General features: G+C 62.3%; 79 protein-coding genes and 4 pseudogenes (1 of these 83 only partly in view). 32 read left to right on the plus strand and 51 right to left on the minus strand.

The window, feature by feature from the left end:
- The 6 genes in view from kdsB to PSOLE_RS07295 are tightly spaced (at most 56 nt apart) and all read right to left on the minus strand, a layout consistent with a single transcriptional unit that may run on beyond the window.
- Positions 1–84, minus strand: partial view of a 3-deoxy-manno-octulosonate cytidylyltransferase gene (gene kdsB / locus PSOLE_RS07270; protein WP_003461969.1) — the start only. 681 nt of this gene lie to the left of the window's left edge; the window shows 84 of its 765 coding nt (coding positions 1–84); its start codon is at positions 82–84; its stop codon lies off the left edge, out of view.
- Positions 85–270, minus strand: a complete 186-nt coding sequence (locus tag PSOLE_RS07275) for a Trm112 family protein (protein WP_003461970.1) — start codon at positions 268–270, stop codon at positions 85–87.
- 22 nt (positions 271–292) lie between these two features.
- Complete coding sequence (lpxK, locus tag PSOLE_RS07280) at positions 293–1,294, minus strand: tetraacyldisaccharide 4'-kinase (protein WP_003461971.1); 1,002 nt, start codon at positions 1,292–1,294, stop codon at positions 293–295.
- Between the two features lies 1 nt (position 1,295).
- The gene (locus PSOLE_RS07285) at positions 1,296–1,724 is read right to left on the minus strand and encodes an ExbD/TolR family protein (protein ID WP_003461976.1); all 429 of its coding nucleotides are present in this window, start codon (positions 1,722–1,724) and stop codon (positions 1,296–1,298) included.
- Entirely contained in the window at positions 1,721–2,353 is a 633-nt protein-coding gene (locus tag PSOLE_RS07290) for a MotA/TolQ/ExbB proton channel family protein (protein ID WP_039964821.1), read from the minus strand. Before PSOLE_RS07290 ends, PSOLE_RS07285 begins: the two co-directional genes overlap by 4 nt.
- 56 nt (positions 2,354–2,409) lie before the next feature.
- Positions 2,410–4,635 (minus strand): DNA internalization-related competence protein ComEC/Rec2, encoded by a 2,226-nt coding sequence (locus PSOLE_RS07295; RefSeq protein WP_074855950.1) that lies wholly within the window; start codon positions 4,633–4,635, stop codon positions 2,410–2,412.
- A 126-nt stretch (positions 4,636–4,761) separates the two neighbouring features.
- Here PSOLE_RS07295 and PSOLE_RS07300 point away from each other — a divergent pair, with 126 nt between their 5' ends.
- The gene (locus PSOLE_RS07300; RefSeq protein WP_074855948.1) at positions 4,762–5,289 is read left to right on the plus strand and encodes a DUF2062 domain-containing protein; all 528 of its coding nucleotides are present in this window, start codon (positions 4,762–4,764) and stop codon (positions 5,287–5,289) included.
- A gap of 37 nt (positions 5,290–5,326) precedes the next feature.
- Here PSOLE_RS07300 and PSOLE_RS07305 read toward each other — a convergent pair whose 3' ends face one another.
- From PSOLE_RS07305 to PSOLE_RS07315, 3 genes are read right to left on the minus strand one after another with little or no spacing between them, the layout of a single operon-like run.
- Positions 5,327–6,571 carry a lipoprotein-releasing ABC transporter permease subunit gene (locus tag PSOLE_RS07305; RefSeq protein WP_074855946.1) on the minus strand — a complete coding sequence of 415 codons (1,245 nt, stop codon included), beginning with the start codon at positions 6,569–6,571 and terminating at the stop codon, positions 5,327–5,329.
- Positions 6,571–7,272, minus strand: a complete 702-nt coding sequence (gene lolD / locus PSOLE_RS07310; RefSeq protein ID WP_074855944.1) for a lipoprotein-releasing ABC transporter ATP-binding protein LolD — start codon at positions 7,270–7,272, stop codon at positions 6,571–6,573. Before lolD ends, PSOLE_RS07305 begins: the two co-directional genes overlap by 1 nt.
- A gap of 4 nt (positions 7,273–7,276) precedes the next feature.
- Positions 7,277–8,524: a lipoprotein-releasing ABC transporter permease subunit gene (locus PSOLE_RS07315; protein WP_003461982.1), complete on the minus strand. Its 1,248-nt coding sequence runs from the start codon at positions 8,522–8,524 to the stop codon at positions 7,277–7,279.
- Between the two features lie 292 nt (positions 8,525–8,816).
- Here PSOLE_RS07315 and PSOLE_RS07320 point away from each other — a divergent pair, with 292 nt between their 5' ends.
- From PSOLE_RS07320 to PSOLE_RS24610, 9 genes are all read left to right on the plus strand, one after another.
- Complete coding sequence (locus PSOLE_RS07320) at positions 8,817–9,383, plus strand: PilZ domain-containing protein (RefSeq protein ID WP_003461983.1); 567 nt, start codon at positions 8,817–8,819, stop codon at positions 9,381–9,383.
- Positions 9,384–9,402: 19 nt separating this feature from the next.
- Entirely contained in the window at positions 9,403–9,705 is a 303-nt protein-coding gene (locus tag PSOLE_RS07325; RefSeq protein WP_074855942.1) for a phosphodiesterase, read from the plus strand.
- Between the two features lie 2 nt (positions 9,706–9,707).
- Positions 9,708–10,427 (plus strand): glycerophosphodiester phosphodiesterase, encoded by a 720-nt coding sequence (locus tag PSOLE_RS07330; RefSeq protein ID WP_003461985.1) that lies wholly within the window; start codon positions 9,708–9,710, stop codon positions 10,425–10,427.
- Positions 10,428–10,808: 381 nt separating this feature from the next.
- Positions 10,809–11,126: a DUF883 family protein gene (locus PSOLE_RS07335; protein ID WP_003461988.1), complete on the plus strand. Its 318-nt coding sequence runs from the start codon at positions 10,809–10,811 to the stop codon at positions 11,124–11,126.
- A gap of 8 nt (positions 11,127–11,134) precedes the next feature.
- Positions 11,135–11,494 carry a phage holin family protein gene (locus PSOLE_RS07340; RefSeq protein WP_021489776.1) on the plus strand — a complete coding sequence of 120 codons (360 nt, stop codon included), beginning with the start codon at positions 11,135–11,137 and terminating at the stop codon, positions 11,492–11,494.
- Entirely contained in the window at positions 11,491–11,790 is a 300-nt protein-coding gene (locus tag PSOLE_RS07345; RefSeq protein WP_074855940.1) for a hypothetical protein, read from the plus strand. Before PSOLE_RS07340 ends, PSOLE_RS07345 begins: the two co-directional genes overlap by 4 nt.
- Before the next feature lie 101 nt (positions 11,791–11,891).
- Positions 11,892–13,055, plus strand: coding sequence for an EAL domain-containing protein (locus PSOLE_RS07350; RefSeq protein WP_074855938.1), 1,164 nt, complete (start codon positions 11,892–11,894; stop codon positions 13,053–13,055).
- Between the two features lie 155 nt (positions 13,056–13,210).
- On the plus strand, positions 13,211–13,657 hold the full coding sequence (locus PSOLE_RS24605) for a c-type cytochrome domain-containing protein (RefSeq protein ID WP_003461995.1): 447 nt from the start codon (positions 13,211–13,213) through the stop codon (positions 13,655–13,657).
- Positions 13,658–13,927: 270 nt separating this feature from the next.
- Positions 13,928–14,110, plus strand: a complete 183-nt coding sequence (locus PSOLE_RS24610; protein ID WP_241198158.1) for a hypothetical protein — start codon at positions 13,928–13,930, stop codon at positions 14,108–14,110.
- Here the strand turns inward: PSOLE_RS24610 and PSOLE_RS07360 are convergent.
- Positions 14,096–14,758: pseudogene (locus tag PSOLE_RS07360) on the minus strand (SCO family protein). The gene PSOLE_RS24610 and the pseudogene PSOLE_RS07360 overlap by 15 nt on opposite strands.
- Before the next feature lie 18 nt (positions 14,759–14,776).
- On the minus strand, positions 14,777–14,998 hold the full coding sequence (locus tag PSOLE_RS07365; RefSeq protein ID WP_255312120.1) for a multicopper oxidase domain-containing protein: 222 nt from the start codon (positions 14,996–14,998) through the stop codon (positions 14,777–14,779).
- A gap of 565 nt (positions 14,999–15,563) precedes the next feature.
- Here PSOLE_RS07365 and PSOLE_RS07370 point away from each other — a divergent pair.
- The 3 genes and pseudogenes from PSOLE_RS07370 (at position 15,564) to PSOLE_RS07380 (ending at position 20,993) form a co-directional block, all read left to right on the plus strand.
- Positions 15,564–16,895, plus strand: a complete 1,332-nt coding sequence (locus PSOLE_RS07370; protein ID WP_074855936.1) for a deoxyguanosinetriphosphate triphosphohydrolase — start codon at positions 15,564–15,566, stop codon at positions 16,893–16,895.
- A gap of 12 nt (positions 16,896–16,907) precedes the next feature.
- On the plus strand, positions 16,908–17,972 hold the full coding sequence (locus tag PSOLE_RS07375) for an FUSC family protein (protein ID WP_055985186.1): 1,065 nt from the start codon (positions 16,908–16,910) through the stop codon (positions 17,970–17,972).
- 70 nt (positions 17,973–18,042) lie between these two features.
- Positions 18,043–20,993: pseudogene (locus tag PSOLE_RS07380) on the plus strand (HD domain-containing phosphohydrolase).
- 136 nt (positions 20,994–21,129) lie between these two features.
- On the opposite strand, the gene PSOLE_RS07385 reads toward PSOLE_RS07380, so the two are convergent.
- The gene (locus tag PSOLE_RS07385; RefSeq protein WP_003462002.1) at positions 21,130–21,471 is read right to left on the minus strand and encodes a YggL family protein; all 342 of its coding nucleotides are present in this window, start codon (positions 21,469–21,471) and stop codon (positions 21,130–21,132) included.
- A 248-nt stretch (positions 21,472–21,719) separates the two neighbouring features.
- Between PSOLE_RS07385 and dacB the strand changes: the two genes are divergently transcribed.
- The gene (dacB, locus tag PSOLE_RS07390) at positions 21,720–23,156 is read left to right on the plus strand and encodes a D-alanyl-D-alanine carboxypeptidase/D-alanyl-D-alanine endopeptidase (protein WP_003462004.1); all 1,437 of its coding nucleotides are present in this window, start codon (positions 21,720–21,722) and stop codon (positions 23,154–23,156) included.
- Positions 23,157–23,231: 75 nt separating this feature from the next.
- Here the strand turns inward: dacB and rlmKL are convergent, their stop codons facing one another.
- The gene (gene rlmKL / locus PSOLE_RS07395) at positions 23,232–25,412 is read right to left on the minus strand and encodes a bifunctional 23S rRNA (guanine(2069)-N(7))-methyltransferase RlmK/23S rRNA (guanine(2445)-N(2))-methyltransferase RlmL (RefSeq protein WP_074855933.1); all 2,181 of its coding nucleotides are present in this window, start codon (positions 25,410–25,412) and stop codon (positions 23,232–23,234) included.
- A 418-nt stretch (positions 25,413–25,830) separates the two neighbouring features.
- Here rlmKL and rmf point away from each other — a divergent pair, with 418 nt between their 5' ends.
- Positions 25,831–26,046, plus strand: coding sequence for a ribosome modulation factor (gene rmf, locus PSOLE_RS07400; protein ID WP_003244273.1), 216 nt, complete (start codon positions 25,831–25,833; stop codon positions 26,044–26,046).
- A 93-nt stretch (positions 26,047–26,139) separates the two neighbouring features.
- Here the strand turns inward: rmf and PSOLE_RS07405 are convergent, their stop codons facing one another.
- The gene (locus tag PSOLE_RS07405; protein ID WP_074855931.1) at positions 26,140–27,162 is read right to left on the minus strand and encodes a quinone-dependent dihydroorotate dehydrogenase; all 1,023 of its coding nucleotides are present in this window, start codon (positions 27,160–27,162) and stop codon (positions 26,140–26,142) included.
- 86 nt (positions 27,163–27,248) lie between these two features.
- On the minus strand, positions 27,249–27,470 hold the full coding sequence (locus PSOLE_RS07410) for a DUF2835 domain-containing protein (RefSeq protein ID WP_003462010.1): 222 nt from the start codon (positions 27,468–27,470) through the stop codon (positions 27,249–27,251).
- 144 nt (positions 27,471–27,614) lie between these two features.
- Here PSOLE_RS07410 and PSOLE_RS07415 point away from each other — a divergent pair, with 144 nt between their 5' ends.
- Positions 27,615–28,496 carry a DUF6685 family protein gene (locus tag PSOLE_RS07415; protein WP_074855930.1) on the plus strand — a complete coding sequence of 294 codons (882 nt, stop codon included), beginning with the start codon at positions 27,615–27,617 and terminating at the stop codon, positions 28,494–28,496.
- A gap of 13 nt (positions 28,497–28,509) precedes the next feature.
- Here PSOLE_RS07415 and recX read toward each other — a convergent pair whose 3' ends face one another.
- From recX to PSOLE_RS07430, 3 genes are all read right to left on the minus strand, one after another.
- Complete coding sequence (gene recX, locus PSOLE_RS07420) at positions 28,510–28,971, minus strand: recombination regulator RecX (protein WP_074855928.1); 462 nt, start codon at positions 28,969–28,971, stop codon at positions 28,510–28,512.
- Positions 28,972–28,982: 11 nt separating this feature from the next.
- The gene (gene recA, locus PSOLE_RS07425; RefSeq protein ID WP_074855925.1) at positions 28,983–30,026 is read right to left on the minus strand and encodes a recombinase RecA; all 1,044 of its coding nucleotides are present in this window, start codon (positions 30,024–30,026) and stop codon (positions 28,983–28,985) included.
- A gap of 87 nt (positions 30,027–30,113) precedes the next feature.
- Positions 30,114–30,614, minus strand: coding sequence for a CinA family protein (locus PSOLE_RS07430; protein WP_074855923.1), 501 nt, complete (start codon positions 30,612–30,614; stop codon positions 30,114–30,116).
- A 264-nt stretch (positions 30,615–30,878) separates the two neighbouring features.
- Between PSOLE_RS07430 and mutS the strand changes: the two genes are divergently transcribed.
- The 3 genes and pseudogenes from mutS to PSOLE_RS07450 all read left to right on the plus strand — a co-directional run.
- Positions 30,879–33,446, plus strand: a complete 2,568-nt coding sequence (gene mutS, locus PSOLE_RS07435; RefSeq protein WP_074855921.1) for a DNA mismatch repair protein MutS — start codon at positions 30,879–30,881, stop codon at positions 33,444–33,446.
- A 137-nt stretch (positions 33,447–33,583) separates the two neighbouring features.
- Positions 33,584–33,907 (plus strand): ferredoxin FdxA, encoded by a 324-nt coding sequence (gene fdxA / locus PSOLE_RS07440; protein WP_003462027.1) that lies wholly within the window; start codon positions 33,584–33,586, stop codon positions 33,905–33,907.
- A gap of 836 nt (positions 33,908–34,743) precedes the next feature.
- Positions 34,744–34,959: pseudogene (locus PSOLE_RS07450) on the plus strand (transposase domain-containing protein); the annotation flags it as partial.
- 40 nt (positions 34,960–34,999) lie between these two features.
- Here PSOLE_RS07450 and PSOLE_RS07455 read toward each other — a convergent pair.
- The 13 genes and pseudogenes from PSOLE_RS07455 to PSOLE_RS07515 all read right to left on the minus strand — a co-directional run.
- Positions 35,000–35,203 (minus strand): annotated as a pseudogene (locus tag PSOLE_RS07455) (IS66 family transposase); the annotation flags it as partial.
- Positions 35,204–35,222: 19 nt separating this feature from the next.
- Positions 35,223–35,582 carry an IS66 family insertion sequence element accessory protein TnpB gene (gene tnpB / locus PSOLE_RS07460; RefSeq protein WP_003460146.1) on the minus strand — a complete coding sequence of 120 codons (360 nt, stop codon included), beginning with the start codon at positions 35,580–35,582 and terminating at the stop codon, positions 35,223–35,225.
- 51 nt (positions 35,583–35,633) lie between these two features.
- Positions 35,634–35,804: a hypothetical protein gene (locus PSOLE_RS07465; protein WP_174575448.1), complete on the minus strand. Its 171-nt coding sequence runs from the start codon at positions 35,802–35,804 to the stop codon at positions 35,634–35,636.
- Between the two features lie 213 nt (positions 35,805–36,017).
- The gene (gene sthA, locus PSOLE_RS07470) at positions 36,018–37,412 is read right to left on the minus strand and encodes a Si-specific NAD(P)(+) transhydrogenase (protein WP_003462032.1); all 1,395 of its coding nucleotides are present in this window, start codon (positions 37,410–37,412) and stop codon (positions 36,018–36,020) included.
- Between the two features lie 96 nt (positions 37,413–37,508).
- Positions 37,509–37,739 carry a (Na+)-NQR maturation NqrM gene (gene nqrM / locus PSOLE_RS07475; protein ID WP_003462033.1) on the minus strand — a complete coding sequence of 77 codons (231 nt, stop codon included), beginning with the start codon at positions 37,737–37,739 and terminating at the stop codon, positions 37,509–37,511.
- Positions 37,736–38,761, minus strand: a complete 1,026-nt coding sequence (locus PSOLE_RS07480; RefSeq protein ID WP_003462034.1) for an FAD:protein FMN transferase — start codon at positions 38,759–38,761, stop codon at positions 37,736–37,738. The genes nqrM and PSOLE_RS07480 overlap by 4 nt, the downstream gene beginning before the upstream one ends.
- 3 nt (positions 38,762–38,764) lie before the next feature.
- Positions 38,765–39,988 carry an NADH:ubiquinone reductase (Na(+)-transporting) subunit F gene (gene nqrF / locus PSOLE_RS07485; RefSeq protein WP_074855919.1) on the minus strand — a complete coding sequence of 408 codons (1,224 nt, stop codon included), beginning with the start codon at positions 39,986–39,988 and terminating at the stop codon, positions 38,765–38,767.
- Positions 39,989–40,003: 15 nt separating this feature from the next.
- On the minus strand, positions 40,004–40,612 hold the full coding sequence (nqrE, locus tag PSOLE_RS07490; protein WP_003462036.1) for an NADH:ubiquinone reductase (Na(+)-transporting) subunit E: 609 nt from the start codon (positions 40,610–40,612) through the stop codon (positions 40,004–40,006).
- Positions 40,612–41,286, minus strand: a complete 675-nt coding sequence (locus PSOLE_RS07495) for an NADH:ubiquinone reductase (Na(+)-transporting) subunit D (protein WP_172480667.1) — start codon at positions 41,284–41,286, stop codon at positions 40,612–40,614. The genes nqrE and PSOLE_RS07495 overlap by 1 nt, the downstream gene beginning before the upstream one ends.
- Positions 41,283–42,071 (minus strand): Na(+)-translocating NADH-quinone reductase subunit C, encoded by a 789-nt coding sequence (locus PSOLE_RS07500; RefSeq protein ID WP_003462038.1) that lies wholly within the window; start codon positions 42,069–42,071, stop codon positions 41,283–41,285. The genes PSOLE_RS07495 and PSOLE_RS07500 overlap by 4 nt, the downstream gene beginning before the upstream one ends.
- Positions 42,064–43,275, minus strand: a complete 1,212-nt coding sequence (locus PSOLE_RS07505) for an NADH:ubiquinone reductase (Na(+)-transporting) subunit B (protein WP_003462039.1) — start codon at positions 43,273–43,275, stop codon at positions 42,064–42,066. The genes PSOLE_RS07500 and PSOLE_RS07505 overlap by 8 nt, the downstream gene beginning before the upstream one ends.
- Positions 43,276–43,278: 3 nt before the next feature.
- On the minus strand, positions 43,279–44,616 hold the full coding sequence (locus PSOLE_RS07510; RefSeq protein WP_074855916.1) for a Na(+)-translocating NADH-quinone reductase subunit A: 1,338 nt from the start codon (positions 44,614–44,616) through the stop codon (positions 43,279–43,281).
- A 304-nt stretch (positions 44,617–44,920) separates the two neighbouring features.
- Complete coding sequence (locus PSOLE_RS07515; protein WP_003462043.1) at positions 44,921–46,387, minus strand: glyceraldehyde-3-phosphate dehydrogenase; 1,467 nt, start codon at positions 46,385–46,387, stop codon at positions 44,921–44,923.
- 131 nt (positions 46,388–46,518) lie between these two features.
- Here PSOLE_RS07515 and mfd point away from each other — a divergent pair, with 131 nt between their 5' ends.
- Together mfd and PSOLE_RS07525 are read left to right on the plus strand one after the other, a co-directional pair.
- Positions 46,519–49,956 (plus strand): transcription-repair coupling factor, encoded by a 3,438-nt coding sequence (mfd, locus tag PSOLE_RS07520; RefSeq protein ID WP_074855914.1) that lies wholly within the window; start codon positions 46,519–46,521, stop codon positions 49,954–49,956.
- Positions 49,957–49,967: 11 nt separating this feature from the next.
- Entirely contained in the window at positions 49,968–50,489 is a 522-nt protein-coding gene (locus tag PSOLE_RS07525) for a peptidoglycan binding protein CsiV (RefSeq protein WP_074855913.1), read from the plus strand.
- Positions 50,490–50,570: 81 nt separating this feature from the next.
- On the opposite strand, the gene PSOLE_RS07530 is transcribed toward PSOLE_RS07525, so the two are convergent.
- Genes PSOLE_RS07530 through PSOLE_RS07545 form a run of 4 tightly spaced genes read right to left on the minus strand, consistent with a single transcriptional unit; the run spans position 50,571 to position 53,614 of the window.
- Positions 50,571–51,308, minus strand: coding sequence for an S-methyl-5'-thioinosine phosphorylase (locus PSOLE_RS07530; RefSeq protein ID WP_074855911.1), 738 nt, complete (start codon positions 51,306–51,308; stop codon positions 50,571–50,573).
- Between the two features lie 10 nt (positions 51,309–51,318).
- Positions 51,319–52,317 (minus strand): beta-N-acetylhexosaminidase, encoded by a 999-nt coding sequence (gene nagZ / locus PSOLE_RS07535; protein WP_074855910.1) that lies wholly within the window; start codon positions 52,315–52,317, stop codon positions 51,319–51,321.
- Between the two features lie 12 nt (positions 52,318–52,329).
- A complete protein-coding gene (locus tag PSOLE_RS07540) occupies positions 52,330–52,857 on the minus strand; it encodes a L,D-transpeptidase (RefSeq protein WP_074855907.1) in 528 nt (175 codons plus the stop codon).
- 49 nt (positions 52,858–52,906) lie between these two features.
- On the minus strand, positions 52,907–53,614 hold the full coding sequence (locus PSOLE_RS07545; protein WP_074855905.1) for a TetR/AcrR family transcriptional regulator: 708 nt from the start codon (positions 53,612–53,614) through the stop codon (positions 52,907–52,909).
- Positions 53,615–53,842: 228 nt separating this feature from the next.
- Between PSOLE_RS07545 and lexA the strand changes: the two genes are divergently transcribed.
- Positions 53,843–54,457 (plus strand): transcriptional repressor LexA, encoded by a 615-nt coding sequence (gene lexA / locus PSOLE_RS07550; RefSeq protein WP_074855904.1) that lies wholly within the window; start codon positions 53,843–53,845, stop codon positions 54,455–54,457.
- A gap of 9 nt (positions 54,458–54,466) precedes the next feature.
- Entirely contained in the window at positions 54,467–54,940 is a 474-nt protein-coding gene (gene sulA, locus PSOLE_RS07555) for an SOS-induced cell division inhibitor SulA (RefSeq protein ID WP_074855903.1), read from the plus strand.
- 73 nt (positions 54,941–55,013) lie between these two features.
- On the opposite strand, the gene PSOLE_RS07560 is transcribed toward sulA, so the two are convergent.
- From PSOLE_RS07560 to fadB, 6 genes are all read right to left on the minus strand, one after another.
- A complete protein-coding gene (locus PSOLE_RS07560) occupies positions 55,014–55,250 on the minus strand; it encodes a hypothetical protein (RefSeq protein WP_074855901.1) in 237 nt (78 codons plus the stop codon).
- A gap of 80 nt (positions 55,251–55,330) precedes the next feature.
- A complete protein-coding gene (locus PSOLE_RS07565; protein WP_074855899.1) occupies positions 55,331–55,849 on the minus strand; it encodes a DUF6586 family protein in 519 nt (172 codons plus the stop codon).
- A 128-nt stretch (positions 55,850–55,977) separates the two neighbouring features.
- A complete protein-coding gene (gene topA / locus PSOLE_RS07570; RefSeq protein WP_074855898.1) occupies positions 55,978–58,584 on the minus strand; it encodes a type I DNA topoisomerase in 2,607 nt (868 codons plus the stop codon).
- 242 nt (positions 58,585–58,826) lie between these two features.
- Positions 58,827–59,069: a DUF1653 domain-containing protein gene (locus PSOLE_RS07580; RefSeq protein ID WP_074855894.1), complete on the minus strand. Its 243-nt coding sequence runs from the start codon at positions 59,067–59,069 to the stop codon at positions 58,827–58,829.
- Positions 59,070–59,142: 73 nt separating this feature from the next.
- Positions 59,143–60,318, minus strand: a complete 1,176-nt coding sequence (fadA, locus tag PSOLE_RS07585) for an acetyl-CoA C-acyltransferase FadA (protein WP_074855892.1) — start codon at positions 60,316–60,318, stop codon at positions 59,143–59,145.
- A gap of 30 nt (positions 60,319–60,348) precedes the next feature.
- Positions 60,349–62,496 (minus strand): fatty acid oxidation complex subunit alpha FadB, encoded by a 2,148-nt coding sequence (fadB, locus tag PSOLE_RS07590; RefSeq protein WP_074855890.1) that lies wholly within the window; start codon positions 62,494–62,496, stop codon positions 60,349–60,351.
- A gap of 469 nt (positions 62,497–62,965) precedes the next feature.
- On the opposite strand from fadB, the gene PSOLE_RS07595 reads away from it, so the two are divergent.
- Both PSOLE_RS07595 and PSOLE_RS07600 read left to right on the plus strand, forming a co-directional pair.
- The gene (locus tag PSOLE_RS07595; protein ID WP_074855886.1) at positions 62,966–63,787 is read left to right on the plus strand and encodes a hypothetical protein; all 822 of its coding nucleotides are present in this window, start codon (positions 62,966–62,968) and stop codon (positions 63,785–63,787) included.
- 149 nt (positions 63,788–63,936) lie between these two features.
- Entirely contained in the window at positions 63,937–64,386 is a 450-nt protein-coding gene (locus PSOLE_RS07600) for a universal stress protein (RefSeq protein ID WP_074855884.1), read from the plus strand.
- A 280-nt stretch (positions 64,387–64,666) separates the two neighbouring features.
- Here PSOLE_RS07600 and PSOLE_RS07605 read toward each other — a convergent pair whose 3' ends face one another.
- Positions 64,667–65,353, minus strand: a complete 687-nt coding sequence (locus PSOLE_RS07605; protein WP_003462081.1) for a DUF6901 family protein — start codon at positions 65,351–65,353, stop codon at positions 64,667–64,669.
- A gap of 18 nt (positions 65,354–65,371) precedes the next feature.
- Entirely contained in the window at positions 65,372–67,297 is a 1,926-nt protein-coding gene (locus PSOLE_RS07610; protein ID WP_074855973.1) for an ATP-binding cassette domain-containing protein, read from the minus strand.
- 225 nt (positions 67,298–67,522) lie between these two features.
- Between PSOLE_RS07610 and PSOLE_RS07615 the strand changes: the two genes are divergently transcribed.
- The gene (locus PSOLE_RS07615) at positions 67,523–69,451 is read left to right on the plus strand and encodes a transglycosylase SLT domain-containing protein (RefSeq protein WP_074855882.1); all 1,929 of its coding nucleotides are present in this window, start codon (positions 67,523–67,525) and stop codon (positions 69,449–69,451) included.
- A 241-nt stretch (positions 69,452–69,692) separates the two neighbouring features.
- Here the strand turns inward: PSOLE_RS07615 and PSOLE_RS07620 are convergent, their stop codons facing one another.
- The 3 genes from PSOLE_RS07620 to yegS form a co-directional block, all read right to left on the minus strand.
- A complete protein-coding gene (locus PSOLE_RS07620; protein ID WP_074855880.1) occupies positions 69,693–70,499 on the minus strand; it encodes an MOSC domain-containing protein in 807 nt (268 codons plus the stop codon).
- A 128-nt stretch (positions 70,500–70,627) separates the two neighbouring features.
- Positions 70,628–71,560, minus strand: coding sequence for a chemotaxis protein CheV (locus tag PSOLE_RS07625; RefSeq protein ID WP_003462085.1), 933 nt, complete (start codon positions 71,558–71,560; stop codon positions 70,628–70,630).
- Positions 71,561–71,652: 92 nt separating this feature from the next.
- A complete protein-coding gene (gene yegS / locus PSOLE_RS07630; RefSeq protein WP_003462086.1) occupies positions 71,653–72,570 on the minus strand; it encodes a lipid kinase YegS in 918 nt (305 codons plus the stop codon).
- A 177-nt stretch (positions 72,571–72,747) separates the two neighbouring features.
- Between yegS and PSOLE_RS07635 the strand changes: the two genes are divergently transcribed.
- Positions 72,748–73,446 (plus strand): pirin family protein, encoded by a 699-nt coding sequence (locus tag PSOLE_RS07635; protein ID WP_074855877.1) that lies wholly within the window; start codon positions 72,748–72,750, stop codon positions 73,444–73,446.
- A gap of 241 nt (positions 73,447–73,687) precedes the next feature.
- Here PSOLE_RS07635 and PSOLE_RS07640 read toward each other — a convergent pair whose 3' ends face one another.
- The 3 genes from PSOLE_RS07640 to PSOLE_RS07650 are packed head-to-tail and all read right to left on the minus strand — an operon-like array spanning position 73,688 to position 78,573.
- A complete protein-coding gene (locus tag PSOLE_RS07640; RefSeq protein WP_371821500.1) occupies positions 73,688–75,283 on the minus strand; it encodes an FGGY-family carbohydrate kinase in 1,596 nt (531 codons plus the stop codon).
- A complete protein-coding gene (locus PSOLE_RS07645; protein ID WP_244597202.1) occupies positions 75,284–76,975 on the minus strand; it encodes a glycerol-3-phosphate dehydrogenase/oxidase in 1,692 nt (563 codons plus the stop codon). It lies immediately after the preceding gene.
- 2 nt (positions 76,976–76,977) lie between these two features.
- On the minus strand, positions 76,978–78,573 hold the full coding sequence (locus PSOLE_RS07650) for an FAD-binding oxidoreductase (RefSeq protein WP_003462090.1): 1,596 nt from the start codon (positions 78,571–78,573) through the stop codon (positions 76,978–76,980).
- 125 nt (positions 78,574–78,698) lie between these two features.
- Between PSOLE_RS07650 and gliR the strand changes: the two genes are divergently transcribed.
- The gene (gliR, locus tag PSOLE_RS07655) at positions 78,699–79,733 is read left to right on the plus strand and encodes an AraC family transcriptional regulator GliR (protein WP_074855873.1); all 1,035 of its coding nucleotides are present in this window, start codon (positions 78,699–78,701) and stop codon (positions 79,731–79,733) included.
- Between the two features lie 141 nt (positions 79,734–79,874).
- Here gliR and PSOLE_RS24100 read toward each other — a convergent pair whose 3' ends face one another.
- Positions 79,875–80,012: a hypothetical protein gene (locus PSOLE_RS24100; RefSeq protein WP_003462092.1), complete on the minus strand. Its 138-nt coding sequence runs from the start codon at positions 80,010–80,012 to the stop codon at positions 79,875–79,877.
- A gap of 424 nt (positions 80,013–80,436) precedes the next feature.
- Between PSOLE_RS24100 and PSOLE_RS07665 the strand changes: the two genes are divergently transcribed.
- Positions 80,437–80,769 carry a hypothetical protein gene (locus PSOLE_RS07665; RefSeq protein ID WP_244597203.1) on the plus strand — a complete coding sequence of 111 codons (333 nt, stop codon included), beginning with the start codon at positions 80,437–80,439 and terminating at the stop codon, positions 80,767–80,769.
- A 56-nt stretch (positions 80,770–80,825) separates the two neighbouring features.
- On the opposite strand, the gene PSOLE_RS07670 is transcribed toward PSOLE_RS07665, so the two are convergent.
- Positions 80,826–82,634 (minus strand): sensor domain-containing diguanylate cyclase, encoded by a 1,809-nt coding sequence (locus PSOLE_RS07670; RefSeq protein WP_241198080.1) that lies wholly within the window; start codon positions 82,632–82,634, stop codon positions 80,826–80,828.
- Between the two features lie 358 nt (positions 82,635–82,992).
- Between PSOLE_RS07670 and PSOLE_RS07675 the strand changes: the two genes are divergently transcribed.
- The 3 genes from PSOLE_RS07675 to PSOLE_RS07685 all read left to right on the plus strand — a co-directional run bounded on the left by PSOLE_RS07675 (position 82,993) and on the right by PSOLE_RS07685 (position 87,675).
- On the plus strand, positions 82,993–83,835 hold the full coding sequence (locus PSOLE_RS07675; protein WP_074855869.1) for an EamA family transporter: 843 nt from the start codon (positions 82,993–82,995) through the stop codon (positions 83,833–83,835).
- 501 nt (positions 83,836–84,336) lie between these two features.
- Positions 84,337–86,820 carry a glycerol-3-phosphate 1-O-acyltransferase PlsB gene (gene plsB, locus PSOLE_RS07680; RefSeq protein WP_074855866.1) on the plus strand — a complete coding sequence of 828 codons (2,484 nt, stop codon included), beginning with the start codon at positions 84,337–84,339 and terminating at the stop codon, positions 86,818–86,820.
- Positions 86,821–86,961: 141 nt separating this feature from the next.
- Complete coding sequence (locus PSOLE_RS07685; RefSeq protein ID WP_074855864.1) at positions 86,962–87,675, plus strand: trypsin-like peptidase domain-containing protein; 714 nt, start codon at positions 86,962–86,964, stop codon at positions 87,673–87,675.
- The last annotated feature ends 730 nt before the right edge of the window (positions 87,676–88,405 follow it).

Consider the following 88,405-nt stretch of genomic DNA (forward strand, 5'->3'; position numbering starts at 1 on the left):
GCCGGCGATGTCCTGCAGCGGCTTGCCGGGCAGGCGGGTGGAGGCGTAACGAGCAGGAATGACGACGGTGAAGGCTGCGCTCATTTACTTGTCCAGACGCTCATCGGGGGTCAGGGTGCGCGCTTCGCTTTCCAGCATCACCGGAATGCCGTCGCGGATCGGGTAGGCCACGCCAGCGCCCTTGCTGATCAGTTCAGTCTTGTCTTTGGAAAGCTGCAGCGGGCCCTTGCAGATCGGGCAGGCGAGAATGTCGAGCAGTTTAAGGTCCATGGTGGAATCCTTGCTGGGGTCATCAGGACCCCGGTATGAGGCGGGCCAGCTCTCCATCCAGCCAGTCGACGAACGCCGGCGTGGGCGCGGCGTCGACGGCCAGGTACCACCAGTCGGCGGCGGCGAAGGCCCGGCATTTCACCGCATCCTTCTCCGTCATCAGCAGCGGCAGCGACGGCTCGAAGCTGAGCAGCGTGGCATCGTACTGGGCATGGTCGGCGAAGGGATGCGGAACCGGCTGCCAGTTTAGCGCTTCGAGGGTATTGAAGAAACGTTGCGGATTACCGATACCGGCCACCGCATGCACCGCCTGACCGGGCGGGAAGTGCTCGAGGCCGACACGCTCACCACTGGCAACGTTGACCAGCGCGGTTGGCTGCAGGCGAAAGGCGTAGCCCTCGGCACTATCGGCTTCGGCGCCGTTGAACAACACGGCATCCACCTCGGCCAGACGCTCGACTGGCTCGCGCAATGGCCCGGCGGGCAGGCAACGCCCATTGCCCAGACCACGGGCGGCGTCGATCAGTACCAGCTCCAGATCACGCGCCAACCGGTAGTGCTGCAGGCCATCGTCGCAGAGGATCAGGTCAACCGATTCTTCGGCCAGCAGCGCACGTACGGCGCGGCTGCGATCCGGGTCGATCATCAAGGGCACGCCTGTACGCTGGACGATCAGCAGCGGCTCGTCGCCGGCCTGTGCGGCCGATTGATCGGCACGCACCCGCCACGGCAGGCTCGACGGCGTGGCACCATAGCCACGGCTGACCACGCCGACCTTGAGGCCACGGGCGCGGCAATGTTCGATGAGAAAGAGGATCAGCGGCGTCTTGCCGGTACCGCCGACGGTGATGTTGCCCACCACCAGCACCGGCACTGGGGCGCGATAGATATCACCCTCACCGGCCAGGAAACGCGTGCGCTTGCTCTGCACCACGCGACGGTACAGCCACTCCAGCGGCCGCAGCAGCGTCAGCGCCGGGTGACCGCGGTACCAGGCCTCGAGCAAGCGATCAGCAGCGCTCACTTCAGGGGGCTTCCTGTGCTTCCACCGTGGTGATGCGCAGGTGCGAGAAGCCCAGCTTGCCGGCAGCGTCCATGGCGGTGATCACCGCCTGGTGCGGGGTCTTGCCGTCGGCGCTGATGATTAGCGGCAGGCTGTTGTCGCCGTCGGACTCCTTCTGCAAGGCAGCCATGAGACTGCTCAGGTTGCTTTCCAGCAGTGCCTTGCCATTGAGCGAAAACGCGCCGTCGGCAGCGATCAACACTTCCAACTGTTTCAGCTCGGTCTGCTCGGGCGGCGTGCCGCTGGCGGCCTCCGGTAGGTCGACCTTGAGCTGGGTCTCGCGGGTGAAGGTAGTGGTGACCACGAAGAACAGCAACAGGATGAACACCACGTCGATCAACGAGGCCAGGTTGATCTCGACGTTCTCCCGCGGTTTACGCCGGAATTTCACGCCTTGCCCTCGCCCAGGTCGACATCGCGATCACCCTGCACCATCTCCACCAACTTGATCGCTTCCTGCTCCATGCCCACCACCAACTCGTCGACGCGGCGCTGCAGGTAGCGGTGGAAAAACAGCGCTGGGATCGCCACCATCAGGCCGGCTGCCGTGGTGATCAGCGCCTTGGCGATACCGCTGGCGAGCATGGAAGCGTTAGCCATGCCCGAGCCCATGAAGGAGCTGAAGATTTCGATCATGCCCAGCACGGTGCCAAGCAGGCCCAGCAGCGGCGCGATGCCGGCAATGGTGCCGAGCGCATTGAGATAACGCTCCAGCTCGTGGATGACGCGCGCGGCAGCCTCCTCGATGCACTCCTTCATGATTTCGCGACCATGCTTGGAGTTGGCCAGGCCGGCAGCGAGTATCTGCCCCAGCGGCGAATGCTCGCGCAGCTCCTTGAGCTTCTGGTTGTTGAGTTTCTTGTCCTTGATCCAGCGCCACACCTGAGCCAGCAAATTGGCCGGGGTGACGCGGGCGGGCCGCAGGGTCCACAGGCGCTCGGCAACGATACCGGCAGCAGCGATGGAACAGAGAATGATCGGCAGCATCATCCAGCCGCCAGCTTTGACCAGTTCCCACACGGTAGAGAATCCCCCTCGAAAAAGTGGCGCCACTCTAGCATAGGGCGCCGCCGTTCTCATTTTTCCCGCCAGAAACGTGGCTCGCTTCGCAACCCTCGCGCCGTACCATGTTGCCCCAGGCGAATATGCAGGGCACCGTGCAACGCCGTGTCATGCACCTCGACACCCGCAGCGCGATAGCGTGCAAGCACCTGCGGGTGAGGATGGCCGAAGGCGTTGTGGCGACTGCGGGTGATCAGCACATGCTGCGCTGCGACGGCATCGATGAACGCCTGGCTGGATGACGTGCGGCTGCCGTGGTGGGGAGCCAGTAGCCACTGCGAGGCCAGGGGCAAGTCAGCCTGCATCAGCGCCCGCTCGGCCTGTACGTCGATATCGCCGGTCAACAGCAGGCGTTCGCCCGCCGCCTCTATCTGTAGCACACAAGACAACTGGTTACCGGAGCCGGCCCGTTGCCACTGCCACAGCCTGAAGGTCACCTCGTTCCATTGCCAGCTCTGCCCTGACGCGCACGCTTCGGCGCCGAGGGCATCGGCCAGCCTTTGCGGCTCACCGCTGACAACCCTCGATACCGGCATCCCGGCCTTGATCGCGGCCGCACCACCGGCATGATCGTTATCGGCATGGCTGAGCAGCAGCAGATCGAGACGTCGCACGTTCAGCGCGCGCAACGAAGGCAGGACAATACGCTCACCGGTATCGAAATCGCCAAAACGCGGCCCGGCATCGTAAAGCAGAGCGTGCTCCCGGGTGCGCACCAGCACGGCCAGCCCCTGCCCTACATCCAGCACCCAGATGTCGGCACGCCCGTCGTCCAACTGTGGCGCCGGCAGAAACAATGCCGGCAATAGCAGCACGATGCCGGGCCAGCGCAAGGGCACACCAGCCGGCAGCAGAAGCAGCAACGCGCCAGCCGCAGCCAATAGCCAGGCCCACAGCGGCAGGTTGCTGGGCAGCCAGGCCGGTAGCCAGGCTGCCATGGCGCCGAGCAGTTCGAACAACAGGTGCAATGCACCACCGGCCAGCCACAACACCCCTTCACCCAGCCACGGGACAGGCAACAGCAAAGTCCCCAACAACGCCAGAGGCACGACCAGCATGCCCACCCAGGGCACGGCAATCAGATTGGCCAGTGGCCCGCTACTGCTCACCGGCAGACCGAGGATCAGCATCATCGGCAACAGGCCGATGGCCATGGTCCACTGTGCGCGCGTCAGGCCACGCCACCACCCCCAGAGACCGAGACGACCAGCGAATACCAGCACCAGAATCGCCACTGCCGAAAACGACAACCAGAACCCCGGCTGCAAGGAAGCCAGTGGTTCCAGCAGCAGCACCACGATCAAGGCCAGCAGCAGCGGCCACCAGGCGCCCAGATGGCGAAAACGCATACGCCATAGCAGCACCAGCGCGACCATCACACAGGCTCGGCGCACCGGCACTTCGAAACCAGCCAGAAAACCGTAGAGCAAGGCTCCACTCAGGGCCAAGGCACAAGCACAGGGCAGCCAGGGCAGGCGCCTGGGCCAGGCACCTAGCTTCGCCAGCAGTGCCACCAGGCCATAGAGAAACCCGGCCAGCAGCGCAATGTGCTGCCCCGAGATAACCATCAGATGTACCGTTCCAGTGTGCTGAAGCAGGCGCCAGTCTGTTGTGCTCAGACCCGAACCATCTCCCAGAACCAGCGCCGCAATGGCGCCCTGCCGCTGAAAGGCCGGCACGACCAGCAGTTGCTGACGCAGGCTGTCACGCCAACTGCCCAACCCTGTCGCGAATGACAGGCGCTCACCTGACTTGATCGTACCCGTAGCGCCGATACGCTGCGCCAACAGCCAGGCCTCGTAGTCGAAACGCTGCGGATTGACCGATCCGTGTGGGCGCTTCAGGTTGACCGCCACCCGCCAGCGCTCGCCGCCCTGCACCGGCGGCCCGCCATACCAGGCCAGGCGTAACCTTTGCGGCAGCTCGGCACGTCGGGAGTGCGCGTCTTCGAACTGGAAGCGCACCACGCCATCGGACACCTCCGGCAGACCGACCACGCGGCCCTCCAGCCATAGGGTACGACCATCGAGTTGCGGATCGAGGCGGTCATCCAGTGCCGATTGCGCCGAACTGCACGCCCAGGCCAGACCGAGCAGAAAGAAGCCCAGCGGATAAAGGCGCGATAGCAACAGTGCCAGACCGGCACAGGCTGCAATCAATAGCAGCCAGCCTGGCGGCAAAGCCGGCAAAAAACGCAGCGTGAGCAAGCCCAGGGCCAGCGCCAACATCCCTGTTCGCATCCATCCTCCCTGCTCATCGAGCTACGGCGGGCGCGTCCGACGCTCACCTCCGGTCACAATATGGAAACGCCGCTCATGCGCAAAGCATGCATAATACCGGCGCTTTTACCAGCTCAGAGACTCTTCATGCCGCGTCGCTTATTCAAACGCTACATGCCCGACCCCGACAGCATCAAGGGTAACAAGTCCCTGCGTTTTCTCGGCAAGCTGATTCACGATCCCAATCTGTGGCATCTCAATCGTCACTCGGTAGCGCGAGGCATGGCCATCGGACTGTTCTGGGCGATGATTCCCATGCCCATGCAGATGCTGGCCGCCGCTGCCGTGGCCATTCCACTGCGCGCCAACCTGCCGATTTCCATCGGTCTGGTCTGGCTGACCAATCCCATCACCATGCCACCGATTTTCTACTGCACCTACAAACTGGGCGCGTGGATCATGCAGACACCGCCGGTGCGCATGCCGGAGACGCTGAGCCTGGAATGGATCACGGCCGAGGTAGCGGTGCTGTGGAAGCCGCTGTACCTGGGTTCCTTCGTCGCGGGGGTCATCCTCGCGATACTGGGCTACGTGCTGAGCATGCTCTACTGGCGCTGGTGGGTACAGCGTAGCTGGCGCAAGCGTCAGGAAAAGCGCCGCCTGGAGCGCCACTGAAAAGAAAAAGCCGTCAAAGTCGACGGCTTTTTCGTTCTTACTCGTAGCGTAGCGCCTCGGCCGGCTGCACTTGCGCCGCCCGCCATGAGGGGTAGAGCGTGGCGAGGAAACTCAGGATCAATGCCGCCGAACAGATAAGCGCCACGTCCAGCCACTGCAGATCAGACGGCAGGCTGCTGATGAAATACACATCGGAGCTCATCACCTGTTGACCGGCGAACGACTCCAGCCAGGCCACGAGTGCGCTGACGTTGAGCGCTGCCAACACACCCAGCGCCGTGCCGATCAACGTACCGACCAGACCGATCACCGAACCCTGCACCATGAAAATCGCCATGATCTGCCGGGGTGTGGCGCCCAGGGTACGCAGAATGGCGATGTCGCCGCCCTTGTCGGCGACCACCATGATCAGCGTGGCGATGATGTTGAACGCCGCCACAGCGACGATCAGCAGCAGCAGCAGACCGATCATGGTCTTTTCCATCTTCATTGCGCTGAACAGGCTGCCCTGGGTGTGGGTCCAGTCATCGGCGCGGTAACCGGCACCCAGTTCGGCGACCAGCGCTTTGGATACCTGCGGCGCCTGGTAGAGGTCTTTCAGCGCCAGGCGAATGCCCGGCACCGTGCCTTCCGGGAGTCGCTGCATGGCAGCGGCGTCGACGACGTTGATCAGGGCCAGCGAGCTGTCCAGCTCGGCACCGACCTTGAACACCGCAGCCACGTTCAAACGCTGCATGCGCGGGGTGACGCCACCAGGCGCGCTGCTCAGTTCGGGAATGATCAGGGTCAGCTTGTCGCCCACCTGCAGGCCGAAGCGGCGCGCGGTGATATCACCGATCACCACGCCGAACTCACCCGGCTGCAGATTGTTCAGGCTGCCCTGACGGATGTGCTCGGGCAGGATCGATACCTTGCCCTCCTCCACTGGGTCGATGCCGTGGATCTGGATCGGCTGCATCAGCCCGCGATGCGAGAGCATGCCCTCCAGCTCGGCATAAGGCGCCGCGGCCTGTACCTGCGGATTGGCCATGGCCTTGTCCGCCAGGGCGCGCCAGTCGGCGACCGGCTCGGCGCCGTAGAGCATGGCGTGCGGCACCATGCCGAGAATGCGCGAGCTCATTTCCTTCTGGAAGCCGTTCATTACCGACAGCACCACGATCATCGCCAGCACACCAAGCGCCAGGCCGATCATCGAAGTCAGCGAAATGAAGGAGATGAAATGGTTGCGGCGCTTGGCCCGTGTGTAGCGAGCGCCGATAAAGATACTCAGCGGACGAAACATCAGAGGGTCACCAGCTTGCCGTCCTGCAGGCTGAGCACGCGATCCATCTGGCGGGCCAGCTGCATGTCGTGGGTCACCACCAGGAACGCGGTGTTGGAGTCGCGGCTGAGTTCGCGCATCAGCTCCTGAATGCCTTCAGCGGTGTGCTGGTCGAGGTTACCGGTGGGCTCATCGAGCAGCACCAGCCCTGGGCGGTTGACCAGGGCACGGGCAATGGCCACGCGCTGACGCTCACCACCGGACAGTTCGGACGGTTTGTGATTGAGACGATGCCCAAGCCCGACTCGCTCGAGCAGCTTGGTGGCACGGTCACGCGCTTCGCTGATCGACGTCTTGCCGATCAGCAGCGGCATGCAGGCATTTTCCAGCGCGGTAAATTCGGCCAGCAGGTGGTGAAACTGGTAGACAAAGCCCAGCGCGCGGTTGCGCAGCAGACCTCGAGCGGTCTCGCTCAGCGCCGAGAGTTGCTCGCCGGCCAGCCAGACGCTGCCCTCGCTGGGCGTATCCAGGCCGCCGAGCATGTTCAGCAGGGTGCTCTTGCCGGAACCGGAGCTGCCGACGATGGCCACACGTTCACCGGGCAAGAGCTCCAGTTCCAGACCATCGAGCACCACCACCGACTCGGGGCCCTCGTCGTAACGCTTGCTCAGGTTGCGACAGCTGAGCACGGCATTGTGCTGTTTCATGGCGTTCTGGTTCATGGACTCACTCATAGCGCAGGGCCTCGGCCGGCTGGGTACGCGCAGCGCGCCAGGCTGGATACAGGGTGGCGAAGAAGCTCAGCAGCAACGCCGCGGTACAGACCATCACCACGTCGGCGCTCTGCAGTTGCGAGGGCAGGTAATCGATGAAGTAGACATCGGCATTGAGAAACTTGATGCCCAGCAGACGTTCGATGCCGGCGATCAGGCTGCTGACGTTGAGCGCTGCGAGAATCCCCAGCACGGCGCCGATCAAGGTGCCGACCACACCGATCACCGTGCCCTGTACCATGAAGATGGCCATGATCTGCCGCGGCGTGGCGCCGAGGGTGCGCAGGATGGCGATGTCGCCCTTCTTGTCGGTCACCACCATCACCAGGGTGGAAATGATATTGAACGCGGCCACCGCGACGATCAGCAGCAGGAGCAGACCGATCATGGTCTTCTCCATGCGAATGGCCTGGTAAAGGTTGCCGTGGGTACGGGTCCAGTCGCGGGCATAGAAATCGCCGTCGAGAGTCTGGGCGATCTCCCAGGCACTGCGCGGTGCCTGGAACAGATCATCGAACTTCAGGCGCAAGCCCTGCACCTGATCCGGCTTCCAGCGCTGCAGGCGCGCCAGGTCACTGATGTTGGCCAGAGCCAGTGCACCGTCGATCTCGCCGGCGCCGACGTGGAAGATGCCGGTCACGGTAAAGCGCTTCAGACGCGGGAACATGCCGGCGGGTGTTACCGTGACTTCAGGCGCGACGAAGGTGACCTTGTCACCCAGCTTCAGGCCCAGCTTGGCCGCCGCCTTGTCGCCGATGACCATGGCGAAATCGCCAGGCTGCAGGCTGTCGAGACTGCCCTGCTGGAAGAAACCGTCGATGATCGACACCTTGCGTTCCTGCTCAGGATCGATGGCATTGATCAGCACCTTCTGCACCTTGCCGTCGTGTGTCAGCAGGCCCTGCATCTGAGTGAAGGGTGCCAGCGCCTCGACGCGCGGATGGCGCTCGACCTGTCGCGCCAATGCCGGCCAGTCGCTGACCGGGGTCGGCGATTCGACCGTGGCGTGAGGAATCATCCCCAGCACCCGAGTGCGCATTTCATGGTCGAAACCATTCATCACCGACAGCACCAGGATCATTACCATCACCCCGAGGGTGAGGCCGAGCATGGACGTCAGGGAAATGAAGGAGACGAAGTGGTTGCGACGCTTGGCCCGCGTGTAGCGCGTACCGATGAATACGAACAGAGGTCTGAACATGTCGGAGAGATTCGGGAAAAGAAAAAACGTCCTTGTGGCAGGGCCAGGTCAGCAGCCTTACACTCAGAAGCAACTCAAAGCCTGCTGCGTATCGGGCATGCTGCGTTAAAGACACTTGGAAAGTCGCTTATGACCAGCGCGCTTCAGTGTGGCCCCGAAGGGGCGAGCGAAGCGAGCAATGCTCGTTTACCATTCGTAACCGAGGCTTGTTCGACGACACTTGCCTGGCACGCATCCAGTTCGCGAGACTTTCAACAGGGTCTTCGACCACCACCGCTTTCATGGGTTCGCCATGTCGACTAACGATGTAGATGATCGCCGCGAATACTATCGTATCGACGATACGATCGCACTGGAATTCAGCCTGCTGTCGGGGGCCGAGGCCCATGCCAGCGACGCGCTCCACGATCCATCGCCGCTGTTCAACCTGCTCAGCGACCTGCACCTGATGGACTTCGAATCCCAGCATCTGCTGCGCCATATCACTGAGCGCGACCGTACCCTGGCCAACTACCTGAAGGTGATCAACAAACGCATCGACCTGCTCGGCCAGGCTGTGGCGCAAAGCCTGCTACGGGACATCGGTGCACCGCGCCAGGTATCGCTGTCCGAAGGCGGTATCAGCTTCAATAACGCCCAGCCCGTGGCGCCGGGCAGCCATCTGGCGATCAAGATGGTGCTTATGCCACAAGCACTCGGCCTCCTGCTGCGTGGTCAGGTGGTGCACTGCAGCCAACGCGCGGACGGCCAATTCGAGATCGGCACCGAGTTCGAAGCGTTGACCGACGCACAGCGCCAGTTACTGGCTCGGCATATCCTGCAGAAGCAGGCTCTGGAGCGTCGCCAAGCCCGCGAATGACACTCGCCAAGGAACCGCCATGTATCGTCTCGCACTGCTCCTCACCCTACTCGCCCCTACTGCTCTGTTGGCCGACACCCTGACCATTCCCCTGGGCAGCCAGGGTGCCGATCTCGACGCCAGCAACCTGCCGCATAGAGGCCAGTCCAAGCGTGCGGTACTGGAGCGTTTCGGCCTGCCCGATGAAGAGCACAAGCCCGTCGGCCAGCCGCCGATCACACGCTGGGACTACCGCGATTTCAGCGTCTATTTCGAATACGATCACGTGATCAACAGCGTGCGCCATCACCAGCCACGTCACCTCGACACCGCCAAGGAGTAACAGTGACTCTCATCTACGGCCATCGCGGCGCCAAGGGCGAAGCCCCGGAAAATACCCTGGCCAGTTTCCAGCGCTGCCTGGAACACGGCGTCGACCGCTGCGAGCTGGATCTGCATCTGTCGCGCGACGGCGAACTGATGGTGATCCACGACCCGACGCTCAAGCGCACCACCGGTCTGCGCGGCAAGGTGGTCGAACACGACGCCGCCGAGCTGATCAAATACGATGCACGCAAGGGCGGCCCAGGCTGGGTGCGCCCCTGCCCCATTCCGCGCTTGGAAGAATTGTTCCAGCAGTGCAAGTTCGAGCATTGGCAGCTGGAGGTGAAAAGCGCCTCGAAAGTGCGCGCCGCGCGCACCGTGCTGGCCATCTCGGAGCTGGTCGAGCGCTTCGGCCTGCGTGAGCAGATCACCATCACCTCCAGCTCGCGGGAGGTACTCAAGGCCGCGCGCGAACTGACCCCGCAGTTGCAGCTCGGTCTGGTTGCCGAGTACGCCTGGCTCGACCCACTGAAAGTAGCGGCGCATTACGACTGCCACCTGCTGGCGCTGAACTGGACGCTGTGCACCCCGGAGCGCCTGCTCAAGGCGCAGAAGCAAGGACTGCACGTGTCGGTATGGACGGTCAACGAGCCGGCGCTGATGCGCCGCCTGGCCGACTTCGGTGTCGACAGCATCATCACCGACTTCCCCGGCATCGCGGTGCAGACGCTGCGCGGCTGAGCCTTAGCGCCCTCCCCCCCGGCCCCTCTCCCGCAAGCGGGAGAGGCGAGCAAGCCAGAACAGCCCGGGCTACGAACACAATGCAGCCAGCACATGCAGCGCGCCCTCGAAAAGTGCCGTTTGGCGGCCCCAAAATGGCGCCACCAAAGATCGACTGATCGATGCTTATTTCTTGTTAATCAAATGGCTATGCGCGAAATTGACCATCCTGAGCCGCATCGAGAAGGCCCCATCACAGGGCATTTCGCGACCTTCGCGCACCAGCAAAATGCAATCGCTATACCAAACACCAAACCGGTCACTTCACGACTATTCTTGCGGAACCCTCACGCTGCATAGCACTCGTAAACAGTACATACCCAACGCAGAGGACTGCTCACCATGCCACGCAAAGCCGCTACTCCAAGCACCAAGGACGCCCTGCTGGATGAATTCCAGGCTCTGGTCAGCGACACCGAGAAGCTCCTGCAACATTCCGCCAGCCTGGCTGGTGAACAGGCCGAAGCGCTGCGCGATGACATTCGCAGCAGTCTTGACCGTGCCCGTGACACCTTGCACAAAGCCGAGTCCGGCCTGCGCGAACAGGGCAAGATCGCCGTCGACGCCACCGAGGATTACGTGCACAAACACCCGTGGCAGGCGCTCGGCCTGTCGGCCGCTATCGGCCTGGTGCTCGGCCTGCTGATCAGCCGCCGTTGACAGCGCCCATGTCCAACGGCCCCTCGCCACGGCGCCTGGGAGCAGCCCTGCTGGGCCTGCTCCAGGGCCACGTGGCGCTGCTGGCCCATGAACTCGAAGACCAACGCGACCAGGCACTGCGTGCGCTGCTCCTTGGCGGTCTGTGCCTGGCCTTCGCCCTGCTCCTGCTGATAGGTCTGTCCGCTCTGCTGCTGATCGTCTACTGGGATACGCACCGCCTGGCAGTCGCCACCGGCCTGTGCCTGTTCTACGGCTTCGGTCTGCTCGGCTGCGGCGCCTGGCTGCTGACCAGTCTGCGCAACGCCGAGCCGCCGTTCAGCGCCAGCCTTGAAGAACTGCAACGTGACCGCGAGCAACTGCTGCCATGACGCCGACCCTGCCTCCAGGCGCCTCGCGCCGTGAACTTCGTAAAGCCGTGCTGCGCATGCGCCTGGAAATGCATCGCCAGGAACTGCGGCATGAAATCCTGCAGATCACTCATCCACTGCAACAGGTACGCGAGTACGGGCAGCGGCTGCGCCAGGGCAATGCACCCTTTTTGCTCACTGGCGGCGCATTGACACTGGCCGGACTGCTCGGCGGTAAACGCGGTTGGCGTCGCTGGTTGCGCCTGGCATTGATCATTGCGCCACTACTTCGGCGTCGGCAAAGCGGCATCGACTGAAACGCTGATTGATCTAGACCTGGGCTGGCCGCGATCTTGCTAGGTTGAGCCACTCTGCCACCATCTGGTGGCTCAACCGCTGAGCGCTAAGGAAATCCCAGGTGATCGACGGACTGCCTTTTGCCGTCTTCCAACCCTTTATCGACACCGCCACCGGCCGAATCGCAGGCGTCGAGGCCTTGGCGCGACTACGCGATGCCGAGGGCCAGGTGCGCTCGGCCGGGCCGCTGTTCGCCGACCCGAAAACACCGCCAGCAGCCCTGCGCCGCCTCGACCGCCAGGTACGCGAGGATGCCCTGCAGCGCTTCCACCAGGCTCCGGCGGACTGGTTCCTGAGCCTGAACATTTCACCACGCTGGATCAGCCGCCTGCGCCCGGCACAGCCACTGCCCAGCCTGATTCAACTGCAGCGTAGCGGTATCGACCCTGCGCGCATCGTCTTCGAGATCACCGAGCTGGGCGGTGCCAGCCAGCGCTTACCCGACGTGGTGGCGCGCTACCGCGACGCTGGCGCGCGCATCGCTATCGACGATTTCGGCGCTGGCTATTCGCAGCTCGACCGCGTGCTGGCACTGCAACCGGACATCCTCAAGCTGGACATGCGCCTGTTCAAGGAAGCCGCTCGCGGCGGCCCTAGCGGCGAAGTGGTCAAGGCGCTGGCCCAGATGGCCGAAAAGACCGGTTGCTGGATCATCGCCGAAGGGGTGGAAACCGAAGCCGAGTTGAACTTCGCCCTGGAGTGCGGCGCCCGTTACATCCAGGGGTTCCTGTTCGCCAGGCCGGAGGAGGAACTGTTCGCCAGCGACGCCTTCGTCGGCCGTTTCGCGCGCCTGCGTGACAGCTATGTACAGCAGAAACTCGCCGAGCGCGCGCGCCTGGTCAGCCTGCGCCAGCAACTGGCCGAATTGATGTCCGAACTCCGCTTCTGGGCCGAAAGCGGCGCCCCGGCAACGAGCCTTGAGGCGCCGGACAACTATCCCTGGCTGTTGCGCATCTATCAGTGCGACCGCCACGGCACCCAGCTCACACCCAACCTGCAGTGGCGCCAGAACATCTGGCAGGCCGATGAACGCTACCTTGGGCATAACTGGTCATGGCGCCCCTACTTCTATCAACTGCTGGCCGAAGGCTGGGAAGAGCGGCGCCTGACGCTCTCCACCACCTACCGCGACGCCACCACCAACCAGTACTGCCTGACCGCCGGGCAGTTCATCGACAATGGTCGTCGCCTACTGCTGGTGGACATCGACGCCGCCGGTTTCTGAGTACGCAGCTAGGCTTAGCAACAGGCTATCGGACTTCTCTCGGCACAGTCGAACAAGGCGCGCCTCGAGCCAGACGCACCTCGGATACATCCGTGCCCACAGAAGCCTCGCGCCGAACGGCTGAATGATCTGCCCCAGTCTTCGAGGCTGCGCTTATGCTCTGGCTAGCCCTGCGCCTGCTCACCCTACTGCTGCTCAGCGCCAGTGTGCTGGCCGCCGCATCCCCGACCTACCACGACGACATCGCTCCGCTACTGGCCAACCGCTGCCTGGTTTGCCACAGCGGCGCGCAGGCCCCGCTGGGCCTGCGCCTGGACAGCCTGGAAAATCTGTTGCGCGGCAGCCAGCGCGGGCCGGTGGTCCACGCTGGCGATGCTGCCGGCAGCGAGCTGCTGCGCCGCCTGACGGGCAGCAGCCAACCGCGCATGCCGCTGAGCGGCCCGCCATTTCTCGAAGCCGCCGAGATCGCCATGGTCGAACGCTGGATAAACGCCGACCTGCCAGCAGGCAACGAAAGCATGACCCGGCCTGCCGCCGCCGTCCCAAGCCTCGACGAGGTGGTCGACTACCGACACGTCGAAGCTATCCTGCTGCGCCGCTGAGCTACCTGCCATTCCGCCAGCGGCTTGATGGGCGCGGTTCCCGAGGGTTATCTACTGTCATCCTACGCAGCGACCGCTGGCCAGCGGCGAGCGCGCCCGCGTGGTGCCCGGCAACCCTGTAGCCAGCGAGCTGGTGCGGCGTATTCGCGGCCAGGCGCGACCGCGCATGCCGTACGACGGCCCTGCCCTATCTCACCGATGCGGAAATCGATCTGATCGTGGCCTGGATCGAACAAGGCGCACGCTGCCGGGCAGCCAGCAACCGTGCCGGTGGACGCCCGAGTACGTCTGCATGGCCGCCTGGATGATGCCGGCAGGCTGGACGGTCTGGCGCTACTGATCGACGCGCGCACGCGCCTGGACGATGCGCCGCACCCCGGCGCCTACGTGCAGGTACGCGGCCGCCTCGATGCCGGCGGCCGTGTGCAAGTAGAACGTCTACGCCTGCGCTAACTGCTCGGCAGGTGCGTCACTCGGGCGATAGGCGGTGTGCACCACCTTGCTGTCGACATGATTGATGGTGGGCAGTATCTGCGCGGCATCAGTCAGCGACGGCGCCATGGTCCAGCGGTCCAGTGCGTCGTTGCCGATGCGCAGCATGCCGGTATGACTCAGATCGTTGAGGTCCACCACCGGGTCGACGTCATAGAAACCCAGGGCGCGGCGCAGTTGTTCGATATCGGCGCGCGCGCCGGTGAGAAACTGCCAGCCGGGACCGATATGATGACGCTCGACGTACTCGCGCAAACGCTCGGGACTGTCCAGCTCCGGCTGCAGCGTCAGCGAATACAGGTGCACATCGCGCCCGGCGCGCTCGCCGAGCATCTCCTGCACCAGACGCAGGTTGGCGGTGGTAGCCGGACAACTGTTGCTGCACTGGGCCTACATCATATTGATCGCCACCACCTTGCCACGCACCAGGTCGTCGTAGAAGCGCACTTCACGCCCCTCGTGGGTCAGCAGCGGGACATTGGGAAAGCGTGTACCGCCCACCCCGGCCAGCGGCGCAGCCGGTTGCTGCACGCTGCTGCCCGAGCGCCAGGCGGCCCAGCCGAACACAGCGACGCCCAGCTCTGCCAGTACCTTTCTTCGCGTATTCATGGCAAACCTCCGGCTGGCTCAGACGATGTCAAAACGCAGCATCATGGCGTGGTCTTCGTGGATCAGGTTGTGGCAGTGCATCACGTACTTGCCCTTGTAGTCGCGAAAACGTATCAGCACGCGAAGGACAGTACGATCAGTGATATTGAATACGTCCTTGCGTCCCTTCTCATGCGCAGCAATCGCCACATTCCTGCCATCGGTGGTCTTGCTCAGCAGACAGCCCTCCTCGAAATGGATATGGACGGGGTGATCCTAGCCGTCATCCACGCTGTACAGCTCCCATGCGTTAACCCGCACACGGACGATATACGCACGTCGTCTGAAAAACGGTCGACTCGACTGAGGCCTCCAGACCGAGACTACTACCAACGACCAGACAGCCCATAGGGCCAGCACGCCAGAGCGAGTCGACTCGGCTCCAGCAAGGTCGGTGCACGGGAAATAGGTAGATGAACAATGAAGGCGTGGCAGCTGCGCCTCGCTGATACGGGGTGCATGGTCCGGCACAATGGCAAGCTGTCCATGACGTTCACCCCAGCAACCTCTACTGCCGGTATGCGAAGCCCTCTCCTTCACCACACTCCGTCAAATAACAAGCAACCACAGGTGTCACTTAAACTCGCCAATCGCAAACAGTCAAATACATGTCACTTTCTTACAAACAAGTCCAATATAATCGTTAAGCATATGCAGAAAAGACAATTTATTGACTACCCATTAATCATCATCCTTGCCTCGGGTTGCGCTGCGTTGCGCGAACGCCGAAGCTAGGAGGCCTGGATCAACTTGGCGAGGATAGGCCTTGGATTGGCACACCCTGCTCACCCGCGAACGTCTCGGTAAACCTGCACCCAGCTCTGCAGAACTGGGACGCAGTCCTTTCCACAAGGACCATGACCGCATCATCTTCTCCGGTGCCTTCCGCCGCCTGGGACGCAAGACCCAGGTGCACCCGGTGTCGAGCAACGACCACATCCACACCCGCCTGACCCACTCCCTGGAAGTCAGCTGCGTCGGCCGTTCGCTGGCCATGCGCGTCGGCGAGATGTTGCGTGACGACCTACCCCACTGGTGCACGCCAAGCGACCTGGGCATGGTGGTGCAGTCCGCCTGCCTGGCCCACGACATAGGCAACCCGCCGTTCGGCCACTCCGGCGAAGACGCCATTCGCCACTGGTTTCAGCAGGCCGCCGGACGCGGCTGGCTGGATGCGATGAGCGATGCCGAACGCGCCGATTTTCTCAATTTCGAAGGTAACGCCCAGGGTTTTCGCGTGCTCACCCAGCTGGAGTACCACCAGTTCGACGGCGGTACACGGCTGACCTACGCCACCCTCGGCACCTACCTCAAGTACCCCTGGACGGCCCGCCATGCGGACGCACAGGGCTACAAGAAACACAAGTTCGGCTGCTACCAGAGCGAGCTGCCGCTACTCGAACAGATCGCCGCCAAGCTTGAACTGCCGCAACTGGAAACGCAGCGCTGGGCGCGTCACCCGCTGGTCTACCTGATGGAAGCGGCGGACGACATCTGCTACGGCCTGATCGACCTGGAAGACGGCGTGGAGATGGAACTGCTCGACTACACCGAAGTGGAGGCATTGCTGCTCGACCTGGTGGGCGATGATCTGCCGGAAACCTATCGCCAGCTCGGCCCCAAGGACTCACGCCGACGCAAGCTGGCGATCCTGCGCGGCAAGGCCATCGAACACCTGACCAACGCCGCGGCCGGCGCCTTCGTCGAGCAACAGCACGCCCTGCTGGGTGGTGGCCTGCAGGGCGATCTGGTCGAGCACATGCACGGCGCGGCCAAGCACTGCGTGCAGAGCGCGAAGTCACTGGCACGCGAGAAGATCTTCCACGACAAGCGCAAGACGCTGCATGAAATCGGCGCCTACACCACGCTGGAAATTCTCCTCAACGCCTTCTGCGGTGCAGCACTGGAGCTGCACAGTGGGCGTGCGCTCTCGTTCAAGCACCGGCGCATCCTCGACCTGCTCAGCTACTACGCGCCTGAACCCGGCTGGCCCCTGTATCGCTCGTTCATGCGGGTGATCGATTTCATCGCCGGCATGACGGACAGCTACGCTACGGAAATGGCGAGGGAAATGACGGGCCGTTCGAGCCCGATCTGACGAAAACAGCGCATGAAGAACCTGATTCGCAACAGTTTCACCTGGCATGCCGGCCCGCCGGCCTGGGGCCCTGCCGTGGTCGCCGGGCTGGGTTGTGCCCTGCCGCTGGTGCTCGGCCTGTTCACCGCTCACAGTGGTTTTCTCTGGGCCTCGGCTGGCGCCTTTCAGGCCGCTCAGGCCAATCCGCTGCACCGCTTCGGCATGCTGCGCATGCTGCTGCTCACGGGCCTGGGTGCCTGCAGCGCCGGCCTCGGTTTCTGGGCGGCTAGTCACCCCCTGCTCAGCCTGGGCATTTTCGCTGCTTTCGGCCTGCTGCTGGCCTGGCTGCAACGCTTCGGCAGCGAAGCCGGCAAGCTGGGTATCGGCCTGAGCATCTGCCTGTGCCTTGGCCAGGGTCAGTTCGGCATCGGCAACCTGCACAACCCTTATGCGGTGGCCATGCTGTTCATTCTCGGCGGGCTCTGGGTGATGCTGCTGGCCTTCGGCCTGCGTGGCCTGCACGGCCTGCGCATGTGGCCCTACATGCCGCGCTTCCTGGCCATTCTCAAGGTACTCAAGCGCCACGCGCAGCGCCTGCCTCGTCAGCAATGGCGTCTGCATGCCCTGGCCTGCATGCTGGCTTTTGCCGCGTCAGGGCTGATCGTCAATCTGGCCGGCCTGTCGCGGGGTTACTGGCTGACGCTGACCGTCATCACCACGCTACAGTTGGAATTCCAGGGCAGCCTGGTTCGAGCGCTGCAAGCGAGCCTGGCCAGCCTCGCTGCCGCCGGCCTGCTGATCGTCTTCGGTCACAGCCTGCAAAGCCCCCCGACGATGGTCATCACCTTGCTGGTGCTGGTGATTCTCAGCCGTGCGCTGCAGGCCAATCACTACGGCTTGTTCGTGCTGCAGACCAGCCTGTGCTTCGTGCTCCTGGCCGAGAGCCTTGCTCAGGACTGGCACCTGGCGGAGGTGCGCCTGCTCAACGCGCTGATCGGCGTGGCCTTGAGCCTGACCGTGGCGCTTCTGGTTCATGGCTTGCGCCTGCGACTGAACAAACCGAGCAAAGCCGCGGACAATTCTCGGCAGCCTTTATAACTTTTCGGCAGATTCGCCCACTCTTCACTATGCTGTTCAAGCCTGCAGCGCCCGCAAGGAGTGAAGTGCGATGCTCAATACCGCCGCTCCCAGAGAACGCCGTTTCCCCCTGCACGTTCATATCAGTGTCCTGTTCACGCTTCTGCTGCTGTTCACCGGTGCCGTGCTCGGGTTGTTCAATTACCAGCAGACCAGCCGGCTGATCTTCTCCAGCAGTTCGACACTCTTCGAGCGCATCCAGCACGACGTACAGAGAGATCTGGACAATACCTACCGCCCCATACGCCACCTGCTCAGCCTGCTGGCGCTGCACCCGGCCACCGAGGCCGACACGCTCGATGAACGCCTGGAAATGCTGCCGCTGTTCGTTCAGGCCCTGCGCGACAACCCCAAACTGGCCTCGATCTATCTTGGCTATGAGGATGGCGACTTCTTCATGGTCAGACCGTTGCGCAGCGACATGCTCAAGCAGCGCCTCAACGCGCCGAACAAAGCGGCTTATCAGGTCTGGGCCATCGACCGCAGCAGCGCCGGGACCGACAGCGATTACCTGTTCTATGACGGCTCACTGAACCCGCTCAGCCGCCGGCAGAAACTCAGCGAGCCTTACGATCCCAGGCAGCGCGACTGGTTCAAGCGCGCGCGCGGCGATGGTGGACAGATCACCACCGCGCCCTATCTGTTCTTCTCCACCCAGGAAATCGGCACCACATTGGCCAGGCGCAGCGGCCTGACCACCGTGATCGGCGCCGACCTGACGCTCGACGATCTCTCGGCCACCTTGGCCAGCCACCGCGTCACCCCCAACAGTCAGGTAGTACTCGCCGACAACGACGGCAATGCCGTGGCCTACCCCGAGAGCAACCGCCTGCTCAAGGAGGTCGACGGCAAGGTATCGCTGGTCAAGGTCCGCGAGCTCAATCCGGCCCTGGGCGAATTGCTGTCCGGCCAACTGAACGAACGAGACGAGGGCATCGTCGAACTGGCCAAGCAGCGTTGGGCCATGGCTCACCGGCACATTCAGGAGGGCGGCCCACAGGGGTGCATCTGGCCCTGCTGGTGCCCGAGCAAGAGCTGCTGGCAGAGGCTTATCGCATCCGCTGGCAGGGCGCGCTGATCACTCTCACCACCCTGCTGCTGTGCCTGCCGCTGGGCTGACTGACTTCACGTCTGGTGGTCAAACCGCTGCGTAGCCTGGTGCAGGAGGCGCTGGCCATCCGCCGTTTCGACTTCGCCCATCCGGCCAGCGGTCGCTCGCCGATTCTCGAGGTCGACCAGCTAGCAGTGTCGATGAGCAGCATGAAGGACACCCTGTCGAGCTTTCTCGACATCGCCGCCAGCCTCTCGGCGGAAACCCAGTTCGACGCGCTGATCAAGCGCGTCATGGACGCCACCGTCTCCATCAGCGCGGCCCAGGGCGGCCTGCTTTACCTGCTGGACAACCACAGCGGACGCCTGGAGCCCCATGGACTGATCCTCGACGGTCAGAGCCGCAATCTCGCCGACCTCGGCATCCACGGCCTGGTCCATGACGACCCAACCCTGCCCACCTGGTTACAACGCCCGGCCAGCGGTGGTAACAGCATCGCCACCTCCATCGGCTGCGATCAGGCGGGTAAATTTCAAGGGCTGCTGTCGGCCATGGACAGTCCACGCCTGCACCTGATTGCAGCCGGCCTGCATAACCGCCAGGGCGACACCGTCGGCGTGCTGGTGCTGCTGCAACGTGACACCGGCGAGAACAGCGATAGCATGCTCAGCCCCGACCGTGTCGCCTTCGTAGATGCCGTCTCAGGCAGTGCCGCGCTGTGCATCGAGAGCCAGCGTCTGCTGGCCAGGCAGAAGCAGTTGCTCGATGCCTTCATCCAGCTGATCGCCGGCGCTATCGACGCCAAGAGTCCCTATACCGGCGGCCACTGTCAGCGCGTACCGGAAATCACCCTGATGCTCGCCCGTGCTGCGGCCGAGAGCGACGCCCCTGAGTTTCGTGACTACAACCCCAGCGACGAGGAGTGGGAGGCGCTGCATATCGCCGCCTGGCTGCACGATTGCGGCAAGGTCACCACCCCCGAGTACGTGGTGGACAAGGCGACCAAGCTGGAAACCCTGTACGACCGCATCCACGAAATACGCATGCGCTTCGAGGTACTCAAGCGCGATGCCTGGGTCGCCTATTGGCGTGGTCGTGCCGAAGGTGCTGAAGAAAGCGCACTGGCGGCTCTGCGCGACCAGCTGCTGAGCGATCTGGACGACGAATTCGCCTTCATCGCGCGCATCAATCTGGGTGGCGAGGCCATGGCCGATGACGACCAGACTCGCCTCAAGCAGATCGCCGAGCGACGCTGGCTACGCACACTGGACAATCGCCTGGGCGTTTCCTGGGAGGAAGCCAGGCGCCTGGAACACTCGGCCCCCAGCAGCCTGCCGGTGGAGGAGCCGCTGCTCGCTGACCGCCTCGACCATCTGATCGAGCGCGCCGACCAGGAGGTGATCGCGCCAGACAATCGCTGGGGCTTCAAGCTGGAAGTGCCGCAATACAAATTCAACCGTGGCGAACTGCACAACCTGAGCATCGCCCGCGGCACGCTGACGGCCGAAGAGCGCTACATCATCAACCACCATATCGTGCAGACCATCCTGATGCTCGACCGCCTGCCCTTCCCCAAGCATCTGCAGAATGTCACCGAGATCGCCGGCGGGCACCACGAGAAGATGGACGGCACGGGCTATCCCAAACGCCTGACGCGCGAACAGATGAGCCTGCCGGCACGCATGATGGCAGTCGCCGATATCTTCGAAGCACTGACGGCGGTGGATAGCCCCTACAAGAAAGGCAAGACGCTGTCGGAGGCGCTGAACATCATGGTCGGCATGTGCAAGGACGCGCACATCGACCCGCAGCTGTTCGCTCTGTTCATTCGCGCAGGCATCTACCGGCGCTACGCCGAGCGTTTCATGCAGGCCGAACAGATCGATCAGGTGGACGAACAGATGGTCTTGGAAAAGGCAGGAGTGCTGTAGGAGCGAGCTCTGCTCGCGAAACGTTGATCAACGCTTCGACTCGAGAGCAGAGCCGCTCCTGCAGTCAGATATCAGGCTATGGCCTGGATCAGCCAAAAGCTGAGGCGGCGCCAGAGAACCCAGCGCCGAGTAGCGATCAAGCCTGGTTGATCGGGTTTTCCGGGTACCAGACGTCCTGCAACGGGCTGAGTTCGAACTTCTCCAGTTCGTCACGGCCTTTCAGCCAGGCCTCGACGGCAGCACGCTGCTCCTCGTTGACCGAGCCACGCTTGGCCAGGCAGACCAGACCGAAGTCTTCGCTACCTACGTAATCCAGACCATTGCCGGCGATGGCCTGATCGAGGAACTGATCGACGAAATCGTCGAGGGTCTGGTCGCTCAAGTCGGCCTTGAAGTTCAGGGTCAGCTCGAAGCCCAGCTCCTGGAATTCATCGACACAGAGCTTCTTGCGCAGACGGCGGGAACGGTTGGTCGCCATGAAACAATCCTCAAAGGTAATAACGCGCGGCACTCTAGCAGTTTCGCCGCCAGAGCGCCCGTATTGTATCGTCCTGCCGGCCCTTCGAACATGTTGAACGCCAGCTGTTTGCAGTGACTGTTTTTAACCCGGCGGGGCCGACTGCGAGCAGAATCTTGCGGCATAATGCCGGCAACTTTTCCCCGAGTCGGACTGTCGTTTGTCTGTCTCCCACGTCACTCCCGCCTGACTGCGGAAGGTTCCTGTCGATGATTCAGCGGTTTCGCCATCTGGCGCTGAGCGCCCTGCTTCTCCCCCTCGCCCTGTCCTGCCACGCTGCCAACGCCGCACTCCCTGCCAAGGTCGAGCAGGCGCTGAAGGCCAACAAGATTTCCAACAACTCGCTGTCGGTGATGACCGTGCCTCTGGGCGGACAAGCTGGCGGCCTGCAGTTCAATGCCGATATCTCGGTCAACCCGGCCTCCACCATGAAGCTGGTGACCACCTATGCCGCTCTGGAATTGCTGGGGCCCAACCATCAATGGAAGACCGAGTTCTATGCCGACGGCCCGCTGAAGGATGGTGTACTGCATGGCAACCTCTACCTCAAGGGTGGCGGCGACCCGAAACTGAACATGGAGAAACTCTGGCTGCTGCTGCGCGATCTGCGCATCAACGGCGTGCGCCAGGTTCAAGGCGACCTGGTGCTCGATCGCAGCTTCTTCGTGGCCCCGCAGTTGCCGGCGTTCAATGATGACGGTGGCGATGCCAACAAACCCTTCCTGGTCAAACCCGACTCCCTGCTGATCAACCTCAAGGCGCAGCGTTTCATCACCCGCGCCGAAGGCGGCAAGGCGCATATCGCCATGGACCCGCCAATCGCCACTGTCCGTATCGACAATCAGGTTCGCGTGCTCAAGGCTGCAACCTGTCCGGCCTGGCCCGATATCCGCTACAACGCGGTGGAGCAGTACGACGGCACGACCCTGATCGTCAGCGGCCAACTGGCTGAAGGCTGCAGTGCGCAGACCTACCTGTCGCTGCTCGACCATCCCAGCTACGCCGCCGGCGCGGTACGCGGTATCTGGCAGGAGCTGGGCGGCAAGATTCTTGGCAAGGACCGTCTGGGCCCTGTTCCGGAAAAAGCCCGCATGCTGGTACGCGCCTTCTCCCCGGATGTGGTGGAGATCGTCCGCGACATCAACAAGTACAGCAACAACACCATGGCTCGGCAGCTGTTTCTCAGCATCGGCGCACAGTTCCGTACCGAAGCCGACAAGGATGACGCCATGGCCGCACAGCGCGTCATTCGCAGTTGGCTAGCCCGCAAGGGCATCACGGCGCCGCATCTGGTGATGGAGAATGGCTCCGGCCTGTCGCGCGCCGAACGCATCAGCGCACGGGAAATGGCGCTGATCCTCCAGGCGGCCTGGCGCAGCCCTTACGCTGCCGAGTTCCGCAGCTCGATGCCACTGGTGGCAATGGACGGCACCATGCGCCGGCGCCTGCAGCGCACGCCGCTGGTGGGTGAGGCGCACATCAAGACCGGCACCCTGAACAACGTGCGCGCCATTGCCGGCTACAGCCGCGACAGCAACGGCCAGGACTGGGCTGTGGTGGCCATCCTCAACGACCCAAAACCCTGGGGCGCCACCTCGATCCTCGATCAGGTGCTGCTGGAAACCTACAAGCAGCCCAAACGCTGACCACGCTGTAGCCCGGGGATGTAATCCAGGGGGCTCTTTTGAACCTGAGCTCCGGATTGCATCCAGGCTACGCTGTCAGCGTGCAGTGAAACGCCAGGCGCGGTGGATCTTCGGGTTGCGGGCGAAGTCCGGGTCCAGCGTCTGCGCACTGATCTCTTCGACCTGGTAGCGCGCCAGCAGGCTTTCATCCAACTGGAACTTGCGGAAGTTGTTGGAGAAATACAGCACACCGCCACGGGCCAGGCGCGCCATGGCCAGGTCGAGCAACTCGACGTGGTCACGCTGCACATCGAACACGCCTTCCATGCGCTTGGAGTTGGAGAAAGTCGGCGGGTCGATGAAGATCAGCTCGTACTCACCGCGATCCTCTGCCAGCCAGGTCATCACGTCGCCCTGCTCCAGACGGTGCTTGTCGGAAAAACCGTTGAGCGCGAGATTACGCCGCGCCCAGTCCAGGTAAGTTTTCGACAGATCCACGCTGGTGGTGCTGCGCGCACCACCCTTGGCCGCATGCACGGTAGCCGTCGCGGTGTAACAGAACAGGTTGAGGAAGCGCTTGCCAGCGGCCTCGCGCTGCAGACGCAGGCGCAACGGACGGTGATCGAGGAACAGCCCGGTATCCAGATAGTCGGTGAGGTTGACCAGCAGCTTGACCCCGCCTTCATTCACCTCCATGAACTCGCCCTGCGCGGCCTGACGCTGATACTGCTTGGTACCGGTCTGGCGCTCACGGCGCTTGATCACCACGCGACTCTGCGCCACGCCCAGCGCCTGTGGGATTGCGGCCAAGGCATCGAGCAGCCGCGCCTGGGCCTTGTCCGGGTCGACCGAACGTGGCGCGGCATATTCCTGTACGTGCACCCAGTCGCGGTACAGATCGACCGCCACGGCATACTCGGGCATATCGGCATCGTACAGGCGGTAGCATTCGACCCCCTCACGACGCGCCCATTTGCCCAGTTGCTTGAGGTTCTTCTGCAGGCGGTTGGCGAACATCTGCCCGCCTTCGGACAGGCGCGCCTGTTGCGGCGCCTCGTTCGCTGGCTGCTGATCGTCCTCGCGCGCACGCCGTTCGGCGGTGACGAACTGCTCGGTCTGCACCTTGATCAACAGCAGTTTGCAGGGCAGTGCGCCGTTCCAGAACGCGTACTGCTTATGGCTGCGCAGACCCATGCGCTTGCCCAATTCGGGCGCGCCGGTGAATACCGCTGCCTCCCAGCCCAGGCAGGCCTGACGCAGGCGCTCGCCGAGGTTCTGGTAGAGGTACAGCAAGCTGGCTTCGTCGCCCAAGCGTTCGCCGTAGGGCGGATTGCTGATCACCAGACCTTTCTGATTCTGATCCGGGCGCGGCTCGAAACTGCCCAGTTCACCCTGATAGATCTTCACCCAGTCGGACAATCCGGCGCGCTCGACGTTGTTGCGCCCTGGCTGAATCAGACGCGGGTCGGCTTCATAACCACGAATCCACAGCGGTGGTTTGGTCAGGCCGGCCGCAGCGCGTGCTTCAGCCTCGGCATGCAGTTTTTTCCAGATGGCCGGCACATGGCCGAGCCAGTTGGAAAACCCCCAACGCTCACGCCTGAGATTGGGGGCGATATCGGCAGCCATCAACGCTGCCTCTACCAGAAAGGTGCCCACACCACACATCGGGTCGGCCAAGGCGCCACCCTCGGCAGCAATGCGTGGCCAACCGGCACGGATCAACACTGCCGCCGCCAGGTTCTCTTTCAGCGGCGCCGCTCCCTGCTGTAGGCGGTAACCACGCTGGTGCAGGCTGTGGCCGGAGAGGTCCAGGGACAGCACCGCCTCACCGCGATCCAGGCGCAGGTGCACGCGCAAATCAGGATTGAGTTTGTCGATGCTGGGCCGTTCGCCCCCGGCCGTGCGCAGGCGGTCGACGATCGCGTCCTTGACCTTGAGCGCGCCGAAGTGGGTGTTGTCGATGCCCGAACCATTGCCACTGAACTCCACCGCCAGGCTGCCGGACGACTCCAGATGGTCGCGCCAGTCTACTGCCTGCACGCCGTCATAAAGCTCGTCGGCGTTGTTCATGGCAAAGCGCGACAGCACCAGCAGCACGCGGTTGGCCAGGCGCGACCACAGGCACAGGCGATAGGCCACTTCGATCTCGGCATGGCCACGTACTGCAGCAGTCTGCTCGCGCACCTCCTCCAGGCCCAGCGCCTTGGCCTCTTCCAGCAACAGGCCTTCAAGCCCTTTGGGGCAGGTCAGTACGATTTCGTAACGTTCAGACATGGATGTTCCACTGCCTATGGCAATCAGGGAGGTACAGCGATGCACCTCGACTCAAAATAAGTGACAAAAAGTCACAGCGCGACCCTTCGTCGGAATATGTAAGCACTCTCATTTGCAGTATCAAAATGACGGTATCGGCTCGCATAGCCAGATACGACGGCGTCTGGCTGAAAGGTGCTGGACGTATCTCCAGCGCCCTTATGGCCTCACCTGCATTTAGGTTACGCCCTTATGACAAATCGATCATTCACAGGCCTCGGTGCATTCGTTAGAACACTACCTAGAGCTTTCGCTGCAACGGCGAAGGCGCAGAAAGTTCGCCACGCCGGCAGTGGACTTTCGTTGGCAGATAGAACGTCTGCCCGGCCTTGCCACAAGGCCAACGGGACATAACAGTCAACAGTGAGGGCAACACCCTATGAGAAGACTTAAGCGTGATCCGTTAGAAAGAGCTTTTTTGCGCGGTTATCAGTACGGCATCAATGGTAAATCCCGCGAACTCTGCCCCTTTACCCTACCTTCGGTTCGTCAGGCCTGGCTCAATGGCTGGCGTGAGGGCCGTGGTGACAACTGGGATGGGCTGACCGGTACGGCCGGTATTCATCGACTCAACGAACTTCACGCTGTCGGCTGATCAGGATCACACCCGACTTCACCATGCCGACCCCCTCCGGGCGGCGGGCGCAAGCCCAGGGGCTCCTTCGGGAGCCCTATTCATTTAAGCGGCTTATTTGCGCAGCGCGGCAATCGCATCCACTGCCTCGCGAATCAGCGCCGGCCCCTTGTAGATGAATCCCGAATAAATCTGCACCAGGCTCGCCCCGGCCGCGATCTTCTCTGCTGCATGCTTGCCCTCGGTAATACCGCCGACCGCGATGATCGGCAAACGACCTGACAGTTCACCCGCCAGCACCTTGACGATATGCGTACTCTTGTCGCGTACCGGCGCGCCCGACAAGCCGCCGGCCTCATCCCCATGGGCCAGACCTTCGACACCTTCGCGACTGAGCGTGGTATTGGTGGCGATCACCGCATCCATATCTGCGCCCAGCAGCGCTGATGCCACCAGCGCGGTTTCTTCGTCACTCATGTCCGGGGCGATCTTGATCGCCAGCGGTACGCGCTTACCGTGCTCCTGAGCCAGATCCTCCTGACGACGACGCAGCGCCTCGAGCAACTCCTTCAGCGAATCGCCGAACTGCAGACTGCGCAGCCCCGGCGTATTAGGTGAGCTGACGTTGACCGTAACGTAGCTGGCATGGGCATACACCTTGTCCAGGCAGACCAGGTAATCGTCCACCGCCCGCTCGACTGGCGTATCGAAGTTCTTGCCGATATTGATACCCAGCACACCCTTGAACTTAGCTGCCTTGACCCGCTCGAGCAGGCGATCGACACCATGGTTGTTGAAACCCATGCGGTTGATCACCGCCTCGGCCTCCGGCAGACGAAACAGTCGCGGCTTGGGGTTGCCCGGCTGCGGACGCGGGGTAACGGTGCCGATCTCGACGAAACCGAAGCCGAGCTGGGCGAAACCATCGATAGCATCGCCGTTCTTGTCCAGCCCTGCCGCCAGACCGACCGGATTGGCGAACTGCAAACCCATCACGTTTACTGGCAGGCTGGTCGGCGCCTTGGTCAGCAAGCCATTGAGCCCCAGCCGGCCACCTGCACCGATCAGATCGATGGACAGCTCATGAGAGGTTTCCGGGGACAGTTTGAACAGCAGCTCGCGGGCCAGGGAGTACATGATCAGGCTCAGCTCGACAGGTAGAGGGTTGGCAGCCGGCGATTATAGCCGCGCAGGCGTCGTCGGCGCGAGGCAAGCGCGCCAGATCAGTCCAAAGGGCGTAAACTCAGCAGCTCGCCGGAGTTACTGAATTCCAGTACGAAGGAACCAAAGATACCGGCGTGAGTCAGATACGGCCGCAGATGGTGGGCCGGCAAACTGACGCGACGCCCATCCCGGCTTTGCGCCATAATCCGGTTGGCCTGGCCACGATAGATGGCCTGCAATCGTTCGGCCGATAACGCAATATCCAGCACCAAGCTAGGCATGGAGGCACCCTCGCAAATGAATGCGGCTATTTTGCCACAGACCCGCAACGCGACAGGCACTCCCGCCCCGCGCTACGCTATATGGGCAATAGCCATCCGCGTCTGCCACACTGCAGCAGACGCTTCAGGAGCGATCTGCCGGCCATGAGCCTGTCCGAATCCTCAACTCTCAGTAGCCGCCTGGCAGCCCTGGCCCAGCGCATGGGTCTGCTCGGCCGCAACTCACGACAGATATTCGCCAGAGCCAGCGCCCTGCGCCTGCCATTCAAACCGTTGCCTGCAGCGGTCGAAAGTATTGGTTGGCATGACGGCCCGCAATTGCAGCTTCTGCTCAACCTGCCTCGCGGGGCACTCTCCGGCCCGGTACAGGAAGACAAAGCACAGGCACATTCAGCGCTGACTCAAGTAGTGGAAGCGCAAATGCAGCAACTGCAGACTTTCGATCTGCGCCTGATCGACGGCTTCGCCTACCCTTGCCCTGCGCCAGGCTACGTGAGCTTCGAAGACTACGCAGCAAGCGAACACTGCAAGCAGGTGCGCATCATCAGCTACAAGGATTTCGTCAAAACCATCGGCCTGGCGTTGCCGCGTTTTCTCGCTGGCGAACCGATCGAGCTGCGTCAGGCCAACTGGCGCGGCTCACGCACCTTCTGGTCAGGGGATGTGCAAGGCGAAGCCTTCGCTGGAGCAATCGCCTATGCGCGCAGACGCGAACTGGAAGTGCTGCTGCCAGCCAATCTGGTTCGCTATCGTTTGAATGAAGCGGGCCTGGACAACCTGCAAAAGCGCTATCACGTACTGGCCATGCCAGAAGCGGCTTGGAGCGACCCCAGCTTCATGGGACTGCTACTGGACAACGGCATACCCTATGCGCGCCTGTCACTACTGAAGAAAGCCGGCACCCCAGAGTTCCTCCTCCTGCCCAAAGAGCATCAGGAAGCCACTGCGCTTGGCGAGGGACTGCGCCTGGCCGGCGCACAAGACGTGCCGAGCCATCTACGTCAGTTGGCCGTTCAGCCAGCCTGAGCAGACTGACGAGCTATTCGTCGCAACCGCGCAACAGACGCCCAATCATATCCAGCGAATAGCCACGGTAGGCCAGGAACCGGCCTTGTTGAGCACGCTCACGAGCATCACCCGGAAGCCGACCGGCAAACTTGCGCTGCCAGGTTTCACGCAACTGCTCGAACCAGTCGATACCACTTTCATGCAGAGCTTGATCGATATCACCACGCGCGAGCCCACGCTGGCCGAGCTCCTCACGAATACGCAGCGGACCGTAACCAGCACGCGCACGATAAGCGACGAAGCTTTCCAGATAGCGGGCCTCGGATAGCAAGCCCTCCTCTGACAGCTGCTGCAAGGCCGTGTCGATCATGTCCTCGGGGGCGCCACGCTTGCGCAACTTGCGCGTAAGCTCGACACGCCCATGCTCACGTCGCGCCAGCAGATCCATGGCCGCCCGCCTGACGGCGAGCGGGTTATCCAGTACGACGGTCATGCTCTGACGACTTAGAAGTCGACTTCAGCATCAGCCAGATCGGCAGCCGGAGCCTTGGCCGGAGCACTGCTGGCCAGCAACTTCTCGCGAATCAGACCTTCGATCTCGCGCGCCACTTCCTGGTTGTCTTCCAGGTACTTGGCCGCATTGGCCTTGCCTTGACCGATCTTGTTGCCCTTGTAGCTGTACCAGGCACCCGACTTCTCGACCAGACCCTGTTGCACGCCGAGATCGATGATCTCGCCATTACGGTAGATGCCCTTGCCATAGAGAATCTGGAACTCGGCCTGACGAAACGGTGGCGCGACCTTGTTCTTGACGATCTTCACGCGGGTTTCGCTACCCACGACCTCTTCACCTTCCTTAACCGCGCCGGTACGACGGATGTCCAATCGAACCGAGGCATAGAACTTCAACGCGTTACCACCGGTGGTGGTTTCCGGGCTTCCGAACATCACACCGATCTTCATGCGAATCTGGTTGATGAAGATCACCAGGCAGTTGGCGTTCTTGATGTTACCGGTGATCTTACGCAGCGCCTGGCTCATCAGGCGCGCCTGCAGACCGACGTGCATGTCACCCATTTCGCCTTCGATTTCCGCCTTGGGCACCAGAGCCGCCACGGAGTCGACGATGATCACGTCAATGGCATTGGAGCGCACCAGCATGTCGGTGATTTCCAGCGCCTGTTCACCGGTGTCCGGTTGCGATACCAGCAGGTCATCGACGTTGACGCCGAGCTTGCCGGCATAATCCGGATCCAGTGCGTGCTCGGCATCGACGAAGGCACAGGTGGCGCCAAGCTTCTGCGCTTCGGCGATCACCGACAAGGTCAGCGTGGTCTTACCGGAGGATTCTGGGCCGTAGATTTCAACAATACGGCCTTTTGGCAAACCGCCGATGCCCAGCGCGATATCCAGCCCCAGCGAACCGGTGGAGATGGCCGGAATGGCCTGACGCTCATGGTCGCCCATGCGCATGACCGCACCCTTGCCGAACTGCTTCTCGATCTGACCCAGGGCAGCCGCCAACGCGCGCTTCTTGTTCTCGTCCATTACCATCCTCACGTATTAACAAGGGCCTCGAGGGCCGCCGACAACTGTATAAGTAGCCAGTATTATTCCACAGGGCAAGTCGCCCGCCTACCCCACAAGCGGATTTTCCTCCGCCAACAGGCGCAGAAGCCCCGCCAGAGCGGCCTCGACCGTTTGTCGGCGCACCTCATCGCGGTTACCAGCGAACTGCTTGCGCACACTGAAAAGACGCTCGCCATCGCCCCAGGCCAACCAGACGGTACCGACTGGTTTGTCCACGGAACCACCGCCCGGCCCCGCCACCCCGCTGACAGCCACCGCATAGCGCGCCCCGCTATTGGCTTGAGCGCCACGCACCATCGCTTCGACCACTTCGCGGCTGACGGCGCCCACACTGCTGAACAATTCGGCCGGAACTGCCAGTTGCTTGCTCTTCTGTGCATTGGAATAGGTGACATAGCCGGCTTCGAACCAGGCCGAACAGCCGGGGATGCGCGTGATGGCCTCAGCGATACCACCTCCCGTGCACGACTCAGCCGTGGTGACTTGAGCCCCCTGCGTCTTTAGAGCCTCGCCCAGTAGCTCAGCCAACTCGCTGATTCTGTCCATATTCATACCTCCATCGTGAGCTGCAAACCCTACACAGCTTGCACGGTCGATGGAAACCACAGACTCCGCCACCTGCGAATCGTTGCGCAGGAACAAGAAAGACTCAGGCAGGAAGGCGACGCGGGGGTTCCGACCAGAGACGCCATCCCAGGCCGGACATAGATACCCGGCTGAGTCCGAATCAACAACGAATCGCACCCACGCAACGGTCGAAGTGTGGGAAAATTCTCGGCTTCGTCACACCCACCGCACGTAAGGCCCGGCATGACCGATCTCTCCGCCCACACCCCGATGATGCAGCAATACTGGAAGCTGAAGAACCAGCACCCGGATCAGTTGATGTTCTATCGCATGGGCGACTTCTACGAGATTTTCTACGAAGACGCGAAGAAGGCAGCCAAGCTGCTCGACATCACCCTGACCGCACGCGGCCAGTCGGCTGGCCAATCGATTCCCATGTGCGGCATTCCTTTCCATTCGCTCGAAGGCTACCTGGCCAAGCTGGTCAAGCTCGGCGAATCGGTGGTGATCTGCGAACAGATCGGCGACCCGGCTACCAGCAAGGGTCCGGTGGAGCGTCAGGTGGTACGCATCATCACCCCCGGCACCATCAGCGACGAAGCCCTGCTCGATGAGCACCGCGACAACCTGCTGGCTGCTGTCCTCGGTGATGAGCGCCTGTTCGGCCTGGCCGTGCTTGACATCACCAGCGGCCGCTTCAGCGTGCAGGAGATCAAGGGCTGGGAAAACCTGCTGGCCGAACTGGAGCGACTTAGCCCCGCCGAACTGCTGATCCCGGACGACTGGCCGCTGGGCCTGCCCGCCGAGAAGCGCAAAGGTTCGCGCCGCCGCGCCCCCTGGGATTTCGACCGCGACAGCGCCTTCAAGAGCCTGTGCCAGCAATTCAGCACACAGGATCTGAAAGGCTTCGGCTGCGAGAACCTGACCCTGGCCATCGGTGCCGCCGGCTGCCTGCTCAGCTATGCCAAGGAAACCCAGCGTACCGCCCTGCCTCACCTGCGCAGCCTGCGTCACGAGCGCCTGGACGACACGGTGATCCTCGATGGTGCCAGCCGCCGCAACCTGGAGCTGGACATCAACCTCGCCGGCGGCCGCGACAACACCCTGCAATCGGTGATGGATCGCTGCCAGACCGCCATGGCCAGCCGCCTGCTGGGCCGTTGGCTGAACCGTCCCTTGCGTGATCGCGCGGTGCTGGAGGCGCGTCAGGACGCCATCGCCCGCCTGCTCGATGGCTATCGCTTCGAAACGCTGCAGCCGCAGCTCAAGGAAATCGGCGACCTGGAGCGTATTCTCGCCCGTATCGGCCTGCGCAATGCGCGCCCACGCGATCTGGCACGCCTGCGCGACGCCCTGGCCGCGCTGCCCGAGCTGCAGCAGGCGATGACCAACCTGGACACCCCACACCTGCAACAACTGGCTACCACCGTCGCCACCTACCCGGAACTGGCCGACCTGCTGGCCCGCGCCATCATCGACAATCCGCCCGCGGTGATCCGCGACGGTGGCGTGCTGAAGAGCGGCTATGACGCCGAGCTGGACGAACTGCAGGCCATGAGCGAGAACGCCGGACAGTTCCTCATGGATCTGGAAGCGCGGGAGAAGGAGCGCACCGGCCTGGCCAACCTCAAGGTCGGCTACAACCGCGTGCACGGCTACTTCATCGAACTGCCGACCAAGCAGGCCGAGTCGGCGCCGGCTGACTACATCCGCCGACAGACACTCAAAGGTGCCGAGCGCTTCATCACCCCCGAGCTGAAAGAGTTCGAGGACAAGGCGCTGTCGGCCAAGAGCCGCGCCCTGGCCCGCGAAAAGATGCTCTACGACGAGTTGCTCGAGCGCCTGATCGGCCATCTGGCGCCGCTGCAGGACAGTGCCGCAGCCCTCGCCGAACTGGACGTGCTGAGCAATCTTGCAGAGCGCGCGCTGAATCTCGACCTGAACCGCCCGCGTTTCGTCGACGAGCCGTGCATGCGCATCGACCAGGGCCGTCACCCGGTGGTCGAACAGGTGCTGACCACACCCTTCGTGGCCAACGACCTGGATCTCGACGACAACCGCCGCATGCTGATCATTACTGGGCCGAACATGGGTGGTAAATCCACCTACATGCGCCAGACCGCACTGATCGTGCTGCTGGCCCATATCGGCAGCTTCGTGCCGGCGGCGGCCTGCGAACTGTCGCTGGTCGACCGCATCTTCACCCGTATCGGCTCCAGCGATGACCTGGCCGGCGGCCGCTCCACCTTCATGGTAGAGATGAGCGAAACCGCCAACATTCTGCACAACGCCAGCGAGCGCAGCCTGGTACTGATGGACGAGGTCGGACGTGGCACCAGCACTTTCGACGGCCTGTCACTGGCCTGGTCGGCGGCCGAGCATCTGGCGCGCCTGCGCGCCTTCACCCTGTTCGCCACCCACTATTTCGAGCTGACCGTGCTGCCGGAAAGCGAGCCGGTGGTGGCCAACGTGCACCTCTCGGCCACCGAGCACAACGAGCGTATCGTCTTCCTCCACCACGTTCAGCCAGGCCCCGCGAGCCAGAGCTACGGCCTGGCCGTGGCGCAACTGGCTGGCGTGCCGGGCACGGTGATCAGCCGTGCCCGCGAGCATCTGGCGCGCCTGGAAGCCACCAGCCTGCCGCACGACCTGCCACGCCAGGCGCCCGGCCAGCCGCAGGTGCCGATGCAGAGCGACCTGTTCGCCAGCGTGCCACACCCGCTGTTGGAGCAATTGGGTAAGATCAATCCGGATGATCTGACCCCACGCAAGGCCTTGGAACTGTTATATACATGGAAGACGCAGATCTAACGCTCGATAGAACAAACTGTTAGAATCGCGCGCAATTTTACGACTGCCCGGCTTACAGCCTGAGCCGCGGCCACAGACAGAGCGCCTGCAGCCCTTCGCAGAAAAGGCGCAGGCCGCCCCCGAGGAGAGAATCAGACATGACCTTCGTCGTCACCGACAACTGCATCAAGTGCAAATACACCGACTGTGTGGAAGTCTGCCCGGTGGATTGCTTCTACGAAGGCCCGAACTTTCTGGTCATCCATCCGGACGAGTGCATCGACTGCGCCCTGTGCGAGCCAGAATGCCCGGCCCAGGCAATCTTCTCCGAAGACGAAGTGCCCGACGGCATGCAGGAGTTCATCGAGCTGAACGCCGAACTGGCAGAAGTCTGGCCAAACATCACCGAAAGAAAAGATGCCCTGCCGGACGCCGAAGAGTGGGATGGTGTAAAGGACAAGCTGCAATACCTGGAGCGCTGAGTTCGCCCTGAAACACAAAGACCCGCCAAGTGCGTAATGCTGTTCACTTAAGGTTGCACGCGTTTGACTCCCCTCTCCCATTTATTGGGGGCACGCCTAGGGTCTGGGGGAGAGGGCAGAAAACACCGCAAAACTGCCAGTTTCCCCCTCTCCGAACGCGGCCGCCCTAACCCTCTCCCCGAAGGGGCGAGGGGACTGATCGAGCTCGACCGTTTCTTAAGTGAACAGCATTACGCCAAGTGCGGGTCTTTTACTTTCAGGCTCCGGGCCAACTGCCCGCCAGGCTGGTGTCACAAACAGCACGCGCAAAAAAAGGGCGGCTTGCGCCGCCCACTTTAATTCCCTAATCCCTTAATTTCCCAACCCATCATCCTGATGAATCGCTTCTTGCGATGTTCCTGATCATCATCCTGATGACCTGTGCTTGTCCCTAAACACGGGTGTGATATTAGCTGTTACGGGCAGCGGCACAACCCGGCCAAAATTTATCTCGAATGTTCATTGCCCCTATAAAAACCCTATAAAACATTAACTTAAAAACAAATTCAGCAAAAAGAGCAGTGTTTTCAACACAAACACTGACAACACCTGTAAGCGATGACTTACATTGGGTCGATCGGGTATCCGACTTCTCGGCGGCGTAGACAGCAGGGTTACAGCTTTTGGCCTTTCCTGCTCCGCCCGGTGGTTGCGCACCGGGCGCCGCTGAGATCTCCCAGTTTCTGTGCGAAGGACTTCCCGACGTGCACAGGGTCTCCGACCGCGCGGGATCAGTGCATGACTGGCGTAAAACGCCATGCTCCGTGTTGCCTTCTGCTTCGCTTAACAGCATCGGCATCGGCCGCAAGAACTGGCTGTTCAGCGACACGCCCAAGGGTGGCACGGCCAGCGCGCAGATCTACAGCCTGATCGAAACTGCCAAAGCCAACGGGCAAGAGCCTTACGCCTGGTTGCGCCACATCCTTGAACGCCTGCCAGCGGCGAGCCGCGTCGAGGATTACGAAGCGCTGCTGCCGTGGAACTGCTCGCCAGCTTCTGCCTCTGCTTCCTGAAAAAAAACGTCCTCCGGGACGGGGTTTATGGAGCGTTTACGTTGAACATGGCCAACTGCGGCGAGTCGGCATCTTCAGGGCTGCGCTCGGACTTGGGCGAGAACAGCTTGTGGCGCAGCAAGGCGACCTGTTCTTGAAGTTGTTCTATGCGAGCATCTTTCGCCGCCGCCTGTTCACTGGCCAGCAGCAGTAAATGCTTCAGCAGGATTGGGTCGTCAGGAAGAGATTCGGGCACGGCGATCATGGCCGTGGATTATACCGGCTCAGGTTACGAAGCGCGGCGTCAGTATCTGATGCGGACGGTTACGCCACAGGTCGATACCGTCGAGCAGCCAGTTCAGCTCGTCGACCGTCAGCTCAATGGCCTCGTCACCGGCATCGGGTTTGGTCTTGAAACGCTCGGCTTCCAGTCGCTTGAGCCACAGGCAGAAGCCATTGCGCTCCCAGTAGAGAATCTTGACCTGGCTGCGGGTGCGATTGAGGAACACGAACAGCACCGGGTTGAATACCTCCACCTTGATGTCCAGCTCGACCAGCGCGGCCAGTCCATTGATGGATTTGCGGAAGTCGACGGGCTTTGGGTAGAGATAGACCTTCTGCACTTTGGCGTCGGGACGCATCATGACGGAACTCCACGGGAAAATAGGGAGCCCAGCATCCGGGATACGGAGAGGTCAGTTGAAGATGGGGTCTATGGAGCGCATACGCTTACGCAGGGTCGCCACTCCCGCCGTTTCCAGTGCGGTGCTAACTAGGTCTGGATCAAGCAGCGCCCCCAGCTCGTCAAGGGAGTGGGTGGCAGAAGCCGCTTCGTGAGTCAGTGCCAAGGCGCGGGAAAGTCGCATAAAAAATCCGATGCTCAAAACAAGCATCGGATTTTCGTTTCAGCACGCAGAAGGTCAAGCTGTAGCGCTTAACTGACTGGCATTAGCCCAAGCGCCGGTTTTTTCGTTGCTGCCGCCTGAGACGCTAGAAGCTCTCCCGATTCGGCCAGCGCCACTCGGAAACCACTATCCAGCCTGTCTCCCCGACCGGCTCAGGCCGCCGGCCGGAGCCGCTCAAAAAAGCCGGTTGAGGCCGTCGAACGCGGCAACCCGATAGGCCTCGGCCATGGTCGGGTAGTTGAAGGTGGTGTTGATGAAGTACTTGATGCTGTTGGCTTCACCCTTCTGGTTCATGATCGCCTGGCCAATGTGGACGATCTCCGAGGCCTGATAGCCGAAGCAATGCACACCCAGCACTTCCAGGGTTTCACGATGGAAGAGAATCTTCAGCATACCCACCGGTTCCACCGAGATCTGCGCACGGGCCATACCCTTGAAGAAGGCCTTGCCGACCTCGTAAGGCACCTTGGCCTGAGTCAGCTCACGCTCGGTCTTGCCGATCGAGCTGATCTCCGGAATGGTGTAAATACCGGTCGGCACGTCATCGACGAAGCGCCAGCTGCCGTTGTCGACGATGCTGCCGGCAGCCGAACGCCCCTGGTCGGCAGCGGCGCTGGCCAGACTCGGCCAGCCGATCACGTCACCGGCGGCGTAGATGTTGCTGACCTCGGTGCGGTAATGCTCGTCGACCTGGATCTGACCACGGCTGTTGACCGCGATGCCGATGTTTTCCAGGCCCAGCTGATCGGTATTGCCGGTCCGGCCGTTACACCACAGCAGGGCGTCGGCCTTGATCTTCTTGCCCGACTTCAGATGCAGAACCACGCCGTTTTCCACGCCCTCGATGCGCTCGTACTCTTCGTTGTGACGAATCAGCACGTTGTTGTTGCGCAGGTGGTAGGAAAGCGCGTCGGAGATTTCCGAGTCGAGGAAGCTGAGCAGTTGATCGCGGTTGTCGATCAGGTCGACCAGCACACCCAGGCCACTGAAGATCGAGGCGTACTCGCAACCGATCACTCCCGCTCCGTAGATGATCAGACGACGCGGTGTGTGACCCAGGCTGAGAATGGTGTCGCTATCGTAGATACGCGGGTGACGAAAATCGACATCGGCCGGGCGATAGGGACGCGAGCCGGTGGCGATGACGATCTGCTTGGCCACCAGCTTTTCCACTACGCCATTGAGGCAGACCACTTCGATCGTCTGCTCGTCGGCGAAGCTGGCGGTACCGAAATAGGTGTCGATGCGGTTGCGCGCGTAGTAGCCGGTGCGCGAAGTGACTTGCTTGGCGATCACCTTCTCGGCGCTTTTCAGCACGTCGGGGAACGAGAACCAGCGTGGCTCGCCGATCTGGCGGAACATCGGGTTGGTGTTGAACTGCATGATCTGCCGCACCGAATGGCGCAGCGCCTTAGACGGGATGGTGCCCAGGTGGGTGCAGTTGCCGCCGACCAGCGGACGGTTGTCCACCACGGCTACCTTGCGCCCGGCCTTGGCCGCGTTCATCGCCGCGCCCTCGCCCGCCGGGCCGGAGCCCAGCACCACGACATCGTAGTTGTAGACCGCCATGTTTACTCCTTCAGATCAGGCCGGAGCGCTTGTGGCGCACCCTCGGCGGGGCCGGCAGCGGATAATAGCCACCGGCTATCAAAGCTACCACCCGGCTTAACGCTTGCTCGCGTCGTAAGCCAGGTCGGTGTTCGGCGCTTCGCTCTGGTCGCGATTGACCTCCTCGCATTTTTCACGGCTACCGCCGCAAATCGAGCATTCCTTCTCGATACCGAGATTGGCGATACCGCCACAGGAACCGGCGATGGGTTTGCGCCCCATGATCACACCGATAGCCATCATGCCGACGACCAGAACCATAACCAGAAATACAACCAGAAACGTCATTGCTCATCTCCTGCAGCGAATAGCTGCTCGAATGCGGTCGTGCCCTGTGTGACGAAACCCTCGCCCACACGCGTCACGAAAAACGCCGCGATAGCGTTGCGCTCGGCGAAGGCCATACCGGCATCCGGACCAAGCACCATCAATAGGGTAGACAAGCCATCGGCGCGCAAGGTCGATGGATCCGCCACTGTCACGGCTGCCAACTTGTGGTTGACCGGCTTACCCGTCAGCGGATCGAGCGTGTGCGAGTAGCGTTGGCCGTTCTCTTCGAAGTAGTTGCGATAGTCACCCGAGGTGGAAATACCGTAACCATCGAGCTGCAGGATGCGCTGAGCCATACGCTGATCATCACGCGGCGCTTCCAGGCCGATACGCCAGTGGCTGCCGTCAGGCTTGAAGCCAGCCGCCTTGAGCTCACCGGTGGCCTCGACCAGATAACTGGTGACCCCCAACTCGCCCAGGCGCGCCACGATCAGATCGACGGCATAACCGGCCGCGATGCTGTTGAAGTCGACCTGAACATCGGCATCCTTGCACAACTGCTCGCCTTCGATCCTCAGGTGCTGCTGACCGACCCGCTGGCGCGCCTCGGCCAGGCGCTCGGCATCCGGCACCGCCTCGCCCTGCCCTTTGGGGCCGAAGCCCCAGAGGTCGAGCAAGGGCTTCAGCGTCAGGTCGAAGTAGCCCTGGCTCTCCTGGTGCAGGCGATCGCCGGCACGCACCAGCTCCAGCACGCCCCTGGGCATGGCCTGGCAGGTACCGGCTGGCGCACGGTTGAACTGCTCGATCAGCGAATCATCGCGATAGGTGGACATCTGCAGATCGATTTCGGCGAGGATCGCCTCAGTCGCGGCCTTGAGTTCGGCTTGCGGCGCGACGCCTTCGCTGCGGACGTATTTGATCGAATAGGTGCTGCCCATGGTCGGGCCACCGAACTCTTCGATCCGTTCAGAATGCAAGCAGCCCGTTAGGGCTGCCGCCAGGGCGACAGCGATAACGGGCTGGAGTACAGCAGACCTCATGCGTCAGCCTCCGAAGTCGTCGAGGAGGATGTTCTCCGGCTCGACCCCCAGGTCGGTCAGCATCTTGATCACTGCGGCGTTCATCATGGGTGGGCCGCACATGTAGAACTCGCAGTCTTCCGGAGCCGGGTGGTCCTTCAGATAGTTCTCGTACAGCACGTTGTGGATGAAGCCGGTGAGGCCGGTCCAGTTGTCTTCCGGCTGCGGATCGGACAGCGCCAGGTGCCATTCGAAGTTCGGGTTTTCCGCGGCCAGCTTATCGAACTCTTCGTTGTAGAACGACTCGCGCAAGGAACGCGCGCCGTACCAGAAGCTGATCTTGCGCTTGGACTTCAGGCGCTTGAGCTGGTCGAAGATGTGCGAACGCATCGGCGCCATGCCGGCACCACCACCGATGAAGACCATCTCGGCGTCGGTGTCCTTGGCGAAGAACTCACCGAAGGGCCCGTACACGGTGATCTTGTCGCCCGGCTTGAGGCTGAACACGTAGGACGACATCTTGCCCGGCGGCACATCGTCCTTGCCGGGGGGCGGCGAGGCGATACGGATGTTGAACTTCACCAGACCGCGCTCTTCCGGATAGTTGGCCATGGAATAGGCACGGATCACGGTCTCGTCGACCTTGGACACGTACTTCCACAGATTGAACTTGTCCCAGTCGCCGCGATACTCCTCCTGGATGTCGAAGTCCTTGTAGTACACGGTGTGCGGCGGGCATTCCAGCTGCACGTAACCACCGGCGCGGAAGTCGACGTTCTCGCCTTCCGGCAGCTTCAGCGTCAGCTCCTTGATGAAGGTAGCGACGTTGGGGTTGGACTCCACCGTGCACTCCCACTTCTTGACGCCAAACACTTCTTCCGGGACTTTGATCTTCATGTCCTGCTTGACTGGCGTCTGACAGGACAGGCGCCAACCCTCGCGAGCCTCGCGCTTGGTGAAGTGCGACTCCTCGGTGGAGAGCATCTCGCCGCCACCGCTCTCGACGATGCACTTGCACTGCGCGCAGGTACCGCCGCCGCCGCACGCGGAGGACAGGAAGATGCCATTGTCGGCCAGGGTTTGCAGCAGCTTGCCGCCGGCCGGCACCACGATGGTTTTTTCGCCGTTGATTTCGATGCTCACGTCACCACTGGAGACCAGCTTGGCGCGTGCCGCGAGGATGACCAGCACCAGCGCAAGCACGATGGCGGTGAACATGCCGATGGCGAGGAAGATTTCGTAATTCATCTGTTCATCCTTTCCTTACAGCTGCACGCCGGAGAAGGACATGAAGCCCAGCGACATCAGACCGATGGTGATGAAGGTGATGCCCAGACCCTGCAGGCCAGCCGGTACATCGCTGTACTTGAGCTTCTCGCGAATACCCGCCAGCGCGGCAATCGCCAACGCCCAGGACACGCCTGCGCCGACGCCGTAGACGGTGCTTTCGGCCAGGTTGTAGTCGCGCTCGACCATGAACAGCGAGCCACCCATGATGGCGCAGTTCACGGTGATCAGCGGCAGGAACACACCGAGGGCGTTGTACAGCGACGGCACGTACTTATCGAGGGTCATCTCGAGTATCTGTACCAGCGCTGCGATCACCCCGATGAAGGTCAGCAGGCCGAGGAACGACAGGTCCACTTCAGGCAAGCCGGCCCAGGCCAGCGCGCCATCCTTGAGGATGTTGGTGTAGATCAGGTTGTTCACCGGCATGGTGATACCCAGCACCACGACCACGGCGATACCGAGACCGATGGCGGTTTCCACCTTCTTGGAGATGGCGATGAAGGTACACATGCCGAGGAAGAACGCCAGCGCCATGTTCTCGACGAACACCGCACGGACGAACAGGCTGATGTAATGTTCCATTAATAGGCCTCCTTGCTGGATACCTGAGGCGCCATCTTGTAGGCATTGGCCTCGATCTGATCCTTCTTCCAGCTACGGATGCCCCAGATGAACAGACCGATCAGGAAGAATGCCGATGGCGGCAGCAGCAGCATGCCGTTGGGCTGGTACCAGCCACCGTCGTTGACCACCGAGAAAATCTCGTAACCCATCAGCTTGCCCGCGCCAAACAGTTCGCGGATCACGCCCAGGGCGATCAGCATGGCGCTGTAACCCAGACCGTTACCGATACCGTCGAAGAACGACAACACCGGCGGGTTCTGCATGGCGAACGCTTCGGCACGGCCCATCACGATACAGTTGGTGATGATCAGACCGACGAACACCGACAGCTGCTTGGACAGACTGAAGGCATAGGCCTTGAGCACCTGATCGACCACGATTACCAGCGAGGCGATGATCACCATCTGCACGATCATGCGGATCGAGCTGGGGATCTGGCTGCGGATCAGCGAGATGAACAGGTTGGAGAACCCAGTCACCAGTGTCAGCGCGGCGGACATTACCAGCGCAGTCTGCAAGTTCGAGGTGACCGCCAGCGCCGAGCAGATGCCAAGGATCTGCAGGCCGATGGGGTTGTTGTTGAAGATCGGGTTGAGCAGGACTTCTTTAATGGTTGGCTGCGACATGATCAGGCCTCCCCTGCACGCAGGTTAGCGATAAACGGACCGAAGCCGTTCTGGCCCAGCCAGAACTTCAGCAGGTTATCCACGCCGTTGCCAGTCAAGGTAGCGCCGGCAAGACCGTCGACCTGATGCACGGCTTTCGGGCTCTGGGGGTCGACACTACCCTTGACGACTTGTACAGCCAACTCGCCGTTTTCGTCGAACAGGGTCTTGCCTGGCCACTGGCCGGTCCACTTCGGATTATCTACCTCGCCCCCCAGGCCCGGCGTTTCGCCATGCTGGTAGAAGCCCATACCGACAACGGTATTGAGATCACCCTTGACCGCGATAAATCCATGCAGGGTCGACCACAGGCCGTAGCCGCGAACCGGCAGGATCAGGGTTTCGATTTCACCGTCCTTTTCCACCATATAAACAGTGGTGTAACGTTCCTGGCGCTTGATACCGGCGATATCCTCACTGCCCTTGAGCGCGCGGGAGGTCTTCGGATCCTTGGCTGCCTTGAGTGGGTCGAAGGTCATGGGGTCGAAGGCATCGGAGAACTTGCCACTCTCCAGATCCACCAGCTTGGCGGTGATGGTGCTGTCGAACAGCTCCTTGACCTTGGCACCGGACATGCCCGCCTCACCCAGGCCGGCAATGGCCAGGATGCTGCGCTGCTTGTCCAGCAGGCGGTTTTCCACCTGGGTTGGCTTCAGTGCGATGGCGGCACCGGCGACGAACACCGAGCACACCAGACACACCAGCAGGGCCACCGTCAGCGTACGAACGGTGGATTCTTTTTGACTAGACATTACGTGCCAGCCTCCGCTTGATATTGGCCTGAACGACGAAGTGGTCGATCAGCGGTGCAAACAGGTTGGCGAACAGAATCGCCAGCATCATGCCCTCGGGGAAGGCCGGGTTGATCACACGGATCAACACCACCATCACACCGATCAGGGCACCGAAGATCCACTTGCCGGTGTTGGTCATGGAGGCCGACACCGGGTCGGTGGCCATGAAGAACATGCCGAAGGCGAAACCACCGACGACCAGATGCCAGTACCAGGGCATGGCGAACATGGGGTTGGTAGTGGAGCCGATCAGGTTGAACAGCAGGCTCAAGCCGATCATACCCAGCATCACACCGGCGACGATGCGCCACGAGGCGATCTTGGTGATCAGCAGTACCAGGCCGCCGATGGCGATAGCCAGAGTACTGGTCTCACCCATCGAGCCATGAATGGTGCCGAAGAAAGCGTCCATCCAGGTGATGCCGTTGTTGATCACGTTCTCGATGCCGCCGGAAGCCGCCAGGCTCAGCGAAGTGGCGCCAGCGAAGCCGTCGACCGCGGTCCAGACCGCGTCACCCGACATCTGCGCCGGATAGGCGAAGAACAGGAATGCGCGGCCGGTCAGCGCCGGGTTGAGGAAGTTCTTGCCGGTACCGCCGAACACTTCCTTGCCGATCACCACACCGAAGCTGATACCCAGCGCGACCTGCCACAGCGGAATGCTCGGCGGCAGGATCAGGGCGAACAGCACGGAGGTGACGAAGAAGCCTTCGTTGACTTCATGCTTGCGGATCGAAGCGAACAGCACTTCCCAGAAGCCGCCGACGATGAAGGTCACCGCGTAGACCGGCAGGAAGTAGGCCGCGCCCTGGATGAAGTTATCCCACAGGCTGTTCGGATCGAAACCGGCCAGCGAGCCGATCAGGGCGAAGCGCCAGCCTTCCTGACTCGCCAGCAACTCGGGGCTCTGAGCGAAGATCAGGTTGGCCTGGTAGCCGGTGTTCCACATGCCGAAGAACATCGCCGGGAAGGTGCACAGCCACACGGTGATCATCATGCGCTTGAGGTCGATGCCGTCGCGCACGTGAGCGGTGGTCTTGGTCACGCTGCCAGGACGATAGAAGAAGGTGTCGATGGCCTCATAGAGGGCATACCACTTCTCGTACTTGCCGCCCTTTTCGAAGTTGTGCTCGATCTTGTCGAGGAATGCACGAATGCCCACGGATTAACCCTCCTTCTCGATGCGGGTGAGGTTGTCCCGCAGGATCGGGCCATATTCATACTTGCCGGCGCACACATAGGTGCACAGCGCCAGATCTTCTTCGTCGAGTTCCAGGCAACCCAGTTTCTGAGCCATCTCGGTGTCGCCAACGATCAGATAGCGCAGCAGTTGAGTCGGCAGGATATCCAGCGGCATCACGGCTTCGTAGTTGCCCACCGGCACCATGGCACGCGGGCTGCCGTTGGTGGTGGTGGTGAAGTTGAACAGCTTGGAGCCGGCCAGTTTGGAAACGAAGATGTTCAGTACCGAGTGCTTGTTAACCCCGGCACGCAGGTAATGCATCATCTCACGGTCATTGCCTTCCAGCAGGCAAGACACCTGGTTATGGTAACGGCCGAGGAAGGCGAAGGCACCCTGAGCGGTACGACCGCCGAACACCGAGCCGGAAATCACCCGATTGAAGCCGGGCTTGAGCTCACCTGCGGTGAGCTCCTCGAGGTTGGCGCCCAGACGCGTGCGTAGCAGACGCGGCTGTTCGGCAACCGGGCCACCGAGAGCGACCACGCGCTCGACGAACAGCTGGCCGGTGGTGAACAGTTTGCCCACCGCGATCACGTCCTGATAACCGATTTGCCAGACACTCTTGCTGGTGCTGACCGGATCGAGGAAGTGGATGTGCGTGCCCGGCAGGCCTGCCGGGTGCGGGCCGGCGAAGGCTTCGCTCTGTACCTTGGCCAGTTTCTCGCCTGGCAGGCTGACGCCATCGGCCTTGCACAGGAACACCTTGGCCAGGTTGCCGAGCACCTTCAGACCATTTTCGAAATCAGTGGCATGTTCGCCGATGATCACCGCAGGATCGGCGGCAAGCGGATGCGTGTCGATGGCGGTGACGAAGATCGACCGGGGTACGGCATCGAGCGCCGGTACTTTGCTGAACGGACGCGTACGCAGGGCAGTCCACAGACCGGACTGCTGCAGGTTCTCGCGAACCTGCTCGCTGCTCAGCGCTTCGAGCTGATCGACAGCGTACTGGGCAAAGGTCTCCTGCTCGTCGCCATCGATATCGATGACCACGGATTGCAGAACACGCTTCTCGCCGCGGTGAATGGCGCTGATCACACCAGCAGCGGGGGCGGTGTAGCGCACGCCGGGTGTCTTCTTGTCGGTAAACAGCAATTGACCGAGTTTGACCCGGTCACCGACCTGCACTTCCATCGTCGGCTTCATCCCGTGATAGTCGAAGCCGATGACGGCAACACTGCGCACGGGCCTGGCAGCCTCGATACGCTGTGCCGGCGCACCCGTTATGGGCAAATCGAGCCCATGCTTTAGTTTGATCATAGGTTTGCCTAACCACTGATTTAGAAAGCTTTTTATAGGACAGACGGCGCTACCGAAGGTCTAATAGACCCAACCACGCCGATACGATATGGGCGTGGAGGAATGCGCCAAACCTGAGTAAAAATCCGCTTGATTATAGAGACGCCCCCCGGCACTGACCACCCAAGCGCTTGCTTTTTTTGGCCTTTCGGTAACAGAGCGCAACACTCTCGATGCTGCCCGAGATCAACTCGACAACCTCGCCAGGCCAGATTCCGGGCATAAAAAACGGGAGACGAAGCTCCCGTTTTTGCGACCTTGACGCTTAGCGCGGGAAGGCCGGCGGGTTGACCCCGGCCATGTCCTCCATCACGCGCACCACCTGGCAGCTGTAACCGAACTCGTTGTCGTACCAGACGTACAGCACAACGCGGTTATCGTTGGCGATGGTGGCTTCGGCATCGACCACGCCGGCATGGCGCGAACCGACGAAGTCGGTCGATACCACTTCCTGAGAGCTGACGAAGTCGATCTGCTTCTGCAGATCCGAGTGCATGGCCATCTGGCGCAGGTACTCGTTGATCTCTTCGCGGGTGGTGGCCTTCTCCAGGTTCAGATTGAGGATGGCCATGGACACGTTCGGCGTCGGCACACGAATGGCGTTGCCGGTCAGCTTACCCTTCAGAACCGGCAGTGCCTTGGCCGCAGCGGTAGCCGCGCCGGTTTCGGTGATGACCATGTTCAACGCAGCGCTACGACCACGACGACTGCCTTTGTGGAAGTTGTCGATCAGGTTCTGGTCGTTGGTGTAGGAGTGAACGGTCTCGACGTGACCGTTGACGATGCCGTACTGATCATTGACCGCCTTGAGCACCGGCACGATGGCGTTGGTGGTGCAGGAAGCCGCGGAGATGATCTTGTCCTCAGCGGTGATTTCGCTGTGGTTGATGCCGTGCACGATGTTCTTCAGCGCGCCCTTGCCAGGTGCGGTGAGAACAACGCGATCAACGCCCGGGCAGGCCAGGTGCTGACCCAAGCCCTCGGCGTCACGCCACACACCGGTGTTGTCCACCAGTAGTGCGTTCTTGATGCCGTACTGGGTGTAGTCGACTTCCTTCGGATCCTTGGCATAGATCACCTGGATCAGGTTGCCATTGGCCGTCAGGGTGTTGTTCTCTTCATCGATGGTGATGGTGCCGTTGAACTTGCCATGCACCGAGTCACGGCGCAGCAGGCTGGCACGCTTGACCAGATCGTTGCTCGCGCCCTTGCGCACGACGATGGCACGCAGACGCAGGCCGTCACCGCCACCGGTCTTCTCGATCAGGATGCGCGCCAGCAGGCGGCCGATACGACCGAAACCGTACAGCACCACATCGGTGCCTTCACGGGCCGAACCATTCTGCTTGCCAACCACATCGGCCAGTTCGTCCTTGACGAACTGCTCGACGCCGCGACCTGCGCCTTCAGCCTTGAACTTGGCAACCAGCTTGCCCAGATCCACGGAGGCAGCGCCCAGCTTGAGCTCGCTCATGGCCTTGAGCATGGGGAAGGTGTCGTGCACCGACAGCTCGGCTTCGTCAGCCAGGCGGTGACGGGCAAAACGGTGCGCCTTGAGGATGTCGATGACCGAACGGTTGATCAGGCCACGGCCGTAGATCGAGGTCACCACATTGTTGTTGCGATAGAGCTGACCAATCAGCGGAATCATTGCTTCCGCAAGGGCTTCACGATCGATCCATTCACCGAGACACTGGTCGGGCTTCTGAGTCACGGGCAGTACCTTCCACATGTAGGGGCTGAAAAAAGGGGCTACATTATGACGGTGCGCGCGAGCATGAGCAATGCGCGCCTGTCGCGACTGACATTGACCAGCAAGCCCCGCTACAATTCACGGCCTCCCTTCACGACCGTGAGCCGCCCGTGTCCGTACTGCGTCTTCCGTCTCTGCCGGCCAACGCCGGCAAACAGCAATGGGGCAACTTGCCCGGTGCTGCCCTGTCCCTGGCCATCGCCGAAGCAGCCAGCAATGCCGGGCGATTCACCCTAGTTCTGACCGAGGGCAGCCAGAGCGCGGAACGCCTGCAGGAAGAGCTGGCCTTCTTTGCCCCGAACCTGCCCGTATTGCATTTTCCCGACTGGGAAACCCTGCCCTACGACGTGTTCTCGCCACACCAGGACATCATTTCCCAACGCATCGCGGCCCTTTACCAGCTGCCGCAACTGAGCCGTGGCATTCTCGTAGTGCCCATCGCCACGGCCCTACACCGCCTGGCGCCGAAACGCTTTCTGCTCGGCAGCAGCCTGGTGCTGGATGTCGGCCAGACGCTTGATGTGGAACAGATGCGCACGCGCCTGGAAGCTGCCGGCTATCGCTGCGTGGATACGGTGTACGAGCACGGAGAGTTCGCCGTACGCGGCGCATTGATCGATCTGTTCCCGATGGGCAGCGACAAGCCCTACCGCATCGACCTGTTCGATGACGAGATCGAAACCCTGCGCACCTTCGACCCGGAAACCCAGCGCTCGGTGGACAAGGTAGAGTCGATCCGTCTGTTGCCGGCGCGTGAATTTCCGCTGGAAAAGAAGGCTGTCGCCGATTTCCGCGGGCGTTTCCGCGAGCGCTTCGACGTGGATTTCCGGCGCTGCCCGATCTATCAGGACCTTTCCACCGGTATCACCCCCGCCGGCATCGAGTACTACCTGCCGCTGTTCTTCGAAGAGACAGACACTCTGTTCGACTACCTGCCAGGCGACACCCAGGTGTTCTCCCTGCCCGGCATCGAAAAGGCTGCCGAGCAATTTTGGACAGATGCGCGTAGCCGCTATGAGGATCGCCGAGTCGATCCAGAGCGACCATTGCTACCGCCTGCCGACATCTTCCTGCCGGTGGAGGACTGTTTCGCCCGCCTGAAGAGCTGGCCGCGGGTGGTGGTCAATCAGGACGATATCGAGCCCGGCATCGGCCAGACCCGCTTCGACGCGCGCGCCCTGCCCGACCTGGCAATTCAGGCCAAGGCCGGCGAGCCGCTGGCGGCGTTGCGCCGCTTTATCGAAGAATATCCAGGCCGCGTGCTGTTCTGCGCCGAATCAGCCGGTCGCCGCGAAGTACTGCTGGAACTGCTCGCCCGCCTCAAGCTCAAGCCCCGGGAAGTCGAGGGCTGGCCGGCCTTCGTCGCCAGCCCTGAACGCCTCAACATCTGCATTGCACCACTGGATGAAGGCCTGCTGCTCGACGACCTGGCACTGATCGCCGAGAGCCCGCTGTTCGGCCAGCGCGTGATGCAGCGTCGCCGCCGCGAAAAAGGCCGAGAAGGCGGCGATAACGTGATCAAGAACCTCACCGAGCTGCGCGAAGGCGCGCCGGTGGTGCATATTGATCACGGCGTCGGCCGCTACCTGGGCCTGGTGACCATGGAGTTCGACGGCCAGGCCGCCGAATTCCTTGCCCTGCAATATGCCGACGAAGCCAAGCTTTATGTCCCCGTGGCCAGCCTGCACCTGATCGCCCGCTACACCGGCAGTGACGATGCCCTGGCACCGCTGCATCGCCTAGGTTCGGAGGTCTGGCAGAAGGCCAAGCGCAAGGCGGCCGAACAGGTGCGCGATGTTGCCGCCGAGCTGCTCGATATCTACGCCCGCCGCGCTGCTCGCGAAGGTTTCGCCTTCCAGGACCCGGCACTGGATTACGCCACCTTCAGCGCCGGTTTCCCCTTCGAGGAAACCCCGGACCAGCAGGCCGCCATCGATGCCGTGCGCGCCGACATGCTGGCTGGCAAGCCGATGGATCGCCTAGTCTGCGGCGACGTCGGCTTCGGCAAGACCGAGGTGGCCATGCGCGCCGCCTTCATCGCCGTGCACAGCGGCAAGCAGGTCGCCGTGCTGGTGCCCACCACCCTGCTCGCCCAGCAGCACTACAACAGCTTCCGCGACCGCTTCGCCGACTGGCCGGTAAAGGTCGAGGTGATGAGCCGCTTCAAGAGCGCCAAGGAAGTCGGCGAGGCCGTGCAGCAACTGGCCGAAGGCAAGGTGGATATCGTCATCGGCACGCACAAGCTGCTGCAGGATGACGTCAAGTTCCACAACCTCGGCCTGGTCATCATCGACGAGGAACACCGCTTCGGCGTGCGCCAGAAGGAACAGCTCAAGGCCCTGCGCAGCGAGGTCGACATCCTCACCCTGACTGCCACGCCGATCCCGCGCACGCTGAACATGGCCGTGGCCGGCATGCGCGACCTGTCGATCATCGCCACGCCACCAGCGCGGCGTCTGTCGGTGCGCACCTTCGTCATGGAAAGCAACAAGCCGACCATCAAGGAAGCGCTGCTGCGCGAGCTGCTGCGCGGTGGCCAGGTCTACTACCTGCACAACGATGTAAAGACCATCGAGAAATGCGCCAGCGAGCTGGCCGAGCTGGTGCCCGAGGCACGTATCGGCATCGGTCACGGACAGATGCGCGAACGCGATCTCGAGCAGGTGATGAGCGACTTCTACCACAAGCGCTTCAACGTGCTGGTGGCCTCGACCATCATCGAGACCGGTATCGACGTACCCAGCGCCAACACCATCATCATCGACCGCGCCGACAAGTTCGGCCTGGCCCAGCTGCACCAGTTGCGCGGCCGTGTCGGTCGTAGCCACCACCAGGCCTACGCTTACCTGCTGACGCCACCGCGCAAGCAGATGACCCCGGATGCGGAAAAACGCCTGGAGGCCATCGCCGGCGCTCAGGACCTCGGCGCCGGCTTCGTCCTCGCTACCCATGACCTGGAAATCCGCGGCGCTGGCGAACTGCTTGGCGACGGCCAAAGCGGGCAGATTCAGGCGGTCGGCTTCACCCTCTACATGGAAATGCTCGAACGCGCGGTCAAGGCTATCCAGAAAGGCGAGCAGCCGAACCTCGACCAGCCATTGGGCGGCGGCCCGGAGATCAACCTGCGTGTACCGGCGCTGATCCCCGAGGACTACCTGCCCGACGTGCACAGCCGCCTGATCCTCTACAAACGCATCGCCAACGCCAGCGACGAGGACGGCCTGAAGGAGCTTCAGGTAGAAATGATCGACCGTTTCGGCCTGCTGCCGGAGCCGACCAAGAACCTCATGCGCCTGACCCTGCTCAAGCTGCAGGCCGACAAGCTCGGCATCAGCAAGGTCGACGCCGGCCCGCAGGGTGGACGAATCGAGTTCGCTGCGGAAACCTGCGTCGACCCGCTGACCCTGATCAAACTGATCCAGGCCCAGCCAAAACGCTACAAGTTCGAAGGCGCCACCGTCTTCAAGATCCAGGTGCCAATGGAGCGTGCGGAAGAACGCTTCAACACCCTGGAAGCCCTGTTCGAGCGCCTCGCGCCCACCACCTGAAGGACTCACACATGCGCCCATTGCACCTGATCGCCCTGCTGCTTTGCCTGTTGGCACCGAGCGCCTTTGCCGAACGTCTTTACCAGGTCGAACTGCTGGTCTTCCGCCAGGCCGGCGAACCTGTCGTCGCGCCCAAAGTGGCACCGGACGACTGGGCGGGCACGGCATTGCCGATCACCGGTAACGAACGCCCGACAACGCTCGATGGCGAGGCGGCCAAGCTCAATCCGGGCAGTGGCTATCAGGTATTGCTGCACAAGGCCTGGAGCCAAACCATCGGCAGCTCGCCGAGCCGAATGGCCGTCAGCAGCGGTGAAGAGCGCTTCGGCCATCACGTGGTCGAAGGCACCCTGAGCTTTACTCAGGAGCGCTTTGCCGATCTGGACCTGGAGCTGTGGATCAACCAATTCAGCGTCGACGGCCTGCTCGAGAGCAGCGAGCACATGAAAGTGGCCCAGCGCCTGAAGGACAACAGCCTGACCTACCTGGACCATGGCAGCCTGGGCGCACTGGTACGCATTAGCCCGCTCTGATTCGCGGCGGGGCGCCGTGCCTGCAGATTCGGCGCGTCGACGCCTGACTAACGGGCATTGACCGCTGTCTCTATAGAGAAGCTAGTTACTCAGCACACGCGCCAGCACCGCCTTGACCGTTCCCATGCCCTGCTCGATCACTCGCTCGATCTCGGCCATGGTGATCAAGGCACTGGATTTCCCCGCCGCCGGATTCACCACCAGCGCCAGGCAGGCATAGGGCAGCGCCAATTCGCGCGCCAATACCGCTTCGGGCATGCCGGTCATGCCTACCAGGTCGCAGCCATCGCGCTCCATGCGGGCGATTTCCGCCGCCGTTTCCAGTCGCGGCCCCTGAGTGCAGCCATAGATTCCGTGATCGCTGAATGCCGCATTTTCGGCCCGCAGCGCCGCCACCAACGCCTCGCGTAGTTGCTTGTCGTACGGCTGACTGAAATCGACGTGGGTCACGTGCTCCAGATCGCCTTCGTAAAAGGTGTGCGCACGCCCGGAGGTGTAATCGATGATCTGATGTGGCACGCAGAAATGCCCAGCGCCCATGGCAGCATGAATCCCCCCCACCGCATTGACCGCGACAATGGCCTTGGCGCCGGCCTGCTTGAGCGCCCAGAGGTTGGCCCGGTAGTTCACCTGATGCGGCGCAATCCGATGTGGTTGTCCGTGCCGAGCAAGGAACAGCACCTCGCGCCCGGCGTAGCTGCCGCGCAGGATATCGGCGGAGGGCGCCCCGTAAGGAGTATCCAGCGGAAGCGCTTCGTGAATCGTCAAGCCCTCCAACTGGGTCAGGCCGGTACCACCGATAATGGCGTAGACAGTCATTGGCAGATCCTCAGTCAAGCAACTGGGCAGCTCTCAGGGCCGCCACAGCGGTAAGCCAGCGTGGGGCCTGGCGGTATTCGGTAGTGGCATGAGCACGGCCACGCATGCGTTCGAGGCGCGCAGGCGGCGTCACCCGCAGACGCTGCAACGCACTGAGCGCCAGCTCGGCCGAAGCGCGGTCATTGCACACCAGGCCCATATCGCAACCCGCAGCGAGCGCCGCCTCGATACGCTTGCCGGCATCACCGACCACGTGGGCACCCGCCATGGACAGGTCATCGCTGAAGATCACACCCTCGAAGCCCAGCTCGCCACGCAAGATGTCCTGCAACCAGCGACGGGAGAAGCCAGCCGGTTGTTCGTCAACCTGAGAATAGATGACATGCGCCGGCATCACGGCATCGAGCTCGTGCACCAGACGCTTGAACGGCTGCATGTCGCAAGCGCGGATTTCATCGAGACTGCGCTCGTCGAGCGGGATGGCGACATGAGAGTCAGCCTCGGCCCAGCCGTGCCCGGGGAAGTGTTTGCCGGTAGCGGCCATCCCCGCCTGATGCATGCCACGAATGAAAGCGGCTGCCAGCGTGGTGGCCCGTTGCGGATCCCCCTCGAAGGCACGACTGCCCACCACCGCACTGCGCTGGTGGTCGAGATCCAGTACCGGCGCAAAACTCAGGTCCAGGCCAACCGCCAACACCTCGGTCGCCATCAACCAGCCGCAGTGCTCGGCTAGCACCTCGGCATTGTCGTTGTCGGCGATGGCGCGCATCGCCGGCAAGCGCACAAAGCCCTGGCGCAGACGCTGCACCCGTCCACCTTCCTGGTCCACCGCCAGCAGCAGGTCCGGGCGCACCGCACGGATGCTCTGGCACAGCTCGCGCACCTGACGCGGCGATTCGATGTTGCGGGCAAAAATGATCAGACCACCCACTTCGGGCTGGCGCAGCATCTGGCGATCCTCAGCGGTCAACCAGGTGCCGGCGATGTCCATCATCAAAGAGCCTTGCATGAGTCTATTTCCTCAGGTGAAGTCTTGGTCTGCAGCCCACTGCGGGCACGGCGCCTCATCGATACGCACTTTGCAATGCAGCGGTACGCACTCGAAAAGCGCCAGCATGTCGGCGTTACGCAAACGAATGCAGCCATGGGACAACGGCGTCCCCATAGGTTCCGTATCCGGCGTGCCATGCAGATAGATATAACGGCGAAAGGTGTCGACCTCGCCCAGGCGATTGCGCCCCGACTCAAGACCGCTCAGCCAGAGAATACGGGTGAGAATCCAGTCGCGGCCAGGAAACTGCTCGTGCAGCTCAGGTGACCACACTTCCCCCGTCCAGCGACGACTGCGCAATACGGCCGCCAGAGGCAAACCAGCGCCGATTTTCGCGCGCACCTGATGCAGCCCGCGCGGCGTACAACCTGAGCCGTTAAGCTCACCCGCCCCAACGAGCGCCGTGGAGACAGGCAAGCTCAGCAGCAGCCGCCCGGCACTGAAGCCGTAGAGCGCCTGATCGGCAATGGAGATATGGAGTAGATCTAGATCGGACATGGGCCGCTAGCTTAGCCGAAGGGCGAAGCCAAGCCCACCTGCCGCCAGGTCAAACCTTGGGCGCGGCGCTGGGTGTCTTGCTGCGCGGCTTGAGTTGCGCGCCGGCCAACGCCGGATCGGCGATACCCGTTTCCGAACGCATGCCGGCAGCCAGAAACGGCACCATCATGCGCATCACCTGCTCGATCGAGGTGTTGACGCCGAAATCGGTCTCGGCCATCGCGCGCAAAGCCTTGATACCGGACATGCTGAACGCCGCGGCACCGAGCATGAAGTGCACGCGCCAGAACAGCTCCAGTGGTGGAATACGCGGCGCAGCCTCATGCACCAGCAGCATGTAGCGACGGAACACCTTGCCGTAGACCTCTTCCAGATACTTGCGCAAGTGACCCTGGCTCTGGCTGAAGGCCAAACCGAGCAGACGCATGAAAATGGACAGGTCGTTACCGCTGCGCGGCTTCACAGCCAGGGCCTGTTCGACCAGGAGTTCGAGCAACTCCTCCAGGGAAACCTGGGTTTCGGACTTGGCCTGACGGCGATCGAGTTCCTTTTCCAGGCTGGCACAGAAGGGCCCGAGGAAACGCGAGAAAACCGCCTGAATCAGCGCCTTCTTCGAACCGAAGTGGTAGTTGACGGCAGCCAGGTTGACCCCAGCCTTGCTGGTGATCAGGCGTAGCGAGGTCTCGGCGAAGCCTTTTTCCGCGAACAGCTGCTCCGCAGCATCGAGAATGCGTTCAACGGTTTCCGACTGAGCCATGAGCTATCACCTGACAAACACTTGTTTGAAACATACGTTTCATCCCACTGAATTGTCAAGCCGCATGAGCCGTCTTTTGGCCGGTGGGTCACAGCTTACAACAAGCAGAGACGCAGATGACCCGGCATGGGTAACAAGCCGGGCGACAGGCCTTCGCAAAATGGGCGTTGCCAAGCTCCGATTACTGTATATAATTCCAGTCACTGTATAAAAAGACAGAGCCCAGCCATGCTGAAACTGACGCCACGCCAAGCCGAGATCCTCGCCTTCATCAAACGCTGCCTGGAAGACAACGGCTACCCACCTACCCGCGCGGAAATCGCTCAGGAACTGGGGTTCAAATCGCCCAACGCCGCAGAAGAGCACCTCAAGGCCCTCGCACGCAAGGGGGCCATCGAGATGACGCCAGGCGCTTCACGCGGCATCCGCATTCCCGGCTTCGAGGCAGGTGCCGCGAATGAGGATACGGGCCTCCCGGTAATCGGCCGTGTCGCCGCCGGCGCACCGATCCTCGCACAGCAACATGTCGAGGAATCCTGCCAGATCAACCCGGCGTTCTTTCAGCCCAAAGCCGATTACCTGCTGCGCGTACGCGGTATGAGCATGAAAGACATCGGTATCTTCGATGGTGATCTGCTCGCCGTGCACACCACCCGGGAAGCCCGCAATGGCCAGATCGTCGTCGCCCGTATCGACGATGAAGTGACGGTCAAACGCTTCAAGCGCGAGGGCAACAAGGTCTGGCTGATTGCCGAGAACCCTGAATTCGCACCGATCGAAGTGGACCTGGAACACCAGGATCTAGTCATCGAAGGTTTGAGCGTCGGTGTAATCCGCCGCTGAGGAGACACCATGCACGTGCAGCAGTCGTTCGAGCGTCCACAACTTCCCCTTTTCGACGCCTTTCTCGCCAGAACGTCGAGTGAGCCACGGTTAGCGACCGGTGATATCTCTCGCAACGAGGATGATCAGGCGTTCAGCGAACTCGCTCTACGCGGCGCAGCTGGCCACTGCCTGCACTTGCTGGCCCCGATTCTGCGCGAACTGAGCGAGAACCAGGATGCGCGATGGCTGGCTCTGGTGGCACCGCCAGCCAGCCTCACACAAAGCTGGCTGCGCGATGCTGGACTGAACCGTGAACGCATCCTGCTGCTGCATCCACGGCAAGGGCAAAATGCCCTTGAGTTGGCAGAGGAAGCGCTGAAGCTCGGCCGCAGCCATACCGTGATCAGCTGGCTGCATCCGGTTGAGTGCAGCACCCGCCAACGTCTCATCCAGGCAGCCAATGCCGGCGGAGCACAGAGCCTGAATATCAGCCTGGGTTGAACTCGCCAGGTTGCATCTGCGCAAATGAAAACGGGGCTCCAATGGAGCCCCGCTTTCGTCGAACCGTGGCAACTCAGTGAAGAACGCGCGCGCCTTCTTCTTCACCACTGAAATCACCCTCAGCCATTCGGCCGGCCATCTGCACGCCAACATTGAGCATGGCCTTGGCCACCTCGATGTGCTGACCCTGCAGGAAAGCCTTGGCATCAGCAGAGAAGTCCAGAGTCACCAGAGCCTCTTCATCCTCTGCGCGACGCAGGGCAATACGCCCATCGGGCAGTTCGACGATTTCCAGGAAGGATGTAGGCATGGCTCAGTCTCTGTGCAAAAACACGACATTGTAACAGTCAGCCGGGGTCATCCCCAGTCCACTGGTCCAGTTAAACCCGATCAGCACTCGCTCAGGCCTTCGCGAAACCGCAGCACCAGAGCCTTGAGCTGCTGACGCCAGGCATCGACGTCATCGATGCTCAGCTCGGCCGGCTCTTCGCCAACGCTGATGGCAGTGATCAACGGCATGGACGGATCGACCTTGGCCTTGCGCTCCTCACGCGGCGGCTGGAACAACGCGGCATAGGCCGCCAGCAGTTCGGCCAGCCAGGTTTCGCGTTGCTGCGCCAGCTCGACCAACTCGGCCAGCTCGGGGCTGGGCGAACCGTCGAGCACCGCCTGCTGCACAAAGGACTCGACACGCGAAGGCGTCGCGTCGTTCATGCGGTAATAACCGGCAATCTCATGACACAGCCCAAGCAGCCCGCCATAAAGGTGAAACAGGGCAGCCTCGCGCTCGGCCTGCGCCAGAGCCTGCACATTAAACGCGGAGGAGGCTTCGGCCTTGCGCCAGTTATCCAGGGCAATACCGGCGAAGAAAATCTTCTGGTTGGTACGGGTATAGATTTCTTTGGCCATTACGGCGACCTCCACAGCAGATCGGGTCATGATACGCGCGTCTGCCCTGCCTGACGCGCATCTCGTCAGGCATTCAGGGCGCCGCTGTTACGACGCCAGGCCGACGCGCGGCAGGTCGTGATCAAGCGCTAGCGCTTGTCCTCGACCTTCCATTTGCCGCCATCGAAGAACGCACGCCAGCCAGTCGGCTTGCCATCGACTTCGGACTGCACGTATTGCTCCTTGGTCTTGCGGCTATAGCGAATCACCGCCGGACGGCCATCCGGATCCTTCTGCGGGGCATCGCAAAGGAAGTGGTACTTGGGATCGATCTCATGCTTGTGCGGAACGATCTCCAGCACCAGCGGCGCACGCGTCTCGCGGTTCTTGGGGAACTGGCTGGCAGCAAGGAACAGGCCCGATGCGCCGTCGCGCAGCACGTAGGTGTCGTCCACCTTCTCGCACTTGAGCTCCGGCATATCCACCTTGTCCATCTTCGGCGGCGCCGCTTCACCGTTCTTGAGCAACTTGCGGGTGTTCTTGCAGCTCGTGTTGGTGCAACCGAAGAACTTGCCGAAGCGGCCCGTCTTGAGCTGCATCTGGCTACCGCACTTGTCGCACTCCAGGCTCGGACCTTCGTAGCCTTTGATGCGGTACTGGCCCTGCTCGATCTCGTAGCCGCTGCAATCGGGATTGTTGCCGCAGATGTGCAGCTTACGGGTTTCATCCAGCAGGTAGGCATCCATGGCGGTGGCGCAGATCGGGCAGCGATGCTTGCCGAGCAACACCAGGGACTCGGATTCGCCTTCATCGTCAGCCGCGATTTCATCGCCCGGCACCAGGTTGATGGTGGCCTTGCAACGCTCCTTCGGTGGCAGCGCATAGCCCGAGCAACCGAGGAACACGCCGGTGGAGGCGGTGCGAATCATCATCGGCCGGCCGCACTCGCGGCAGGGAATATCGGTCAGCGTCGGCTGGTTGGCACGCATGCCGCCCTCACCCGCCTCGGCAACTTCGAGCTTCTTCTTGAAATCACCGTAGAACTCGTCGAGCAGGTGCTTCCACTCGCGCTCGCCCTGAGCCACATCGTCGAGATGTTCTTCCATGGTGGCGGTAAAGCTGTAATCCATCAGGTTGGCGAAGCTCTCGTCGAGACGCTCGGTGACGATGTCGCCCATCTTCTCGGCGTAGAAGCGACGGTTGTGCACCGTGACGTAGCCACGATCCTGAATGGTGGAAATGATCGCCGCATAGGTGGACGGACGACCAATCCCGCGTTTTTCCAGTTCCTTGACCAGGCTGGCTTCGGAGTAGCGCGCCGGGGGCTTGGTGAAGTGCTGGCTGGGGTCGAGCTGGATCAGCTTGAGGCCCTCGCCTTCCTTCATTTCCGGCAGGACGTCGTCCTCGCCCGGTTTGCTCTGCTGCGGCAGCACGCGTGTGTAACCGTCGAACTTGAGAATGCGGCCCTTGGCGCGCAGCTCGAAATTGCCAGCAGCAACGGTGACGCTGGTGGACAAGTACTCGGCCGGCGGCATCTGGCAGGCGACGAACTGACGCCAGATCAGGTCATACAGGCGCTCGGCATCACGCTCCATGCCGGACAGCTGGGTCGGGCGCAGGTTGACGTCGGACGGACGAATCGCTTCGTGCGCCTCCTGAGCGCCCTCCTTGCTCGAGTACAGGATCGGCTTGCCCGGCAGGTACTTGTCGCCGTACTCGCTGCCGATGAAGCCACGAACCATCTCTACCGCGTCGTTCGACAGGTTGGTCGAGTCGGTACGCATATAGGTGATGTAGCCAGCCTCGTAGAGACGCTGGGCCATCATCATGGTTTTCTTCACCCCGAAGCCCAGGCGGTTGCTTGCTGCCTGCTGCAGGGTGGAGGTGATGAAGGGAGCCGACGGCTTGCTGCTGGTCGGACGATCTTCACGCTTGACCACGCTGTAGCTGGAAGCCTTGAGCTTCTCCAGCGCGGCCATGGCCTGGGCTTCGTTGACCGGTTTGAAGGCAGCACCACCTTCACGCACCACCTCGAAACGCACCTTGGCGTTCTTCGCAGTACCGAGGTCGGCATGCACTTCCCAGTATTCTTCCGGAACGAAGGCACGAATTTCCTTTTCGCGCTCGACCACCAGCTTCACCGCCACCGATTGCACGCGACCGGCAGACAGGCCGCGGGCAATCTTCGCCCACAGCAGCGGCGAGACCATATAGCCCACCACCCGGTCAAGGAAGCGCCGTGCCTGCTGGGCGTTAACGCGGTTGATGTCCAGCTCGCCCGGTTTGGAGAAGGCTTCCTGAATCGCCTTCTTGGTGATCTCGTTGAACACCACACGCTTGTAGCGGCTGTCATCGCCACCAATGGATTCGCGCAGGTGCCAGGCGATGGCTTCCCCCTCGCGATCCAAGTCGGTTGCGAGATAGATGGTGTCGGCATCCTTGGCCAGGCGGCGCAGTTCTTCGATCACCTTTTCCTTGCCGGGGAGGATCTCGTACTTGGCTTTCCAGCCGTGCTCGGGGTCGACCCCCATGCGGCTGAACAGCTGGCGTTTGGCCTTTTCCTTGGGCGACAGCGCAGGCGCCTCAGCGGCGGCCTTGCCGCGCTTGGCAGGCTCCTTGGTGGCACTTGCCGAGCCGCTGGTAGGCAGGTCACGGATGTGGCCGATGCTCGACTTCACCACGTACTGGCTGCCCAGGTACTTGTTGATGGTCTTGGCCTTGGCCGGGGATTCCACGATGACCAGCGATTTGCCCATGGATCAGAAGATTCCTGAATTGCGAAATATAGAAGGCACGAAGCCGAAGGTGTTTACAAAGCAGCGAGCGAAGGTCAGGCAAGGCGAAAACAGTCGAAAAAGCGCAGTGTACGAGCTGTACGTGAGCATTTTGAGGCTGGTTTCAACGCAGCATGGCCGAGAGCAGCAATTTGTAGACGCCCTCTAAGGCCCCGCTATATATAGTGGTGACCAAGCGAAGGTCAAGCGCAGGGGCTGCGCAGTCAGACTTGCGAAGCGCCGATGGGGCTGACTTCGGCCTGAATCAAAGCAAAGCGTGGAACGCGCTCGCCGTCCACTTCGATCTCTTCACAGAACATGCTCAGCGGCCTTACCCACAAGCCAAACTCGCCATACAGCGCTTGGTAGACCACCACCTCTTCCTCGTTCTCGGAATGGCGGGCCACCCCGAATACGCGGTACTGCGGACCTTTGTAGTGGCGATAGAGTCCTGGCTGCAACTGCATGAGCGGTTCCCAATATAAAAAGCCGTAAAAAGCAAAACCGGGGCACTGGGCCCCGGTTTCTGTCCGCTGACGCTTAAACGCGCTCGAAGACGGTGGTGATGCCTTGGCCAAGGCCCACGCACATGGTGGAAACACCCAAGGTGCCGCCGTTCTGCTTCATGACGTTGAGCAGGGTACCGGAGATACGGGCACCGGAACAACCGAAGGGGTGACCCAGGGCGATCGCGCCGCCGTGCAGGTTGACCTTCTCTTCCATCTTGTCGAGCAGCTTGAGGTCCTTCAGCACAGGCAGGGCCTGGGCGGCGAAGGCTTCGTTGAGCTCGACGAAATCGATGTCAGCCATGCTCAGACCAGCACGCTTGAGCGCCTTCTGAGTGGACGGCACCGGGCCGTAACCCATGATCGCCGGATCGACACCGGCCACCGCCATGGCGCGAACCACGGCCATCGGCTGGATACCCAAGTCCTGAGCACGCTGGGCGCTCATGACGATCATGCAGGAAGCACCGTCGGTGATCTGCGAGGACGTACCTGCAGTCACGGTGCCGCCTCTCGGGTTGAACGCAGGCTTCAATGCAGCCAGGCTTTCCAAGGTGGTTTCCGGACGAATGGTTTCGTCGAAATCGTACATTTTCAGGAAACCGTTCTCGTCGTAGCCTTGCATCGGGATGATTTCATCCTTGAACTTGCCTTCGACGGTGGCCTTGTGCGCCAGACGGTGCGAACGCTCACCAAAGGCGTCCTGCTGCTCGCGGCTGATGCCGTGCATCTTGCCCAGCATCTCTGCGGTCAGGCCCATCATGCCGGACGCCTTGGCGGCGTACAGCGACAGGTGCGGGTTCGGGTCGACGCCGTGCATCATGCCGACGTGGCCCATGTGCTCCACACCACCGACGACGAACACATCGCCGTTGCCGGTCTGGATCGCCTGCACGGCAGTGTGCAGGGCGCTCATCGACGAGCCGCACAGGCGGCTGACGGTCTGGCCGGCACTGGTGTGCGGGATCTGGGTCATCAGCGACGCCATGCGCGCGATGTTCCAGCCCTGCTCCAGGGTCTGGTTGACGCAGCCCCAGATCACGTCCTCGACTTCAGCCGGGTCGATCTTGGCGTTGCGCTCCAGCACTTTGCTGATCAGGTGCGCGGACATGGTCTCGGCGCGGGTATTACGGTGCATGCCGCCCTTGGAACGACCCATCGGGGTACGACCGAAGTCGACGATCACTGCATCTCTAGGATTCAGGCTCATATTTCTACTCTCGCTCTGTTCGCTGCACGATTAACCGAAGAACTTCTGGCCCTTGGCGGCCATTTCGCGAAGTTTTGCGGTCGGGTGGTACAGGGCGCCCAGCTCGGCATACTTGTCAGCCAGGGCGACGAATTCAGCCACACCGATGGAATCGATGTAGCGCAGCGCACCGCCACGGAAGGGAGGGAAGCCGATACCGTAGATCAGGCCCATGTCGGCCTCGGCTGCGGTGTCGACGATGCCGTCTTCCAGGCAACGAACGGTTTCCATGCACAGCGGGATCATCATGAAGTTGATGATGTCCTCGTCGGTGACTTCGCGCTCTTCGACCACGATGGACTTGAGCAGCTCATAAGCCGCCGGGTCGGAGACCTTCTTCGGCTTGCCGCGCTTGTCGGTTTCGTAGGCGTAGAAGCCTTTGCCATTCTTCTGGCCCAGGCGATTGGCTTCGTACATCACGTCGACGGCGGTCTTGCCTTCCACGGCCATGCGATCCGGGAAGCCTTCGGCCATCACGTCACGGCCGTGGTGGCCGGTGTCGATGCCGACCACGTCGGACAGATAAGCCGGGCCCATGGGCCAGCCGAACTTCTCCATCACCTTGTCGATACGCACGAAGTCGACGCCGAAGCCCAGCAGCTTGGAGAAGCCGCCGAAGTACGGGAACAGCACGCGGTTGACCAAAAAGCCCGGGCAGTCGTTGACCACGATCGGGTTCTTGCCCATCTTCTTGGCGTAGGCAACGGTAGTGGCCACGGCCACTTCGCTGGACTTCTCGCCACGGATCACTTCCACCAGCGGCATCATGTGTACCGGGTTGAAGAAGTGCATGCCGACGAAGTTTTCCGGACGCTTGAGCGCCTGGGCCAGCAGGGAGATGGAGATGGTCGAGGTGTTGGAGGCCAGGATGGCGTCTTCACGCACGACTTCTTCCACTTCGGCCAGCACGATCTGCTTGACCTTGGGGTTCTCGACCACGGCTTCGACGACGATGTCGACGTTGCCGAAATCACCGTAGGACATGGTCGGACGGATGGCGTTGAGCGCCTCGGCCATCTTCGCCGGGGTCATGCGACCCTTCTCGACGCGCTTGCCGAGCAGCTTGGAAGCCTCGTTCAAGCCCATCTGGATACCCTCTTCACGGATATCCTTCATCAGGATCGGCGTACCTTTGGAGGCCGACTGGTAGGCAATACCACCGCCCATGATGCCGGCGCCGAGCACGGCAGCCAGTTTCACGTCACGGGCGATTTCGTCGTGCTGCTTGGCTTTCTTCTTCAGCTCCTGATCGTTGAGGAACAGACCGATCAGGCTTTCAGCGACCGAGGTCTTGGCCAGCTTGACGAAGCCGGCGGCCTCGACTTCCAGCGCCTTGTCGCGGCCGAAGTTGGCGGCTTTCTGAATGGTCTTGATCGCCTCGACCGGCGCCGGGTAGTTCGGGCCGGCCTGACCAGCGACGAAGCCCTTGGCTGTCTCGAAGCACATCATCTGCTCGATGGCGTTGAGCTTGAGCTTTTCCAGCTTGGGCTGGCGCTTGGCCTTGTAGTCCAGCTCGCCGGAAATGGCGCGCTTGACCAGATCCAGCGCAGCGGCCTGCAGTTTATCTGCGCTGACCACGGCATCGACGGCGCCCACTTTCAGCGCGTCTTCGGCACGGTTTTCCTTGCCGGAGGCGATCCACTCGATAGCGTTGTCGGTACCGATCACACGCGGCAGACGCACGGTACCGCCGAAGCCCGGGTAGATGCCCAGCTTAACTTCCGGCAGACCGATCTTGGCGCTGTCGCTCATGACGCGGTAGTCGGCAGCCAGGCACATCTCGAAACCGCCACCCAGGGCGATGCCGTTGATGGCGACGACGGTTGGCACGGCGAGGTCTTCGAAATCACTGAAGATCTTGTTGGCTTCCAGGTTGCCAGCCACCAGCTCTGTGTCGGGCAGCTTGAAGTTGTCGACGAACTCGGTGATATCGGCGCCGACGATGAACACGTCCTTGCCACTGGTTACAATCACGCCCTTGATCGAACCGTCAGCCTTGATCGCGTCGACGGAGGCGCGCAGCTCGTTGAGGGTAAGACGGTTGAATTTGTTGACGGACTCACCCTTGAGGTCGAACTTCAATTCGACGATGCCGCTCTCAAGAGCCTTAACCGTGATGGCTTTACCTTCGTAAATCATCAACTGATCTCCACGGTATGGAAGCTGAACAGTACACATCGGAGCCAACCGGCAGGCCAGCCCGCGGCAGCGCCGCACAAGCATAGCCCCAATCGGTACGACATACCCACCGACGCGATATTCGGGTTGCATATGGCGTGCCTAACAAGGCAAACGCTCAATTCATACGCCCGTTTGATTTGGGTGTGCACACCTTCAGGGAAAAGCCTGCACTTGTCAATTAGCCTCTTTTCGTCGATTTCCCGACTTTTTCTGCAGGCCCGGTCATTCGTGGCCTCCAGCCGGACCCGATAAACAGCGTCAATAACGCACCATTGCGAGGGTCTTCCTGCTTGGTATAGACACGCCAAGGCGCCTAGCCAAATCGCCCCGCTGCGGGTACAGTCGTCTCACTTTCAGCTGGCACAGCGCCACCTGAGGGCAACACAAAAACAAATCGAGCCCCACGATGGGCCACACGGAGTCGCCAATGTCGAGCCGCCGTTCGCTTGCATTTCCCCTGAGCGCCCTGCTCTTTTTCGTCTTCACGTCGCTCTCCTCCACCTTGCTCAGCGCTGCGCCAGCCGATGATCTGCTGCGTCTGCACCAACTGCGCCTGGCAACCCAGAAAAGCCTGGGCCACTTCTACATGTATAACGGCATGGAAGGCGATCAGCGCTACGCACGAATGATTAGCGAGTCCCTTCAGGAAGGCCAATCGCACCTGGACGGCCTGGGCGAAATGCCCGGCGATGCAAGCAAGGCACTACGCGCGCAGCTGCAAACCAATTGGCAAAGTTATCGCAGCGGGCTCCAGGCACTGATGGAAGCCATGCGCAGCCAGGGCTTCACCGACCTGCAACCCGTCGCCGATCTGGCCGAGAACAACCAACGCATCATGGCCATTGGTCAGGAGCTGTATCAGAAGATTCAGCAAGAAAGCGGTTTCAGCGTACCGCAGCTGACGCAGAAGAGCCGTGAGCAGAGCCTGCTGATGCAGAATATCGCTCTGGACTACGCTTCACGCAGTGCCTCGGTCGGCGCCAGCTTCTTCGGCGGCGGTGAAGAACGCGCCATCGACGAGCTTGCCGGCGAATTCGCCAGCAAGCTGAACAACCTCAGCGCCGCCCAGCAGAACACCCCGGAGATCAATGCGGCCCTGAACTCCATCGGCACCAAATGGCGTTACATCGAGAAATCCCTGCGCAACTACAACGAAAACACCGTACCTTTCCTGATCAGCAAGTATTCCGACAGCATCATCGAAGGCCTGGAAGCCGTTGCCGCCCAGTACGCCACCAACCAACACTGATGCTCCATGTTTCCGGCCTGCCTGGCCCAACTCTTGCCCGGTGCTAGCACCGGGCTTTTCTTTGCCTTTTTCACGACCAGTCGCCCTATCCCACACAATGGGGCCATACTTGAGACAGAGCCATTTGCCCCCTTAAGGAGGAGTTCCCCATGCCCTACCAGCACATTCTGGTCGCCGTCGACCTGACCGAGGAATGCGACCCTGTCGTGACACGTGCGCAGAAGCTGGCGAAGGCCAGTGGCGCCAAGATGTCTCTGGTGCATATCGTCGAACCCATGGCCATGGCCTTCGGTGGTGACGTGCCGATGGATCTGTCGATGCTGCAGCAACAACAGTTCGAGCAGGCACGCGAGCGCCTGGACAGCTTTACCGACAAGTACCCGGAACTCACCGCTGATCAGCGTCACCTGGCCTACGGGCAACCGCGCCAGGAAATTCACCGACTGGCCGAAGAACAGGGTTGCGACCTGATCGTGGTCGGCAGCCATGGCCGCCATGGCCTGGCGCTGTTGCTGGGCTCGACCGCCAATGACGTACTGCACGGCGCGCCCTGCGATGTACTCGCAGTGCGCCTGAAGAAAGGCGAAAAAGGCGTTTGAGATCGCGTCGCGGCTGAAGCCCCTCCCACAGTAGCCGCGTTGGCTCTGCCCGTGGGAGGCGCTTCAGCGGCGAGCTTTTTTGGCTTCGGCCTTAGAGGGTGTTTACAAGATAGGCGAACGAAGGCAAGACAATACCGATGGCGGCCCCGCAAAAACGATCGAGAAACGGTCGGAGTCGCGGTCGACTTTACGTGCTGTAAATGAGCATTTCGACTGGGCTCGCACGCGAGATCGTTTTCAACACAGTATTGCCAAGTGCAGCCATTTTGTAGACACCCTCTTACTCGAACGAATCGCCCGCGCTCATGACCAGCGGGCGAATCTTCTGCAGCTGGGTTTCCAGTGACACCGTCATGCTCGATGACATCGAGAAGAAGGTGAGGAAGGCCTTGAGGTTGGAGTCGCCTTCACAGGTGTCGTGAATGCGCTGCCAGAAAGCCTGATTGACCAGCTTCAGTTGCTGGAACAGGCGCACCAGTCCTTTCAGCTCCCAATCGGCCAGACGCCCCTCGCGCATGTTGAAATACTGCCGCGTCAGGTACAGCGATACCGCGCGCAGGATAAATTCCTGATTGTTGGCAAAGGGCAGATGGTGCTGCGCCATAGGTTTCAGGCGCGCCAGTACCGGACAGGCGCTGGTGGCCATGATGACCCCGAGCAGCGCACGCAGGCCCTCCTCCAGGCCGACCTGCTTGGTGTACTCACGCTCCGGTGTGCGCACCCAAACGCTGGCCTTCTTGAAGGCTGGCAGGCCACGAAAATCCTCGATCACCCGATGCAGATCGACCGCTGCCGGACAATGACTGAACTGCTCGCGACTCAGCGGACAATTGCTGCATTGCTGATGTTCAAGGCGCGTCCAGGCGGGGGCCTGTTGCGCCTGGACGGGGTCATATTCGCGGTTCAGCTCGATCCGGTAGCTGAACTGATGATTGTCGTCGAGAGTAATACGGTACTCGATGGCCATTGCCCGTTCGTTCCTTCATCAGCCTTCCAGCTCTGCCCAGCGCTCGAGCAACTCGTCCATTTCCTTCTGCAAGCCCTCGAGACGCGCCAATACTTCCGTGGTGACCTGCACCGGCTGCTGATAGAAGGCAGGATCGGATACCTGCTCCTGTACCGCGGCCATTTCCTGCTCCAGCGCATCGATTCGCCCGGGAATCGCTTCCAGCTCGCGCTGTAGCTTGTAGCTTAGTTTCTTCTTCGCCGGCTCGACGCTCTCTTGCACGGCAGTCACTGCGGCCGGGGCCGGCGCTTCGACGATGGCCGTGGCCAGTTCGGCCTTGCCGGACTTGCTTTCCCCCACACCGAGCAGACGCGGTGAGCCGCCCTGACGCAGCCAATCCTGATAGCCGCCGACGTACTCGCGCACCTTGCCTTCACCCTCGAACACCAGGGTGCTGGTCACCACGTTGTCGAGGAAAGCCCGGTCGTGGCTGACCATCAGCACGGTGCCAGGGAAGTTGAGCAGTACTTCTTCGAGCAGTTCCAGGGTTTCTACGTCCAGGTCGTTGGTCGGTTCGTCGAGCACCAGCAGGTTGGCCGGCTTGCTGAACAACTTGGCGAGCAACAGTCGTGCCCGTTCGCCGCCCGATAGCGCTTTGACGGGCGTACGGGCGCGTTGCGGGCTGAACAGGAAGTCGCCCAGATAGCTCAGTACATGACGGCTCTGGCCGTCGATAGTGATGAAATCGCGGCCTTCGGCGACGTTGTCGATTACCGTCTTCTCCGGCTCGAGCTGGTGACGTAATTGGTCGAAATACGCCACTTCCAGTTTGGTGCCGACCTCGATACTGCCGCTGCTTGGCTGCAGATCACCCAGCAGCAGCTTGAGCAACGTGGTCTTGCCGGTGCCGTTGGCGCCGAGCAGGCCGATGCGGTCGCCACGTTGCAGAACCATGGAAAAATCCTTGACCAGGAACGGGCCGCCGTTATGAGCGAAGCTGACGTTCTCTGCGACCATCACCTGCTTGCCGGACTTGTCCGCGGTCTCCAGCTGGATGTTCGCCTTGCCCTGACGTTCACGGCGCTCGGCACGCTCGGCGCGCATCGCCTTGAGCGCACGCACGCGACCTTCGTTACGGGTGCGGCGGGCCTTGATGCCCTGGCGAATCCACACCTCTTCCTGGGCTAGACGCTTGTCGAACAACGCGTTGGCAGTTTCCTCGGCAGCCAGCTGCTGCTCCTTGTGCACCAGGAAGCTGGCATAGTCGCCGTTCCAGTCGATCAGGCCACCACGGTCCAGTTCGAGGATGCGCGTGGCCAGGTTCTGCAGAAAGGAACGGTCGTGGGTGATGAACAGCACGGCGCCACCGAAATCCTTCAGTGCCTCTTCCAGCCAGGCGATGGCGCCGATGTCCAGGTGGTTGGTGGGCTCGTCGAGCAGCAGCAGATCCGGCTCGGACACCAGCGCCTGCGCCAGCAGCACGCGACGGCGCCAACCGCCGGAGAGCTCGGCCAGGGTCTTGTCCGCCGGCAGTTGCAGGCGGCTCAGGGTGCTGTCGACCAGCTGCTGCAGGCGCCAGCCATCTTTGGCTTCCAGCTCCTGCTGCACGTGCATCAGTTGCTCAAGGTCGTCATCGCCCTGGATGTTCTGCGCCAGGTGGTGATAACGCGCCAGCAGCTCGCCAACACCGGCCAGGCCTTCGGCGACCACATCGAACACCGTGCGCTCATCGGCGCGCGGCAGTTCCTGCGGCAGCTCGCCAATCTTCAGCCCCGGTGCACGCCAGATCTCGCCGTCATCCGGCATCTGGTCGCCCTTGACCAGGCGCAGCATGCTCGATTTGCCAGTGCCATTGCGGCCGATGATGCACACCCGCTCCCCCCGCGCGATCTGCCAGGAGACTCCATCGAGCAGGGGCATGGCGCCATAGGCGAGGGATACGTCGGCAAACTTGAGCAGGGTCATGGGCATCTCCAGAAACAGGCGGCGCATTCTACCCGAGTTACCAGCCGGCTGTTGCCGTTTCCACCGAGGTGACAGGCAGGACACCGACAGTCCTCCTGGCGCATTTTTTCTGTATGTGTCCATCTGGCCCGACGGCATTCACCGCACCCCGATGAAGCGCTAAGCTAGAGCTATGCAACGACACGGACCGTGTTGCCCCATACCTCTGCTTCTCCTGGAAATGCCATGCGCAGTCGCTTTCTCTCTGTAGTTTCCTGTCTGATTCTCACCGCCACCGGCATCGCCGGTGTCGAAGCTGCCAGCCTCACCCAGCAGCGCCAGTACTATGATGAGGCCAAGCAGGCCTTGGCCAAGGGCGACAGTGGCCCTTATCGCCAGTATGCCAGCGCGCTACGCGATTACCCGCTGACGCCTTATCTGGCCTATGACGAGCTGACCAACCGGCTCAAGTCGGCCAGCAATGCCGAGATCGAGAAATTTCTCGCCGAACATGGCGACCTGCCCCAGGTCAACTGGATGAAACTGCGCTGGCTGCGCTGGCTGGCCGAGCGTGGCGACTGGAAACCCTTTCTCGACCATTACGACCCGGCGCTCAACTTCACCGAACTGGATTGCCTGTATGGCCAGTACCAGCTCAGCCACGGCCTGACTGCCGAAGGCAACGCCACTGCCGAGAAGCTCTGGCTGGTGGGCAAATCCCAGCCCAACGCCTGTGACCCCCTGTTCGAACGCTGGGCCGCCAATGGCCAGCTCACCGAACAGCGCCGCTGGCAGCGCACCAAACTGGCGGTGGAAAGCGGCAACTACGGCTTGGCCAACTTCCTGATCAAGGGCATGCCAACGCTTGGCGAGCGCGGCAAGCTGATGGTCGAGGTCGCACAGAAACCGCAACTGCTGAAAAACACCGCGCGTTTCGCTCCAGCCGATGACGCCATGAGCGACGTGGTAGGCCTCGGCCTGCGCCGCCTGGCCCGGCAGAACCCCGAAGACGCCCTGGCCCTGCTCGACGGCTACGCCCAGCGCATGAAGTTCTCCTCGGACGAACAGGTCGCCATCGCCCGCCAGATCGGCCTACGTCTGGCACAACGCTTCGACCTGCGCGGCCTGCAAGTCATGGCCAAGTACGACCCGCAACTGCGTGACAACACCGTCAGCGAATGGCGCGCGCGTCTGTTGCTGCGTCACGGCCGCTGGGAAGAGGTCTACCAGTTGACCCAGAACATGCCGTCCGACCTGGCCAGCAGCAACCGCTGGCGCTATTGGAATGCACGCAGCCTGCAATTGGCACAACCCAACAGCCAGCAACCGGCGGTGCTGTTCCAGGCACTGGCCAAGGAACGCGACTTCTACGGTTTCATGGCCGCCGATCAGGTCAAGGCGCCTTACGCCCTGAATAACCAGCCGCTGGCGCTCGATCCCAAGGTGGTGCAGAAGGTACGCAATACCGCCGGAATCAAGCGCGCGATGGAGTTCCATGCACGCGGCCAGATCGTCGATGGGCGCCGCGAGTGGTATCACGTCAGCCGCCTGCTCAGCCGTGACGAACTGGTGGCCCAGGCGCGCCTGGCCTATGAAATGGAATGGTACTTCCCGGCCATCCGCACCATCAGCCAGGCCCAATACTGGGACGACCTGGAAGTACGCTTCCCCATGGCCCATCGCAACGAGTTGGTACGCGAAGCCAAGCGCCGTGACCTGCATTCGAGCTGGGTGTTTGCCATTACCCGCCAGGAAAGCGCGTTCATGGCCGACGCCCGCTCCCATGCCGGCGCCATGGGCCTGATGCAGCTGATGCCGGCCACTGCCAAGGAAACCGCGCGCAAGTTCGGCATTCCCCTGGCTTCACCGCAGCAGGTACTCAACCCGGACACCAATATCCAGCTTGGCGCTGCGTACCTGAGCCAGGTATATGGCCAGTTCAACGGCAACCGCGTACTTGCGTCGGCCGCCTATAACGCCGGCCCCGGCCGCGTGCGCCAGTGGCTGCGCGGCGCCAATCACCTCAGTTATGACGTCTGGGTGGAGAACATCCCGTTCGACGAAACCCGCCAGTACGTGCAGAACGTGCTGTCCTACTCGGTGATCTACGGCCAGAAACTCAACGCGCCGCACCCGTTGGTGGCATGGAACGAGCGTTACTTCGACGATCAGTAAAACTGCGTTAAGTGTTGGGGGTTAGTGCAAAGACCCGTAGGGTGGGCCGGGCGGTGCTCCGTTTTAGCCCACCACCGACGGTCTACGTGGGCTAAAGCCCACCCTACAAAGCTCCGAGCCTTCCCGGAACTGCTTGACAACAGATAACGCAGACATAGCCAGCATCATAGGGACGCAGGGCAGCACTACGCTTTAACGCTGGGCTCAGCCCACTGCAGACACGAAGATTGCATCGCGCACCCTACTCCAGCACTTCGACCGTCATTCCGACCTGCAGCTCACCAACGCCTCGTGGCAGCAGATTCTGTCCGAAGTACACATCGCCATCACGCTCCCGATAAGTTTTGAGCGTTGCCAGCGGTTCGCGCTGTGCGTTGCGCTCGCCGCTCTGCGGATCGATGGTGGTGAGAATGCAGCGCGAACAACCCTTGGCTACCTCGAACTCCACTTCACCGATGCGGATGCGTTTCCAGCCATCCTCGGCATATGCCTCACTGCCGGTAACGACCAGATTGGGGCGGAAGCGCAGCATGGACAGCGGCTGCCCGACACGTTGCGAAAGATCGTCCAGCGATGCCTGGCCAATAAGCAACAGTGGAAAGCCATCGGCGAAGGCCACGCGATCCCCCGGCTGCGCATAGGCAGTGTCGACCTGGCGGGTGCGGCCTTCCGGCACCTGCACCAGGCGGCAAGGCTTGCCCAGCAAGTCGCTGAGCCAGGCGGCCGCTGCATCGCCGGCATCCGGCACGCGCAGGCTGTCACGCCAGACGACGACGCCACGCAGATCCTGCTCGGGGTCGGGCAGCGCCACGGACAGATCCTCACGACCCGGCGCACTCAAGGTAAGGCCACCGCGCGCATCGTACAGGGCGCTCAACTGGCTCATCTGCGGCAGCAGGCGTTGGGTGATGAAGCGGCCGTTGTCGGCGTCGACCAGCATCCAGCGCCGATCGCCATGCAGCCCAAGTCCGTCGACCGCACTGCGCTGCAAGGCCTCGCCGCGGCCGGACTTGAGCGGGTAACGGTACAGCCCCGAGAGACTCGGCATGGGTCAGCTTCCTGTCGGCAAAACGCCGTTATACGAGCTGACGGCGATGCTCACAAGCACCGAGACCCAGAAAATATGCTGCGGTTCGACGGCAACGCCCGGCAGGTTTCACCCGCCCGGCAGCGACTTTAGCGAGGTTCGTCCAACTCGAGACGTTGACGAATCACGTCGACCAGCTTGTCCGGCTGGAACTTGGAGAGGAAATTGTCGCAGCCGACCTTCTTCACCATCGCCTCGTTGAAGCTACCCGACAGCGACGTGTGCAGCACCACGTAGAGATCCTTGAGGCGCGGGTCATTGCGAATTTCGCTGGTGAGACGATAGCCGTCCATTTCCGGCATCTCGGCATCGGTGAAGATCATCAGCAGCTTGTCGGTCATCACCTCGCCGGTGTCAGCCCACTTCTTCAGCTGGTTGAGGGCCTTCAGGCCGTCGCTGGCCATATGCAGGCGAATTCCTAGTTGCGACAGGGTATCGCGCAGTTGGCTGAGCGCCACGCTGGAATCATCCACCAGCAGCACCTCGCGTCCACGCGCCTTTTCCAGCAGTGGATCGGCGAGCTTTTCTGCGGAGACCTTGGTGCTCATCGGCACGATCTCGGCCAGCACCTTTTCCACGTCGATGACCTCGACGATCTGCTCGTCGACCTTGGTGATGGCGGTCAGGTAATGCTGACGGCCGGCACCACCGGGCGGTGGCTGGATCGACTCCCAGTTGAGGTTGAGAATGCGATCGACGCTGCCGACCAGGAAAGCCTGTACCGAGCGGTTGTACTCGGTGACGATGATGGTGCTGCGCTCATCCGGCACCAGCGGACGCATGCCGATGGCCTGGGACAGGTCGATCACCGGCAGAGTCTGACCACGCAGGTTGACCACGCCGCAGACGAAGCGATGGCGCTGCGGCATCAACGTCAGCTTGGGCAGTTGCAGGACTTCCTGCACCTTGAACACGTTGATGGCGAACAACTGCCGGCCAGCCAAGCGAAACATGAGAATTTCCAGACGGTTCTCGCCGACCAGTTGCGTGCGTTGATCTACTGAATCGAGGATGCCGGCCATCATGTGCTCCGAGGGATATAGGGTGATTCTAGTCTGCCGTTCGGGTTATCGGCGGACTGCCGGCAGACTGAAGCATTGCTGGCGCGCAGCCATCATGCCTTAGCCCTGTGTACCTGGCCAGCGAGCAGCGACGAATGCTTGGGCAGATGCAGACGCAGGGCACCGGGTTCGGCACGAAAACGCAGACCTGTACTTTCCATCGGTTCGCCGTCGAGATTCAGGTCCAAGCCCTCCAGCGCTTCCACCTCCAGCCAGGGCAGCCGTGCGCTGACCGCAACGCTCTGCAGGCCAAGAATGCCCCCGGACAACAACGTGCCCAAGGTGCCGACGACATCCTGCGCCGCCGGCACGATGCAGACATCGAGCAGACCATCGTTGATGCTCGCCTCCGGACAAAGCAGATGCCCGCCACCGGCCTGTCGCCCGTTACCGATGCCAAGAGCCAGAAACTCGCCCTGCCATTGGAAATCCGGCCCATGAAAACGACCGGCTGCCGCGCGCACTTCGGAAAAGCGGCTGAGCCCGGTAAGCAGATAGGCGGCGCCACCCAGGACTTTCTTGAGTTCTTCCGGAGTATTGGCGGTGACGTTGGAGCCAAAACCACCGGTGGCCATGTTCAGAAACGCCCGCTCGCCCGCCATGCCCACGTCCACAACCACCGGCTCGCACTCGAGCAGGGCCAACGCCGCAGCAGGTGTCAACGGAATACCGGCTGCGTGGGCGAAATCATTGGCCGTGCCCAGCGGCAGCAGAGCCAGGTTGGCATCGCTTTGCGCCTTGACCAGCGCCTCGACCACATCGCGCAGGGTGCCATCGCCACCGCCAGCGATCAGCGTTGAATAACCGGCGGCCAATCCTTCCCCGACCAGCCGCTCGGCGTCGCCACCTTCCCAGGTCAGGCGCACGGCCAGATCCCAGCCGCGCTCACGCAGGCCGTTCACCGCTGCCCTCACCTCTTCGTTCAACGCCTGCTTGCCATGCAGGATCAACCAGGCCTTGCGTTCGCGCATTGCGCGTCCTCCTTGAAAGGATCAGCGAAAGCCTAGTGCCTGGCCCTCGTGAAAATTAATCAAATTAATCGATATCAAAACTGTAGAAATTGCGCTTTTAAATCGATCAATCCAAATGGATCATTCACCCATCAACGCTGCACGGGACTGAACTCGTGCATGACTGGAGGATTGACCATGATCGATGTACGTCCGTTCGAACAACTCGGTGGTGCTCACCACGGCTGGCTGAATGCCCGTCACCACTTTTCCTTCGCCGAATACTACGACGCCGAGCGGATGAACTGGGGCCGCCTGCGCGTGTGGAACGACGACGAGATCGCTCCACATTCAGGCTTCCCGCCGCACCCACATCGCGACATGGAGATCATCACCTACGTTCGCGAAGGTGCCATCAGCCATGAGGACAACCTGGGCAACAAAGGTCGTACCGAGGCCGGCGACGTGCAGGTAATGAGCGCCGGTACCGGCATCGCCCACAGCGAGTACAACCTGGAGAATGAAACCACCAAGATCTTCCAGATCTGGATTCAGCCGAACCAGGCCGGCCTGCCGCCATCCTGGGGCGCCAAGCCTTTCCCCAAAGGCGACCGCTCCGGAGCCTTCGTCACCCTGGCCAGCGGTTACGAGGACGATGTCGACGCCCTGCGCATCCGTACCGACGCGCGCCTGGTGGCTGCCACGGTCAAGGCGGGAGAGAGCGCCGAATACGCCCTGCAACCGGGTCGCAAGGCCTATCTGGTGGGCGCGACTGGTGCTTTCAGTGTCAACGGCGTGGCCGTCAAGGCGCGTGATGGCGTGGCCATCGCCGATGAAACGCTGATTCGCATCGAGGCGCAGGAAGATAGCGAGATCGTGCTGGTGGATGTCGCCTGATGCACAAACCATCGCCCTCCGCTTAGGAGGGCGATCTTTTTTGTAGGAGCCAGCTTGCTGGCGATCATTGATTAACGGCATCGCCAGTGACGTAGGGCGTACTCGGCTTTGGCTTCCTGCGTCGCTCTACCTCCTGCATCCATGCAGTTGTCGCGAAGCAGTACGCCGCTGGACTTGTGTAGCACCGAGGAACGGCGGACTGTTCGCTGGCGCTCCTGAGTCCGCCCTACGCCACCATGCCCTACGCCGGATAACCGGTAATCTTGCGAATGCGCTGGTACAGCGGCTTGAGCTGGCGGTACATGCGCTGATAGACCTGCCCGTAGAGCTGCTGGTAAACGCGCTGGGCCTCCGGGTTCGGCTGGAACACCTGACCAACCCGAGTCATGGCGGCGATGGCGCTCGGGTAATCAGGGTGCAAACCCAGACCTACCGCGCAATTGATCGCCGCGCCCAGGCCGCTGGTTTCGTACAGGTGCGGACGCTCGGCCGGTAAGCCGAAGATATCGGCCGTCAGTTGCATCGCCGCATCGCTCTGCGAACCACCACCGGACACGCGCAGGCGCTCGATGCGGGTGCCAGAGTGTTTTTCGATACGCTCCTTGCCCTGGCGCAGGGCGTAGGCCAAACCCTCCAGAATCGCCCGATACAGATGCGCGCGGGTGTGTACGTCGCCAAAGCCGATGATCGACCCCTTGGCCTCCAATCCCGGCTCGCGAATGCCCGGCGTCCAGTACGGCTGCAGCATCAGGCCCATGGAACCCGGCGGTACGGCGTTGACCAGCTCGTCGAACAGCGCCTCGGGGGACACGCCCAGCGCCTCGGCCCGCTGCATCTCGCGCAGGCCGAATTCGCGTTTGAACCAGCTGACCATCCAGAAGCCGCGATAGATCATCACCTCGGTGTTGAAGTGATCCGGCAGCGCCGCCGGATAGGGCGGAATCAGGCGTACGGTTTCCAGATAACGGCTGCGTGTGGTGTTGATGGTCGCGGTGGTGCCATAGGACAGGCACGCCGTGCTGGGCTCCAGCGCACCGGAACCCAGCACCTCGCAGGCCTTGTCGGCGCCAGCAGCAATCAGCGGCAGGCCTTCCGGAATACCGGTATGGCGGCTGGCCTCGGCGCTGATCTGGCCCAGTCGCTCACCCGGCTTGAACAGCTCAGGCAGTTGCTCACGGCGCACCTTCAGCGCCTGCCACTTCCAGTCGCCAGGGGAGGCCCAACGCAGGCGCTTGTAGTCGAACGGCAGGTAGGCCACGCAACTGCTGGTGGAATCGACGAAGCGGCCGCACAGGCGATGGGTGAGAAAACCCGAAAGCAACAGCACCTTGTGCGTGCGCGCTGCTATCTCCGGCTGGTGCTGGGCGACCCAGTTGACCTCGGCCTGGCCACGAAAGTGATCGACCGCCTCTTCGGCGCGCACCAGCTTGAACAGCCAGCCCCACAGGCCCTTTATCCGCCCGGCTACTTCGGCACGACGCTGATCGAGCCAGAGAATCGCCGGGCGCAGCGGCGTACCCTGCTCGTCAACATGAATGATGCTGCCGCGCTGGGTGGTCACGGCCACGCCGCGGATCAGGCTGCGGTCGATGTCCACCTGCTGCCACAACAGGCGGAAGGCCTCGCCGAGGCTGGCCCAGTAGTACTCGGGGTCCTGCTCGGCCCAGCCTGGTTGGCTGGAGAAATAGGGATCCAGCTCGACCTTGCCCTTGGCGAGCAGGTTGCCCTGAGTATCGAACAGCAGCGCCCGCACGCTCTGGGTGCCGTTGTCGATGCTCAGCAGGTAGCTTGGTTCGCTCAAGGTGTGATCCTTCTTGTTATGTCTCCCCTCTCCCATTTATGGGAGAGGGGCCGGGGGAGAGGGTGGTTCGTCTGGCGCAGAGTGGCCGGCAGATAAACGCTTTCCCTCTCCCCAGCCCTCTCCCGCAAGCGGGAGAGGGGGTTGTTCAACCACCGTTCCCGGCAGGCTGTAACAGCGCCGCCAAAGCGCCAGGTAATCCGTCTCTTCCTGCTGCCAGCGAGCATCGCTCCAGCCCAGGCGCGGTTGGCACAGTGCGCGGATACGCGGCAGCTCGGCGCGGCCGCCGCCTGCCAGCAACAGGCCCAGGCGCGTGCGCCTTAACAGCAGATCGTCCAGATGCAGCACCAGCTCGCCTTCGGCAGCCCAAGCCAGTTCGGCCCACAAGGTGTCAGTACCGGCGACGCAATCAGCGCCGATTTCGTCGACCAAGCGCAGTACCTCACCCAGCTGGCGGCCATGGCGCCCAGCCAGGCGGCGTTGCTGCGCCGGGCTCAACGCCGGCATCGGTGTCGGCGTATTCGCAGCGAAGACCGCGCCGCCTTGATCATCCACTGGCTTGCCAACGAAACCCGCGCAGGCACGCAGCACCTCCAGCGCCAGCAGGCGGAAGGTGGTCAACTTGCCGCCGGCCAGCGTCACGCTGCCCGGCTCGATCCACAGAGCATGCTCGCGCTTCTCGTCGGAGGGTTTCAGTGCGCTGCCACCATCGCTCACCACCGGGCGCACGCCGGCCCAGGTCGACAGCACGTCGGCACGGCTCACCTGGGCGGTCGGGAACTGCCGGTCGCAGGCAGCCAGCAGGTAGTCGACCTCCTCAGCGCTGATGGCGGCTTCATGATCGAGCTCGTCCGCATGATCCAGATCGGTGGTGCCGATCACCGTTGCGCCTTCCCAGGGGAAGACGAACACCGGCCGGCCATCGGCCGAGTGCATAAAGCTGAAGGCATGCGCCACCGGCAGGCGCCAGCTAGGCAGCAGCAGGTGACTACCACGCAGCGGACGGATGCGACCATTGCCAGGCTGGCGCAGGCGATCGGCCCAGGCACCAGTGGCTTGTGCCACGGCTCGGCTACGCAGGCGGTAGCGGTTGCCCGTTTCCACATCCTCGGCGAGCACACCGACCACCTGCCCCGCTTCACGCAGCAACTCGACCACGCGCATGCCATTAAGCGCCTCGCCGCCTTCGGCGCGCGCCTCGCCCAGCACGCGCTGAACCAGGCGGGCATCGTCGGTCACCGCATCGAAAAAGCGCGTGCCACCGAGCAGGCCGTCCTCGCGAATGCCCGGCGCCAGGTAACGCAGTTGCTGCAGCGGGTAGAACAGGTGATTGCGTTTGCCGGCCAGGGCGTCGTACAGGCTGAGCAGGCCGCCGAATACCTTCGGCCCGGGAAAGCCGCCGCGATAGTGCGGCATGACGAAGCTCAACGACTCCACCAGCCCCGGCGCCTCGCCGAGCAGGCGCCGGCGCTCGCGCACCGAGTCGCGAGTCAGCCCCAACTGGCCCTTGGCGACGTAGCGCAGGCCACCGTGCACCATCTTCGACGAGCGGCTGGAGGTGCCCCAGGCGAAGTCACGTTGCTCCAGCAGCAGGCAGCGCCAGCCGCGCCGCGCCGCCTCACGCAGGATGCCAGCGCCGCAGATGCCGCCGCCGATCACCAGCAGATCCCAGTCGCGCGCGGCCAGTTCAGGCAGCGCGTGCGTGCGCCAGGTGGCGTTCCAGGGTTTCATGCTCAGTCCTGCAGCAACACGCCAGGCGCCAGGCGCTGGTCAGGGTCGAAATGCGTGGCCAGGCTGCGTAGCGTGGCCATGCCCAGCTCGCCCTTCTCTGCCGCCAGATAAGGTGCGTGGTCACGACCGACGCCGTGCTGGTGGCTGATGGTGCCGCGATTCTCTGCGATGGTGCGGCTGGTCGCTGCTTTCAAGCGTTGCCAGCGCGCCATGGCCTCGGCGTAGTCGCTGCCGGGGCGGAATACGTAGGTGGTGTAGATGCTCGAACCTTCGCCGTAGACGTGCGACAGGTGGGTGAACACGTGCACCCGCTCGCCCTCGCCGACCAGCTCGTCACGCAGGCTGGCTTCGACCTTGTTCAACAGGTTGTCGACGTTGGACCAGTCGGTGGCGGTCTCCAGGGTGTCCACCAGGTAGCCGCGCTCCCACAGACCATGACGCAGGTAGGGGAAGCGGAAACGGTTCTGCTCCCACTTCTTGCCCAGCAGGGTGCCGGTGAACACACCGTCAAAACCTTTCAGCAAGCGCCGTGCCTGTTTCAGCGAGGCGGCGTTCTGCACCCGGCTGCCGGTAACGCCGAAGGTCAGCATGCACTTGCCGTCGCGGGCGCCGCGCAGAGCCAGGTATTTCTCCAGCAGAGCAATCTGCTGCGGGTGACCGGCCAGGGCCAGTTGGGTACGGGTTTCGATGGCGTTGGACAGGCGCAGCATGGACAGCGGCACGCGCGCCTGGGCCAGGCTGCGAATGGCGCTCAGCGCCTGCTGCCAGTTGGGCAGGAACACCGCGTAGAAACGCTCCTGCTCGGCCAGGCGACTGATGCGCACGCGCACCTCGGAGATCACCCCGAAGCGCCCTTCCGACCCCATCACCAGCTCGCGCAGATCAGGCCCGGCGGCCGAGGCCGGAAAGGTTGGAATCTCCAGGGTACCGGCGAAAGTTTCCAGCTTGCCGCCGGCGAACAATTGCTCGATGCGCCCGTAGCGCAGCGACTGCTGGCCGCTGGAGCGACTGGCGACCCAACCGCCAAGCGTCGACAGCTCCCAGGACTGCGGAAAATGGCCCAGCGTGTAGCCGCGTGCGCGCAGTTGGCTTTCCACCTGCGGGCCGTTGGCGCCGGGGCCGAAGGTGGCGATCAGGCTGTCCTCGTCGATATCCAGCAGACGCGTCATGCGCTCCAGCGACAGGGTCAGCACCGGGCGCTGGCCGGCCTGCGGGTTGATGTGGCCGGCCACCGAGGTGCCGCCGCCGTATGGGATCAGGGTGACGTCATGCTGTTGCGCCCAGGCCAGCAGCTCGCGGATCTGCTCGGCGCTTTCCGGGCAGGCGACGCCATCGGGAAACAGGCCGAACTCGCCGGAGCGCATGGCCAGCCAGTCCGGCAGGCTCTGGCCACGGGCGTGACGCACTCGTACCTCGGCGTCCTGGCTGATCAGCGGGTTGGGAGCCAGACGTGAGGCCGGCACACGCGCCAGCACGTCTTGCAGGCTGGCGTCGACCAGACGCTGGCCCGGCCCGACCAGTTCAGCGAGAAAGGCCTCGCCATGGGCCGGCAGTTCAACCTCGGTCGCTTCGTCACCCCATCCGTTCCAGCGTCGCATCGCATCCCCCATTCCGATCAGCACTTATGGCTGCCTATACTAGCCAGCCGCCGATTTCCGTCACTGTCGAATCGGGACAAGCGCTATCGCCAATCAAGACAGGCATCGCAGAACAAGAATAATCCATGGAAAACCTCGGCTATACCTCGGTTCCCGCCCTGCTCAAGTACCTGCGCCAGGCCGAACAGCTCGGTCTGGATATCGACCGTGCGCTCGCGGCAGCCGGTGTCCAGGCGCAGGATCTGGCCGACAATGGCAAGCGGATTCCCAGCGAGGTACACGAACGCCTGCTGGCGCATCTGCTGGAGGTGTCCGGCGACCCGCTGTTCGGCCTGCACTCGGCGCGTTTCGTCCAGCCCGGCTCGTGGAGCGTGCTCGGCTATATCGCCATGAACTGTGCCACCCTCGGCGAGGCCATGGGCCGCATCGTGCCCTACGAAAAGCTGGTGGGCGACATGGGCACCAGCCGTATCGAGGCGGCCGAGGATCACGTACGACTAATCTGGAGCTGCCGTCATCAGGCACCGGACGTGCGCCGCCACATGGTCGAGAACGTGCTCGCCTCCTGGCTGCTGTACGCCCGCTGGATCGCCGACTCCGAGCATTCACCGCGTGAGGTGTGGTTCGAACACGCGCAACCGGCCGCCACCGAACTGGCTGAATACCAGCAGCTGTTCGGCTGCCCGGTGCGGTTCGAACAGCCCTGCAACGCCCTGCTGGTGCCGCTGGACTACCTCGGCGTGCCGCTGCGCCAGGCCGACGCCAACCTGCTGCGCACCCTGGAAGAACATGCCCTTACCCTGATGGCCGGGCTGGACGACAACGAGCCGCTGCCGCGCCGGGTGAAGAACGCCCTGCGCCTGCTGCTCAAGGACGGCCTGCCGCGCAAGGAACGGGTGGCGGAGAAATTCGACATGACCGTGCGCACCCTGCAGCGCCACCTGCAGCAGGCCGGCACCAGCTATCAGCAGATACTCGACGAGCTGCGTCAGGAACTGGCCGAGCATTACCTGCTGCGCAGCGACCTGGCGATTCAGGACATTGCCTGTTATCTCGGTTTCACCGAATCACGCTCGTTCCACCGCAGTTTCAAGAGCTGGACCGGGCAGACGCCGGGCGAGTTTCGCGAGAGCCGGCGCCGGGATAATCCGCTGGGCTAGCGCGATATGGCCGGAAACGCCGTGCCAGCCAGTAGTCGAGACTCAACCATCGCCCTGCCCCGCTGATGAAAAGCGCCACGAGCGCAGCCACGGCCGGCACCGGTGAGGTTTGCCAATGGCATATCAGTCCTCCCGGCGCCCTTACTCGTTCTTATCGCCACTGCACGTGCCTTCAATACGGGAGCCTTCCTGCGCCTTCTCGGCAGCGGTCAGGCTGTAGCCGCCGGCCAGTTCCTGCTCAGCGAAGGGGATGCTAGTGGCGTGGGCAGTGAACGCCATGTAACTCGGCAGTGCAGCGCCCTAGGGTCTGTTGCCGTTTCGCGCACGGCCGCGTCGAAACGGCAACAGACCCTAGGTGGCAGTCAGGGTATTGGCATCTCTCCATCGGTTTCGAATACGGCGCCAGGTTGGCGCCCTCGCAGCAATGGACGAGGCAGGGATGCGGGCGTTACAGCGGGCGAAAAAGATTTCTCGTAGCCCGATGAAATACGGGGGCGCTTTGCTCGCCAGCAATCGCGGCTACGACTGCATGGACGCAGGAGGTAGAGCGAAGCAGGATGCCAGAGCAGAAAGCTCTCTCCCACAGACACAGAAACATCCACCGCACGGTAGGAGGTGATTCAAATGATCAGGCATCTCCTCTGGTTGGACTGCATGGCCGCTGCGAGCACGGGCGTTGTGGTTCTGTTGCTGGCCCCCCTGGTTGAGCGGCTGGTATGCCCTGCCCGGCGAGCTGCTGAGCTTCATCGGCGCGATCAATATCGCCTACGCCTGCTTTTCCATTTCGCTGGCGATTCGCCTGCGACGCGCCGAAGCGCTAATCAAGCTGCTGGCAGTGGCCAACGGACTCTGGGCGTTGGCATGCCTTGGCATCGCTACGATCTTTGCCCCGCTCATGACGCTACCGGGGCTTTGTCATGTGCTCGGCGAGGCTGCATCCGTCGCAGGCCTGGGCATGCTGGAGTGGAAATGGCGCAGGCAGCTGCTGGTGGCTGGCGAACAGGGCGTTTCGACTCAGCTTGTCGCGGTCCAGTAACCGTCACAGGTATTCAGGCGAAGATCCGGCGATGGCTGTTCAGGCCATCATCAGCCCTATCCTTCAGCCCTGTGAAAGCGGTTCTTGCCCGCGTGCTTGGCCGCGTACATGGCCTGGTCCGCACGTTTCAGCAGGTCCTGGCCGCCTTCAGCGTGCAGCGGAAACAGAGCGGCGCCCACGCTCGCCGATATCCGCACCATGCAGCCGTCCAGATCGAACGGCTTGGCCAGCACATCCAGAACCTTGAGCGCCACGGTCTCGCACTCCTGACTGCCGTGCAGATTGCCGAGGACGATGCCGAACTCATCACCGCCGAAGCGTGCGACCGTGTCGGTGCTGCGCACACAACCTTCCAGCCGCCTGGCGGCCATCTGCAGCAGGCTATCGCCGGCCGTATGACCGTGGCGGTCGTTGATTTCCTTGAATCCATCCAGGTCGATATAGAGCACGGCGCACAGCTGCTGGTCGCGCACGGACTCCAGCGCCTGGTCGAGTCGCTGGTGGAACCTGACGCGGTTGGCCAACCCGGTGAGGGCGTCATGCTCGGCGTCATGACATAGGCGCGCTTCCAGGTGCTTGCGCTCGGTGATGTCCTGCGTGACCAGCACCAGGAACTCCGGGTGACCATGGCGGTTGCGGACGACGCTCGAGGCCTCGCATACCCAGATCAGCGAGCCATCCTCACGCCGATAGGTTTTCTCGATTTCCGGGGAAAGCGCACGAGCCTCGCTGACCAGTTGCTCACTCAGAAAGCTGCGGGCGGCGGCAGCTACTTCGGCGTCGCTCAGGTCGAAAATGTTGGCGCCTTGCAGCGCCTCGGGCGGGCGCCCCAGCATGCGCGCGAATTTCTCGTTGACCCGCAGTATCCGACCCTCGGGGCTGATGTGGGCGATACCCATGGCCGCCTGGTGAAAGGTGGCGCGAAACAGCGCTTCGCTGCCTTGCAGGGCATCGGTGGCCGCACGTTGGCGAACCAGCATCAGCGCCAGCAGGCCAACGAACAGCATGACCACCAGGGTGACGCCGACTGCGGCCATCAGGTAGGTGGAGCGCCGCTGCAAGGTCGTGCCCATCTCCTCGTCATAGGCGGTGGCCACGGTAATCATCAGTGGATAACCGGTCATGGTGCGGTAGCTGACGATACGGGCGACGCCATCGAGCGCCTCGCCACTGTCGTGGAAATCATCGGCGCCGTGCAGCTTTTGCCGCTGGAACCAGGCCAGCGACTCGGCACCCAGGCCAAATTCGCTACGTGCGCCGATCTTGCGCGCACGTATCACGCCGTCGAGGCCGGCAAGCTCCAACAGCCCCTGCGGGCCCAGATCGACCTGCTGGAAGAAACGCGTGACGTCCTCTGGACGCACGGCCATCACCACGACGCCGGCGAAGCTGCCGTCATCGCGCTCGATACGCAGCGACATGGGGATCAGCCAACGCCCGGAAACCCGCCCGAGTACCGGCTGATTGATGAACAGGTGATCGATACGGGCATCGCGCTGCGCCGTGAAGAACTCGCGGTCGGCGTAGTTGACCGGGCCAGTGTCCTGGCTACTGCTGACGATATCGCCCTGCTCGTCCACCACGCTGACGATGGTGAACATCTCCTCGCGGATTATGCCCTCCTCGACCCAGCGGCGCAGGTCGATGGCCTTACCCTGCCGGCGGTACTGCTCGCGCACGAAAGCCGCCACCTGCTCGGCCGCCTTCAGCGCGCGGAACACCTGCTGCTCGAAAGCGATGGCCAGACTGGAGTTGGCTTTCATTTCCGCAGTCAGCGCCTGCTCACGTTCGAAGGCGATGCGTTGCAGGGTGATCAGCCAGACAACGGCAACGAATACACTCGCCAGAACGATAAGCAGGTTCAAGGGTGTTGCGATTCGAGGGTGTCGAGCGACGGCGTCATGCGCGTCAATCGGCGTGCTGGGCGGGGTCATCGCCTTGTTCTCCAAGCCTTTCACGGGCGGGCTGTTTTCTAGCTGTCGGGGCCAGGGTCTGTTGCCCTTTGGTTCAGCGTCGCAGAGCGTGATCCATCGCCTTGCGTTGAATCATAGGCATTGTTGCGCCACTGTGCTGCCATCATGCGGTAACGGGTTTTGGCCGAAAATCGAGCTTGCGCCAGACTGACGACCGACACGGCGCCTCAGCCACGTCACGTCGAGTCGAGCGGCATCCGCACGGCTCCTGCTCAATTTCTTCGATAACCGCCTGTCTTCGAGGCCCGCCTTGGAAACCACGGTCTTTCTCGCCGTCATCGCCGCCGCTGCCCTGCATGCCGGCTGGAACGCTCTGCTCAAGATTGGTCTGGATCGCTTCCTCACCGCCACGCTGATCCAGATCGGTGCTGGCCTGGTGGCGCTCTGCGCCCTGCCGCTGGTGGCGCTGCCGCAAGCCTCGGCCTGGCCGTGGATCGCGCTGTCGGCGTTGCTGCATATCGGCTACAACTTCTTTCTCGCCCGCGCCTACCAGTACGGCGACCTGGGCCAGGTCTATCCGATTGCGCGGGGCAGCTCGCCGCTGATGGTCGCCTTGCTGTCACTGCTGCTGTTGCAGGACGGGCTCGGTGCCCTGCAGTTGCTGGGTTTGCTGGTTCTGGTGCTGGGCATCTGGCTGATGGCGCTGCGCGGCGGCCATCACAAGGCGCCACAGGGGGCGATGCTGGGCTGTGCGTTGATGACGGCACTGTTCATCGCCGGCTACACCCTCAGCGATGCCATGGGCGCACGCAGCAATGGCGATGCGCTGAGTTATTCGCTGTGGCTGTTCACCGTTAACGGCGTGGTGATGGCGGCGGTATTGGCCATCAGCCGTGGGCCGCGCGCCTTCCTGCAGCTGGGCCCGCATTGGCGTGGCGGGCTGGCCGGCGGGGCGATGTCGATGGCGGCCTACACCATCGTTATCTGGGCCATGACCCAGGCGCCGGTGGCATTGGTTTCAGCCCTGCGCGAGACCAGCGTGGTGTTCGCTGTGCTGCTGGGGGTGGTGTTGCTCAAGGAGAGATTGCGGCCGATTCGTCTGCTGGCGTGCGCGGTGATTGCGGCTGGTGTGGTGGTGATGAAATTGGCGTGAGGGGTTCGCGTTGCAGCAAGTGGATTGCGAAATCACAACTTGGTGGGCTGAAGCCCACCCTACGACGCTGCGCCCCCCCCTATAAGGACATTTGTAGGAGCGAGCTCTGCACGCGAATCCCCGAGCGCAAAAGCTTCGCGAGCAGAGCTCGCTCCTACCCGGTACACCAACGCAACCAACAGATCAGGAGGCGATCCGCACCATCGAGTCAGCCTGACTCGGCATTCTGATCGGGAACCCGAGACCCGCTTTACGGTTCTGTTGATCAACGGCTACTGAGTAGTCGACCGTTTTTTCGTCATACGCTGCCTGCATGCTGGCCGGGCTGACGGCCTGGACGCGAGAGTTTTTTGTGTCCTGCCATCCATGGCGGCCACCTCAAGGGCCGTCGCGGAGCGACGTCAAAAACTTCTCCCGGAAGTTTTTTGCCCGCCATATGCGGCTTGCGGCACACTAGCGCCCTTCCCGAGCATCCGCTCGTTTAACTGTTCAAGAGTCCGTATGACCCGCTCCCCCTTCCGCCGCATGGCCTTTAGCGCGCTGCGCCGCCTGCTGTACCTCTGGGTACGCTCGGAAACCATCAACCAGTCCGCCTTCACCCTCAAGCTCGACCGCAGCAAGCCGGTGTTCTACGTGCTGCAGCAGCCCTCGGTGAGCGACTTGGCGGTGGTCGACCGCGAGTGCACCAAAGCCGGCCTGCCACGCCCGGTATTGCCGGTGGCGGTCGGGGAACACATCGAACCCGCGGCCTTCTTCTACCTGACGCCGGAGCCGGACTGGTTCGGCCGGCAGGACAAGCGCGGCATTTCGCCGACCCTGGATCGGGTGATCGCCGCCCTCTCCCGCCACGCGGTGGACGATGCGCAGATCGTGCCGGTCAGCGTGTTCTGGGGCCAATCGCCCGATCGCGAGACCAGCCCCTGGAAACTGCTGTTCGCCGACAGCTGGGCGGTGACCGGACGCCTGCGCCGGCTGGTGAGCATCCTGATTCTCGGGCGCAAGACCCGCGTGCAGTTCTCCACGCCGATTCACCTGCGCGAGCTGGTCGAGCAGGACAAGGGCCAGGAGCGCACCCTGCGCATGGTCCATCGCATCCTGCGCGTGCATTTCCGCAACCAGAAGGCGGCGGTGATCGGCCCGGACGTGTCGCACCGACGCAACCTGGTCAAGGGCCTGGTGCACGCCCCGCAGGTGCGCCAGGCGATTGCCGAGGAAGCCGAGCGCGAGAAGATCAGCCTGGAGAAGGCCGAAGCCCAGGCGCTGCGCTACGGCAACGAGATCGCCTCGGACTACACCTACACGGTGATCCGCTTCCTCGAACTGGTCTTGAGCTGGTTCTGGAACAAGATCTACGACGGCATCAAGGTGCACAACATCGAAGGCGTGCGCGATATCGCCCAGGGTCACGAGGTGATCTACGTGCCCTGCCACCGCAGCCATATCGACTACCTGCTGCTGTCCTACCTGCTGTTCCGCAACGGCCTGACGCCGCCGCACATCGCCGCCGGCATCAACCTCAACATGCCGGTGATCGGCGGCCTGCTGCGCCGTGGCGGCGCCTTCTTCATGCGCCGCACCTTCAAGGGCAACCCGCTGTATACGGCGGTGTTCAACGAATACCTGCACACCCTGTTCAGTAAGGGCTTCCCGGTCGAATACTTCGTCGAGGGCGGGCGCTCGCGTACCGGGCGCATGCTGCGGCCGAAGACCGGCATGCTGGCCATCACTCTGCGCAGCTTCCTGCGCAGCAACCGCCTGCCCATCGTCTTCGTGCCGGTGTATATCGGCTACGAGCGGGTGCTGGAGGGCCGCACCTACCTGGGCGAGCTGCGCGGCGCGAGCAAGAAGAAGGAATCGATCTTCGACCTGTTCAAGGTGCTCGGCGCGCTCAAGCAGCGCTTCGGCCAGGTTTCGGTGAACTTCGGCGAGCCGATCAAACTGGCGGAATTCCTTGACCAGCAGCAGCCCGGCTGGCGTGAGCAGGAGTTGGCCCCGCAGTACCGCCCGGCCTGGCTCAACGACACCACCAACCGCCTCGGCGAGCGGGTGGCGCGCCACCTCAACGAGGCGGCGTCGATCAACCCGGTCAACCTGGTGGCCCTGGCGCTGCTGTCCACCAGCAAGCTGGCCCTGGATGACCGCGCCCTGGCGCGGGTGCTCGACCTTTATCTGGCGCTATTGCGCGCGGTGCCCTATTCGCCGCACACCACCCTGCCGGAAGGCGACGGTGCAGCGCTGATCGAGCACGTCAAGGGCATGGACCTGCTGGCCGAGCAGAAGGACGCCCTCGGCAAGATTCTCTATCTGGACGAGCAGAACGCCGTCCTGATGACCTACTACCGCAACAACGTGCTGCACATCTTCGCCCTGCCGGCGCTGCTGGCCAGCTTCTTCCAGAGCAGCGCGCGGATCAGCCGCGAGCAGATCCTGCGCTACGCCGGCGCGCTGTATCCCTACCTGCAGTCCGAGCTGTTCATCCGCTGGGAGCAGAGCGAGCTGGAAGGCGTGATCGACCAATGGCTGACGGCCTTCGTCGAACAGGGCCTGCTCAAGATCGAGGGCGACGTGTACCTGCGCCCGGCGCCGAGCTCGCGCCAGTTCGTGCTGCTGACCCTGCTGTCGCGCTCGGTGGCGCAGACCCTGCAGCGCTTCTACATGGCCATCGCCCTGCTGCTCAACGCCGGGCAGAACGCGATCAGCGCCGAGGAGCTGGAAGACCTGTGCACGGTCATGGCCCAGCGCCTGTCGATCCTGCATGGCCTGAATGCGCCGGAGTTCTTCGACAAGAGCCTGTTCCGCCACTTCATCCAGAGCCTGCTGGATCAGGGCGTGCTGCGCCAGGACGAGGCCGGCAAGCTCAGCCATCATCCGCTGCTCAGCGAACTGGCCGAAGGCGCCGCCAAGCGCGTGCTGCCGGCCGAGATTCGCCTGTCGATTCGCCAGGTGGCGCTGGATCGCAACGAGGACGAGCCGGCAAGCCCATGACGTGCATGCGCAAGGTGACGGCCTCGTAGGGTGGATGTCGCTTTTTACATCCACCGTGGCGCAGGCTCGATGCAACCAGACGAACCTGTCACGGTTTTGGCAGTCAGTCGATAAGCCACACACCGGCAGGAGGCCCTGGCAATGATCGATTCCCTGATGTTGAGTGCTGCACGCATCACCACGCTGGCGACTGGGCAGATACTGACCAATGCCAGTGGTTTCTTCTTCCGCCGGGATCAACGGCTGTTCCTCGTCACCAGCCGTCACGTGATGCTCGACGAGCCGAGCGGCCATCAGCCGGACAGCCTGCAGATCGAGTTGCATACCGACGCAGACAACCTGGCCAGCACCGTCAGCTTTTCCATCCCGCTGTATAACGGCGACCAGCACCTTTGGCGGCAAGGTATGGATGGCGCGGGCGAGATCGACGTGGCGGTGATCGAGCTGGATCAGGCAGCCCTGCCTAACAACGGCGCTTACCAGGCCTTCACCCCGCAGCACCTGCTGCAAGCCGACGAGCATGTGGAAATCGGCTCGACGCTGCTGGTGGTGGGTTTCCCGCTGGGTTTTCAGGACACCCTGCACCGCATGCCGGTGGCGCGCCATGCCGGGCTGGCATCGTCCTTCGGTTTGCGTTTCCACGGGCTGGGCTACTTCCTCACCGACGGGCGCACCCATCGCGGCCTGAGCGGCGCGCCAGTGGTCAAACGCGCCAGCGTCGAGGGTGAACTGCCCTGGCATCTGCTCGGCATCCACTCCACGCGCCTGTTGGGCAATCGCGACGAGGATCAGGACGAGGCCCTGGGTCTGAACTGTACCTGGTATGCCGATATTCTGATGACGCTGACGGAATGATAGCCCGGCGTCATCGCCTGGGATGATTGCCAGGCTCGCCGGCAAGCCGGCTCCTACAGAACAAACCACGCCCCCCAGGAGCCCGCTTGCTGGCGATAATCAATGAGTAGCCCGGATGAAATCCGGGGAACCACTCAATGTCCAGTCGCGGCTAAAGCCCCTCCCACAGTTCCCCGCGGGCTTGTGGGAGGGGCTTCAGCCGCGACAGCTTTTTCTGGTGCTCGAACGGCCCCGGATTTCATCCGGGCTACGAAACGTGGATGCAGGGGCGGACCAGAACATCGCGGCTGAAGCCGCTCCTACAGGTATTCACCCGTCCCGTAGGAGCGGCAGGGCGGCATTGCGCTTCAGCCGCGATAAGCCTGGCCATGTGCTCGAACTACAGCCCCTCCCACAGTTCCCCGCGGGCTTGTGGGAGGGGCTTTAGCCGCGACAGCTTTTTCTGGTGCGCGAACTGCCCCCGGATTTCATCCGGCTACGAAACGTGGATGCCGGGGGCGGACCAGAACATCGCGGCTGAAGCCGCTCCTACAGGTATTCACCCGTCCCGTAGGAGCCCGCTTGCGGGCGATAGCCAGTAGCCGGATGTAATCCGGGCCCATCGGCATAGGGGGCAGTTCTGATGAACTGCGCCCCTGCCACACCACCCGGCATGCGGGTCCGCACCGGGCGGTTCGAGGGATTGAGGTTATGAGAGTCGGGCTAATCCCAGGCGGTCGAACCAGGCCAG

Origin of the sequence: Pseudomonas oleovorans subsp. oleovorans (assembly GCF_002197815.1) — a bacterium.
GTDB lineage: Bacteria > Pseudomonadota > Gammaproteobacteria > Pseudomonadales > Pseudomonadaceae > Aquipseudomonas > Aquipseudomonas oleovorans.

What these genes read in the sequence shown, in the direction of transcription:
- PSOLE_RS07275 (WP_003461970.1), bottom strand. Translation starts at nt 270, where the DNA reads ATGGACCTTAAACTGCTCGACATTCTCGCCTGCCCGATCTGCAAGGGC.
- PSOLE_RS07295 (WP_074855950.1), bottom strand. Translation starts at nt 4,635, where the DNA reads ATGCGAACAGGGATGTTGGCGCTGGCCCTGGGCTTGCTCACGCTGCGT.
- PSOLE_RS07300 (WP_074855948.1), top strand. Translation starts at nt 4,762, where the DNA reads ATGCCGCGTCGCTTATTCAAACGCTACATGCCCGACCCCGACAGCATC.
- PSOLE_RS07305 (WP_074855946.1), bottom strand. Translation starts at nt 6,571, where the DNA reads ATGTTTCGTCCGCTGAGTATCTTTATCGGCGCTCGCTACACACGGGCC.
- lolD (WP_074855944.1), bottom strand. Translation starts at nt 7,272, where the DNA reads ATGAACCAGAACGCCATGAAACAGCACAATGCCGTGCTCAGCTGTCGC.
- PSOLE_RS07315 (WP_003461982.1), bottom strand. Translation starts at nt 8,524, where the DNA reads ATGTTCAGACCTCTGTTCGTATTCATCGGTACGCGCTACACGCGGGCC.
- PSOLE_RS07320 (WP_003461983.1), top strand. Translation starts at nt 8,817, where the DNA reads ATGTCGACTAACGATGTAGATGATCGCCGCGAATACTATCGTATCGAC.
- PSOLE_RS07325 (WP_074855942.1), top strand. Translation starts at nt 9,403, where the DNA reads ATGTATCGTCTCGCACTGCTCCTCACCCTACTCGCCCCTACTGCTCTG.
- PSOLE_RS07335 (WP_003461988.1), top strand. Translation starts at nt 10,809, where the DNA reads ATGCCACGCAAAGCCGCTACTCCAAGCACCAAGGACGCCCTGCTGGAT.
- PSOLE_RS07340 (WP_021489776.1), top strand. Translation starts at nt 11,135, where the DNA reads ATGTCCAACGGCCCCTCGCCACGGCGCCTGGGAGCAGCCCTGCTGGGC.
- PSOLE_RS07345 (WP_074855940.1), top strand. Translation starts at nt 11,491, where the DNA reads ATGACGCCGACCCTGCCTCCAGGCGCCTCGCGCCGTGAACTTCGTAAA.
- PSOLE_RS24605 (WP_003461995.1), top strand. Translation starts at nt 13,211, where the DNA reads ATGCTCTGGCTAGCCCTGCGCCTGCTCACCCTACTGCTGCTCAGCGCC.
- PSOLE_RS07375 (WP_055985186.1), top strand. Translation starts at nt 16,908, where the DNA reads ATGAAGAACCTGATTCGCAACAGTTTCACCTGGCATGCCGGCCCGCCG.
- PSOLE_RS07385 (WP_003462002.1), bottom strand. Translation starts at nt 21,471, where the DNA reads ATGGCGACCAACCGTTCCCGCCGTCTGCGCAAGAAGCTCTGTGTCGAT.
- dacB (WP_003462004.1), top strand. Translation starts at nt 21,720, where the DNA reads ATGATTCAGCGGTTTCGCCATCTGGCGCTGAGCGCCCTGCTTCTCCCC.
- rlmKL (WP_074855933.1), bottom strand. Translation starts at nt 25,412, where the DNA reads ATGTCTGAACGTTACGAAATCGTACTGACCTGCCCCAAAGGGCTTGAA.
- rmf (WP_003244273.1), top strand. Translation starts at nt 25,831, where the DNA reads ATGAGAAGACTTAAGCGTGATCCGTTAGAAAGAGCTTTTTTGCGCGGT.
- PSOLE_RS07405 (WP_074855931.1), bottom strand. Translation starts at nt 27,162, where the DNA reads ATGTACTCCCTGGCCCGCGAGCTGCTGTTCAAACTGTCCCCGGAAACC.
- PSOLE_RS07410 (WP_003462010.1), bottom strand. Translation starts at nt 27,470, where the DNA reads ATGCCTAGCTTGGTGCTGGATATTGCGTTATCGGCCGAACGATTGCAG.
- PSOLE_RS07415 (WP_074855930.1), top strand. Translation starts at nt 27,615, where the DNA reads ATGAGCCTGTCCGAATCCTCAACTCTCAGTAGCCGCCTGGCAGCCCTG.
- recX (WP_074855928.1), bottom strand. Translation starts at nt 28,971, where the DNA reads ATGACCGTCGTACTGGATAACCCGCTCGCCGTCAGGCGGGCGGCCATG.
- recA (WP_074855925.1), bottom strand. Translation starts at nt 30,026, where the DNA reads ATGGACGAGAACAAGAAGCGCGCGTTGGCGGCTGCCCTGGGTCAGATC.
- PSOLE_RS07430 (WP_074855923.1), bottom strand. Translation starts at nt 30,614, where the DNA reads ATGGACAGAATCAGCGAGTTGGCTGAGCTACTGGGCGAGGCTCTAAAG.
- mutS (WP_074855921.1), top strand. Translation starts at nt 30,879, where the DNA reads ATGACCGATCTCTCCGCCCACACCCCGATGATGCAGCAATACTGGAAG.
- fdxA (WP_003462027.1), top strand. Translation starts at nt 33,584, where the DNA reads ATGACCTTCGTCGTCACCGACAACTGCATCAAGTGCAAATACACCGAC.
- tnpB (WP_003460146.1), bottom strand. Translation starts at nt 35,582, where the DNA reads ATGATGCGTCCCGACGCCAAAGTGCAGAAGGTCTATCTCTACCCAAAG.
- PSOLE_RS07465 (WP_174575448.1), bottom strand. Translation starts at nt 35,804, where the DNA reads ATGCGACTTTCCCGCGCCTTGGCACTGACTCACGAAGCGGCTTCTGCC.
- sthA (WP_003462032.1), bottom strand. Translation starts at nt 37,412, where the DNA reads ATGGCGGTCTACAACTACGATGTCGTGGTGCTGGGCTCCGGCCCGGCG.
- nqrM (WP_003462033.1), bottom strand. Translation starts at nt 37,739, where the DNA reads ATGACGTTTCTGGTTGTATTTCTGGTTATGGTTCTGGTCGTCGGCATG.
- PSOLE_RS07480 (WP_003462034.1), bottom strand. Translation starts at nt 38,761, where the DNA reads ATGAGGTCTGCTGTACTCCAGCCCGTTATCGCTGTCGCCCTGGCGGCA.
- nqrF (WP_074855919.1), bottom strand. Translation starts at nt 39,988, where the DNA reads ATGAATTACGAAATCTTCCTCGCCATCGGCATGTTCACCGCCATCGTG.
- nqrE (WP_003462036.1), bottom strand. Translation starts at nt 40,612, where the DNA reads ATGGAACATTACATCAGCCTGTTCGTCCGTGCGGTGTTCGTCGAGAAC.
- PSOLE_RS07500 (WP_003462038.1), bottom strand. Translation starts at nt 42,071, where the DNA reads ATGTCTAGTCAAAAAGAATCCACCGTTCGTACGCTGACGGTGGCCCTG.
- PSOLE_RS07510 (WP_074855916.1), bottom strand. Translation starts at nt 44,616, where the DNA reads ATGATCAAACTAAAGCATGGGCTCGATTTGCCCATAACGGGTGCGCCG.
- PSOLE_RS07515 (WP_003462043.1), bottom strand. Translation starts at nt 46,387, where the DNA reads ATGTGGAAGGTACTGCCCGTGACTCAGAAGCCCGACCAGTGTCTCGGT.
- PSOLE_RS07525 (WP_074855913.1), top strand. Translation starts at nt 49,968, where the DNA reads ATGCGCCCATTGCACCTGATCGCCCTGCTGCTTTGCCTGTTGGCACCG.
- PSOLE_RS07530 (WP_074855911.1), bottom strand. Translation starts at nt 51,308, where the DNA reads ATGACTGTCTACGCCATTATCGGTGGTACCGGCCTGACCCAGTTGGAG.
- nagZ (WP_074855910.1), bottom strand. Translation starts at nt 52,317, where the DNA reads ATGCAAGGCTCTTTGATGATGGACATCGCCGGCACCTGGTTGACCGCT.
- PSOLE_RS07540 (WP_074855907.1), bottom strand. Translation starts at nt 52,857, where the DNA reads ATGTCCGATCTAGATCTACTCCATATCTCCATTGCCGATCAGGCGCTC.
- PSOLE_RS07545 (WP_074855905.1), bottom strand. Translation starts at nt 53,614, where the DNA reads ATGGCTCAGTCGGAAACCGTTGAACGCATTCTCGATGCTGCGGAGCAG.
- lexA (WP_074855904.1), top strand. Translation starts at nt 53,843, where the DNA reads ATGCTGAAACTGACGCCACGCCAAGCCGAGATCCTCGCCTTCATCAAA.
- sulA (WP_074855903.1), top strand. Translation starts at nt 54,467, where the DNA reads ATGCACGTGCAGCAGTCGTTCGAGCGTCCACAACTTCCCCTTTTCGAC.
- PSOLE_RS07560 (WP_074855901.1), bottom strand. Translation starts at nt 55,250, where the DNA reads ATGCCTACATCCTTCCTGGAAATCGTCGAACTGCCCGATGGGCGTATT.
- PSOLE_RS07565 (WP_074855899.1), bottom strand. Translation starts at nt 55,849, where the DNA reads ATGGCCAAAGAAATCTATACCCGTACCAACCAGAAGATTTTCTTCGCC.
- topA (WP_074855898.1), bottom strand. Translation starts at nt 58,584, where the DNA reads ATGGGCAAATCGCTGGTCATCGTGGAATCCCCGGCCAAGGCCAAGACC.
- PSOLE_RS07580 (WP_074855894.1), bottom strand. Translation starts at nt 59,069, where the DNA reads ATGCAGTTGCAGCCAGGACTCTATCGCCACTACAAAGGTCCGCAGTAC.
- fadA (WP_074855892.1), bottom strand. Translation starts at nt 60,318, where the DNA reads ATGAGCCTGAATCCTAGAGATGCAGTGATCGTCGACTTCGGTCGTACC.
- fadB (WP_074855890.1), bottom strand. Translation starts at nt 62,496, where the DNA reads ATGATTTACGAAGGTAAAGCCATCACGGTTAAGGCTCTTGAGAGCGGC.
- PSOLE_RS07595 (WP_074855886.1), top strand. Translation starts at nt 62,966, where the DNA reads ATGTCGAGCCGCCGTTCGCTTGCATTTCCCCTGAGCGCCCTGCTCTTT.
- PSOLE_RS07600 (WP_074855884.1), top strand. Translation starts at nt 63,937, where the DNA reads ATGCCCTACCAGCACATTCTGGTCGCCGTCGACCTGACCGAGGAATGC.
- PSOLE_RS07605 (WP_003462081.1), bottom strand. Translation starts at nt 65,353, where the DNA reads ATGGCCATCGAGTACCGTATTACTCTCGACGACAATCATCAGTTCAGC.
- PSOLE_RS07610 (WP_074855973.1), bottom strand. Translation starts at nt 67,297, where the DNA reads ATGACCCTGCTCAAGTTTGCCGACGTATCCCTCGCCTATGGCGCCATG.
- PSOLE_RS07615 (WP_074855882.1), top strand. Translation starts at nt 67,523, where the DNA reads ATGCGCAGTCGCTTTCTCTCTGTAGTTTCCTGTCTGATTCTCACCGCC.
- PSOLE_RS07620 (WP_074855880.1), bottom strand. Translation starts at nt 70,499, where the DNA reads ATGCCGAGTCTCTCGGGGCTGTACCGTTACCCGCTCAAGTCCGGCCGC.
- PSOLE_RS07625 (WP_003462085.1), bottom strand. Translation starts at nt 71,560, where the DNA reads ATGGCCGGCATCCTCGATTCAGTAGATCAACGCACGCAACTGGTCGGC.
- yegS (WP_003462086.1), bottom strand. Translation starts at nt 72,570, where the DNA reads ATGCGCGAACGCAAGGCCTGGTTGATCCTGCATGGCAAGCAGGCGTTG.
- PSOLE_RS07635 (WP_074855877.1), top strand. Translation starts at nt 72,748, where the DNA reads ATGATCGATGTACGTCCGTTCGAACAACTCGGTGGTGCTCACCACGGC.
- PSOLE_RS07640 (WP_371821500.1), bottom strand. Translation starts at nt 75,283, where the DNA reads ATGGGAGAGGGGAGACATAACAAGAAGGATCACACCTTGAGCGAACCA.
- PSOLE_RS07645 (WP_244597202.1), bottom strand. Translation starts at nt 76,975, where the DNA reads ATGAAACCCTGGAACGCCACCTGGCGCACGCACGCGCTGCCTGAACTG.
- PSOLE_RS07650 (WP_003462090.1), bottom strand. Translation starts at nt 78,573, where the DNA reads ATGCGACGCTGGAACGGATGGGGTGACGAAGCGACCGAGGTTGAACTG.
- gliR (WP_074855873.1), top strand. Translation starts at nt 78,699, where the DNA reads ATGGAAAACCTCGGCTATACCTCGGTTCCCGCCCTGCTCAAGTACCTG.
- PSOLE_RS24100 (WP_003462092.1), bottom strand. Translation starts at nt 80,012, where the DNA reads ATGGCGTTCACTGCCCACGCCACTAGCATCCCCTTCGCTGAGCAGGAA.
- plsB (WP_074855866.1), top strand. Translation starts at nt 84,337, where the DNA reads ATGACCCGCTCCCCCTTCCGCCGCATGGCCTTTAGCGCGCTGCGCCGC.
- PSOLE_RS07685 (WP_074855864.1), top strand. Translation starts at nt 86,962, where the DNA reads ATGATCGATTCCCTGATGTTGAGTGCTGCACGCATCACCACGCTGGCG.